The organism is Metabacillus idriensis, from assembly GCF_009674765.1.
GTDB classification, from domain to species: Bacteria; Bacillota; Bacilli; order Bacillales; family Bacillaceae; genus Bacillus_P; species Bacillus_P idriensis.
Genome location: NZ_WKKF01000001.1, coordinates 633,332 through 748,674, shown reverse-complemented (window position 1 = coordinate 748,674; position 115,343 = coordinate 633,332). Strand labels below are relative to the sequence as shown.

Below are 115,343 nucleotides of genomic sequence, written 5' to 3'. Positions count from 1 at the left end.
GGAAAGAGCAAACTCCGCTGCCTCTTTTATATACAGCAGAATGTAATCAGCAATTGAAAAATCTTTATCTTCATAATCAGGGATTCCAAAATCAAGCAAATAGACATCAAAGCCATTATTGATAAATGATTCGATTGCACTGATGCCTGGCTGTAAATCAAGGATAAACGGCTCGTTTACGGGAGAATAAACCATAAAAAGGGGCGTGCTGTATTTTCTTACAGACGGCTTATAACGCCACAGCGTCGCTTTATTTTTTTTCCAGACTGCTTCTCTTTCAGTAAATCCAGTCTGAATGTCATCATCATTAAAAACACTCGCAAAATTCTTCCACCGTTCCAGTTCAATATCCTTTTCAGGTTTCATGGATGATGGTTCCTCTCTTCTTTTTATCTCTTTTTTCTCCGCGGGTAATGATAAGATCTGAAGTTTTTTCTTCTGAATTTGCCGCTTTCATTCCCAACGTCTGCTCGGCTTTTCGATCATTCAGGGATTCTTCAAAACGTTCACGGTACTCTTCAAACAATTCTTCAATCATGTTCTTTGCTTGATGCTTCTTTACTTTTTTCATCGTTTTCATCAAACACTTAAGTGAATCCTCCAGGCTTTCCATTTTATCCTCAATCTTTTCGATAGCCTTGCAAGGACTCTGCTTCAATTCATGCAGGCTTGCTGTCATGCTTTCTGCTTTTTTTTCGGCCTGTGCTATGAGTCCGGCTGCATATTTCAGATCTTCTTTGCTTGGCAAGCTAAGGGAATGATCCATTATTTTTTCCGCCATTACGCTTGCAGATTTCACTTTCAAAGCTCCTGATTTTAAGAGAACTTCTGCTGCCTGAACGATGCCCTTTTGATTTAATCCTGCTTGAATCATGCCGTTCAGCAGCTGCTCGAGTTCTCCTCCCTTCTCTTTTAAAAGATCATAATAACGTTGATCCATTTTCTTTTACTCCTCTTCTTAAATGAAATTGATTATACTAATGCCGTAATGCCTCCATCGACAACCAATACCTGGCCAATTACATAATCAGAAGCTTTTCCTGATAAAAATAAAATGGCGCCATCAAGATCCTGGTCATTGCCGAATCTTCTTGCAGGTACTCCCTTTAAAATCATCGCATTTTCCTTTTCAAGGACACTGCGGGACATTTTAGTGGGAAAAAACCCTGGTGCAATGGCGTTCACTTGAATATTATGTCTTGCAAGCTTTACTGCGAGATCTTTTGTAAATGTCATGAGTGCCCCTTTGCTCGTGCTGTAGGCAATTGTGTCCATAAGCTCCGGCTGTGTTCCTCCCATTCCCGTTACAGAAGCAATATTGATGATTTTCCCTCCGCCTTGGCTGATCATGACTTTTGCCGCAGCCTGGCTGAATAAAAACGATCCTCTCACATTTACATTCATGACTTTGTCCCATTTATCCGCCGGATGATCAAGCGCAGGGGCCATCCATGAGGTTCCGCTGTTGTTAACCAATATATCGATTGAGCCAAAGTGGCTGAGAGTTTCGGCAACGACTCTCTCAATGTCCTCTTGCTTTGACACATCGCACTGTAAGGCTAACGATTTGACCCCTTTTGCCTTCAATTGCTCGCTTACCCCTTCACATGCCTTCAGATCCCTTGAACAAACCACAACATTTGATCCTGCTTCTGCAAGCGTCATGGCCATTCTGGCACCAAGACCTTTTCCTCCGCCTGTTACGATGGCCGTTTTATTTTTCAGGCTAAACAGTTCGTTGATAGTCAAATTCCTTTCTCCTCCTCTTTTATGATTTGTTTGATTCTTTGATACTTAATAATATAGTGATTTTTTTGTAAAATGGTGTCGAATTTGATGGAATAGCCTCAGCATATTTTTCAGTAAAAGGGGTTTCTGTTTTCAAGACGGAAGGGTATGGATGAATACCGGACCTTTCAGATGAGAGTTCACGCGCTTCATGTGCTAAAATAAAGGCAAACCTACTAAATAGGAGGAAAAAAGATGAAGTATACTGGCTATATCGGTACATACACAAAAGGTGACAGCAAAGGAATTTACTCGTTCACTCTTGATACGGACGAGAAAAAACTGGGTGAAGTCAGCGTTGCTGCTGCCATTGGAAGCCCTACATACTTAAATCTCAGCAAGGACAACCGCTTTGTTTATGCCGTTGCCAATGCAGGCGAGGCAGGAGGCGTAGTTGCTTATTCAAGAAATACGGAAACAGGTGAATTGAAGGAATTGAACCGTCAGCTGCTTCAAGGCGCATCTCCATGTCATGTCAGTGTGAATGATGAGAATCAGTTTGTCGTTTCAGCTAATTATCACAATGGGACCATTCAATCTTATGAAATGAACGCTGAAAGTGAAACTCTTTATCCTTCTCTCTCTATTAAAAAACATGAAGGAGACGGCCCTAACAAAGAAAGACAAGATGGACCTCATGCCCATTATGCAGGCTTTACTCCGGATCAGAAATACGTGGCCGCCATCGACTTAGGAACAGATAAACTGTATACGTACGAATTAAACAAAGGCGAATTAAACGAAATTCACAGCCTTCATTTAACGGCAGGAAGCGGTCCAAGACATATGACGTTCCATCCGAACGGAAAAATCGCTTATCTCATGACGGAGCTGAGCAATGAAGTGGTTGTCCTTGCTTACAACGAAGAAAATGGCAGCTTTAAAGAATTACAGTACATCTCAACCATTCCGGATGATTTTACTGAAAATAACCAGGGCAGCGCCATCCATATCTCATCTGACGGGAGATTCGTTTATGCAGCGAACCGCGGCCATGACAGCATCGCCGTATTCAGCACAAACAGCGACACTGGCGAGCTGACATTTGTTGATCGCACTTCAACAGAAGGCAACTGGCCCCGTGATTTTGCCCTTGATCCGACAGAGAAATTCTTAATTGCTTCAAATCAGGAAAGCAGCAGCCTTGTTTTATTTGAAAGAAATCCAGAGACAGGCACGCTGACACTGCTTCAATCAGATGTAACCGTTCCTGATCCGGTTTGTGTGAAATTTTTGAATCAATAATAGAAAAACCCACTCTTTTTGCAAGCTGCAAAAGAGTGGGTTTTCTTTATTCTACTTCTTTAAGCATGTCCTCAATGTTGGATAAACGCCTATTCAATTCCTGATTTGCTTTTAGCTGCTCATTTTGAAAAGCAATCTGCTCCCGATCTAATTTGAGTCTTTCTTCAGCTCGTGCTTCCATTCTCCTAAATAAGCGAATGATCACGAATAATGGAACAGCCGCTATTAAAAGCATGATGATAATTGGCCCTAAAGAAGTTAAGATATCCACTTCTGCTTCCTCCATTCCTTCTAATAACATGGCTGATCTCATAGATTGTTGTTTTTGTTGTCGCTGCAAATTCGGTTTTGATGCTCGAACATTGAGTGCGAGGTATTTCAAGGGACGATTCGGGCGCTTTCTTACCCTGTAAAATCGATAAACAGGATTTCAGGGGGATTCAGGCTCATTCTTACCCTATATAATCGATAAACAGAATTTCAGGGGACGATTCCAGCGCTTTCTTACCCTGTAAAAACGATAAACAGGATTTCAGGGGATGATTCGGGTGATTTCTTACCCTGTAGAATCGATAAACAGGATTTCAGGGTATGATTCGGGTGATTTCTTACCCTGTAGAATCGATAAACAGGATTTCAGGGTACGATTCGGGCGCTTTCTTACCCCATAAAATCGATAAACAGGATTTCAGGGGACCATTCGGGCGCTTTCTTACCCTATAAAATCGATAAACAGGATTTCAGGGTATGATTCGGGTGATATCTTACCCTATATAATCGATTAACAGGATTTCAGGGGACCATTCGGGTGATTTCTCACCCTGTAAAATCGAATTTGCACTGCATATTCGGTTTTGTAGCACGAACCTCAGTGTTCCTCAGGACGGGACAGGGACTCCTTCTTCTTCTTAATGGTCAAACTTTCAGCCACACTGGCAATCAGAGATTCATCGATTGGAAGATTGAATGGGATTAGCTCAAAATATTTCATTGCTTTCCCGTCTTCCGAGATTTCATGCTGCCCCTTAATTAATTCAGCATCTTCGAGTCTTTGAAGGTGCAAATATAGAAGAGGCCGGCTGATGCCGAGCTCTCTTGCAAGCTGGCTGACGTACTGTCTCTCTTTATAAAGGACAGCCAAAATCTTTAAGCGGTAAGGATTTGAAAGAGCCTCTAAAACCTTTAATAGTTGGTCACCATTTAATTGATGTTTCATATGTAATAATTATATGACAGGTGGAAAGTCCAGACAACATATTTTTTGGAATATTTATATATTTTTTCCATAATTAAGAAATACCAAGAAGGATTCCACACATTATAAAAGGAATAATATTCTAGATAAACAATACGGAGGTGCTCCAATGGAAACCATCTTTCTCGCTGTCATTCTTGGTGTCATCGCTTTTTCTCTCTACAAAATCATCAGGAAAAACCGCAAGCTGCCCAGCAATGAATTTACACCCGTCAACGACATCGACAATGGACTCGTCCGCCATTATTCAAAAGAAATTCCAATAAGCGAGACCAAGCATGAAGCACCTTATGAAGAAAAAAATCATAATAAGACAAAATAAAAGCAGCGGATTTCCGCTGCTTTCCTCTACTCCACCTTCTCAGGCTCTCCGTACTCCTCGCCGAATGTATCGACGGTTACGGTTTTCATTTTCTGATCCTCAACTGGCTTTTCGCCATTCGTTTCTGCACCTGCGATTTCATCTACTACATCCATGCCTTCTGTTACTTTTCCGAAAGCGGCATATTCGCCGTCAAGACTTGGGTAGTCAGCTACCATGATGAAAAATTGAGATCCGGCGCTATCCGGTGCCTGCGAACGTGCCATTGAGATGACTCCGCGTTCATGCTTCAGCGGATTTTCAAATCCATTTGAACTGAATTCCCCTTTAATGGCGTAGTCAGGACCTCCTGTTCCGGTTCCTTCAGGATCACCGCCCTGAATCATGAATTCAGGAATGACGCGGTGGAAAATCAGACCATCATAAAATTTATCGTTGATAAGCGAAACGAAGTTCGCCACAGTGTTAGGCGCAATCTCCGGATACAGCTCAACTTTGATTTGCTTATCGTTTTCCATTGTGATTGTGACAATTGGATTTTTTTCAACCTTCTTAGCCGGTTTATCGGAACTTTGCTCCTCTGCATCATTGCCGCAAGCTGCCATTAAAAGCAATAATAGCGTCATGATTACAAAACCTAATTTCTTCATTTCATCATCTCTCCCATTTCATCTGCGATTAATTTGTAAGATTTGAGGCGATCCTCATAGCTGTGTGTAATTGTGACAATCATCAGCTCATCCGCACCGCAGTTTCTTTCGATTTCCATAAGCTGCTTTTTGACTTCAGATGGATTTCCGATCACCATCTTTGCCTCAGCTGCCTCAATCATTTCCCGTTCTTCAGGATTGTATTTGTAATCCTTTGCCTCGTCTATAGATGGAACACCGCTTGTTATTCCCTGGAGCTGCTGCATTCTCCACAGATGTGCGCTGCTTGCCATTTCTTTTGCTTTTTCTGTCGTTTCTGCACAAACGGCATTTACAGTCAAAATGGATTTGGGCTGCTTCAGTTCATATTTCGGCTGAAACAAATCCTTGTATCCTTTTAGCATTTCCGCCCCGTTCTTATCACTCATAAACTGGCCGAAAGCATAAGCGATCCCTGTTTGAGCAGCAAGCTTCCCGCTTTTTTCGCTTGTGCCGAGAAGCCAGACTTCAGGGGACTCTGCTGGAATAGGCGAAGCTTTAATCTTAGAGAACATATGCTCAGCTGGAAAATCATTATGTAAAAAGCGAAGCAGTTCTTTCAATTTTTGCGGCATTGTCCGTACGTTTTCAAGGAAATTATCGGACAAAGCTATTGTTGCTTCAGCTGATCCTCCTGGAGCCCTTCCAATTCCAAGATCAATTCTTCCCGGAAATAGAGTGGCAAGCAGATGAAACGTTTCAGCCACTTTGTATGGCTTATAATGCGGCAGCAAAATCGCACCAGCACCGATTCGGATCGTACGTGTTCCGGCACCAATATAGCTCAGCATCACTTCCGGCGCAGGACACGCAAGTCCCGCCATATCATGATGCTCGGCGATCCAGTATCGTGAGTAGCCTGTATTTTCAGCCAGCTGCGCAAGCTTCAATGATTCCTGCAGCGCAGCTTGCGGGGAAGCAGACTGCGCAATTGGTGCCTGATCTAAAATACTCAGCTTCAAACCTTCCACTTCTTTCTTGGTTTTAATGATCCTATTATACACGCTTATCTTCTGAAAATAGAAGCGTTCTCGCTTTTACTTTCCTGCTTTTACGATTAGAAAAGAGGGTCTGCGCTTTTCATTTACAAGCTTTGGCAGCCGCTCAAGTCCGATTGGTATCGATTGCGGCTCTTTTAATTCTTCCAGTACAAGCCCTTCTTTGATAACCGTATTGACAATGGTTGATAGAGTACGGTGATATTTAACGACTCCCTTAATTACCCATTCTTGCTCACGCATTCCCTCTTCATGATAATTATCGAATGCCCAGTGGAGTTTGTGTTTATCTTGGTCTATTACCCAATTGTTCATCTCTAAGCGGGCTGTCACAACGGGATGTTCTACAGAAAACACAAGCTTGCCGCCGGGTTTCAGCCATCTGCTTATTTTTTTGATCAGTTCCGTAAAGTCTTCAATGTAATGGAAGGCAAGCGAGCTTATAATGACGTCAAATGAGTCATCCACCGCCACATATTCTTCAATAGAAGAACAGACATACTCGATCTTCTCATGCGAGTTTTCAAAGATGGCCTGATTCAGCATTTTTTCAGAAAGATCCACTCCCATAACAGAAGAAGCACCATGATCGACGCAATATTTCGCAAAGTCTCCTGTCCCGCAGCCCAAGTCAAGAATGCTTTTCCCATGAAGATCAGGCAGCGCAGCTTTCATCGCCGGCTGCTCGACAAAATCATTGTAGGTCACCCCTGTTTTGCGGTGAGATCGATAGTACTCAAAAAACGTCTCATGATCATAAATGTTCTGCTTCATGCTTACCCCTCCCTTTTTCTTCATTTTACCATGAATACTTGTATAATTTTCCACAAGCACTTAAAAGAATGGTTCATGCCGAACTTGCAAAAGCTAATGGGCAGAGGTGATAAGCATGACACAGGTTACGCTTTTATTCTTAATCTTTTTATGGCTGCCATTATTCATTGTCCTCTTCTATCTTTATATAAATGCTGATCCTGAAATCTTTCAGAGGCAGGATCAAAAGTGTGAAAGCAGGATGCAGCGCAGGCTCTATGATACCCTCCGCAACAATGGCTATTATGTACGGGTTCAAGAAAAATGCGGACCCTATACGCTGGATTTAGTACTCCCCTATTACCGGATTGCCCTCCGCTGTGCCCCAGATTCGGACAAAATTGAGGACCTTAAAAAAAGGAGATACCTCAATAAACAAGGCTGGCACGTCATACCTGTCAAAGAAAAAGAGCTGAATGGCAAAGTAACCACGATTTTAGCTAAGATTGAAACGGCTGCCTTTCAGTACAAAAAATAAGAGCGGAGATTTACTCTCCGCTCTTCCTTTTTTCATTTCACTTCTGCATTTGAAAGATCCAAAATATCATTATCCGTCATGAAAAAATCATGATTAATCATTAAGTTTTCTTTCAATTCTTCAGGAACTCTTTCAGCATCATAGGCGCAAACAGAAATAATCCCCATTTCAGAAACCGTTTTGTTTGCATTCATTTCGTATTCGCCAATCGTCTTTATCACATCATTGACTTTTCCCCATTCTACATGGGCCCATGTCCGAATAGAATCTTTAGCCTCTATATAAGGATTAACAATAGAAGAAAAGTAATCGGTGATTTTCATTGAATTAAACTCTCCGTGCAAACTATAAAAATCAAAATTGTTTATGAAGTGAACTTTAGCAAACTGTTCTTTAGTCAAAAGCTGTTTGGTTTTGCTGACAATGGCAGGTGACAATCTTTCATTTTCAATTACAAAAACGCGATCTCCCTGTTCTACTCCAGACACTATATAAGCAACCGTATTTTCAATATATATTTCTTCATTATGAATGTAATACAATATATGTCCGCCTGCTGCTTGCATTAAATCTTTTGTGAACTGATCTATTTTTTGTTTCACGTACATTTCCCCTTAATGTGCTCTTAACATTTTATCTTGAGAAACAAAGATCCCCCTAGACTGTTCGCAGACATTTTCAATTTATGTCCTAAAGCCTATCTAGCTGCAAGTGCCTGAGATAGTGTCGATTTTATGGAAATATTATCAAACGTCAGTCCAAGCTGCATAGATGTTAACGCGATTTCAGGACGAATGCCGGACAATGTTGTTTTTATGCCGATCAGGTTCAGAGCATCAATCAATTGGAAAATTTGATGTGCCACCATCGTATCAATCATCACTACACCAGATAAATCAATATACAAATGAGACACTCTCTTTTCAGAACATTGCTTTAACGTATTTTCAAGAACCATTTTAGCGCGAGCTGTGTCAATATCTCCAACAAGCGGAAGCAAGGCCGTGTCATCCTGAAGTTTGATAACGGGTGAGCTGAGCTCATAAATCATTTCCTGCTGAGCTTTTAATTGACGGTCAGCTGTTTTTTGGGTCTCTTCAACAAAATGATAAATAACCCTGTCATGCGCTCTCACTATTATATCTTTCCAGGCATTATACTGTTCTTGAGAGTAATCCTCGGGATGAAGACGCGCAAATGTACTGACTTCATCTAAATACTGACTGCGCGTTCTCATAAATTCTTTAATAATAAACTGAATCGGTGTACTTAAATGCTCGCCGTCTTTAGCGATTTTCTCGATCCATTCTTCAAACAGCTCCATAAAACCCTTTTCTTCCTCAGCAAAAACCTGAATAAATCTTTGATGAAATTCCTGGTTTTGTGCCTTTAAAGCTTTAATCACTTCAGGGTCTTTTGAGGTGTATACACCTCCTGTTTGGGATTTATCCAGAGAGTCATACCATTCTTCCGTCAAATGATGCGCCCGCTGCTTCAAATAGTTATAGAATTTCTGATTTCTGTGCAAGATATTTCTCCTCCTGATTTCTCCACTCATATCTGTCCTCTATTTTACTCCATAAACCAAAAAAGAACCAAATGAATTGATTCTTTTTTGGTGGAAAATTATATGCTGATATCTCTTTTCTGAAAATACAGGAACGTTATCGTCATAAATACCGCATAATAAATGGCCAAAATAAGCAATGAGATTGGCAGCGTAATGGTTTCAAGGATCTTATCCTGATAGGCATACACAGTCAGATCCATGTGCGGAAAGATTAAAAATTTTGTCCATGTGTATTTTTCAGCCAAGAAAAGAATGACTCCTCCGATTGTCGATGAGAAAAACAGGACAAAAATCCCGATGCCGACTGCAAGTGCCTGACTCTTAAATAAAGTCGACAACATGAAAGCAATCGCTGTTACGATGAATAGACTCGGCAGGAAATAAAGCAGTTTCAGCACAGCCTGATCGCCTACAGCCACGATGTTTTCAGGATTCATTTGACCTTCCATCGACATTTCAAACATTCTTTCACCAAAATCTCCTGCACCAAACATGATCAGAGCTGCTAAATACCCGGCAGTAAGCAGCGCAAGCAAAAGAAGAAGCGAGTAAAGCGTCGCTGCGATGTATTTAGAAAGCAATACCTTCCACCTTCTATGCGGTCTGATCAGCAGCTGTTTAATGGTCCCGTCCGAGAATTCAGATGCCACATTTGCACTGCACACAATAACCGCAAACAATGTAACGACAGACGTCATCATAAAGACAACATTATTTAGAAAATGCCAGGTGCTTTTGGCATTAGGATTAATGTCCTCCTGCAAATACAGCTGCTTTTCCCCAATTTGCATTTGCTGCCATTCCTGTTCCTCTGCCGGCAGATCTTTCATATCCTTCTGCAGCTGCGTGATTTCTGCCTGAACGTCCTGGCGCCAGTTATCGCTCGGTTTCTCTGAAAACTTGTAATCGATAAAAGCAGCTCCGGATACGAGGACCACTAGTAAAATAAGATAAATCCAGCTGGACAGCTTCGAAAAGATTTTCATCCATTCATTTTGTATGAGTCCAATCATAGCATTTGCTCCTTTTTCTCTTTGTTCGTCAGCTCTAAAAAGCGGTCTTCAAGTGTTGCTTTATGGCTTGTGATTCCGTATACGCCGACTCCGCTTGAAACGAGCAGCTGATTAATGGCCATCGTCTTTTCCTTGTCCAAATGAAGCTTAAGCTGGTCGCCCTTTGCTTCCATCACACCTTCATATAAGCTATTTTCTTTAATGAGAATGGCCGCCTGAGAGCTGTCGCTTACTTCAAAAACAACCTCGCGTGTCATTTCATGACTTTCTTCCATTGAATCATGCATGGATGAAATGTGAATCAATTTTCCTTTTTCAATAATGGCGAACCTGTCGCACATCAGCTGCATTTCTGACAGCAGATGGGATGAGACCAGCACGGAGATCCCTTCGTTTGCGAGTTTGCGCAAATAATCTCTGAACTCTCTGATTCCCTGCGGATCCAAACCGTTTGTCGGCTCGTCAAAAATCAAGACAGACGGATTATGCAATAAAGACTGTGCAACTCCAAGCCGCTGGCGCATGCCAAGTGAATAAGTTTTCACCTTTTGCTGCATCGCATTCTGAAGGCCTATAAGTTCAATGACTTCATTTCTGCGTTCTTCTGAAATATCTTTTACGGCCATCCGTTCATAATGACGGATGTTTTTTAATCCGCTCATATATTTGTAAAACTCCGGGTTCTCTACGATTGCGCCTATTTCGCTCATTGCTTCCTTGAAGGAATCATCGAGATTATGGCCATTAATGATCACATCCCCGCCAGTGCGGTTGATCAGACTGACAATCATGCGGATAATCGTTGTTTTACCGGCGCCATTAGGACCAAGCAGACCGAAGATTTCCCCTTTTTCAACTTGAAAGCTGACATCATCCACGATTGTTTTTTTGCCGATTTTCTTTGTCAGAGACTGCACTTCAAGTGCATACTGCGTCATGTTTTAAACCTCATTTCTTTCTGTCGATTTATGTATTCAAATGTAATACGAATAAGAAGGAAAAAAGTTTCCATTATTATAAAATAATTTCATGTGTACATGCTGTCCTTTGTTATAATGACAGAGGTTTGATTTTTTTATTTTACATATTTTTGAAACTAATGTCATTACGCGACGTCAATTCAGTAAGGAAAAAGGGTGGGGAGATTGGAAACAGTGAATGTTGAAAAGCTGATTGAAGCGCACCGTCCCCGAATGGAGAGAACCATCAGGAAGTTAATCAAGAATCCTTCTCTAGTCGATGACATCCTTCAAGATGCTTCTATTAAAATCTTTCGGTACTTTTCAGACAAAGAGAGAGAATATCCTGAAAATATCGAAGCATGGATTACCATACTTTCAAAAAACACAACCTATGATCATCTGCGCAAAATGAAACGCAATCAGGATACGGTTCAGCATGTGAGTGAAGAATACAAGCACCACATCAGCATCGACACTGAAACACCGGAACGGGCATTTCTGTCGAAAGAAATGATCGGTGAGGTTAAAGAAGTTTTTCAGACGCTTGATCAGGAAACAAAGAATATTCTCATCTTAAGAAATCAAGGCCGTTCATACGAAGAAATAGCTGCAAGCCTTAAAATTTCCCTTGCAAAAGTAAAAACAAGAGTATTTAGGGGCCGCAAGAAATTAATGGACGCTCTTAAAAGTAAGGGGGTGCTCTAAATGAACTGCGTAAAATGCCAAGAAAAAATTCTGACCTTTGATCAGCTGTCTGAGTCGGAACAGGATGCCCTGCTTGAACACATTGAAGAATGCGAGGAATGCTCAGAAGCCTTTGAACACTTTCTGCAGCTTGAAGAAGCATTGGACATCATTCTTGAAGATGAAGCCATCGTTCTCCTGCAGCAGAAAAAGCAAAAGCCAAATCCATATAAATACTTAAAACGCGCAGCACTCATTTGTGCATCCCTTTTCATCCTGTGTCTTGCAGCCTGGAACACACCTCCGGTCAAAGCAGCGATAGAAAGAGCGCTCAATGAGTTAATTGGAGACAAGTTTTTAGAAATGGACAAACCGCTTGAGCATAAGGATGAAGATAAAAAGAAGAAGAAGGATACGGAACTGGTTATTCGGACCGTAAAAGAAACGCCGAATGGCAACAAAATGATCACATATGAATCAGGACAAAAAAATCGGAATGAATATGCAAACGGCAACTTTGAAGTCTCAGATGGTAGTGTACGAATAACCTATTTCAAAGACGAAAAAATATACACATTAGAACCATTAGACGGAACCATTTCACAAATGACACAAGATATCTTTAAAGATTTAGATCCCAGCCAAATTAAGCACCTTGGGGAAACGACCTATGTCGGACGCAAAGCAGATATGTACGAAATTACGTTTGATGATGGATGGATCGCAGAGTACTGGTTTGATAAAGAAACAAACTGGATCATCAATGAATACAGAATAGAGAATGGGAAAAAATTGCCGAATGATGATGGACCTAAGCTGATTGAATTCAAGGTTATTGAAGCAGAAAAAGACCACAAACTATTTGATACTTCTCCCCCGGAAGGAGCCGAACTTGTAGAATTTGATCCGATGCGGATTCTAAAGCTGGATGATTAAAACTGAGGTTTTAAAATACCAAAGACTCGTCGAATTTGACGAGTCTTTTTTTGTTTGAAGCTCGAATTCTCAACTTTAATGAAAGTACAATTTGTTTTTTAATACCTCGCAGTCGATAAACAATAATAGGTATCCTTGCCCACAATTCCGTCTGCTGAAAGGCCTTTGTCAGCCTGAAATTCCTTGACTGCCCTCTCTGTCCCGCTTCCGAAGATCCCGTCAGCAGCGCCCGGTGAGTAGCCTAGGCATGCAAGCGTTCTTTGAATGCTTGCTACATAAGATGATTTGTTTCCTGAATAGCCATTTTTAGCGAGAAAGGAATCGCTGAAATCAATGACAGTGTTGCTTAAGACGACCCCGCATATGGAGCCTCCAGATTGGACGTATCCTTTGTCCGACGTATTAACAATCCATTGATACCCTTCTTTTTCCGTTCGTGAACTTCCTGACCATGAACTTCTTCCATTGCATGAATACGCTTTTGCAGCTAGTGACATTCTTATTTCCCCCTGATAAATCTATCATTCAGTTCTGGTGTCCGGACTGCTCTTGCTTACTTTCATATGTATGTGTCCAAATTAAAAGAACCGTACTATATGTACGATTCTCTATCCATTAAGTTTCATTTTTCCCAGGAAAAATGAACCAATTTCTTTATTTTTCTAACTGAACATTTAGTCGCTGTGTTAGCAGACTTCCAGCAACATAAGCACATAAGGAAATCAGAATCGGAAGCACAACGGTATGCATGCCGAGCGCATTTGGATGCAGCCGGTCAAGCAGAATATATGACCCCATGCCAAAAATCATCGATGATACGGCACCATATTTATTTCCTTTGCTCCAATATAAGCCGAAAACAACTGGCCAAATGAAGACCGATTCGAGTCCTCCGAACGAAAACAAGTTCAGCCAAATCAGCAGTTCAGGCGGGCTTAATGCGAACAGCACCACGGAAATCCCGATTACGCTTGTTACCCAGAAGCTTGTGTTTTTTACCTGTTTTTCCGTAGCTTCAGGTTTAATATAGTTTAAATAAATATCCTTTACTATCGCTGAGCTGACCAAAATCAGCAGTGAATCAACGGTCGACATGATTGCAGCCATCGGGGCAGCAAGGACGAGTCCTGCAAGCAAAGGCGGCAATACTTTCAGCGTCAGCATCGGCATTACCTGATCTCCCACTTCTACACCTGGCAGAATCGGCCGGGCAAAAACACCAATTAAGTGCATGCCGAGCATAATAAACCCGATGACAGCTGTACCGATAATGATTGCTCTGTGCATCGAACGAGAATCTTTGTAGGACATTGCTCTGACAGTAATTTGCGGCAAGCCGACAACACCGACTCCAACGAGTATCCAAAAAGAAGAAACATAGAGCGGGGTTAAATCGCGCTCTGCCCCATAAGGTGATACAAGATTCGGATTTTCTGCCACAAGCTCTGCCATAATGTTTGAAATTCCTCCGCCTGCAATAATTGTTGCCACAAGCAGAACCAGCGTACCAACAAACATAATGACACCCTGAACCGCATCTGTCAGCGCAACCGCCCTGAATCCGCCGATAATAACATACACAAGAACGGATACAGCAAATATGAACAAAGCGGTTGTATAAGACAAACCAGTCAGCGATTCGATCAATCTTGCACCGCCAACCCACTGGGCAGCCATCGCCGAGAACAAAAAGACAATAATACTGATGGCTGAAATAATGACGACCGCATGGCTTTTATATCGTTCTTTCAAAAAATCAATCAGCGTAATCGCCTTGTACTGCCGCGCCATAATCGCAAACTTTTTCCCAAGCACCATCAGCACAAAATATCCTGTTGCAAGCTGTGCCATGGATAAGAGCACCCATCCAAGCCCCCGTGTGTAAGCAACACCCGGTCCGCCGATAAAGCTGCTCGCGCTTCCGTAAGTCGCGATCATCGTCATCGCAAGCACAAATCCTCCCAGCTGTCTTCCGCCAAGAAAATATTCCTGCAGAAAAGAATCTGAGGATTTCACAAAACGATTAGCCCAAAAACCGACGAAGAAAATGAGAACTAAAAAGAGGAATAACGGAAAAATAACTGCCCAATTCATCCGATATCACCTTCTTCCTTATCCTCAAACGATACTTCCTTGAAAAAGAATTTCACGCATATAATGACGAGTGCCGTCATCACGACAAATCCAAGTACACAGCTGTAAAAAAACCACTCTGGCAATCCAAGTATGTACCGGTAAGATTCAGGATCACCTGAACCAAGCCCATAGGCGAAGCCAAACCACCAAATAAAATTAAAAAGAACAAGACCAATTCCGATTTTGGCTTCTTTATGAGCAATCTTAAAACGCACATCTTCTTTTTTTTTCATCTCATATCTCCTTTTAGCACAGTTCGCAAATCTAGTTTTTATTATATCTGTCTTTTAGAGAATATTCATTACAGATTTTCATGTGCATTTTTTCACAAAAACAGGTTTAAACCCCACCAGAATGGGGAATTGTTCTCAGAGCTTTGCTTCGAAAACACAAAAACCTGCAAAACACCCTACCTTTCTACCAATTACAATTTTGTTAAAAGACTCATCAGGAAAAGACATTTTCTGCTTAAGTAGTGTATACTGTTGAAGTGCCTTTTCAGAAAACCATCAAGATCCCCCGCATTCGAGCAAGATGTCCGCGCGGCAAAACAAACAAATAACCAAACATCCATCCAGATGTAATATGCCTGAATAATTGTTCAGGCAGCTTAGTGTTCATGAGGAAATAATAGCTAAGTGAGAATGATTAGTTAACGTATTTTATTAACGCAATCTTTAAGGGTTAGTTACTATTGCTTCATAAAAAAAGAAAGAAATGTAATGGTTGGTTTTGCATGTTTTTGTGTTTTCCAATTGAAGTAAAGCCCTCTGCGAATCTATCAAAGATGGGAGTTTTTATTTTAATATGAAAAATGTTTCAGCTGTATTTTACGTATCAGCTGCCATTTTGGCCCTTCTCGTTTTGGTTGGTGTTGTTGCACCATCATCACTTGAGAGTGTCACAGGCAGTATGCAAGGATTTATCACAGATAAACTGGGATGGTATTATCTGATTGTAGTTACCGCGTTTGTTTTTGTTTGCTTATATTTGCTCGTAAGTCCGATTGGCCGGATTAAACTTGGGAAACCGGAGGATAAGCCTGAGTTTTCACGCCCAACCTGGCTTGCAATGCTCTTTAGTGCGGGAATGGGAATTGGTCTTGTATTCTGGGGAGCGGCTGAACCAATCAGCCATTATGCATTAAGTTCTCCAACTGGTGAAACAGGCACAGATCAGGCAATTCGCAACTCCATGAGATTTACCTTTTTCCATTGGGGTGTACATGCATGGGCCATTTATGGAATCGTTGCACTAGTTCTTGCTTACTTTACTTTCCGAAAAGGCGAGCCTGGATTAATCAGCGCAACACTTAAACCAATCATCGGCCGCCATGCAAATGGACCGATTGGAAAAGCGATTGACGTGATTGCAGTTATTGCGACTGTCATCGGTGTAGCGACTACTTTAGGTTTTGGAGCGGTTCAAATCAACGGAGGTTTATCCTTCTTATATGGCATCCCTTCAAACATGGTCGTTCAATTTATCATTGTTGCAGTATTTACCATTCTTTTCATTATTTCTGCACTTAGCGGACTTGGAAAAGGAATTAAAATCTTAAGTAACGCAAACATGATTTTAGCTTTTGCACTCTTTATGTTAATGTTCATTTTTGGACCAACGCTATTTACACTAAACCTGTTCACAGACACGCTTGGAACGTACCTCCAAAATATCTTGAACATGAGTTTCCGCATCTCGCCTTTAAATGAAGAAAACCGCAGCTGGATCAATGGCTGGACGATTTTCTACTGGGCATGGTGGATTGCATGGTCTCCTTTTGTCGGTATCTTTATTGCCCGTGTATCTAAAGGAAGAACAATTCGTGAATTTGTTGTATTCGTCTTGCTGATTCCATCACTTATCGGATTTATTTGGTTCTCAACTTTTGGCGGATCCGCTATCTTGCTTGAGCATGAGGGGATTGCTAAGATTTCAGCACTTGCAACAGAAGAATCCCTATTCGGTGTATTTGAGAATTACCCGATGGGCACGATTCTCTCTATTATTGCGATGCTGCTGGTCGGCACGTTCTTCATCACATCAGCTGACTCTGGTACATTTGTGCTTGGCATGATGACAACAAACGGTTCTCAAAATCCAAGCGGCAGCGTGAAAGTGATCTGGGGAGTATTCTTAGCTGCAATCGCACTTGTCCTCCTTTATTCAGGCGGATTGCAGGCTCTGCAGAACACGATGATCATTGCGGCACTGCCATTCTCTATCATCATGGCGCTTATGACCATCAGCTTAATAAAAGCTTTAACACAAGAGGCGAAAGAACTGGGCATGAATCAAGTGCCGGTTAAAAAGCCGAAGAAAAAAGTAGAAACTCCAGCCTGACGGCTTGGAGCTTCTGCTTTTTTTATGTCTATTATTCTGTTAATCTGCAGTCTGAACTGAATGGTTATGGATATCCATTCAATTGCTATGCGAAGCAGCCTGCACTTCATTAACGGCTACTGTCCCGCTGACTTCATTTCCCACTAAAACAAGCGGACGGCCTGTCGGACTCTTTTCAGCAGACACAAATTCAAGTCCTTCAGGGGAAACGTCACCGGCGATTTCACTTGAAAAGTCTCTAGTATTGATATAGTTTGCAAATTGAGCATCCTCTGGATTTGAAATATTATATGCCATGACACCGCCAATTCGCTCAAGACCTGCGAACGCAAACACCTCTTGACCGATCATGCCTATTTTTACATCCTCTGGTTCAGGTCCTTTTTTTGCACTGCGCTTCTCAAAGGCACTATCATCATTTGACCAGTTGAAAAATTCAGGATAGCGCTCTGCTGTTATTTTCTCAAAGTCGCTTCCGCTGTCATAAACCAGCTCCATCGTGTCAGCTTTCCAAATGGAGAACGATCTTCCGCCTAGCGTATAAACAGCGTCCTCTCCTCTGTCAGTCAGTACTTCGAGCTTATCGTAATCTCCGGAGTGCTTCATTTTTTCAAAAGCCGCTTTTGCTTCTTTCGGTGACATTCCTTTAAAAAGATTGGATTTCAGCTTGATGCCGTCCTTTACATCTGAAAAGTCCGTGACGTTTTCAAACTCTTCCCACTCTGTCGCATCACCTTCATTTGCCGTAACAAGATAGCTGACTCCTTTGATGTCCACATGGGCAATGGAATCTGGCATATAGGCACCTAAAATCGGCAGACGCTCCATTTTAATTTTGTTATTTCGTGCAGCATCCAGCTCATTTCCAGGCAATGAATGATCCTTGTAACCGAGAGATTTAACTGATTTCACTTTGCCTGAGGCCACGTCAATGGCCGCAATAGCATTGTTTTCTTGAAGAGACACATACGCTTTGCTTCCGTCTTTAGACAAAGCAAGATATTCCGGCTCCAAGTCATGTACGGCATCTGCTTTATTGCCGTTATTCCGGATGTGAACATGACGATCAATCACTTTTTCATCATCAAATCTTGTCTTCTTCACTTCACCCGTTTCATAATTCACAATGGTTACTGAGCCTTCAGGATCCACTCTATTTTCAAGTCCTGCTCTAGGTTCACCTTCATCAGCTGTCAGAATAATGCGGCCATCTTCAGACATTTTCACCATATCAGGCTGGATACCGGCATCAAACGTTTTTAATACATTCCCATCATAATCCATTACAACGATTTTGCCAGCTTTCGTATAGTCTGCCTCCTGAACAGCCGCAGTGATCACTTTCTGCTTTTGATTGATATCAATGCTCGTTACATCACCGTATTTGAACGTATCCGAGTTCACGGCTTCTGCAATATTAAGTGACTTTTCTTTTTTCAGCTCCTGGCCGTCTTCAGAAGTTAAGCCTTTTAAACTGACAATATCAATGGTTTGGCTTTTTCCATTAATCACGTAAAACTTCTTATTATCAGGATTGTATTTCACAATCTCTGCCACTCCGCCATCTTTGTCCGTTACACCTGTACTGAAACCTGCCACCTTTTTCAGCTGAAGAGTATCAGGCATCTGTTCGTTTTTCACTATATCTCCAAGACTGCTCACAATCAGGCGCGGCTTTTTCTTTTCATCAAACGCAATGATCCCAGATGCCGTAATGGAATCCCCTGTTTTGTAATCCTGCAATGTGCCAGCTGAAGGATCTGCGTAGGCAGTCAATGCACCGTCAATTGTGAGTGTATCGTCGGTTTTAGCTGTGATTTCACCTTTTACTTTCACAAGCAAACCTTCTTTTGAGGCTGCTTCTTTAGGAGAAACTGTTACCTCATCAACATCTGCATCTTTTTCATCTAACAGGACAGTTTCCTGTGTTAATAATGAACGACTGCCTTTTTGATCTTGAACCATCCCGCTTATACGGACGCGCTGACCTTTCTTTGCATCAAGTCCGACAGCTGCAATTCCTCCAGTTTCATCTTGTATATATGTTACAGGCATGGCATCAGCATGAACCTTCACGCTTGCTGCAGACACCGTACCTTCCACTGCAATCATTTGGCCTTTAAGGCCTTTTTCTGATTTTATATCGGAAATTTTCATCGTTTTATTGATAGATACATCGCCTTCTTTTTTCCCTGACATCATTTGGGAAGAAGCATTTCCTTCTCCGCTGAAAACTCTCTCAGCTGTCGTTTCAGCTTTTGCAAAATAAGCACTTGCCGGAAAACTCGAAGCCAGTAAAACACCTGCTAAAGATAATGTGCCGAATTTACGAAACAAATTAGTGTTTTTCATAATTCTCCTCCTGAACTTGGTTTTCTATAAATAAAGGGTAACGTGAAAACCATGTCGATGACTATCAAATTTATGTAAATTTTTGTTTGGATTTTGTAAAGAAAGGATATTTTTAAACTCTTACCGAGAGCAAAAAAAAAAGGAAACTCCCTTCTTTCCCGGAGTTCCCTTGAGTATTAATTTGAGCCTGTTCCATTCGTATTTATGCCGTTTTGTTTACTAACTTCATGTAATTTCTTTTCTTGCAGGCTTCCATCCGGCAGTGACATCCCGGATTTCTTTTCAAAATAGACTGCCAGAGCACAAATGATAAATACTGGTATCAAAAAATAGAGCCAAATCATATAAACACTCCCTTATCTGAAGATTAGAAGGAAAAATCCAATTCGATAATTTTTAGTATTTATTAATTTAGAAGTTAATTAATCAATTTTTGTATCAAATTAACCCCATCTTCGCGAACATAGTTTATCGTATACTCTTCCCCTTGATTAAATTGATCACAGTACGTTTCGGCTTTAGCTTTATCGCCAGTTTCATAGCGGAAATCCATTTCCAGGTAGTCGTCTTTCAGGACGCACTGGTAACCTCCATCAATTTCAGAAACGGCTTTATTGTCTACATTTATTGTTCTTTCACCATCTGAGGCAGGAATAAGTTTATTAATGGATAGACCCACAATGACTAAAATAAGAGCGATGATCAGGACAATGATTGTTTTCTTTTTTTCATATCCAGTGAAAAGCATAAAAATGCCAAGTCCTATGAAACCAAGTGTTACGGCATAAAGGATTAATGTGAAAATATAAATCATATATGTTTCCTCCCCTCCTATACCTGATAATACGGAAAATCCTAGTTAAAGTTTCACTTTTCTGATAATCATTTCCATTGTATGTCTGATAAATGGGACTAGACCTTAAAAAAGAGGATGAACTCCCTTGAGCTTCATCCTCTTTCAAAGCGCGGCTTTCAATTCCTTTCGCGCTCTATGTATTTTTGTTTTAACTGTTGAGAGGTTCAAGGAAAGATACTCTGCAATCTCCTGATCTTTCATTTCCAAAAACAGTTTCAGCGTCATGATTTCCCTGTAATCCGGTTTCAGCCTAGAAACAAGAAGCTTCGTCTTTTCTTTTAACAGTGAATAGTCAATCGTATCCTCTATCTGTTCCTTTCCGTCCGCTACCAGCTGCTCTTCAATGGTAATCTCATTTCTCTTTTTTCTTAAAAACAAATCAATCGCCGTTCTCCTGGCAATAGATGAAAGCCAATTTTTCAATTTCTCTTTTTCAAAAATCGTGTCCATCTTCAAAAATGCCTTAAGAAAGGTTTCCTGGGCAATATCCTCAGCCAAATGGGGATCCTTCGTCATCCGCAGGGCAATCCGGTAAATCACCGTATAATAAGTTTGATAAATATCGTTAAAAGAAGTCTGATCGCTTGCTGCAGCTGCTGCTGGGGGCATGACTGACTCACCCGTCTTTCTATTATTCTAGTTAAATTAACATTTTATATAAAAACAGTATTCAGGTTAAATTCACTCTTTTATCTCTTCTCCTCAAATTATATGCCAGCCTATCCCATTATGAAAGGAAACTTTTTCTTAAGATTTTTTAAAGGAAATTTAAGAAATACCGAAGGAGATATGAGAGCATAAAAAAAGGACCTTTTTGCGGCCCATTTTGACTTCTATTCTATCTGTCTTTTATTTGCTGGGATGTAAAAGCGGCGTAGTTTATCTTCTGGTTTTGCAACTAAACGATCCAAGATAAACACCTCCTCTAAATTTGACTGCTTGCCTTGTCACCTTTTAGAAATAATAGCCATCTGTGCAGCGGATCATGCAAATCAATCTCTCAGCAAAATCCTTTATTTTTATTTTACAATTTAATTTGTTAATTTCACGTAAAAAAACACACATCTGCTTTTACAGCAGATATGTGTCCCTTATCATCTCGAAACAATAATTTCATCAATAATCCCATATTCCTTCGCTTCAGCAGCACTCATGTAGTAATCACGGTCAGAATCTCTGGCTACTTTTTCAATGGATTGGCCTGTGCGCTCAGCGATGATTTCGTTGATGTGCTCACGAAGCTTCAGGATGCGGCGGGCGGAGATTTCAATTTCTGTCGCCTGGCCACGTGCTCCTCCCAGCGGCTGATGGATCATGATTTCGCTGTTCGGGAGTGCAAACCGCTTTCCTTTTGTTCCGGCTAAAAGGAGCATTGCTCCGAATGAAGCAGCCATTCCGGTGCAGATGGTCCTGACATCAGGCTTGATATATTGCATCGTATCAAAAATCGCGAACCCCGCTGTAATGGATCCTCCAGGGCTGTTTATATAAATGGAAATGTCCTTCTCGTTATCTTCTGCAGCTAAAAACAGAAGCTGCGCGACAACTACGTTTGCTACATGATCATTAATTTCATCCCCGATCATAATAATGCGGTCCTTCAATAGCCGGGAGTAAATATCATAGGAACGCTCTCCGCGCCCAGACTGTTCAATAACATAAGGTATCGTACTCACTGGAGTTCCTCCTCGTTTCGATTTTGCAGGCTATGCAGCCATGCACAGAGAGGCCGAAGAAGAGAAGCTCGGTAAAGGCCGCACACTTGTAAGGCTGAGTGCCGGACTTTCAGTGCCTTCAAATGTAAGAATGTCAGGCAATGCCTGAAGCAAAGGAGATGGATCCTGAAATTGCAGTGACGTATACATCAAGTCAGACAGCAGCTCGCGTTCTTCCTCATCCCAGAAGGAATCAGCTTCTTTCTTATCCTTTGCCAATCGTTTCTTTGCCCGAAACAACGCGGATTTTATTGCCGTTTCGGAAGTCTCAAGCATTTCAGCAAGCTCCCTTGCCTGATATTGAAATCCTTCCTTCAGCAGGAAAAGAACGGCTTGCTTTGGGGTGCACTTCGCCATTAAATGATCAATCATTTCAGACAGCTCATTCATTCGGGAAGCATGATCCCTGGCACTCAATTCAGGGAGTTCGCCAAGAGATTCTTTCTTTCTTTTTCGAGTCACATCCACCCAATGATGATACGCCATCTTATTCAAAAGGGCAGTACTGAGTTTTTCTTGCTCGTATTTTAGAAAAGCTTTTACTATCACATCTTGGGCGACATCTTCCCCGTCATGTTTGTTCTGGGTAAGAAATTGGCAATATTGCTGTAATTTCGGATAATACTTAAGCATTTCGGACGCTTGCCATTCCCGTTTTTCTAAGTCTGACAGCCTGTTACCGTGCATGATCTCACTCCTTTTAAACCTCTCTGCTTTTTAAACGAATGAAGGGGGATGAAAAGATACGGGGGCGGTTATTTATTTTTATTTTATACAATTTTATTGGATTTTGACCATTTGGTTGAAAAAAGCCGGCTCTGATTTAGAGACGGCAACTATTGTTACATTCTTTTCAGCATATCCCGATTCAATTCCCCAACCGAACATTTCCCTGAAAGCGCCATCGTCAAATCGAAGTCTGCGATAAGATTTCTGAGGACTTGTTTTACCCCATCTTCCCCGGCTAAAGCAAGTCCATACATATAAGGGCGCCCAACCAGGACTGCTTTTGCTCCAAGCGCCAGAGCTTTTACAACATCCGAACCTCTGCGGATTCCGCTGTCCATCAAAACAGGGATTTCACCTTGCACAGTCTCACAAATTTCAGGCAGCGCATCAATCGCAGGAACAACGCCTGCCATTTGCCTTCCTCCATGGTTGCTGACAATGATTCCATCCACGCCATGATTTAAGGCAAGCTTTGCATCTTCACGGTGCAGAATCCCTTTCAATAATATAGGAAGATTCGTCTGCATTCTTAAATACTCAAGATCTTTCCAGGTTAAGGATGGATTGCCGAAGATCTTTGCCCAAAGCATGATGGCTGATCTCATATCTTCAGCAGGCGTCTTTTCTAATCTGGAACAAAAAACAGGATCTGCGAGGTAATTTCCGATTCCTTCTCCTTGTAAGAAAGGAAGGTAGGCATGTTCAATATCTTTTTCCCGCCACGCCATCATCGGCGTATCAAGCGTGATGACAATCGCGCTGTAGCCGGCTGATTCTGCACGTTTTACCATGCTTGCTGCAATTTCCCGGTCCTTGCTCCAATAGAGCTGAAACCATTTTTCACCGTTGCCCGAAACCTCTGCCGTCTTCTCCAGGCTGTATGTAGAAGCGGTGCTTGCGATAAAAGGCACATTCATCTCAGCAGCTGCCTGCGTACTCGCGAGTTCCCCATCTGGATGAACAATTGATTGAACACCAATCGGCGCACATAGAATTGGATACGGCAGCTTTTTGCCGAAAAGCTCAATACTCAAATCTCTTGTCGACGTATCGCAAAGCATTCTCGGCACAATCCGGTACTTCTCAAACGCCTCATTGTTTCGTGAACCTGCTGCTTCGGATCCCGCTGATGCCGCCACGTAATAAAACGGCTTAGCATCAAGCTTCTCCCTTGCTTTTGCTTCAAGTTCTTCAAATGAAACCGGTATGATATTTTCCTCAAGCTGCTGGTACACGTTTAACTGTACTTGGTTGCCGTAGCTCATACTAGATTCTCCCCTTTTAATGAAAGCGTTATCAATCTATGATAAGTATAACGCTTGCAGGAAATGCATCCAACAGATTTCCTGGTAATTTTATGAATGATTAAGAATAACTGAAAATCCATACGAAATATGTTAAGCTTTCCGTATGTCAGGAAGAAGGAGTTTTTTTACATGTTGCTTCAAGCGTTGTTGATTTTTTTATTGCAGCTGGTTTTTGTTCCGGTCCTCACAATGAGAACCATCCTTCTTGTAAAAAATCAAACAAAATCAGCAGCTGGTGTCGGGTTATTGGAAGCGATTATCTACATCATCAGCTTAGGAATTGTTTTTCAAGATCTATCAAACTTTTATAACATTATCGCTTATGTCGTCGGATTCAGTGTTGGCTTGCTGCTCGGAGGTTTATTGGAGAAGAAGCTTGCCATTGGCTATATAACGTATCAGGTAAACGTTCCTGAGAGAAATACGGAGCTTGTCAATGATTTAAGAAATGCAGGTTTCGGGGTAACTTCATTTGAAGGACAGGGCATCAATTCTACCCGCTACCGCTTGGACATTGTCTCTAAACGGTCACGCGAAGAGGAATTGCTCGAAATTATTCAGGAAAGAGAACCAACTGCTTTCATGATGTCCTATGAAATCCGCTCGTTTAAAGGCGGCTATTTAACAAAGTCGATGAAGAAAAGACAAAGTATGTTTATGAAGAAAAAAATGAAAGGACCTGCAGAGTCCTATTCTGAAAAAAGCTGATTTGAATTCGTTACAGGTTCCGTATTGAAGAAGAAAACAGCAAATTGCAGCAAAAAACGGGTACTAAATTGCAAAGCAATTAGTACCCGTTTTCGTTCACTCTATCGATTATTTAGTCTTCCTCATTTTCCAGCAGCTCGATATATTTATCGAGCTTCTCCCGGTTTTCTTGTGAAATTTCCGGAAATTGAGGGTCTATTTTTTCCAGACATTCAATCATGGCTTCCGTAATAATGTAGCGTGAATACCATTCATCATCTGCCGGAAGGATGTACCACGGGGCGTAATCCGTTGAGGTATTGCTTAACATGTCTTCAAAGATTTCCTGATAGCTGTCCCAATGCTGCCGTTCTTCCACATCGCTAAATGAAAACTCCCAGTTCTTTTTCGGATCTTTCATTCGCTCCAGCAGTCTATGTTTCTGTTCTTCTTTCGACATATGAAAGAAAAATTTAATTACTTCAAAGCCGTTTTCCACCATATAGCGTTCGAAATCATTTATTTGACGAAAGCGCACCGACCAGATTTCTTCCTTATCCTTATTGTCGGGTATTGTTTCGTCATCCAGCAAATCATGGACTCTTGGTGCAATCACTTCTTCATAATGGGACCGATTCAGGATGCCAATCTGTCCTCTCGCCGGAAGTCCTTCGCGAATCCGCCAAAGATAGTCATGGCTAAGTTCCGTGTCAGACGGCTTCTGAAAAGAAGTCGTTTTTAAACCTTGTGCAGTTAAATTCGAAAAGATGTAACTGATGGCCTCATCTTTACCCGCGGCATCCATCGCCTGCAAAACCACTACTATGCCTTTTTTCTCTTCTGCATGTAGCCGCCAGTGCAATTCTTTCAGCTTGCTGACGCTTTCCGGGATATGCTGTTCAAGCAGTTCCTTTTCCGTAAAGCCATGGTCCTCTGTTGTTGCATAATTCTTTAGTTCAACTTTTTTATTGTCTTCAACCATATATTTGCTTATGTTCATTTGTTCCTCCTATGACTTCCTTGAAAACCGGAAATCTCGATATCCGTTTTGGAATGAGCGTTTTAGAAATTTTTTCTAGTGGTTTCCTCTATCATTACCCGCGTTTTTGAATACACAAACGAGCTAAGGTTCAATTCACGCAGATGTTGATCTTGCCAACCACAGCTTCGCTTAAAATATCACTAATCAAAGAGAAACGGACTTTTTTCATTCCAAAGGAAATTAATCCATTCTTCATTATTTTCTCCCTTTTAACCTGTTTATTCTAACGCCGCCTGTTGCATATTTGAATCTTCTATATTTTTCACTTTAATCAATATAAAATTTAATTAAGCTTGATGTTTAATACATTTCAATATCATTTATATTTCATCAGCCATTTTCAAAATTGCTTTTATTATTACATCAGGTTGGTCATACATTACTGAGTGACTACTATTAGGAACTAAAACGAATTCACTATTAGTGGATAAGCTGGACAATTTTTTTTGAGAATCCATCCATTTCTTTTCAAAGCTATCCGCCTCTTGATCTGAGAATCCTAATTCTGTTGCCTGTAATTCCACCTCACTCGGTGTGATAATTGTTAAAGGCTTATCTCCTAAAGAGTGAGCATCTTCTAGTAATTTCTCATTTATTTTTATTTGCTTAATTTCATCATTTAATACTTTAAAAAATGGAGTATCCCAATGAACGTTTACATATTTTTTTGCGGAAAGGTAATTTGGCATTGAATCTGAAAATAGGTTTTCTCCAAATAGTCTCACTATTCCAAATTGAGATAATTTGCGATTCATTGATTGATCTTGTGTCTCGAAAAACTTATCATTAAATGATTTTGCTTGTTCTGAAAAATATTCATTTCTAGAATCTACAAGCACTAATCCAGTAACCTTTTCTGGATACTTTTCTTCAAAGAGACGAGAATAAATCCCACCAACAGAATGACCCACTAATATTACTGGGATGTCAATTTTAGAAGAGTCGAGAATCTTACTTAAATCATTAATCGTCGTATCGATAGAAAATCCATTAGGAGGTGGGTCACTCCAACCATACCCTGCTCGGTCATAAGTGATTACTTGGGTATGGTTTGATAGTTCTTTCTGAATGTTCGACCAATCATAAGACCAATTTCCGGTTCCTGTTTCAATAACAACAGGTGGCAAGCTCGTTTTGGTTCCTTTGATACTCATATGTATTTCTCTGTCCCCGACATCAATCATTTGTCCATCTGGAGGGTATTGGCTTTTAACATTTTTGTAACTTGTTTTTTCATAAACGAACCCTGAGATCAATGTAAGCAAAATGATTGTAATCAAGAACATTCCTAATAATTTCAACCTTCTAAATGGGTTAATCACATTCGTATGTTTAACCTCCAATTCACCATATCCCTTCACTAACTCTTTTATTTTTTTAACAACCAATTACTATCCATTTTAATTTCAAACATTATACCGTCACTTTAAGTCATTTCTTCTCAATCTCACCGATATCAACATAAATATCCAGTTTTGTTCAGGAGTCTTATTCTTATTAAATGACCTTTTAACAGAATATTCAAATTTTATTTACTCCACTTATTTTACCATAAGCCAGGATAACAAATAGAAAATTTACTGGGTAAATGATTTTAGAAATGACAATGAAATTGTCACACATTTTGGCAAGCTTTTTTTGGTCTGCTATTCACCTGGTAATGGAGGAGAATAACCTTGATATAATAACAAAACGTCCTGTGCCATTCACAGGACGTTACTTATGTCATTTTAATGTTATGCAGCCTAAAACGGAACCCTTTAGTAAAATAGACGACCTTTTTTCCTCTAAATCCCATTCTCCAAATCCAAATCCTCAATAAAATCAACAAATGCCTTCACAATATTCAGCTGCAGGGATTCCTCGTGGAAAAACATCCACGTTTTACGCATGATTGGCTTTCCTTCAGCGGTTTCAATTACAATTTTGTGGAGGTCATCGACATCACTTAAAATCATACTTGGCAAAATAGCATAGCCCAATCCATTTACAACCATTTTTTTGCACGTATCGGCTTTATCCACTTCTATGCTTATCAATGGGGGCTGAGTGAAGTGTTCAGACCACCAATGATCTACGGCTGTTTTCAGCAGAGGATCTGTGTGGTAATCAATTCTCGGCAGATCAGGGAGTTTCGAGATATCGATTTCACTTTTTGAAGCTATGCACAAGGTTTCTTCAAATAGCGGACGCTTTTGCCCTTTCCAGCTGTAATCTCCCCTGACAAACCCGATGTGAACCTCCCCGCTGTATATTAAATGGGCAATCTCGCTGCTGAATGCGGTCGTTACCTTGAATTCAACATTCGGGTACTGCTCTTTAAATAATTTCAAGAGATTGGGAAGCTTATAATCCGTGAAAAAATTAGACACGCCAAGCCTTAATGTTCCAACTGCGTTATCCTCCATATTGAGGACATTTTCTTTTATTTTTTGAAGGGCAGACAGCATATCATGTGCGCTTTTCGCCAAATATTCGCCTTGTGGCGTAAATTGAACGCCGCGTCTTCCTCTCAGAACGATGGTAACACCGAATTCCTTTTCCAGCTGCTGCAGGCGATTCGTTAATGCAGGCTGAGAAATATATAAATGCTGGGCGGCTTTTGTGATGTTTTTTTCACGGTATAGAGTCTGTAACACCAGCCAATCCCGTTCATCCATCCTCTTTCCCCCCTCTGTTAGACATCAATAATATTTATGGATAAGGATAAAAAATCAATATTTTATTTATATCTGAAAGTATACTATATTTGTGTTAATAAGTTGGTGATTCGTCCATTCACTGCTTTAAAACATAGAAAGAAGGAGCTTGTATGAAAGAAAACAGCGAATTTCTTCAATTTGTTTTCTTTATGGCAGTATGCGGGGCTTGCGGATTTCTATTTTCCCTCACAGGTATTCCGGTCGGCTGGATGATTGGTACACTGCTCTCGGCAGCTTTTCTTACTATCACGAGTCCAAAATGGCTGAAGATGCCCCATACAGGTATTCCAAATCATTGGTTATTAATTGGTCAGGGGATCTTGGGGATTGAACTGGGCATGAAGTTAAATGATTCTGTTTTTACTATTTTCAAAGAGAATTGGCTGATTGTCACGATGATGCTGTTTCTTTCTATTTTATTTGCTTTACTGTCCGGCCTGATTTTATGGAAATACAGCAGACTTGATATGCTGACCAGTTTTTTTGCCTCAGCACCCGGCGGCCTGTCAGCCATGCCGAGTATGGCAGAAGAAGCAGGCGCCAATACAGGGATGGTAAGCATCATTCAAACCATGCGCATATTCATTGTCGTTCTCTCCATTCCTCTTCTGCTCTTTATGTGGATTGGAAGCCCTGTTCAGGACACAGTTTCTCCTGCAGTTTATTCTTTTAATTTCGAAGATTTGGCAGGGACTGCTGTCTTCCTGCTGGCCGCATGGCTTGGTTCTTACACATTTAAATTATTAAAATTTCCTGCTCCATGGCTAATCGGCGTAATGATCAGTGTAGGATTGGTCAAGTCTATCAGTTCCGCAGCCGGTTATGATTTCTCAGCCTGGTGGCCGCATGAGTTTATCATTCTTTCACAGCTATTAATTGGTGCAAGCATTGGCTCCCGTTTTCATAAAAGGATGTTCATCGGGTTAAAAGAAACGCTGTTCATCTCTTTTTTAAGCACAACAGGCCTAGTGCTCGCTATGTTCTTCTGTGCGTATCTTGTATCTGCTGCAACAGATCTGCCATTCATCACCTCTGTGCTCGCATTTGCACCGGGCGGTATTGCCGAAATGACAACTGCAGCAATCGTGTTTCATGCCGACTCCGCATTTGTCGCAGCGGTTCAGGTGCTGCGGATCGTCGCTGTCTGTATGATCCTTCCTCCTTTCTTTAAATTCTTGCATGTCTTAGAATGTAAGAAGAAGAAACAATCACAGGCTTCTGCCTCATGATTGGATCCGATCGGGGGGCTAACAGTGAATCTTTTTTCTAATAAAAAACCAGAGGAACCTGCTTATCTAGTAAAATCCAATAGTAAAACAGAAGAAAAGGAAATTGAATGTGCAGCCCGGAAATTACGGGAAATTTTCCAGCATGCTGAACAGGAGAATAAGGAGATTGTTTTCCTATGCATTGGTTCAGACCGGTATGTCGGTGATTCATTAGGACCTTTAGTCGGAACAATGCTCTCGGAAAAAGATATCCCCTTCCGCATTTACGGAACGCTGAAAGAGCCGGTACATGCCTTTAATTTAAAAGGCATCCTTAAAGAGATTCAAAAACCATTTAAGAAACCTCTCATTATTAGCATGGATGCTTGCCTCGGAGCTCAAGATCAAGTCGGTTCTGTCATTTTTAATAATGGTCCTCTTGCCCCCGGAAAAGCGCTCGAAAAGATGCTTCCGGAAGTTGGAGACTACCATTTCAAAGCAATCGTGAATTATATTGATCCGCTGCCTGCTTCCCAATTTTTAAATGATACCCGCCTGTTTACGGTCATGAACCTGGCGAAGATCATTGTCAGCATCATTTCAATCGCCGCGAAAAAAGAAATGGAGCCTCGCATCTAGCAGGCTCCGCTTTTTTTAAGTAATCGCACCAGTAATAAAGGCAGCAAGTATAATCACAATGGAGCATAGAAGAGTCCACTTAAAGGCGTAGCGCTGGAATTCGCCAAGATCCGTTTTGACCATCCCAACAAGTAAGAGCGTGGAAGCAACGAGCGGACTCAGAAAATGAACAGGCTGGCCCAAAACAGAAGCTCTCGCAATCTCCAGGGGACTTACTCCATATGCAGCTCCTGCCTCAGCAAGTATCGGCAATACGCCAAAGTAGTACGCATCATTGGAAAGCACGAATGTAAACGGCATACTTGTCAGCGCCACAACCAGCGGGAAAAAAGAACCTACAGATTCCGGAATAATGGCAACCAAAGAATTCGAAATCGCATCCACCATTTTTGTTCCCGAAAAAATGCCTGAAAAGATGCCGGCTGCAAACACTAAGATAACAACGGTTAACGCATTACCTGCATGTGAAAGAATTCGCTCTTTTTGCTGCTCTAAATTCGGGTAGTTGATCATCGCAGCAAGCACAGCTCCAATTAAAAACAGAACTGGAACCGGCAGAATGCCCATGACCAGGATCACCATGACTGTGAGGGTTAAAATGAAGTTTACCCATCTTAATTTTGGACGTTTTATATCTTCCTGCAGCGTATAAGCGGCTGCAGCTTCACTCAGCGCCAATGATTCCTTCGATACTTCTTCCATTTCAATAATCCCTATTCGTGCCCGCTACTTTTTTCCAAGAACAAAAGCGATAAAAAGAATACATCCCATTCCTGCAAGCATTGTCGGGAGCATAGGGAGAAAGAATTCATTTGCATCAAGGCCTAATGAGGCAACCGCTCTTGTCGCAGGTCCTCCCCAAGGTGTCATCCCGCTCATAATACTGACAGACAGCATCGAAATGGTTGCTAGAATCAGCGTATTCATGCCAATTCGCAGGTAAAGCGCAAGCATGGCAGAAATGGTAATCATATGTGTCGTAGTTCCGTCTCCATCAAGCGCAACGATCATGGCGATAACAGCTGTTCCTATCGCTATTTTCACCGGATCGCCTTTAACCAATTTCATCATTTTATGAATAAGGGGATCAAATAATCCTGCATCTATTAAAATACCGAAAAACAAAATCGCAAACAGGAGTAAAGCTGCTGAAGGGGCTACTGTCTTCAATCCATCCATCATCATCTCCCCAAGCTCTAACCCGAATCCCCCAATCAGCGCAAAGACAATCGGTACAATAACCAGAGCCGTAACAGGAGATAACCGCTTCGCCATAATCAAATAGGTAAAAACCGCCACCATCGAAATTCCTAAAAAAGTAAGTATCTTCATCCCCTCCTCGTTTTAAGTAACCGCTTACAAATAATTCTAATTATCATTCGCAATATTGCATATTTTAAGATTATTAGAAACAAGGAAATAAGTAAAATATATATTTTTTAGGTTTTCATAAAAAAAATCTTATAACCTAGTCATTAGAACGGGTAAATTTCCCCGTTCCCTTAAATATCAGGATGATGATTTAAAAAGTCAATAAAATGCTTAACAGTAGACAATTGCAGAGAATCCTGATTATACATAAGCCACGTATTTCTTAAAACAGGCTCCCCATTTTTATAAGACAGGCCATATGTATATAGATTATCAGATGGCTGGAGGCAAATTTCAGGCAAAATCGCAATTCCTAAATCATTTTTTACCATCTCCTTGCACGTTTCCTGCCTGTCTGTTTCCATTGTTATAAATGGAGGCTCTGAGAAGCGGTCATTCCACCAGCCGTTTATCAGATTTTTTAAGGAACTATCTGTCTTATATTGAATAAACGGCAGCTGAGGAAGCCGGTCCATATTGATTTCATTTTTTGAAATCAGACACAGCCTTTCTTTATGTAGAAGTGTTTTCGTTCCATACCAGTCATAATTTCCGCGCAAAATGCCTAGCTGCACGCTTGAAGAATCCAGCAGGCTCATAATCTCAGTACTCCAGCCGGTGTTCACACTGAATTGCACATTAGGATGCTCTGTTGAAAAACCTTTTAATAGTTTAGGAAGTTTATATTGTGCAAAGTTGCTCGATACTCCAAGACGTAAAGTTCCCCTTACTTCCTTTTGCATGTTCAACATGTAGTCTTTTGTCTTCTGCAGATTTTGGATCATTTCTTCTGCATAAGCAGCTAAATGCAGCCCCTCGGAGGTAAACTCTATGCCCCCTTTAATTTTAAAAAACAAACGGGTTCCGAACTCTTCTTCCAGATTTTTCAGCCTATATGTGAGCGCAGGCTGTGATATATACAGACGTTCAGAGGCCCGGCTGATGTTTTTTTCCTCACTTAAAATCCTCAAAGCGATCCAGTCTTTTTCATCCATCCCTTTCAGCTCCAATCTTTGATTATAAGTTTTTTTATGTATTTCAATAAGAATTTATCTATTTTACTTATGATTATCTGTATCATACTATATTTTTAAAAGCACCGGTACTTTTTGAAAATGAATAAGAAAAGGTGGTTACGAGATGAAAGTGCCTGCCGTAGTGATGCGCGGAGGAACAAGTAAAGGCGTTTTTCTGAACTTTGAAGATATGCCGTCTGATCGTTTGCTGTGGGATGAATTTTTACTCGATATTATGGGAAGCCCTGACCGCAGGCAGATTGACGGACTCGGCGGAGCCAATTCATTAACCAGTAAAGCGGCGATTATCAAAAAGTCAGATTCAGAAGAAATTGATGTCGAATACACCTTTGCCCAAATCAGCATTGAAAATCAACTGGCTGATTTTAAAGGAAATTGCGGAAACATCTCCTCTGCAGTTGGTCCTTATGCAATTGAGCAGGGACTTGTTCCGGCAATCGAACCGATTACGAGCGTGAAAATTTATAATACGAATACGAATAAGATCATCATTGCGGAAGTAGAGGTTGAAAAGGGCAGGGTCAAAACAGAGGGAATGTGCTCGATACCAGGTGTTCCCGGAACAGGTTCCCCAATCTATCTTTCGTTCACACATTCTGAGGGTGCCGTCACTGGAAAGCTGTATCCGACCGGAAAAGCTGCAGATACTATTCAAACACCGAGTGGTCCCATTGAAGTTTCAATAGTTGATGTGGCCAATCCGCTCGTCTTCGTTAACGCAAATGATGTAGGTCTTAAAGGAACTGAGCTTCCCCATGAATTTACGCAGGAAAAATTGGCTGAACTTGAAGAAATAAGAGCGTCAGCAGCTGAATTGTGCGGTTTTGCAAAAAAAGAAAACGCAACGAAACAATCGCCCGCCGTGCCTAAAATGACTATAATCGCTCCGCCAATGGATTACACTGATGTAACTGGAACACCAAGATCCGCTTCTGAAATGGACTGCACCATCAGGATGATGTCCATGCAGAAACCGCATCAGGCCCTTGCTATTACAGGAGCGATTTGTACAACCTCCTGCGCATATCTAAAAGATACGATCTTGTCTGATCTCATAACCGTAAAAAATGAAGTTTTCCGTTTAGGACATCCGGCAGGCATCATGCAGACAAAAACAGATGTAATCGCCGGTCACATTTGCGCCATCAAAGTCGTTCGTACAGCGCGAATCATTTTGGAAGGGTACGTTTACACAAAGAAAAACTATAATGTTTCCGGAATGCTTGCCTGAGAGCAGTCATAATATGTCCATTTCGAAATAGCATTTAATAAGAAGAAAATTCAGCTCAACAAGGAGGAACTAAAATGTGGGTGATTACCCTCTTTTTAAAGGAAACCATTAAAATGTACGAATTCAGCTCAGAAAAAGAAGCCAGAGATGCATTCAAGAAATTAAAAGGCAGCAAGTTTCTGTCTGAAATTATTTACTTTAATGATCCTTGTTTTGGTTGAACTTCTATGAACAGCAGTGGAAAACACTAAAAACGCTTAGAAATGATTCTGAGCGTTTTTTCTGTTTCTTCTCAAATATTCCTTGTCTAAATTTGAATTAAAATCACAAATAATTCAATCCTTCACTACCAAATACCTTTAATTGATCTTATCTGCAGCATGATAAGAATCTTCTCCCTATTTCTTCAATATAAAAGTAGTACATGCACCTCCTAAGGAATATGCTTATATATAAAACATTTTGGAGGGCACCAATTTGAACATATTTATAACCTATATGATTCTTGGTATTTCTCTGGCAGCACCTATTGGTCCTGTAAATGCAGCTCAGCTTAATCGCGGGATAAAAAAGGGATTTTTTCATGCATGGATTTTTGGGATAGGAGCGCTGCTCGCTGATCTGCTTTATATGATGCTTGTATATTTTGGTGTGATTCACTTTATTGACTCTTCATTTATGAAAACCTTTCTTTGGATTTTTGGTTTCTTTGTCCTTATTTACTCGGGTATCGAGAGTCTTTTGAGCATAAGAGAAATACATATCAGGAATGATGCTTCTTTGAAAAATTCGGTCTTCAGCTCATTTTTATCAGGATTTGTCATGTCTGTTTCAAATCCGCTGACCATTATGTTCTGGTTAGGCATTTATGGATCAGTTTTAGCTAAAACTGTTTCCAGTTCCAGTATCAATCAGCTTTTATTTTACAGTGCTGCTATCATCTTTGGAATTTTAATCTGGGATTTTACTATGGCCGCAGTCTCAAGCTACGCAAGAAAGTTCCTTCACTCTAAACTATTGATCGCCATCTCATTCCTCTCATCATTATCGATGATTGGATATGGAATCTATTTTGGTTACCAAGCATGTGTGATTTTATTTTAATGAAGACTCAAATTTTATCCCTATTTTTCTTAGACTCAGAATGCATGTCATTATTTACATAGCCTGAGAATGGACAGGTTTTGGGTGATGAATGGTCATCCCGCAGGAAATACTGCTTCCATTCATAATTATTCTCGTTCCCATACTGATTCAAATCTGGATGAGGGGAAATTGTATCATATTGATTTAACCTTCTCCTTATCTCCTTTTTCACTTTGCTGCTGAGGATTTTATTCTTTTCGAATTCATTTAACACCCACCGTGGTGTAATTGCTAACATGAGGTAAGGAAAAAAACGGCTATTTCTGTGGCGATGACTGGGGGTTGCACAATACATAAAGTAATTTTCCAAAGCGAAACAGTACTCCCAGAGATTATTTTCCGGGTCTATTGGAATGTCTATTGGCCATTGCTCCTTATCGAACTCCTTTATGCTTGATAATATCTTCCAAAAAAGAACCTCATAATTCTCCGGTGTATATCTTTCAGTTTCAGGTATGTTTTTAAAGAAAACAATAAGTGAAGAGTATGTGCCAGTCGTTTTAGAGATTTCAGAATAATAGGTAAACTTCCCTGCAAAATCAGAGAGAGAGTTCATGTCAAGCGGATCCTCTATGAACGCGTATCTAAAGTGATTCATAGCAAACCCTTGTGTCGCCGGTATGCAAGGAAATTTAAGCTCCTTGTTTTGTATTTTTTCTGAGAATAAATGAAATGCTTTTCTTTCCCAGTCTTCAAGTATAGGTTCGTTTTTATCGAGGCTGATTTTATCATAAATAAGCTTCACGTATTATCCCTCCTTCACCCAATTTATTTTTGGGAACGGGAAAGGGTGCGCGTATAAGATGAGAAAGCTAAAAGGAAGGTGAAAATCTGATGATAAATGATACTTGTGAAAGAAATAATAAGGTATCCTGTAAGATCACTTCACGGGGAAAAAATTAATAAAGTAAATGTAGTGGGACATGGGTAACCAACGAGAATAAATCATAAAAATACATCTGATAAACATGCTAAGGTTATCATAAAAGGACTTCCATTATCTGTATGAGTCTTAAGTTACCTGAGCACAATATTAAGACTGTCAGTTTGAAGCAGTTACTCGTTTAATAATAATTTGGTTTTATGAAAGATAAAAACAAAATTAAGATCATGCATCAATTGGAGGATAGATAATGGAACAAACTAATTTTGATGAAATGCTGCACCTGGTAGAACAAGCAAGAAATACGGTGATCCATGCCCAAATGAATTTCAACTCCGAAGAATACCAAAAAGCCTTAAGAGCTTTAAAGCTAGCTAAAGATCAATTAAGCACTGTTATACACCAGGATATACAAAATGATGAACAGGCAAAAAAGGTTCAGCATGCTAAAGAACATTTAATGCATTTAAATGAAACGCTTGTTGCCCTGCAGAGCACCCACTAAAACAATTCGGAGGATAATGATATGCATCAAGAAGATAAGACAGAAGTAAGCTGCTTTTCCGAATATGATTCTTTAAAAAATGTCATCTTATGCGAACCAAGATTTATGAGAATCAGTCAGGTAATTAATGAGACTCAAAGAAGATATCAAAAAGAAAATATTGAAGTGGAAAAAGCAATCGTTCAACATCAAACTTTTGTTGAAGTGCTCAAAAATAACGGAATCGAGACTCATATCCTTCCTTCAAAAGAAAAATATCCAGAACAGGTTTTTACTAGAGATATCGGATTTGCTGTAGGAGAGGTTCTATTTATTTCAGATATGAAAATGCAAATCAGACAGGGAGAAGAAGGAATTCTAAAAGAATGGCTTAATACCATTGGAATAAAGTACATAGACCTTGTAGAAGATCAGACTGAAGGCGGCGATGTTATTATTGACCGTAAAACAGTCTATATTGGTTTAAGTGAAAGGACAACAGCCGGTGCCGTTGAAAAAATTCAATCACATCTAAAAGATTATACGGTCATTCCTATCCCTATTAAAAAAGAAATTTTACATTTAGATTGTATCTTCAATATTATTTCAGATACAGAGGCCCTTATTTATAAAGATGGCCTCAATGAAAGTGAATATAAGCTTCTAGCCAAACGATTTGATTTAATTGAGGTTTCTAAAGAAGAACAGTTTTCAATGGGTGTAAACGTTCTTTCTTTAGGAAATAAAAAGATCATCAGTTTGCCTCAAAACGCAGAAGTCAACCAGGAATTAAGCAAGCGCGGGTATGAGGTGATTATAATTGATTTTAGTGAAATTATAAAGTCAGGCGGATCATTCCGATGCTGCACGCTGCCAATTAAACGAATCCCGTAATTCACTCTCAAAAAAGGTTAGATACATAGGAGGATTTTTGTTTTGATGACTAGTGAAAAGCTTTCAATATTTGCACTTGGCGGATTGAATGAAATCGGTAAAAACATGTATGCCTTACAGTACGATAATGAAATAGTAGTCATTGACTGCGGATCGAAATTTCCCGATGAAAGTCTATTGGGAATTGATTTGATCATTCCTGATATTGCCTATCTGCAGGAAAACAAAGATAAAATTAAAGGTTTAGTGGTTACTCATGGCCATGAAGATCACATTGGAGGTATTCCCTATCTTTTAAAACAGCTGAACATCCCGATTTATGCTACTAGGCTTACTCTAGGATTAATCGAAATTAAGTTAAACGAACACAACCTTTTGGCTGACACAAAACTGATAAGAATTGATTCAGAATCAATAATTGAATTTGACTTTTTAAAATTAAGTTTCTTTAAAACAAATCACAGCATTCCTGATTGCCTTGGCGTAGTTTTTAACACCCCTGAAGGAACTGTTGTCCATACCGGTGATTTTAAATTTGATTTGACCCCAGTAAATAATCAGCATACTGACATACATAAAATGGCCAAAATAGGCAGTGAAGGCGTTTTGCTGCTCTTATCAGAAAGCACTAATGCTGAAAGGCCAGGATTTACTCCTTCCGAACAAATCGTAGGAGAACATATAGAAGATGCCTTCATAAAAGCTCATCGAAAAATTTTCATCTCTACTTTTGCTTCAAATGTAAATCGAGTCCAGCAAATCGTGAATGCTGCAAAAATAACGAATAGAAAATTAGCCTTACTCGGACGAAGTATGGTTAATGTGGTATCTGTGGCTATCGATCAAGGATACCTTCAAATACCTGATGGCATGCTGATTGAAGCACATGAAATCAATCAATTGCCTCCTGAGCGGGTAGCAATCCTTTGTACTGGAAGTCAAGGTGAACCAATGGCTGCTCTCGCCAGACTTTCAAACTCAAGTTATCGGAATGTCGAGGTATTGCCTGAAGATACGGTGATTTTTTCAGCTTCCCCAATCCCAGGTAATGAAAGAAACGTCTCCCGTATTATAGATAACTTGTTTAACTTAGGAGCAACTGTCATATACGGGTCTGGCAGTTCAACTGGAATGCATGTTTCAGGCCATGCCTATCAAGAAGAACTCAAGCTGATGCTGACTTTGATGAAACCGAAATATTTCATCCCTATTCATGGAGAATACAGAATGCTTCACCATCACTGTTTACTGGCTGAATCCGTGGGTGTCACAGCTGACAATATGTTTGTTATGAAAAATGGGGATATTGTAGACATTTCGAATCAGACAGCCGTTCAAACTCGTTCAATACAAGCAGGCAATGTATATGTTGATGGTTTAGGTATTGGCGATATTGGCAATATCGTTTTAAGAGACAGGAAACAGCTTTCAGAAGACGGGATGCTTGTTATCGTAATCACTTTAAGCAAAACGGAAGCAAAAATCATATCCGGTCCAGATGCTATATCACGAGGTTTTGTTTATGCACGTGATTCTGAAACGCTATTGCGAGAGGTTAATCAGCTTACAAAAACAACTGTAAATTCACTATTAACAAAGAAAAACCACCAATGGAACGCAATCAAAAAAGAGATAAAAGAAAAACTTGGGCATTTTTTATTTGTTCAAACTAAGAGAAGACCTATGATCCTTCCCATCATTATTGAAGTTTAATAATAGAGGAAAAAATCCTGCTCTTTAAAGGTCACTTGCTTCCCTTTTGTGAATCTCTCATGGTGAAAAGAAATAATCACAAGTATACTATCTTTTACAAAAAGACTTCTATCCATAAGAACAGAAGTCTTTTTAAATGTAACCAAGTTTGAGAAAGTGTTTTGTTTAAAAAAAGGTTTTTATTTCATTTTTATCTCTCTCACATACAGAGCAATGATAATTTATTTCTAAAGCATCTTCAGTAATTGTGTGGAGCGTTTCTTTTTGGCAGTTTTCACAATATCTTGTTAATTTTGTTTCAATCAATTCCTCACCTGCTTTATTTATTTGCGAATATAAAAAAGTCCATATTCATATAAAGTATGCCGCTTTTTAAAGTCTTGTAAAACTTTCTTTTAATATTAAATAATCTTTATTCCCTCTCATACTTAATTGACCATAATAGTAAATTTCTCTCATTTTGATTCTTCTAATGTTTTATAAAAGAATAGCCGGGTATGTAGATAATGTTAAAATAATCAAAATATTAGGAGGAGGAATTAAAATGTTCCGGCATCAGAAAAATTTGCAATTTGAAGTGAAAGTAGACAGCCCGGATCCAATGCTAGCCCGTCAAGTTCAAGAAGTGTTAGGTGGACAATTTGGAGAAATGACCGTTATGATGCAGTACCTCTTTCAAGGATTTAACTGCCGGGGTGAAGAGAAATATAAAGATATGCTGATGGATATCGGAACAGAAGAAATCGGCCATGTAGAAATGCTTTGCTCATTGATTAGCCAATTAATGGATGGTGCCTCTCCTGAAGATCAGTCAAGAGCAGCCGAGGATCCTGCGATGGCCGCCATCATGGGAGGAATAAATCCGCAGCATCTGCTTGTAAGCGGTCTTGGCGGCTTGCCGACAAACTCTAATGGTGTACCATGGAATGGATCATATATCGTGGCAAGCGGAAATCTCTTAGCCGATATGCGTTCTAACTTACATGCTGAGACTCAAGGCAGACTTCAAGTATCCAGGTTATACCACATGACAAAAGATGAAGGTGTGCGTGCAACGTTCCGTAAAATGCTTGCCCGTGATCGATATCATCAATATCAATGGATGGCTGCCATACAGGAGCTAGAAGAGAAGAATGGTGTCGTCGTACCTGCTTCTTTCCCTCCTGAAGCAGAATTAGAGTCCCAGGAAGAAGCATACAAATTCTGGAATTTATCGGAAGGGGAAGAATCAGGCCAAGGACCTTGGGCTAATGGCACCGCTCCCGATGGAACTGGGGATTTTGTGTATGTTTCCAATCCCGAACCAAAAGGACAAGTGCCAAAACCTAAAATTCCTGCTGATCATTTACATCATGATCTAGGAAAACACCTTGTTAAAAATCAACAATAAAACAAACCATAAGATTCATCCCCTTTCAAATTTTCTCTCTTAACAAGCCAGATTTCTGGCTTGTTTAATTTGTTTTAAAAAACTAAAAGCCTGCTTAACTTTAAGCATAAAATACATATATCCTCTCCAAAAAAATACATATTCATTGCCTTTATATCGAACAATAAAATTGTGAAGGAGGGGTTACATGAGCGGCTGTACTCCAGGCAGTTCGAATAAAAGCAGCTCAGGCAGCGGAGATTTAAAATGGTGGCAGTTATCTTTAATCGGAGTCGGCTGCACCATTGGAACCGGATATTTCCTTGGATCCAGCATTGGAATTATGATTACTGGTCCCTCCATTGTCATATCTTTTTTCTTGGCATCAATAGGTACATATATTGTTTTTAATGTTCTGGCAAAGATGACAGCAAAAGATCCGCAGGAAGGATCCTTCTGTTATTATGCAGGGAAAGCATTCGGCAAATGGGCTGGATTCAGCTGCGGGTGGAATTATTGGGCTTCCAATATCTTAATTATGGGCAGTCAGCTTATTGCCTTATCTATACTCTCTCAATTTTGGTTCCCAAATATAGCTTTATGGATTTTTGCCGTTGTATATGCGATTCTTTCCATCCTGGTTGTTATAACAGGCACAAAAGGGTTCGATAAGACAGAAAACCTTCTTGCCGTTATAAAGTTTGCTGCGATTATCATGTTTATCATTCTGGCAGTTCTTGCACTTATGGGATTCATAAAAGGACCCAAAAAACCCGAAATAGTTGCAGGAGCCGTTACTCTTTTCAAGGATGGATGGAAAGGTTTTTGGGCTTCATTGACTTATGCTTTTTATGCTTACGGCGGAATTGAAGTCATTGGTCTTATGGCCATGCAGCTGAAAAAAAAGGAAGATGCTCCAAAGGCCGGGACAGTAATGCTCATCTGTCTGACCGCCGTTTATGTCGCTTCTTTGGCCCTTGCCGTCCTGCTTGTGTCCACTGATGCATTTCATGAAAAAGAAAGCCCATTTGTAACGGCTTTAACTGGATATAATCTTGTATTTTTTCCACATGTCTTTAATGCAGCCATTATTATCGCAGGATTTTCTACCATGACTGCTTCCCTTTTCGGTGTAACGAACCTTCTTGTGACGTTGTCCAAAGATGGAGATGCTCCAGCTTTTTTTTCTAAGAAAAGCAAGAGATTTAAACAGCTTCCTGTCCCTTCCCTTGCATTAGCATCAATAGGTCTGGTTGCATCCATCGTAACGGCCCTGCTTCTGCCGGGAAAAATATACGAGTATATAACAACCGCAGCAGGAATACTTCTTCTGTACAATTGGTTTTTCATTATTATATCTTTCTTAAAGCTGATGAAAACAAATTGGATCACTAAGCTATCTTCGTATTTTGGGATTGTTTTGATTTTGGCTGCTGTAAGCGGAACGTTAATGGACAAGGCTGTCAGACCAGGTTTTTACATTAGCTTGCTCTTTGTGCTCATTATCTTTTTAATCTGCTTAAAGATGAAAAAATATTGGAAACAGGAAAAAATAAAAATTAGATATTATTAAGGAGTGACTAAAATGGGGAATTCAAAAAAAGAGCAGACTCCTACAGAAGATGCAGTCTTGCTTATGTTCCTCTCCCTTGCCGAAAATGATGGCATAGAAGCAGCGATTACCCTGAACATTCAGGGAGTCATCGTTACAGGCCTTTTAATTGGTTCTAGAGCTTATTATGACGGGATCACTGAATCCTCCCTTACTCTCAAAGATGATACAATGTCAAAAATTATTGCCAAACGATTTAGTGACTTAAGAGATGAATACTTAAAACAAAAGCAGGAACAAGGGGATAAAAAAGACGATGAGGAAGCTGCCGTGACCTATATTCACCTAAAAAACGCAAAATATCATCAACCGGCAATGAATGCTTCTACATCCTGGTGGAGGGGGAAAATTTCATCCATTGATTCCTTTTCATTTGATTCACTGATTTAAGTGCGGAAAGAACTCTATGAGGGTTCTTTCTTTTTTATTGAAAAGAAATAGCATCCGGCATTTAACCAGATGCATGTCAAAAGTAAACGATTTTCCTTTTTTCAGGCTTTGCTTTAAAATTTTTAATAACAAACCACAACAGGAGAATACCTGTAATCCCTGCTATTATAAAAGTCAGGTTCAAGTAATTTTTTATCACCGCAGTCATAATTGGCGGTCCTAAGGCGACACCGATGAACCTTGCAGAACTGTAAAATGAGGTAATCGTGCCCCGTTCTTCCTTCTCGATATTTTCTGTTACAATTGCATCTAAAGTTGGAAGCATGGCCCCAATCGCCATACCAATGATACTGGTAACAAAAAAAAGCCAAAAAAGATCATTTTTAAAGTAGCCTATAAATGGAACACTTAAAGATAAAATTAAAAGGCTGAAAATTGTGATGATTCTCATTATTTTCATATCACCCTTTATACATTTACCTGTTATAAATGCTGAAATGCATAAAACCATAAGGGGAATGGCTAACAAAAATCCTTTTTTGATTCCTTTTAGTAAATAGACTTTCTCAAGGTAATCTGATAAGAAGAATAATACAGCGAATAAAATAAGCATAACAAATGCTCCAAGGGCGAACAAAAGGTAGAGCCATTTTCCTTCTTGATGAAAGGTCTTTTTTGTTTTTGAAAGAAATTCTTTAATAGCAGCTGGTTTTTCTTTCCTTTTAGGAACCTTTATAAAAAAGAAAACAAGAAGAATGGAAATTAAGCTAAAAAAAGAAATGGAAAAAAACGGAACAAACCATAGTATGGAAGCGAATAATGATCCAATAATGGGACTGAGCACTTTTCCAAAAGTATTGGATGTTTCGACTACCCCTAGACATGAACTTGCCTTTTCATCATCATTTTTATACAAATCTCCTACTAAAGGCAGGATAATGGGTGAGGCGCCTGCAGCTCCTATCCCTTGTAGAATACGCCCCAAAATGATCATCATATATGGATCACTTAACTTCCAAGAAGCAAATCCCGCCACTAATCCGCCAATGAGTGCAATAAACAGACTGGGTAATATCACTGCTTTTCTTCCAATGCGATCAGATAAGTATCCTGCAAATGGGATAAGGATAATGGAAGCAATAGAATAACTGGTAATGACCATACTTGACTGAAAAGACGTAATACCAACCTCTTTTTCAAAAACCGGCAAAACTGGTATAAGCATTGAATTGCCAAGTGTCATAACGAGTGGAATAGAAGCCATACTTACTATGCACCACTTGCTTAGTTTGTTCTCCTCACTGACCATGGATGCACCTCAAATCTTTGACCTCCTGCTTGCTGGGATTAGATCAAACCTTTCTTAGTATTTTCCTCATTCTCTTAAGTATGTACAAACTGGCTAATTTATTGATCTGAATGGATTACTGACACAAGAGCATTCTATATATAAATACACATAAAGAATGAGGTGTCTGAATGGTGAAAAAGAAATCCGCACAATCAACGGAAATGGCAGGAAAGCAATTTGATGTTTCTTATTATGAAGGTGAAACACAAATGGAAAAAGGATTGGCCGAAACTCATGAGCAAGTCAGTGATGATTATTACGAGGGAACAATAGACCAGCAAGTGCAAGGCGATAAATAAAATAAAAAGGCCAAATGGCTGTCCATTTGGTCCTTTATTATGTTATATTAATGCTTTTTTTCTTCTAACCATTGTGTAAAATCCAGTTCCAGCTGCCAAGCTCACCAAGCCGATCAGAAGCATGGTATATAGGTTCGTTGCTGTTGAAGGCAGTAAGTTTCCATTTGAATTATTTGACAGCTGATTTTTAGAAGGTGCAGATGCTGCCTCTTGATCAGCAGGTTTTTCTGAATCAGCAGTAGTACTTGGCTCAGCCGGGTTATCTGAATTTACAGGAGTGTCACCCGGTTCTTCAGGCTTAGCCGGAGGAACTGGAGTTTCCTGTTCTTTTTCAGGTTTATTAGGACCCGTTTTTTTATCGCTTACTTTTACCACAACCGTTGTTAAAGGTTCGATTGTGATGGAATCTTTTTTCAGCTTAAAGCCTGATTGCTTCTTAACTTTTGTAGCGCCAGCTTCGTCGTTGTCGACTACGACGAAGCCTTTTCTTAAGTCTTCAGAAAGAGTAAGCTTTCTTGCTTTTGTATCCGCATTGACGAACACAGAGTAGCTTTCTTTTCCATTTGAAGATACGTTTTTGTAGCCGATGACTAAATCTGAATCGTTCATTTCAGGAGCATCAATCATCGTAACATTTGAGTCAACTAACTCCTTGCTTCCTAGTCGGAACGCATCTGAAGATTTTCTAAGTTCGATCAGACCAGCCGTATATTCGCGTGTCGTGTTGTTGATTGGGAATGTGCTCGCATCTGTCGCCTTTTCCCAGTCAAATTTGTTGATCGCATCTGATGAATCATAGGAATCGTGAATGAAGTAGCCAAACACTTTTCCAGCTTCATCTTGTAGGGCATGGAATTTCTGTTCAGGAAGCCCCTCTCCAAACCATTGCTTTGTTCTTCCGTACTCCTGTCCAGCATGGAGGAAGGCAGTTCCCTGTGAAGTCAGAATCATGGAGTTTCCTAAACGGATTCTGTCATGAATTTCTTCGTTGTTGGCAGGAATGGCTGGATCTTTCTTAATCGATTGAGCGATGACATCATATAATGGAAGATTGTCATGCGCTTCAATATACTGAACCATATCACCAGGATCATCTGCAGCAGTATTGGTAGGCTGCCCTTTAATATTTTTCAAAATAAGGTCAAGACTTCTTGCTCCGCCAGTCAGGAATCGCGGTTCCCCTTCTGATCCGAAACCGGATTTCAGTTCATTGCGGATTTCATCTGAGAAAACTCCGACATCATTTGTTTTGTTCATCCAATCTTGATCGGCACCTTTACCTGCAAGTGCCGGATCTGAAAGATGGCCGCCAAACGTTCTCCAGCCTTCGCCGATGAATAAGGCATTTTCATTTACTTCTGCAGCGGCGTTGTATGCATTCTGGATGGAATCGTACGTCGCATCACCCATCATATCAAAACGCATGCCGTCAATTTTGTATTCTTCAAACCAATATTTAACCGAATCAACCATCAGCTTTTCAGCCATAACGTGGTTTGTTGCAAGGTTGTTTCCAAATCCGCCGATAAAGTTTCCATTAGCATCCTGGAAAGCATAATAGTTCGGGACAATATCATTCAGCATGCTTGCTTTTGCCATATGGGTATATACAACATCAAGCACAACACCCATGCCTGAATCATGCACCGCGTCAATGAGTCCCTTTAATTCTTTGATTCTGAGCTCCGGATCTTTCGGATTCATGGAATAAGCTCCGTCCGGTGAAAAATAACTGTGTGGATCATAGCCCCAGTTATATTCGTTGTTTGCAGCTGAATACTCAAGCTCGCGCTCTCTCATATTCGTTTCATCGCCGTAATACCAAGCCATTACCGGCAGTAATTGAACGTGAGTCACACCTAGTGATTTGATGTATTCGAGCTTATCTTTAAACGCGTCATACGTACCCCATTCTGATGTTAAATCCCCTTCAATGGAAGGATCAGAAGTGAAATCTCTGACATGGATTTCCCAAATAACCGCATCTTCTCTTTTTTCATAACCGTCAATCTTCGCAAAATCAAGTCCTGCTGGATCGGTTCCTGCAAGATCAACAATAGCTGCTTTTCCCACTATATCACCATCAGGTCCTGCTTCACCTTTTGTATTTACAGTGAAAGGAGCCATTGATTTGGCATAAGGGTCGAGCACTTTCTTCGTCTCGCCGCCATTCGTTACTTCGTATTGATAGAAGTATCCTTTTAAATCAGAGATTCCAAGATTCTCAGGCTTCGCTTCGACTGACCAGACTCCCTTTTCTCCCATGGCTAAGTCAAGCTTGCCAATTTCTTTTGCTGAGTCGTTTTTATCATAAAATACCGCTGTTACTTTGCTTGCTTTTGGCGCCCATAATTTCAGCACAGCTTTACCAGATTGATAGACAGCACCAAGATCATCGCCATCATACGCATAAAGCTCATCAATCATTCTCCAGCCTTTAGTTGCGGCAACGAATTTACCAGCGTATGTAACCGTGTAAGAATCATTCGTCAGTTCTGCAGAAGTACTGACTTCTACTGTTGAGCCAGACGTAATTTTCACACTTTCAACCGGAATGTCTGTGCCGTTTTCATCCTGTACTTTGATGGCTGCCAGTAATTCTTCTTCCGTCAAACCTTCTGTTCGTGTCAGTCCAAGCAGAAGCTTTTGTTTTGAAACGATTTCTGCACTGACAATGCCAATTGGATTTTCCCATTCAGATGATGTGTAAACGGTGTCATCCGCATTTTTAATCCAGAGGTGATTGTAATCCTCAAGCATCGTGAACACTTTGTCCCCGCCTGTTTTCTCGCCAGTCACGCGATTGACAACAAGGAATCCGAGTTTCTTCGCGCCTTCTTTTACTTTCACATCGATGTAGCGGCCATGCTCATCAGTTTGCTCCTCCGTAAAGGGCACAGCATCCTTTGGCCATTCCTTCGGTGCTTCCGCTACGTCTTCCCATAACCATAATCCAAGATCATTATAATTTTTATCGTCCTTCACATAGTGAATTCTGACCGTGTTCTCAGGCAGATCCGGGTCTTTTTCTGCTGCGTTTGCTTTCGGCAAATACAGAGATGGAACAATCAATGAAACCATTAAAATCAAAACTAGTGCACGTTTCAAAATCCTTTGCATTCGTCAACCTCCATTATGATTTATTAGCTTGTACTCATTGAAACTTTGAAACTGGTAAGAGTGTGTATACGTGGCTGGGTGTTGCGCAGATGTGCAAACGATTTCATAAAGCGTTTACATTTATAATTAAAAGGAAAAATATGCTTGGTGTCAACAATAATTTTGAAAATTCTACAAATGATGCAGGAGGCTGCGCATCAAAACGGGCCTCCTGCAGGTACTCAAATTAATTCGCGGGGTTCTGAAATTAATTCATGGGGTTTGCAATTTATTTGGAGGGGTTTTAAAAATAATTCGCGGGGTTTCTAAATGAATTGGAGTTAAATGTGAACTTCCCCCCTACCTATATTGCTCAAGCAGCGAGCTCAATTGATACTTTCTCCCCTTCGTTTCACCTGAATGTTCAAATGATCGCAGCAGATTATAAGCAGAAGATTTCGATGGCAGCTGCAAAAATTCACGTGCCTGCTTATTTGTAATCTCACGTGAAACCAAGAGAGCATAATCAATCAGCGAATGAAGATACACACTTCGCGAGGAAAAACGGCAATGTTGACAACTCCAAGAGGAAAACGTTCTATCCATGGGAAGCAACTGGCAGTTCGGGCAATAAACACCTTGAATAAGATCCTTAGCATTCAGATTGAATTTGGGTAAGATATTCCTAATGGATAGTGTGTGCTTTTTTAAAAGAACCCTGGACAATTTATTCCATTCTTTATCTGACAGGATCTCATTTGGATGACTGGACTCCAGTTTTTTTATTAATGAAGGAAGATTTGCACCATGAATAATACTGGTTTTCTTCAGGGAAGATGGGGCTTTAATAATACTCGAGGGATTGCTGATGACAACAAGGCTTTTAAACGGAGGGCATGTAATATGATTTTGTTTCAGGAATTGCTGCAGCAAAGTTTCCTGCCGATCAACTTGCAGCCGAGGATCTGAAAAGCCCGTTTCAACACCATTCAAAGTGCGAATAAGCTGACTGAAATGATCGTCAAAATAAAGAGTTCCGAGAATATTTTTCGTTTCGATTAGAATAAGGAGGCTTTTTGAAACAAGCAGAGAATCAATTTGGAAAATATGAGGGCCAATCTCCAGTCGTAAACCGTGGTAAATGTAATACTTTTTTTGATCAATCAAGGCAAGGTGATAATCGACAGACTTTTCACCATTATAGCCTGCCTTGCTTTTTGCCAATTCCTCTAGAATGTAAGGACGCTTCGGATGATTTTCGGGGATTCTCCTTAGCAGAGCTTCATATTGAAGAATGATGATGGGGATTTTCCGTTCTTTTTTTATCATATCTAGCTCCTTTCGGGATGATTATAGCATTCTTCATTTGTGATGAGAATAAAGAATTTAAGAAAGGTGCCTTTTCTCCAACAAATAACGCAGGAGGCTGCGCGCCAAAACAATCCTCTTGCTTGTAATCAAATTAATTAGCAGGGTTTTGAAATTAATTCACCGGGTTTGCCATTTAATTGGAGGGGTTTTGAAATTAATTCATGGGGTTTCTAAATTAAATGGAGTTAAATGTGAACTTCCCCTACATGAACATCTACCTGACTAAAGTGCCTGATCACCATTGCGTTACAGCGTTAGCGAACTTGGGGGGCAGGCACTTTTTATTATTTTTTACAACTGCCCACCCAGAGATGTTCTTGACGCAATAAATCCTGTCCTGTTATTCTAAGTCCATTGTTCAGATTCATACATACTTGCTGGAGGTTTATTTTGAAACACACAGGAAATATATCAGGTAACAATAAAAGGGTTTTACTGGCCATATTATTTGTTTGCTTTGCAGCATCTTTTATATTTGTTCATCACAACTACTCCTTTTATGAACGTCCTATAGCAGAAGTAGTCAACACAAAACAGACAGATGCATCTAACATGGTGGATATGCACAACAACCATGATCGCCTCTTTAGGCAGGAGATCACAGCCAGGTTGAAAAATGGAGAAGACAAAGGAAAGCTGATCCATTTAACCAATGAATATTCATCATCCGGAGGTTTTGATCAAGAGTATCATGTTGGAAATGAATTGTTTGTGTTAATTGATTCGAAAACAGATGAAGCTTTAACCGGTACGATTAAGGATGTAAAACGTGATAAATACCTTTTGATTGCAGCATGGCTTTTCATCTTTACCTTATTGATAGTCGGAAAAAAACAAGGACTTTTTTCTGTGATCAGTCTGGCAGTCAATGGCATCATCTTATCGTACGCATTAGACGTTTACCTGAATACAACTGGCATTGATTTATTATTGATCTGCAGCATTAGCGCCATTTTATTTACGGTTATTTCTTTGATTCTCGTTAACGGGTTTAATGGAAAAACGTTTGCAGCTATTATTGCCACGCTTTTAGGAACGTTTATTTCTTTGTCCATCGCCATGTTTGTCATAAAGGCAACTGCTGGAAACGGTCTTCGATATGAAGAGATGCAATTTCTGACTCGTCCCCCTAAAGTCGTTTTTATGGCAGGAGTTCTTGTTGGATCTTTAGGAGCGGTAATGGATGTAGCCATTACAATGTCTTCCTCTATTTATGGACTGTATGAAAAGAATAACAACATACCTATAAAAGCATTGAAAGCTTCAGGTATGGAAATTGGAAAAGATATTATGGGCCCGATGACGAATATCTTGTTTTTCGCCTATATAAGCGGATCCATTCCCATGCTGCTTTTATATTTTAAAAATGCTTCTCCATTGGGATTCACTCTTTCCATGAATCTTTCTTTGGAATTGGCCCGGGCTTTGGCTGGCGGGATCGGAATTGTATTGACAATCCCAATCGGCCTGTATACCTCTATTTTTTTCATTAAAAGAAAGAGGGCAAAAGCATGAATGTATTAGTCTGCCTCGCATCCATTTTATTACTATTAATGATTCTGATTGGCGGAAGAAAAGGAGCAAGGTCATTTATTGCTTTATTTCTAAATTTCGGCGTTCTCTTTTTCACGATTCTCTTTATGGCAGATCCAAATCTTGATCCGATTCTTTTAACCTTGGCAGCATGCGGAGTGATTAGTTGTATTAATTTATTTTTCATTAATGAAGTGAACAAAAAAACGACCACCGCCTTCATTTCAACCATTATTACACTAGCCATCTTGTTCATGATTATTGTCATGTTGACAGATCACACAATGATTCAGGGATTTGGCGAAGAGGAATCCGAAGAACTAAGCATGTTCTCCCGGTATATTGGGGTGGATTTTATTAGAATAGGAGCTTCCGTGATTATCATGAGCACGATCGGGGCCATTACTGACATTGCTATTTCCATAACATCCCCGATGCACGAAATTGTCAAACATAACCCGTCCATAAGCAGGAAAGACTTATACGCATCAGGGATAGAGATCGGAAGAGACATTCTTGGGACAAACACAAATACATTGTTTTTTGCCTTCTTTGGCAGCTACTTGGGACTGCTGATCTGGTTTAAAGAATTATCTTACTCCCTCGGAGATATCGTAAATTCAAAAGTATTCAGCGCTGAAATAATCACGATCCTTTGTGCCGGAATAGGTGTAGCCATCATCATTCCAATTGCCTCCTGGATCGCCGCAGCCTTTTTCATCATGAAAAAAGAATCAGCGGAACAAGATAAATAAAGTGCAGGATCAAGTGAATATGATATTAGGGGCTGTTCAGAAACTCGGTTTTACCTGAATTTCTGGACAGCCCTTATTGCTGTCATCCACTTCATGTCCATTCAAAAAATAATCCCCAGCCCCGAAAGAAAGGTGCCTGACCCCCATTGCGTTATAGCGTTAAGAATTGGGGGTCAGGCACCTATTATTGTCTTGAACGATATACTGTCTCTTCTCTTAAGCTGCTTTTCGATTTATGCCCAAGAGCAAAGAGAACAGCCCGCCCCGCCATGATGACCTCAATTTATTTGTATGGATCTGGCCAATTTCTTCCACAACGATTTCTTTTACAAGCGAATATCTTTGCATCAATTTCAGCAGAAATAACTCCAATCCAACACCTCCTTCTAAGTACTCATTTTCTGATTATATTTACAATTGAAAAATTCAGGTATGGAAATGCTGCATACAGAGAACTTTTGATACAACATCCTCATTTTTAGAAAAATTGCTTATTACTTATTACCCTGCTTACTCAAGGAGTTTTATTGTTTCTCTTTCTTATGTACTTAAATTGAACGAATTTATCCGCCTAAATGTTAAGGGATTTACAAATGATTAACTTGTAAAAAAATCTATTATTATACTATCATTTCAAATAGAGATATAAATTTCCATTTAACTATGAAACTACAGTCCAGTGGCTGCATCGCGTTTGTTGTTAACCTCTCACCTATCAAGTGAGAGATTGATATAAAAATTACATACAGGAGGCATTTAAAATGCTTAAAAAAACGATGTTGTTTGTTTTTGCACTGTTTCTCTCGTTCACATTATTCTTGCCGGACGCCTATGCACTGCCACCCGGAACTCCGTCAAAGTCCACGGCGCAATCACAGCTGAACGCCTTGACCGTGAAGACAGAGGGCTCCATGACCGGCTACTCCCGTGACAAATTTCCCCATTGGATCAGTCAAGGAAACGGCTGTGACACCCGCCAGGTGGTGCTTCAGCGTGATGCCGACTACTACAGCGGCAGCTGCCCTGTGACGTCCGGCAAGTGGTACAGCTACTACGACGGTGTTACGCTGTACAATCCGTCGGACCTTGACATCGATCATGTCGTCGCTCTTGCTGAGGCGTGGCGTTCTGGCGCAAGCAGCTGGACAACGGACAAACGTGAGGACTTTGCCAACGACTTAAGCGGCACGCAGCTGATTGCGGTAAGTGCCAGCACCAATCGTTCCAAAGGTGACCAGGATCCGTCTACGTGGCAGCCGCCCCGTTCCGGCGCAGCCTGCGGATACTCAAAGTGGTGGATCAGTACGAAGTACAAATGGGGTTTAAGCCTGCAGTCTTCAGAGAAGACCGCACTTCAGAGCATGCTCAATAGTTGCTCTTATTGATTGTATAGCTGTACGAACGAACGATACACAGTTGATCGTTCGTTCGTACAGCACCATTACCTACAAAATAATGGAGGTGTTTTTATGGAAAAGAAATCAACTACTTTTACAGCAACCCACGGTGTCATGACCTCTGAAGTTGGCGTAATCAGCGGTGACCTTGAGCTTGTCACAACGTGCGGGGATGACGGCGATCTAACTCTCGCCATTACATATGTTGGGGCTGAGGAGTGGTATTCCCTTCCTGGTGAGAAATACCGGTTGTATGACTTGCGTGATCACGGGGTCATTCACGAGATGCTTGTTAGGGTACTTGAGCGCCCTTAAGGCATTAAAAAAAGGTGCCTGACCCCCGTTGCGTTGCAGCGTTAGCGAACTAGGGGTCAGGCACTTTTTCTATCAAAAAATAATCCCCAGCCCCGCAAACGCCAAATCCTCACACTCTACCTTCTGAACATAACTGTCTTTTTCAAACCTATGTGTATATCGGCTCAGTTTGACCATACCCACATCGTTCTTGGTGTAAAAGACAACAGTCGGTCTTTCATTTTCATAGAAGAAAACCGGTCTGAGTGAAGGCGGGATCGTTTTAAATTCATTCCATTCCCCAAGTGTATACAAATAGTCTACGACACTGTTTGCCACTTTGTATTCATCCTCATCTATAGGCAATATATCGCCCGCACTCCAATAGCACCCGTGCCACAGCGCGCCGAACTCCCCGATTTCATGATAGGCAATCGCTGCCTGCAAGTAGGATAGCGGCGAATAATCCCCGTCCACTGCCTGCATAACTTGATCAAAAGCAAAATCAGGTTTCGGATGCTCAAAACTTTGCTCATCTGAATACATACATTCTTCCGGCGGCGGCAGTTCCCGGTCATGCGGAATGGCGTAAACCGCAGCATTCCCATTTCCTCCAGCTGTATATTGATAGGCTCTCAGCTTATACCCTTTTCGAATCTTCAGCTGTGAAAAACTTTGAATCACACGGTCAGGATTATCTTTTGAAACCGTCCATCCTTCATTTTCATCGTAATACGTGGTAAATGGCCCAAGATAAAGATTAGGACGAGTGGCCGCAGCCGTAAATTCAATGATCTCAGATAGTTCTTGGGGTTTAACCTCCTGCACGTACAATTGTCTGAGCTCTTCTATCATTGAATGCTTTTTAGATGTTAAATGAGGACATACATGATAATAATCGCCATTTTGATTCTTTTTACCAAACGAAGGAATGCCTGCTCGATTGATTCGCTCCATCCAACTGCTTTTCAGTTCTTTTAAAAAGGTGTATGTACTTTTACTGTTTACTCCCCACCCGATGCAAATCCAAGGATTCTTTTTCAGCTCAATCAGCGGAACTTCCATATCAGAAGGCAGAACTATCCCTCTTCCGCCAAAATATTCAATTTGAGCAATGGCTTCACTGTCCTTCGTGTTCTGCAGCGTAAACAAATTATACAAATGGATTCTTCCATTTAAAGGCTCAAGCTGATAAAAAGCTTCAACCAATTTCACCACTTGTTTCATTGTGGGATCCAGGGAAACCTGAGCGAAAACACTTTCCCCATCGCGCAAATCCTTTACAGCCTCATGACTGGCACTCCCAGGATTCAGCAGCAAAAAACTGCCGATTGATTTTTCGCTCTCACCCCATTGAAGATAAGCAGACTGGCGGAATAGGTGATTCTTCTTTTTCAGAAACGTTCCGAATGCTTTTGGCTGGTACATGAATTTGTCACCCCTAATAGCAAAAATTAAGATGGTTAAACCTCTACTTCACTGAATACCACCGATCCTCAAATGTCTTACTGTCTAACTGACAGACTCCTTGAGCCACAAGCTGATCCATCACCATCGCCACATAAACAAACGACTTCGGTTTTCCGGAGTCATAATATCCTTTAAACGGATGACTGTACTGACTGATCTCTTCACAGATTTCGAGCACACTTATCGTTCCTGTATTTTCTAATAAGCGAATAATCTCTCGGTGAATCTCTTCCCCAAGTGGAGAATTTACTTTAGGAATCACTGTTAACTTCTTTGGAGCTGCTCTTGTTATCGCAGAAACTGCTGAAGACTGATGCCGTCCCGCTTTCTCCTTCAAAATCATTCGATAAACTCTATTAATCTGCCTGTCTAACAAAGGCAGATCGAGATCAAGAAGATCCTGCACCTCTTCAGGAAGATCGATATCCATCGCTTTCGCTTCTGATAGAACCTTTTGATCCCAGCCATTCATCACTTTATAGAGAATTTCATCCAGTTCAAAATCAATCTGCGTAAACCCTTTGATGATTTCCTTCACAACAGATGCCGGAATCCCGGTATGAAATTCAAAATGATCTTTTCCAAATTTCTTAATCTCGCCTGTCTCTGTATTCTTCACAATATACTGATACCTCAGTGGCATCCCGCACTCACAGCGAAACGGACGATTCCCTAGACCGCCATCAAGCAGCTCAATAAACTCCCAGTCGTTAATTTCCCGGTCAAGCTCCTGCTCCGAACCACTGTAAGTCCCTTTGCTTTTCACCAGCTCATTTGAAAAAAGAGTCCGTTTTCCGCGCTTTAACCTCTCAAGCAAATACACCCGCTGCTCTTCTGTTAACTCTTCAAGAATCTCAGCCCGTTCCTCCGCTTCAAAATAAAAATCCATGGATGCCACCTCCACTACGTACTATTCGTCCTTATCCAAAGTTTTCCTTGTTAAGTTTCTATAAATTTTACAAATGAAATAGCAGGCGCAAATCATCTGTATTCCTTTTCCAAATCATATGGTCATACCCTTCTCCCCAATAATTCTGAAGTAAATAGTCAGGTTCACCAAACTTTTTCTTCCAGACTTTCTGTGCACTCGAATAACCGCTATCAAGGCAAAACTCGCTGATCCCTCTTTTCTGCAAGGTAAGGAGCATGACATTCAAAAGCAGAGTCCCTATCCCTCGTCTTTGATACTCAGGATGAACAAAAACAGTCCCTATCTCGCTCAATCCGCTTAACGCTCCATCTGTACAGCTGACAATCAGCTCACTCACAGGGCCATATTCAATCGAACCGACAATCTCTTTTCCATCCAAACCGATCAAAAAATACCGATTCTCCCCGTTGCTTTCCAAATCAGTCTTTAAGTATTGTTTCTTGCATTCTATTTCATCTTTCATATCACCAACCATTTCCGATATTCCTTCTTTTTCAAACGTATCCCTAATGACTTTACTGAAAAACCGATTCAGCTCATCCATATCTTCCATTCTTGGTCTTCTAATTTCAATTTTCATGTCACTCACTCCCTGACCTTTTAAACAATTCCACCCACCCAATTCCACCTTCTACCTTGTTTATCCTTTATCTTTCGCTACAATTAAGAGAGGGAGATGATTCGATGTTAAAAAATGAAACCATACATATAAGACCTTTCACAATGGAGGACGCAGAAGCAAGACTTCAGCTGCAGCTCAAAAACCGCGAGTTCTTTGAACAATTCTCCATGATCCGCACACCTGACTTTTACACCCTGGAAACACAGCGCACCATGATCCAAGAATACGAACAAAAAAGCAAAGAAGACACCGAATATCAATTCGGTATCTTCCTAAATGAGGACAATCGCTTACTCGGCACCATCAGCCTCTTCCAAGTCATGCGCAGTTCTCTGCAAAACGCGATTCTCGGCTATTTCCTGGACCAAGCCCATAACGGAAAAGGCTACACAACCCAAGCAGTCAAATTACTTGTTCAATACGCCTTTGAAGAACTCAAACTTCACCGCATCGAAGCAGGTGTCATGCCGCACAACATTGGCTCTATTCGTGTACTCGAAAAAGCAGGATTTCATAAAGAAGGACTAGCGAGAAAGAATGTGAAGATCAATGGGAAGTGGGAGGATCATGAGGTATTGGCGATTTTGAATCCGGATGATGAATGAAAGGTGCCTATTCTCGGCGTCAACATAACGCAGGAGGGTGTGCTCCAAAACAAGCCTCCTGAAAATATTCACATTAATTCGCAGGGTTTTGTCATTAATTCATGGGGTTTGCAATTTTATTGGAGGGGTTTTGAAAATAATTCGCGGGGTTTCTAAATGAATTGGAGTTAAATGTGAACTTTCCCACTCATGGGAGGGATCATGGCGATTTTGAACCCAAATGATGAATGAAGAGAGACTGACAAAAAAGCCCGAAGCATCTATTAAGAAAAAGAGGTTCGTTCAAAGGAAGAAATCCCTTTGAACGAACCTCTTTTTCTTACTTATTGTCTTCAACTAAATGCTTCAGCATCGACAACTTATTCTCCCAGAACTTCTCATAATAAGAGAGCCACTGCTTCACTTCAGTTAACGGTTCGGGGTGCAGCCGGTAGATCTTTTCACGACCTTCTTTTCTGCCGGATATTAGTTCAGCTTCCGTCAATATCTGAAGGTGTTTTGTCACAGCTGTTCGGCTCATATCGAAGTGTTCAGCGATTTCTGTTATCGGCCGTTCATTTTCTGCGAGCAGCCTCAATACTTCACGTCTTGTTGGATCAGCGATTGCTTTAAAGACATCGTATTTTTCTGCCGGTGCCGCCACTTAGCCCTCAACTGCCTTTTTTAGTCTTTCATTAACAATACCAACCCATCCGCCATTCATGCGGTCGCGAATAACCGAACTCTTTTCATTCGCTTTTCCAATCACATCATCGTCTTCTTTCCAGCCGCTATGAATCAAGGTGAACTCTGTCTGATCTCCTTTTTCTTCTAACAGAAACGTTACCACCCAGCCATCGTTATCCCATGCAAAGGAAAGCGTGTGCGGCTCATCAATCACCAACACTTTACACGGTGAAGGACCAAATGGAGACTGAATATGAAACTCGTATCCTTCCTCAGCTTTAAAGTCATTTGGCATGAACCAAACTGACATGCCTTCCGCTGTTGATACAGAATTCCACACTTTTTGGATCGGTGCATTGAAGATCGCGGTTTGTTTAATATCCGGTAATGTTGCCATAAACGTTCATCTCCTACCATTCTTATATAACCAATTGGTTGTACGTTTAGAATATAACACCTTTTAGTTGTATGTCAATACGTAAAGAGGTGCTTATCCTGCTAGTGGAGAATATTTACAAAGGCAGAATGTGTTATTGGAAGAAAGAAATGAAACGAGGGTAACAACGATGTCACAACCCAAATTAACGAATGAACGAAACCATATACCAAAAGATGTGAAGGAAGTAGTTGACGCTTACTTGAAGATGTTAGAGGCAAGACTGCCAAACGTGCTGGAATCTTTCTATCTGTCTGGATCCGTTTCATTAGGTGCTTATCAAGAGGGAGTAAGCGACTTGGACTTTTATGGAGTTGTAAAAGAAAAGCTGACAGAAACTGATGTTGAAGTCTTAAAACAGGTTCATCAAGAAATGAAAAAACAATTTTCAACGCCGAGTTTAGATGGCATGTATGTGACGCGAGAAGATTTAGAAGGACGAAACACAAGGGAGTCCTCATGTCCTTATTTTAATGAAGGCAAACTCCAGATGTACCGGCCTTTCCGACGAAACTGGATTGATGCTTATCAACTAAAGACGTACGGCATCACAATAAAAGGACTTCCAATCAAAACGTATAACTTACCCGCAGATTGGAAGCACTTGAAAACGAACTTGGTTGAAAACATCAATGGTTATTGGCTTAACTGGGTGAAGGATTGTGAACGTCTCACATCACTCCAATTTCCGGGCCTATATGTAAGCGGCAGCATGATCGAGTGGGGAGTACTTGGTGTGACAAGGCTTTTTTACTCCATTAGAGAAGAAGATATCACATCAAAAGTGGGGGCTGGTGAATATGCGCTGCGAACGGTTCCTGAGGAGTATCACCAAATCATCACAGAAGCGTTACGCATTCGGAATGGGAATAAGTTCTCTCTATATAGTTCGATGATTAAGAGAAGAAATGATGCTTTGAAGTATATGAAGTTTGTTATTAATGAGTGTTAGCAGGGTTTTGTCATTAATTCATGGGGTTTGAAATTTTATTGGAGAGGTTTTGAAAATAATTGGCGGGGTTTCTAAATGAATTGGAGTTAAATGTGAACTTTCCCACTGCATGAACCACTACCCATATTGCTCAAGCAGCGAGCTGCAAAAAAAGGTGCCTGATCCCTGTTGCTTTAACTGGGAGTCCGGCACCTTTTCTCTGTGGTTTCTATCAATAAATATGGAATAATGATTAATGATTAATCTTCCTCTACAAAAGCTTGTAATGAATTGATAAGTTCTGTAAAACCCGAGCACACATAAGTTAAAGCTCCATTAGGATCTTCATAAGCTTCTTCATGGTCCCAAAAAACAATGACAGGTTCATATTTTTGTTCTCTAAAATCAAAACAAAACATATTGCCACCTGGATCATTAGCAAATGGAATCACATTATCTACAAGTCTATCTTTAATATTTTCATAGGTTCTTAAAATATCGACAGGCCTGTTATCATCCCCAAAACTTAATAAGTAATTAAGTGTCTCTCTAAATGAGTTAATGATAACTACATCCTTATCTAATGGTGAACAGCCATTATGCTCCTTAATAAAGTCTCTATAGTCTAGAGGAAAATTAATAGACAATATTTCTTCGACAAAAGTGATTTCTTGCTCTGAAGCTTTTTTAAAAGTTTTTCTTTTATGCCAATCTATTTTTTGCATGTCATTTCTCCTTACTCAGAGTCTTTACCCCATATTTTTTGTCCACCAGTATGTCCAGTTTTTGAATGGATCTCACTATCTACCAGTTCCATTCTTCCTGGATTTTGATGATGATGCCATGTATACTTCTCAGGGGTCTTACCTGCTTTTAAATCAATTAGGTCATCTTCATCTAATTTAAGTTCTTTAATTAAATGAGGATTATTAGTTACTTGATTATATAGTTGCTTATTTAGAATTTTAAATTGAGGTGTTCGATCTTTCATAAAGTCTTTCTTATCTAAGTATAAAGTATATTTCACTTCAAAAATAGGAAATCCGTCTTTATCATATGGCACTTTTGTTATTGGATGAACATCATTTTTCAAATGCCCCATCCTAAGATTAATGGTTTTAATATTGCCATGATCATCTTTAAAAGAAAATGCAGCAGCTTTTGTAATCAATTGATTTTTGAGATTATTCGAATCAACCACATTATAAGGAACTCCCTCAAATCCACCAGCAAAACTATATTTAGGTGTAAAATTACTAGAATTATTTACTGCATTTAACTTATTCGCAGCAACGTCTCCCACATTCTTTAAAGTCTTTTTCCCAGCGGCAAAACCAACTTTGCCTACATTATCGGCACCTTTTGTGCCAACGAGAGAAGTACCAACTGTGGCAATCGCATAAGTGACCCATCTGGCTCTAGTATAATCGTTTCCGTTAACCATATCACGTTCATAGGAACTTGCGATGGCTGAGCTTATTTGAGCGTATGTTTCATCGTAATTGATAACAGCAGCTCCCATATCATAGAGAACCTGTTCAGGAGGCGTCATTAGAACATTCCATAATCCTGTAGCGGTGTCCTTAGTGAATTCCCATAAACCCCGCTCCAACACCTTTTAGAATTTCTCCCTGCTGTTTATTTGCTTTTATCAGACCGACTATCTCCTTCTGTTCAGCCGTCAAATTCTCTTCTCCAAGATCCTCCGCTATCTTCAAATACTCATCTAAAGATAAATTAGGAGTCTCCAGCTCTTTCTGCAGCTTCTCGATCTTCCTTTTTTCAGCTTGTTCCTTTTTAAAAGAAAGATAGGATTTTGCCTGATGCTGGACGCTGTCTTTCATTTTATAAGCTGCGCTATTATAGTAAGCTTTTGCATCAAAACAGATTGGAGATGTCTCTCCGCCTCGACGGGTTGCATGGTTCAATGCTTCGAATCTGTTTCTTATGTGCTCTTGAATTGTCTCTGATTGCTGATATTCATAGGTCAATTTTTCATTAAGTTCATTCACTTTGTCAATCGTTTCCTTTCGTTCCTTTTCTGCCTTGTCTATGTAGGAATCGAATGTGTCAGTTTGAAAAGACTGAAGGGTGACGAGGTCATCAATGCTGCGCAAAATGTTGTCTAAGTCCTGTTTCTGGTCAGACACCAAGTCCTTCGATCTCCTGTATCCCTTTAATAAATCACTTTCCAAAAAATCCATGTCCACATATGTATGTCCTGATAACTTAAACTCCTCAGCCTCAGCTGCGACTCCACGCAAAAATGCAATCTGCATGTCAATGAACGTAAGCCATTCATCCACGAGTGCTGATTGTTCCTGGTAAAAGCTTTTGATCGCTTCAGCTCCTTCTCCTTGAAACTCATTGCCAGAACTTGAGATTCCCTGGAACGTCTTTTTTAAAACCAGAAGTTGTTCTCTTAAATCTTTATATTGATTTGCACGGTTTTCCATCGCAGAAATCAGAGTATCAGCTTCATAGACTGCATTCAGAAACAACCGCCCCTCTCTTCTCATATATTTCCATTTCGATCTTAGCACGAGGAAATATGATTTAGAATGAATCAAATTTCATAGATATTTCAATATAGAGAGTTTTAATAGTATGAATTTCACCCAACCAACTTCATAGCTTTTCTTTTTCAATTCTTTTATGTAGTCTTCCTTCGATAATATTGTTGTGTTGAATGATTTTCCTGTACGTTCGATTACTTCTGGAATACGGTGTCGGACTAGTTTGTTATAGGTTGGCATAAACTCACCTTATTCATTTTTCGATTATAAATCGAACTCTCTTTTTAATACATCTATTAACAATTCAGCTGCTTCTTTATCGATTTGAAAAGATTGACTTATCTTCCCTTTCATCTCCCTGTCATTAGAACCATATGTATCAATTTGAAAGTATTTTTTATCATTCACTTTAAAATTAGTGTAAGTCCAATCAACTTCTTTATGAATATTATTGCGAGATTTAATTAATTTTTCTGCAGAATTAGCTTTAATTAATGCCATAGTATTTTCCCCTTAAAATTCTCTATATTTTTTAAACTCTATTAATAATAACAAATTAACTAAATAATAAAACCAATAAATTACATTTAAGGTATACATAAATCAGAGTGTATTCGTTAGTTATGAATTTGGGTATATTTATTACTAGTAACTCTAGGATGTGATAATATGCCTGAAAGAATAACAGCAGAACAGCGTTCTAAAAATATGAAAGCAATAAAATCTCAATCTAAGCTGGAAAATAAAGTTACACAAGCTCTCTGGCACAGAGGCATAAGATTCAGGAAAAATGCAAAATTATTTGGCAAGCCAGATATCTCTATAAAAAAATACAAAGTTGTTGTTTTTATCGACTCTTGTTTTTGGCACAGCTGCCCTATACATGGAAACATGCCAAAATCCAATTATGAATATTGGTCAAAAAAGTTGAAGAGAAATACAGAACGGGATATTGAGGTAAATAAATATTATAAAGCGAATGACTGGAATATTCTTAGAGTTTGGGAACATGATTTAAAAAAAAATTTTGATGCTACTGTAAAAAGCATTGAGGATTTTATATTAAATGCTGCTAAAATCGATAAGAAAACCCTTCGTTCATAATGAAAGCGAACGAAGGGTTTTCTATTATGATTATATTAATGCATTAAGCTCTTTTGAACAGCTTTCTTTATACTGAATCCAGCAGGCCTCTTGTTTAGCCCACTGAGTAACATTTCTTTCTCCAGCAGAGTCTTTAAGATAATATAGTGTTTTGTCCGCAATTGTTCTTATTACATCATCCCACTTATCAGACAAAGATTGCTCTTCCCAGACTGAAACTAAATCAATTTTCTCACTGTATAAATGGCTTAACATTGATGTAGTATAGTAAATTACATTTGCTTTATAACCCTTTAATTTCATCTCATCAATAATTTCTGTTACTCGTTTGTTAATTATTGTTTTCGCAATAAGCTTTTGATAGACAGAAAGAGTCATTTTAGCTTGTGTGTTATTTTCAGTCTTCCAGAAACTCTTATTAAACTCCATAAATTTATTAAAAGCTTCTTCCCCGCCCTTACTTGATACATGAGGAAAACCTTCCCAAGACATAAAGTGTTTTGCTATGTCTACTTTTGCCAGCACTTTGTCTTTTGGATACTGCTTTTTGAAGTCGGTTTGTTCTTTTCCCCGTTTTCTGCGGTTAATGTCCACCATATATTGTCCTCTTGCACGTTCAAAGTACCATTTGCTTTCAGGCTTACGGCCATCATAAACTGGAATCCAGATATTACGTGAAAATTTCTCCAGTTCGGACATAAATCTTGTATTGGCAAGAAGATCTGATTTATTAATTTTGTTTTGAGTGTTGGCATATTCTGAGATTTTAGATACCATTTCATCTTCCAGTAAATGCTGATCTGCCGTGCGGTTTTCATTGACTTGAAGGATCGTTAACTTAGCCTGAACGTAGACATCTTTAAGATCAATTCCATCTTTATAGGCTTGATGAATAGAAGCTGTTGTCTGGCCCCCGTTAACAATTTGCCATCCATTTAATCCTCTGAATTTAAATACATTTAAACCATCTTGAATTCTTTCAAACGTCCCGCCTTTTGCCACTGTAGATATACCATTATTGTAAGCAACAAACATTTTGCGCTGAATAGGGTTTTTCAGAGTATCTCTTATTCCTTTGTTCGTTCCGCCTCTTGCCTGTAAAAAAGATCTTACATTGCGTTCAACCAATTTTGGTCCCCAAGCTTCATAGGCTTTCGCTAAAAGCTCTGCTGAAATATAACCCACATAACAATCGAAGTTCTTTGTTCCTCCTTGAATCGGATCAGGAACAAACATCATTTCAAATGTTTCTCCTAAATCATTTTCAAAATCGATATAATCTGACTGAATTCCCTGTTCAGAAGTTATCAGCTGCTGAACTCTGTCAATATCCCAAACCTGAATGTTTACAGATTGAACACCAGGAATCGACAATTCAATAGGTTTATTGGCAGTATAATACATATTCGTAACAATAAAGATATTAACTTCTTCTATTGGAGCTGTTTTCTCTGAGATCATTTTTGCCAAATCATATGATTCTAATGAACGATCAATTGTGTTAGTCAGAGATTTCGCATTAGTTATAAAACGTTTAGCTTTATTTCCTATATCCGTTAAAGATGCTCTATTTATAGTAAGAAATTCTTCTTCATTTTGTTCAAAATTATAATCTGTTACAAACAGATCTAAAGTATCCGTATCTTCATTATATGAATAACCATTTACAGCAATATTTTTTGCTGTATCAGTAAATGGGGGAACTAAGATTTCTGGTTCGTCATCTCTATCCATAAATTTGAGCATCTTTTCAAGGAATGGAATTTGGTAACTCCCAGTTTTACTGGCTCTTTCCTCAATTTCTTCTATAAACTCTCTTAAAAATTCACTTCTTTGTCTGTTTTCTATCATTACTACCCATCCACTCTAAAATATTTATCTACTTCATCTTTGTCTATTTCAAATTCTATACAATGAGACAAATCTACATTATAACTGACGTTTGAAATTCCCACGGGCAGATCTTCTTTTATAATGCGCGGAAAGCCTTCTCCAGCCTCATAAACTTCTGTTTTTTCCACAAAAAAGAAGGAATCCGCATATTCATCTTCTCTGAATCCAATATCCGTTAAGAAATCATTATATATTAATGCTATTCTATCTGATCTGTGTGCAATTTTCTCTCGAACTTCTGATGCTAAATCCTGAAGCGTTCTTCCATGAGTTTTACTTTGCTCTAAAAAGCAGACGTATATATATAGCACAGAAGTTGATTCACTGATTTTTAATTGATTCTCACTTGAAATCTTTATAGATTTATTTATCTTATCCAAAACGGTTTTTATTTCAAGTCCGCACTTAGAGTTTTTAAAATCAATGCGTCCTTTAGTAGGACCTTCCCATTGCTCTATTACCAGCGGAGGCTGTCCTGGATTTTTATCAAGCCAATCATTAATGAACCAAAGTTCTCCAAATAATCCTCTTTGCTGTTCATCAGAAAGACGCTTATATCCTCCTCGCTGGAAAAAGGTTCTCCATCTGTCCAAAACCTTAAAGACAGATGAAAACAATGATTGGTCTTCTTTATTTTCTCTAATTAAGTGGTCTACTAAGTTCTGAAGCACTACTTCGAAAATTTCGGTTCCCTTATCGTCTTCTTGCTTTAATACTAGGAAATAGTGTTTTTTCAAGAGAAAAAGTTTTTCAAAGTATTCAATCTCAATAGAAATACCCCGCCATTTGGGAAGAGAATTAACTTGATCAGCTTCCCAAGTTTCCTCGCCAAGATCGATATAGAGCTGTCTGCTTAAGTTTGCTGAATCCATCCCTGCAAAGATAAATGGTTTCTCAGCTGTTAATACTTTAAGTTTGTAGATCTCACTTTGCTCTTTTTCATTAAGTTCCATTGTCATCTGTTCAAATTCATTTTTTAGGTTTACCACAAATTATTCTCCTTTAACAGTCTTATTTGTTTGGTAAACTTCTTTATCGTCAATTTCAGTTCCAGGAAATGAGAAAGCGATTCCTAATGGTACAAGCGTCTCTGAGAATGGGACATTCAGACTCTTAAAGACATCTACTGTGGGATTAAGAGGATAAATAAGCAATAATCCATTTTCTTTAGAACGCAGCCTTCTCTTTTCATCCCTATCCTTTATGTTTTTCATATCTGAATAATCTATATCTATAAACTCATGACTAGGCGTTACTATTGCTTTTATATCAATCTTATCCGCATTATTTTTAACAGGGTCAACTTTCACTCCACGTGCTACAGCTGAATCAAGTTCAAGTTTCCCAAGTTTTACAGGGTACTTTCCTGCCTTTGTACGATCACCTGGATCACCTTCAACGACAGCAACTGTCCAATTAATCAGTTCAGATTTTTCATTTGCCAGATCTATATAGTTATATATTTTAGCCGTGTCTACTTTTTCAGCATTTGAGGATGTTTTGTAAGCTGCCAAGTATTCTTTTACCGTATCAGACGAAACATCTGAAGCTACGTAGTAATTAGTCTTTCCAGAACCCATTCTTTTTCTATCTAAGGATAAGTCATTAATTAGGTTTGCCGTAGCATCCATATTGTTCTTGTAAAAGTCTTCATTGGTGTCAAAAAGTCTCGTTTGTTGCAGTGTCCCGCCATAAATATACGTAGACAGCTCAGCATTCCTCATCTTCAAAGGACTGGTCAAAGTCATGAATGGATGCGCAAGCATTTTAACTGCGTATTCAGCGGGGGTTTTTCCCTGCTTTGCGAGCCTATCAAATTCCTTTCTAAGTTCAATCATGGCAATAGCCAAATGCTCAAAATTAGAAGCAATCTCATCCGATGTATAAATTCTGCATAAATCCATATATCCTTTTCTATATCCAAACCATCTGCCCATCTGCATCAAAGTGTCATACATAAGGGTGTTTCTGAAGTAGTAAGTTATACTTAATCCTTCTAATGTTAGTCCTCGTGATAACTTGTCCCCGCCAACTGCAATTACATGCAGCCCCTCTTCTTTATATTGATGGTAGTCTAAGGCATCTTTGCTGTTTCCGTTAATTTCAAAAACTTGTACAAATTCAATCGTTTCACGCAGCTCTTCATACACTTCATTCCAGGTGAATTCAGGGATATCAAGTGACCATTCGCTGCTTGTCGTTAAAATATCTTTTTCGTACAGCTCTTTCATTTCATTTATAATGCTGCTATTTGAGTTGTATTGGATCTGTCTTGAAATAGTATTGAAAGTTCTGGATACTTCGTCTTTTACTGTAGACTGGACGTCTTTAAAACGCGAAGTATGGATAAGCATTGAATTATGTTTTTTGCGCTGTCCTCTTATGTTTCTGATTGCTATTACAAGCAGGAACATCATGATTGCTTCTCTCATTTGGGGAGGAACTTCTTCAAATTTCTCTGCATCTGATTTCTTCTTAAGGACACTAAAAGTTTCAATGTCTTCTGTCCCTAATACACGAATTAAACTAGGTCTTGAATCTTCCGGATTTTCATAAACATTGAAAAATTCTTCAGGACCGCAATATTCTTCTGGCTTAGGAAGGCCTACAAGAAAATCTTTCGGATAAAGATCGTATCCTTCATCAGAAGTTTTTTGATCCATACCTATTAATAAATTTGCAAAAGGGGTAGCAGTATAACCTACATAAGCTTTCCGGTTAAATACTTCGATAATCTGGCGAATAAGCCTGTTGATTGTTTTGGGATCTTCATTCTTATCGGGATTAGAAGTATCAACTGATGCTTGATCAGCTTCATCATCAATGATCAGTACGGGGATATCCAGGTTATGAAGATCTCTGTGATAAATAAGCAGGTCCCTTAGAGATTCCAGGACGTTTTTATTCTTCTTTACAACCATAAGTGTAGGATAATTCAAGTTTCTTACACCAGTAAAAGTTGAGTTAATGTCTCTTTCTGCATCTGTCCAAGAGGAAATGATCTGATCTGAAGTATTTTTATATATTTGGGCTACACCAATCGGATTGCCATTCTTATCCGTTCTGCTTCCGATGACCTCTTCATCTAATCTTATTTGAGTTTGGGCCCTTAGATCATTATGAATACCTGATAAAACAATGATTAGTTTGTATCCAACATCGTAAGCTTTATTAATCAGACCTGTGAAATTAGCTGTCTTTCCAGATTGTACATAGCCAAGTACAAGCCCTCGTTTATCAAATGATACTGCCGATCTTGGGTCTCCCAATGAGCTCATTATTTCATTAGTGGTAGAATCTATAGCTTGTACAGCATCAATAGGCCATTTTTTAATTTTGTTCAGATATTCACGGTATCTTGTCCAAAAAAAGGAACTTGCAACCATGCTGCTTTGGTACCATCCTTTGACAGGATCTAAACGAATAACTGATGGCTTAACAATAACGGCACCAACTTTATATTTAATCAGCATTTCAAAAGACCATTTTTCAAATTCGTGATCTTCATTTGCAAACTTTCCCTTAACCACTTTTTTTGCCAATTCAAGTGCCTGTTCGGCTGCCTCATTCTCATCGGGGAAAACACCCTTCATGAAATGATAATTTGCACTGAATGTTTGTTCAAACAAGCTCTTGCTATTAAGGTCAGTCAATTAATTCCGCCTCCATTAGGATAGTTTTTAAAGTAATACGGTTCATCGAATCAAAAGCAGGCTGAGTTATGAGAGTATTAAGCAGCTGCTCTTCATTATCTGCGATACCGATAGATAACATTGTAGAAGCTAATTGGATGACAAGCTCTTTATCCGTATCTGAAACTTCCTGAAGTGATTCTTCTGGTACTTTAGGCGAATCTATGATATTGCTGGGAGAACCAAGCTGAACGAATTTTAAATATAAGTTCAATAACTTGGCATTTTTTTCATCAACATTTTTAAAAATTTCAGAAAGAATTGGATGATTTCTGTTTATAATAAATTGAGGTCCATCTTCTCTTCCTGATTGTTCCCATGTGTTTAGGCTTCCATTAGATGAGACGCTTCCTCCTCCTGGAGTTTGAGTTCTAAAATAAAAAATATCCCGAGAAACTTTTCTGGCAATTCCAGATATCGTTTCCAATCTTTTTTTTGCTTCTTCCGGTAGATTTATACCTGATTTTTTAATGTCAACTTGCCAATCTGAATCTGCTGCGTTTGGTATATCAATTCTTATTCTAGCAAGCTGAGAAGCTGCATCTTTTTGGAATAGCCCCATCCAATCACCAAAATAGAGGAGTCTGTTTTCTCTGTAAATATACAATCCTTGGTGATCACGCCAGCCTTTATAACCGCCAGCTTTCTTATATTCCGGTTCACTTAAATTAGATGCGTGCGGAAGTATGTAATATTTAACTCTTATTTTGTGATCATTGATTTTAATTACTTGCATTTCACCTTCAATTGTTGATTCATGAGAGATCATAAAAGGATTCCAAGGAACTATTTTCCTTCCATTAATAAACATTTCGATACCGCTATTTTCAATAATTGAATGGAATACAAATTCTAAATGCTTATTAACTCTTGCTACTTTATTATAAAATGTATTCTCCCTAATGATCGATCTGCCATGTCCCATAAATCTATCCAATTTATCTATACAAACTATTGTGCCATTTTCCCCAACTATCTCTCCCATTTTATCTTTTACATCAGAGGGAATGTGAATGAAAAGCTGCCATTCATTACAGCTGGAAACATGATCCAGGTCCCAGCATCTTTCAGAATAAACACCTTCATGTTTTGTAATTACACTTAAGCGCTTTCCAAGTGAAAAAGAAGCTGTCTTTAAACCCATGCCAAATCTGCCTAATTCGTTTGCATTCCTTTTATTTCTCGGGTCCTTAGAACCTATATTCATTGCTGTCTGCAACATTTCTTCGTTCATTCCGCTGCCATTATCAATAATTGTAATCATTGAATCTATTTGATCATATGAAAAATTAATATTTATACTATCAGCTTTCGCATCCAGGCAATTATCTACTAAATCTGCTATTGCAGTGCTTGCATTATATCCGATTGACCTCAGCGCTTGGATTACAGGTGCGGCTGATGGCTGTGTAATTACAACTTCCATTTTCAAGCCCCGTTCGTTAGTAATATTTCCTTATGTAATTATATCAAAAATTTTACATAACACTACTTACTTATTTTATAAATAAAAAAAGAGCAAATGCATTTTCAGCATTTACTCTCTATTTTAGTGACTGCTTCAAATTCCTCATTCATAGGATTCTCAGGTGCATCACCAATTAAGCTTAATAATTGCTCTGCAACACCTCTAGCCATTAAAGGAGGAACAGCATTTCCAACTTGCTGATACTGTTGGTCTTTTGAACCGTAAAAAATAAAATCATCTTTAAAAGACTGAAGTCTTGCAGCTTCCCTAATACTAATTGCAACAGCATTTTTTGGGTGATTCCACATTGATTTTCTTACATTTACAACAGTTGGTGAGGGTTCATCATAATTTAGACGCAAATAAATTGTGTTCTGTGTCCGATCTGTATTTGCATAAGTTGTTTTGAGCTCATCAGATAAATTATGAAAATTCTTTCCCTTTAAGTTTTTAATTTCTTTAAATCTTTTTATGCTTAATTCATTACTTTTTGTATTTACGTGATTATAAAGTTCTTTTCCATCAATATCTCTTCGATAGTAGATTTGTAATGGTGTTAGATTTGTATCATCTGATTTATATGGAATAGGATCATATTTAAAATTCTTTTGAGGTTCAATTCCTTCGAGATCTTCAATTGCATCTTTTGCTGAAAAATCATAATTAATACTGCTTGAATTAGAGATTTCCACATTCTTACCGTTTAAATAACTTCTTTTAACTCCAAGCATCATAAATCGGTTTCGTTTCTGAGGCACTCCGAAGTTAGAAGCAGTAAGAATACTTTTATCAATTGAATATCCCAAATATTTAAACATGCATTCAAGATATTCTACAATATTATACGACTTCACTTGAGCTTTAATTATTAGATAATCAGGTTTAGCTTCATAATCAAGATATAACTTGTTATAGACTATTTTTTCATCTTTCAATTCTTTTAAATGGAACAAAAATGTATTTAAGTCTAATAGAGGTTCAAAATTCTCTATGAATCTATTACTGCTTATTTCACCTTCAATAATTCCCTCTAAAACTTCTAAGGATTTAATTACTAAATTATCCTCACCGTAGGTCTGAGGCAGTTCTTCATTTGAAAGCACATCAATGTACCCCTTTAATTCTTTACGCATCAACTCAGCGGCAGTTAGTTCTTTATCATTAATCAATGAAGCGAAATGAGATTTTTTACTTCTATTAATTATTTTCTTAAATCTGGAAACAACACTGGTTTGAAGGATTATTGGTTCTGCTTTTTCGAGTTCACTCACCTTAAGAAAGAGCGGTTCTAGATTTTTATGCTTTGTTTCAATTAAAATAATCTCGTCTTTCTTCCATAATTTATGTTCTGAATCAATTTCATCTAAATGAGCTTCTGAGCTAAAAGCAAATTTTGTATTATCAATGTGCTCTGTGACAAAGAATTTATGAGTGTCTGAATTCATAGTCTTAACATTTTCCATGAGAAATGCTTTTGGCATTATTTCTTGTATTGCCCTTACAAACTCTTTAATAAGCTGGTTATTGCCTGAAATCAAATAATTTTTCTGCCTATTTGCATTAGAGAATCCCTGGCATGGCGGCCCGCCAATTACTATAAGATTTTCAGGATCTAAGTCTCTCTCTCTAATAACTTCATTGAAATTTATTTGTGTAATATCACTAATATTATTCACTTTTGACTTAATAATAATATCCTCATTATTATTGTGGTTCTTTATGAAGGTGTTAGCTGCTGCAGTGTTCAATTCAACTGCTCCAACTACTTCAAAACGGCCAGTTTGTTCAAATCCATTGCTTAAACCTCCAGCACCCGCGAACAAGTCAATTACTTTAATTTTGGAATTTGAACTCATAATAACATCTCCTATAAGAACGAACGCTTGTTCCTATTATTATAACATATCTTATATTTCTTATCATTTTAAATTTATTATTTCATGTAAAATAATAGTATAAGATAAACTTGTGGAAATTAAAATGCAATATTTTTAACACTTTTTCTTTTATACTCTACTAAGTCTCTAAAAATTAGGTGAAAATCATAGATAGTTATATTATTAAATCACAGTGAATATTGTTAATGTTCCCAGGATCGTTAAAAGTAACGAATGAAGAATTAAAAAGTGTAAAGGGAGATGATGAACTTGGAAATAGTACAAAAAAGAATAGTAAACGCCATACAAACCCACAACACCATCATCATCCACCGCCACATCTACCCAGACCTCGACGCCATCGGATCCCAGGCAGGATTGCAGAGAACGCTTAAAAATTCTTTCGCTGACAAAACCGTCTACGCCGCAGGCGACGACGAAACAAGTCTTCTCTTCATCAACAAAATGGACCTCATCCCAGATGAAGCATACAAAGAATCTTTAGTCATCGTGTGTGACACAGCAGATACTTCGCGTATATGCGACCAGCGATTTTCAAAAGGAGCGACGCTAATAAAAATCGACCATCACCCTGACCATGAACCATACGGCGATCTCTCATGGGTCGACCCTTCCTACAGCTCGGCTAGTGAGATGCTGGTTGATTTGTTTTTGGAGTATCCAGAGGTTTTTCGGATGAATAAAGAGGCAGCCGGGGCTTTGTATGCCGGAATTATTGGGGATACTGGACGTATGCTGAACGGGACTGTTTCGCCGCGTACTTTGAGGGCTGTTAAGGCATTGCGGAAGTTTCCTTTTCAGCCTGAACGGATTCATAATGAGCTGAATAAGAAAAGCAGCGGTGTTGCTCGGTTACGCGAGGCGATTTTAAGGACTTTTAAGGTGACGGAGCAAGGGGTTGCCTATATTTATTTAACGGAGGAGAAATTGGCTGCTTACGGGGTAAATCACGCGGAGGCGGCAAATCTTGTGAATGTCCTGTCTTCGATGGCACGGGTTAGAATCTGGATCTTCTTTATTGAATATCCGAATGAGATCCGCGTTAGAATTCGTTCAAGGAATATTCCGATTGATGACATCGCCCGCAGGTTTGGCGGCGGAGGGCACTCTTTTGCGGCAGGCGCTTCGATTGGATCATGGGAAATAGCGGATGAAGTGATTGAAGCTTTGAATGGTAAAACTTAAACCGAATATTGGAACTATTTTCGGTTTTTACATAAGGCCTGGTGTTTGTGGTAGTGTAGTACTAATACGCTTAAAAGAAAAGCGGAATCGCCCGTTTAGCTCCGACAGACATAAAAGGATCCGCCAGTAAAGGCGCTTTTTGCCAATACTTTCGGATCCGTTCTGGCCGAGGAGTTGGGCGATGGAGCTAGACACCGAAGCGCATAATTTAATGGTTTCTTAATAATAAATAAACACGCTGCAATTCAGCGTTCAATTATAATGGAGTGATCGTATGGGTAAAGCTAAAGCAAAAACGAAGAGCAGTAAAGGCGGGACAGGCGGCGGAACAGGCAAAAAGGGCTGGAATCGCTGGCAGGCTGGTGCCAATAAAAAGAAGAGTTTTAAGCCTTATACAAGTAAGGGCACGAAACAGCAAAACGAAGAAAAAAGCTCAAAAGAATAAAATGAATGACAGCGCATGGATCCTTTTTGGGTCTTTTTTTATTTATTGATAAAAAAAAAGGACGTTATCTTAAACAAAATTTATCCCGATTAATTATTACCTGAAACCTTACTCAAGAAGAGATATGAATAATAATATAAGGCAGATCCTTATGATCTGCCTTTTCACCTATAACCGCTCCCCTTCACGATCAAAACAAGAATCACTGCAAGCAATAACCCGCCAATAATAAACGGACCAAGACCCGAGCTGTAGACGAGATAGACTTTCACATGCCTAATTGTATTGACTATTGCATAAAAGAAAAAAATCAGACTCAATCCTGCAATCAGCGGAACATAGGGATTTCGCTTCAAACTGATCAGCCCTTTTCAGAAGCTTTTACTTATCCCTATGCATGCGACAATTTGTTTCATGTTACAAAGAAAAGCGGCGTCGCCTTTGTCTTACATCCCTCTTCCCTCATGATGTGCTTTTTTCGGGAATATGGTGTAGCTGAAGCTGATAAGAAAATCAATTCCAAGGACAAGGGTCCAAAGCTGAAGCGTTTTAAGCAGCTGTTCTGTCTGCTGTCCGTTGTTGATGTAGAGAATAATGGCCCCGAGAAAAGATGCTCCAATGATCCAGGCAAGGAGATGGCGGAACCATCCTTCTCTTTCACGTCGTGCATGCTCGGTTCCGTATTTGATTTTTTTCGGCGGTTTTTCGCCACTTGCAAACCGGTAGGCAAAATGCTGATCTGCCCATTTGATCATTCCATGGCCGAAAGCAATGCTTATCCCAATATAGATAGCTGCGATTCCATGTACCATTGTCGCTGTCGCCCCGTTTTTTAAATCGAGCACGGTTGCCGCAAGCAGCACTAAATCCACAACAGGTGTACAAATCAGCAGAAACACTCCAAGTTTTTTCTTTTTCAATATATATCTTGCGACTAAACCTGCTAGAACAAAGACCCAAAATCCAATTTCACACCCTATAATTAACCAGCCAATCACTTCGGAAACCCCCTTATTTAATACAACTGTACTATTTAATACTAGCAAAATGTTTTAAATAATACAACTGTGTTATAATAAAAATATGCCAAAAGTGATTGATCATGAAAAACGTAAAATCCAACTTGCTGAAGCAACTTGGAAGATAATTGCCAAGGAAGGTATTGAGCAGGCAACTGTAAGGAAAATTGCCAGTGCTGCCGGGCTTTCGGTTGGCGCTTTACGGCATTACTTTTCCACGCAGTCTGAGCTGCTTTCCTATTCCATGGAACTTGTGTCAGAACGGGTAAGGCATCGTGCCTTAGCTAAAACTTATAAAGTGAATCCGCTTGATATTGTAAAAGAATCGATTTCTGAGCTGCTTCCTGCAGATGACGAGAGAAAAATTGAAATGGAGGTGTGGCTGGCTTTTTCCGTAAAAATGCTCGTCGATACTAAGCTCCGGCCTTTAAGTGAAAATGTCTACCAAGAAATGCATGATGGTTTGGGACAGGTCCTGCAGCTGCTGAGCAAACTGGGGATGTTAAAGGATGAACTGGATATGGAAGCTGAAATAAACCGTCTTCATTCACTAGTGGACGGACTAGCCCTGCATCACCTTCTTCATCCATCTGTCTTTACGTATGAGAAGATGATGAAAACCCTGGACTATCATTTGAGGTCAATTTGTCTTCCAGAAAGCAAAAACAAAGAACAGTGAGATATTCGCTGTTCTTTGTTTTTTATACTTGAGTGCCATCAGCTTAGCACAGCTTTTCCGCTCCTCGGACGCTTCACAAGCTCTCCCCCGCAGTTTGGGCAGACAAATTCCATTTCTTCTGTGCAGGTATGACAAAACGTGCATTCATAAGTGCAGATGTATGCTTCTGATTTGTTATGAAGGTTTGCAGAACATTTTTCACATTCTGTTCTCATTTCTAGTGCCATATTGAGTTTCATCTCCTAATCTTTGATAAAAAACAGAGGGCACACTCAAAAGTCTGCACCTCTGCGTTCATTTACTCCTAAATCCCAACATCCTCTGCAACATCTTTTTTCCTCTTCCTTCTTCTCCCCATTTTCGCAAGCAATTCATACATAACCGGTACAACTACGAGTGTAAGCGCAGTTGAAACAATTAAGCCCCCAATTACGACTACGGCCAGGCTTCTGGAAACCATACTGGCTGCTTCTGTAGCGCTGAAAACCATTGGTGTTAAGGCTACAATGGTTGTTACGGCAGTCATGATAATCGGGCGCAGGCGAGTGGATCCCGCTTCCAGCAGAGCCTCTCTAGCGTCGAGTCCTTTTTCGCGGTTTTGCTGGACACGTTCGATTAGAACAATCGCGTTTGTCACGACGATTCCGATCAGCATTAGAGCTCCAAGCAGCGCATTGATGTCAACCGGAGTCTGCGAGATGACGAGTCCCAGTATACCTCCCACTGCAGCAAGCGGCAGCGAGAACAGAATCGCAAATGGCGCTCTTGCCTGACCGAAGGTGATGACCATGATGAGGTAGACGACTAATACGGCGATGCCCATCATTTTAAAGAGATCGGCGAAATCGTCCTGCATCGATTCAGTCGCACCCGAGATGGAGACAGCTGCACCTTCCGGGAGATCGATTTCTTTTGTCATTTGATCGATTTTCATTCCTGCTGTTTTTAAGTCCTCGGCACTGATTTCACCTGAAATTTGAATGGTTTCTTTTCCATCCTGATGATAGACCTGAGTTTTGATGTCCCGTTCTTCGATCTTAGCCACTTGTTTTAGTTGGACAGGTCCCGCAACTGGAGAAGTGACATAAGTATTCAGTACTTGTTTTGTTGTAGAAAGATCGATATCTTCGTATTCAATGACGGCTTGCAGCTGCTCTTCGCCGACTTTGATTTGGCCAAGCGGCGTTTTATTCAGCATGGCGCGGATCTGCTGGCCGATTTGTACGGGACTTAAGCCTAGTGCCCCCGCTTTTTCCTGATCTACATTGACAATCCATTCGTTTTTCAAGTCTTCGTAATTGCTTTTGACTTTTTCAATTCCTTCGATTTTCTCAAGTTCTTCTGCTGCAAGCTTTCCTGCTTCTGCAAGGTTTTCTTCATTTGAAGCAGTCACATTCAGCTGAATGCCATTTCCTCCGCCAAAGCTTCCAAATGAGAATTGAGACCCTTCAATCTTTCCTGGTGCATACTCTTCACTTATTTCCTTGAGCATATCGAGGAATGCTTCAACATCTTTCCCTTTTTCAAAAATCACCGAGTAATTCGCTTGTTTTTCAGATAACACCTGCCCGTATTTTGCATCTTCTGCTGTAGAGCCCATCTGGAAAAACAAATCCTTGAGCTTATTTTCTTTTAATAATTCCTGCTCCAATTCCCCTGCTTTTTCCTTGGCATCTTCTAGATCGTAATCAGCCGGATACGTTAATGAGACATTCACAAACGATTCAGACTGACTGTTTACACTTGCCTGCGGAATTGCATTGAAAGTGAATATGGAACCCACAAATAGGAGCAGTGCGGCGACCAATACAATCCATTTATGATTCAGCGACCATTTTAAAATTGATAAATACTTGGCAGACGGCTGATACTCCTTCTGCTTCACCTGCTTCAAAAGGACGAAGCTTAACAGCGGTACTACCGTTAATGCGACAAGCAGGGATGCAAGAATCGAATAGACAACCGATAAAATCAGCGGAGTCATGATTTCTCCAATCGAACCTCCAACAAGGACTATCGGCAGGAAAACCGCGATTGTTGTGAGCGTTGAAGACGTAATCGCAGTGGACACCTCTTTCGTCCCGCTCAGAATGACTTCTTTTGACAAGCCTTCCGACTGTATGCGGCGGTAAATATTTTCAATGACCACGATGCTGTCATCCACTAAACGTCCCACCGCAACCGCTAGCCCTCCAAGGGTTAAAATATTTAACGTAATGTTGGATTGATCAAGTAAAAACAAGGTAATTAAAATCGACAGCGGTATACTGACGACCGCAATCAAGGTCGTTCGGATGTTTCTCAAAAACAGCAGAATGATGAGCGTTGCAGCGATTGCCCCAATGGCTACTTCCTTTGCCATGCCAAGCACAGCTCCTTCAACATCCTCTGCTGTATTTTGAACCGTGCGGATCGAAAAGTCATCTTTATAAATAGCATGTAATTCTTCGGCTTTCCGGTCCACTTCTTTTCCAATTTCAACGGCGTTTTTGCTTGCTTCTTTAAAAATAACTAAGACAAGTGCTTCTTTTCCATTTAATCTTGCATCTGCTTCATAAAACTGGCGAATAGAAACATCCGCAATATCTTTTATTTTCGTATCAGGTGCGAGTATGGCATTCTCAATTTGCTTTTCATCTGTTACTTCCCCGAGCACCCTAATGGCATTTGCTTTTCCATCGACAGCAATTTCCCCTGCAGGGACAGATGCATTCTGAGATTGCAGAGCCATCATCAGCTGATCGGCGGACACTTTCTTTTCTTTCATTTTTTTCGGATCGATTTTCACAGACAGCTCCGAAATGGACTTTCCGTAAAACGTGACACTTGATACACCATCTATGTCTTCAAATTTCGTTTTTATTTCTTCTTCAATGCGATCCTCATCTGCTTTCGAAAAACCTTCATCAGATTCAAGTGCCACCTGGGCAAGCGGAATCATGGAGAAGTTAAGCTGGGACACAACAGGCTTTCCTGTGTTTTGCGGCAGTTGAACTTGATTAATCAGCTTTTCAGCCTCAGAAGCAGCCTCTTTCATGTCAGCTTCTGATGTGTAATTCAGCGTAATCATGGAGATTCCTTCACTTGTTGATGATGTCATGCTGTCCAGGTACGTGCCATTTTTCAATTGACGTTCGAGCGGTTCCGTTATCTCTTCGGTTACCGTCTCAGCATCCATTCCTTCACCAAATGTAGTGACCGTGATCATCGGTGCATCCACGCTCGGAAGCAGCTCCATCGGCAGGCGTGAACCTGAATAAACGCCGAGCACTGTCACCAGAAACACCATAATCACAATGGCTGCCCGATTTTTCAGCGAGAACTTTGTTAAAATAGACATTTGCTTATCCCCCAGAGAAATGAAATAGACATACTCCATAAATATACAACAATATTTGGAAATTAGGTGTAAATTTTTGTTAACAATTGGTTAAAATTTCACACTCAAACCTGTTACTATCTGTCTATATCAGAAGAAAGAAATGCTTTCCAGAAAAATAAACCAAAATTATTTTTAAATTAGGGGTAGACGGTTTGATTAAACTTGTTATAATAGGTGAAAGTTAAAGATCATTATGAAAAAAAAGGCGGGACAAAATGAAAAATAATTCGTGCAGATATGTCATTAACGCGAGCGGAAAAGGCGGAGAAACGTACATGACCCACTGCCAGGATAAGCATGAATTAAATCAATGGATTGCTGAACGAAAAGACAAACTTTTGATGAATGAAATAAAAATAACCGACAAGAAAAACCCGTTTTTTAAGTGGTTTTCTTTTATGAAATAAACGCGATTCCTTGTGGATGGCGTTTTTATTTTTTTATAATGGCTCTTTTCGTAAATATTGTTGCTATTAGACTAAATGTTAAAAATCTTGAGTGGATTGCAGCGGATAAACTTGACTCCTGCGGGAAATAGAGCAAATTGGGAGACCCCACAGGCAGGCGCCGAGGAGGCTCCCATGCTCCCCGCGGAAAGGAACGGACAACATTTATCATGAAAAACAACAATCTATGCGAAAACAGCCTTTATAATCGATCCACTATTTGCCTTAGTATTTTGAATAAAGCGCTAATTCTCTACAGCAGTCCACATTTTTTACCCTTTATTCATTGAAATCTAATATAATGGAGGAAATATAAAAAAGTGGGGTGAATACGCTTGAAAAGCCAATTGAATCAGTTATTTGAGGATAAAAGCGGTGTTCATGTGCTGTATTCCTATAATGGAATGGAAAATTACATGGATCAGGTTTTGAATTATATTCAAGACGGTATCGACGCGGGTGATTACGTGATTCTTATTGAAAATGAACGTATTTACCGTATGATTCAAAAAGAGCTGAGCACAAGGCTGACGAAAGAACAAAAGGAATTTGTCCACTTTGTAAACAACTTCGATTTCTATTATTCAAGCGGCAGTTATCATCCACCTGCAATCGTTGAATACTTTAATAAAACAATACAGTCATATGTTGAAAATAAAATTTCCTTCCGTTCATGGGCACATGTAGAGTGGGCCACTATGGAAGAACCGCTGCATATAATAGGAGATTTAGAAAAAGTAGTAGATGAAGCTGTAAATCAGCTGTCTTTCCCATTAATTTGTGCATACGAAGCAGAGAAAATGCCAGACTATCTCAAAACGGTTTTAATGGAAACACATCCCTATGTGTTAATGGAAGATGATGTCATCATCTCCAATCAATACAAGCCTAAGTTTGAGGCAAGATAAATTTTTCACAGGAACTTTAAATTGTAATTGGATAAATAGATATCCAATTAATGAAATATATCTGTGATAATAGCAGCTAGTAAATACGAATCTCATTAGAACAAAGGACGCATTTCACAGCTTGTGAGATGCGTCTTTTTGTTCCATGACAATGCCGCTGAAACTGGGTTTATCCTTTATAAATGACTTCACCAGTCCCAACTGATTCTTTCAACCCATAAACATGAAATATCAGCTATGTTCAGATCCATCATGATACTCTCCAACCGCTTTTTCAATATCAGATGCTGTCCAATTTTCTTCATGGGAGAACGTCATTTCACTTAAAGGACCTTTTTTCCCTTTGTCCCTCACCAAATTGGTTATAAAGACATATATTGCAAAGGATCATTTGTAAGAAAGGGGAAGAGCCTTTTAATGAATAATTTCATTTCCATGCTATTTGAATCTCAATTTATATACGTCCTTGGAGTGCTAGATGTCGTCATATTGCTTTTATTCGGTTTAGGTTATTTAGTCGGAAAACTTGGATCTGTTTTATTAAATCGAGCCGTGACGTTTCGCCAGGGACTTACATTCGTTATGCTTATTTTAATAAGCGTCATACTGATACTTTTTGGTTTTCAACTAACGACCCTATTCTTTTAAGACGCTTAATGCGTTTACAAATTCTATAAACAGATAAAAAAAGCCGAAATCGATAGAGATTTCGGCTAAAATCGTTCTTCCGGAAAAGTTGAATGATCGATTCCCGGCAAAATTTATTAGACTTTCAACTAAAAACAGTCTTCATAGAAACTCTGCTGATAAGATATATTTACAATTAAAAATCAAAATTGTCAGGATCCGGTCCTACTCGTTCATTGCGATTCAATCCATCAATAAGAGCCATGTCCCCTTCAGTTAACTCAAAATCAAAAATCGCAGCATTCTGGATGATCCGTTCTTCCTTTGTTGATTTAGGAATGGTGATGACTCCGTTTTGCAGGTCCCAGCGCAGAATGATTTGAGCAATTGTTTTCTTGTATTTATTAGCGATGTCCATAAGCTGCGGATGGTCCAATAATTGCCCCTGCATGAGCGGTGACCATGCTTCAAGCTGAATACCATGCTCCTTGCAGAATGATAGCAGATTTTTTTGAGTCAGACGCGGATGGAATTCCACCTGGTTAATCATAGGTTTGATTTCTGCATCTTCCATCAGGCTTTCCAAATGGTGAATCTGAAAATTGCTTACACCGATTGCTTTTATTTTTCCATTTTTATAAAGCGTTTCAAGGGCTCTCCAAGCTTCCTTATATTTGCTTTCTACCGGCCAGTGAATCAGGTACAAATCCAAGTAATCCAATCCTAGTTTAGCTAAGCTTGTTTCATATGCTTTGATCGTTTGATCGTATCCTAAATCCGCATTCCAGACCTTCGATGTAACAAATAGATCTTCTCTCCGGATACCAGCTTCCGCTATTCCTTCGCGTATTCCTTGTCCGACGCCTTCTTCGTTTCCATAAATAGCCGCTGTATCAATACTGCGGTACCCATTTTTTATCGCTGCTTTTACAGCACTTACAAGCTCTGGTCCTTCTTCTACTTTAAAAACGCCAAGCCCGAACCATGGCATTTCCACTCCATTATGCAAGGTTGTTGTACTTTGTAAATTGTTCATCTTTTTATTTCCTCCTCTAATTTCATAACGTTATCCAGCAAGCTTTTGTCCTTCTATTTTCTGATCCTTCTGTTCTAAAGCACGGCTCCATCCAGTAAGAATGACGGCGCCAAGAACCATGAATCCGCCGATCCAGGCAGTATGAATGAGACCGATTGAGTCTGTAATGATTCCTCCAAGGAATGCCCCGATTGCAATTCCTGCATTAAACGCAGCAATATTGATGGCAGATGCTACATCAACGGCACTTGGCACAAAGCGTTCAGCAAGCATCACGACGTAAACCTGCAAACCAGGCACGTTCATAAAAGCAAATAATCCCATCAATAAAATCGTGAGTAAACCTGCGATTTTAAATGGAGCGGTAAAGGCTAAGATAAAGAGTACGATTGCCTGCACAATAAACATATAGAATAAAGCTTTAATCGGATTATGGTTCGAAAGCTTTCCGCCAATCATATTTCCGATGGCAATGGCAATTCCGTAAACAAGTAAAATGATGGCTACCGTTCCTTCTTTAAAGCCAGTTACAGTTTGAAGCAGCGGTGATAGGTACGTAAAGACAACGAATGTTCCGCCGTATCCCAAAGCTGTGATCATAAAGACAAGCAGCAGACGGCCGTTCTTTACAAGCTTCAGCTGATCGCCAAACGTTGTGCGATTGCCCTTTTTCAGATCAGAAGGCACTAGAATGCTGTTGGCAATAAGAGCAATTAAGCCAATAATAATAATGACAATAAATGCGAGTCTCCAGCCAAATTGCTGGCCTATAAATGTTCCGAATGGAACTCCTGTAACCGTTGCGACTGTCAAACCCGTAAACATGATGGAAATGGCACTTGCGCGGCGATTCTCAGGCACAAGATCCGCAGCAATCGTTGAACCGATGGACATAAACACACCATGTGAAAGAGCTGCGATAATACGTCCGGCTAATAATACCCCAATACTTGTAGCTCCTGCAGAAAGACTATTACCGATAAGGAAAACAATCATAATCCAAAGCAATAACGTTTTGCGGGACATATTTGATGTGAGGGATGTCAGAATCGGCGCTCCGAACATGACCCCCACTGCATATAAAGAAACGGTTAATCCTGCTGTTGTAACAGGAATAGCTAAATCCTCAGCAATCATCGGCAGCAGGCCAACGCTGATAAATTCTGTTGTACCTATGGCAAAAGCACTGACTGCTAACGCGAGCAGCGCAAGTGTACTTCTTTTTTTATCTAAAGTCATCTTTTCTCCTCCTAAAAAATTGAATATTTATTAAAATAAAGTGTATGGTAAAGATCAGCCGGCAAATGTTATTATGAAACATATCGGATATAATGAAAAGTACGTACTTTAAAGTGCTGTAGGCACTTTTTGGTGCCTGTCAAATAGGAGGAGTTCTATGCAAAAGAAGTATAATATCCCTGTTGAAGCAACACTTGAGATCATTGGCGGCAAGTGGAAATGCGTCATTCTTTGCCATTTGACTCACGGTAAAAAACGCACAAACGAACTGAAGCGCCTGATGCCAAACATCACACAAAAAATGCTGACTCAGCAATTGCGGGAGCTTGAAGATGATGGCGTGATTAACCGGATCGTCCATCAGCAGATACCTCCAAAAGTTGAATACGAACTCAGTGAATACGGCTGGAGCCTGCAGACAATTCTGGATTCACTCTGTGCCTGGGGAGAAGGACATATTACGAAGGTGTATGGGGATAAATCAGCGGTGCTTGAAGAGAGTATCCTGAATAAATAAAGAAAAACATCGAAATGCCATGAATGGATTTCGATGTTTTTGTGTTCAAAAATAATGTTCAAATTGAGAATCTGAAGGTGATATACTAATTAAGTTGTCATCATATATAAACTGAGAGAGGAGGAATTACACATGCAATGGTACCTACATGCATTAAAGAATTATGCTGTTTTTCAAGGACGGGCAAAACGGAAGGAATACTGGATGTGATCGCAGTAAATGTTATTACTATTGCTAAAGCATACGTTTTAGAGTTTTTCATCAAATCTTAACCTCCTTCCAAAACTAAGACTGAACATGCAAGGGAGATTGCTCCATTAAACTCCCTGTACCTTAATAAGAAGAGGCGACACTTTGTTAAGCAATCGCCCTGATTGTTGAATAGTAGTTAGAATATGCTTTTAATTAATCGAAATATCATTCTTGGAATAAGAGTTATGATGTTCCATATCAATTCAAATAATAAATCACTTCTTATTTCCCTGAATATACCTCTAAAAAATCTCCTGTAGCTACTTTTGCTCATTTTCATACTTTCTCCTATTTATTCGTCTTTTTAGATGTCAGAAAGCAATCGCAGTGTGCAACAAAAGCCCCTTTTAATTTAATAATTTTCAAGTTCTGTTTCTAAATCTTTAATGATTACATCTATACTTACAACAGCTGTATTAACTTCTGTAGGGAAAATTGATGGTTTAATTCCATCTTTTTTCATACCTGTAAGCCACTTCTCTATAAATTCATCTAATCCAAGAAGCTTAGCTTCATATGCTGCCCACTCTTTTTCAGCACAGTTTTCTGCAAATACCTTTTTTGGAAAGAATGGAATCAGTAAATTGTCTTCTTCGTCCTTGGCAGTTGCCCAACCATCATTGTACAAGCCCCAGACTTCTTCATAATCTACAACCTTTTTAATAAAATAATCATACCTAATATTTGGTGGTTGTTTAATAATTGCATCAAATTCTTTTTTATCCATTTCTCTCATTCCTTACCGACTATATGTGTAAAATTTCTAATATTAGTTATTCCATTAAACTGCCCGATAATGGAATAACTAGGAAGCTGCTATTAACTGGCTTTAAACTCAATCGAGACTCGGTTTTAACAGCCAGGTTGTTTTCTTTGTATGATTATTTATGGACTGGAACTTCAGCTAGATATGGTTATAAGTTATTACTTTTTAACAAATCATCTAAATTGTCAACCAAATCATTTATGTCAGATAATAGTGTTAGGGTATTGTTGCTAAGAATCATGTTTATGTTTTCTTCCATCTTATCTGGGAGATAGTTGCATGTTTTTTGTGCGATCTTAATTAACTTCTTTTCTCCAGGGTGTGGCACCTCGTTAATCGCAAATATGATATCGAAGTAACTTGCAAGCAATGCAGCAACCCTATGATTGACACTTATGTAGTCTTTTCTTTTTAGAGCTTTCTCGATTTGCCAATAGTAGGATGTAACACTGTCACGTAATAAAGGGTAATTTTTGTTAAGGATATTTTCTTTTAATTCTTTTGGAAAGGCTACGTTAATTTTATCCTGCAGTTTTTTTAATTGACCATTTTGATCATATAGTATTTTGGAATTTAAATAATTACTCCAAAAGCATGTAGTGTAACCGACCTGAGCCTGGAAATTCACTACCGTTTTCATAAGTTCATTTTCAATCCAAGCAAAATTTCTATATATAATTTCTATTCCAATATTGGGTTCATTTAGCATTCCATCATCTTCTGTTTCCCAATACTGGTTATTAATCTCCATATAATCCGAAAACGGTTCTAACAATTTTTTGCGAGTGCTGGAAGGGATTTCTTGATCACTATAAATATACAAATCTATATCAGAATGTTCATCTTGGGTATTTGTTGAAAGAGAGCCAGAGAGTACAACACCTTCCACTTCTTCTAACTGTGAAAATACAGACGAAATCTTCATAATTATGTCATTAATAGGATTCATTTTGGCTTTCTTCCCATCTATTTTTTATTTTTCGTTCTTCAACTTTTGCCTAGCAGCCTAACGAAATAATGTGTCTACCTTTTAGGGATCACTTCAAATGCAGTTCTTTTTAATTTACTGAAAAATCAACATAATTGTTTTATCTAAAAAAATTTCATATCGTTACTCAATAATCCTGCTTTTTTAACTGATATTACCATTTTATCATAAATATCCAAGATTCTGCCTTTAATCATTCAACGAGAAAAGCACACCATTTTCAAGTGAAATGGTGTGTTTATTTAATCCGATTTTATTGTTTTTTACCTCTGAACCGAACTCACCTATCGTTCTAGAGACTCCCCCGCCATTGCTCTTATTACAATAAGTCAGTCGCAATTAGGTAATTGGAAGTGATTTTCCACAACTTCATGAAAAGAGTCATTTTAGATAATCAAGGTGGATACAGATAAGGAAAAGTTTTCTTTATATAAGGCTGTGTTCGCATTGATTATTGCTTTGCGTATAGATAATTCACACGGATCAAGTTCTCGTTCGTGCTCTTTTCTTCAAATTTGAAGATATAGGGCTATTTTAGACAGCATAAGGAGTGTAAAAAATCCAGAACCCGATTTTTCACTGAATGGCTAAAGCAACTATGTTACCAGGATGGACAGAAACATGAGGAGGCTTTTCCATGGCAATAAAGATTCTGTTATTTGGAGATATCGGCATTGATGACATTGTTGCCCTAATCTACGGAGCTTTACATGATGAAATTGAGATTGTGGGAGTTGTAGCTGATTACGGAAATATTTCCAGGGAAAATGCGATGGCAAGCGTCCAATATTTGCACGGTTTATTTAACCAATCTGATCAAATCCCCATTTTTGAAGGGGCAGAGCTTCCAATGACAGGCGAAAATCCTACCTATTATCCAGAAATCCACGGAGAGTATGGGCTGGGTCCCATCGTTCCAGAGCAGGAGTATTCGGGTGAGGGAGAAAATTTTTTGGAAATCGCAAAGGTGATCGAAGCTCACGGAAATGACCTGACCATTGTCAGCATCGGAAGGCTTACATCGCTCGCAACCATGTTTATTCACTACAAATCCTTAATGAACAGCGTAAAAGCTTTTTACGTAATGGGCGGAGCTTTTTGGGTGCCTGGAAATGTTACTCCTGTTTCGGAAGCCAATTTCCATGCAGATCCTGTTGCAGCCAAAGTGGTTGTGACTCACGCACGGAATTTGACAATCATCCCCTTGAATGTAACCGAGCGTGCCATTGTCAATCAGGAAATGGTCGACTACATTGCAGGCATTGGGAAAGTAAAGATTTTAAAGCCTCTGCTTGACTACTATTATGCTTTTTACAAAAAAAGAAATCCTGCTGCACCCGGAAGTCCCGTTCACGACGCCTTAACCATCATGGCTCCGCTTCATCCTGAAATGCTGACATATAAATCACTGCCTGTCTATATCGTCCAGGCAAAAGACGGAATGGAGAGAGGCCACAGTATTGCCGATATTAGACCCTATACGACATTCGGTGAAACAGAGAAAAAACACCGGATCGCATTTGATCTGGATTATCGTCTATTCTTTTCTAATTTCATGTCCACCATGACAGGGGAACGATTTTAATTCATGAAAAAGAGAGCCGATCCAATAAGTAACGGGTTCGGTTGAATGGTGCAAACGCATGAATAAACCCTGGAAATAAAATTGGAATTAGCTTAACACCCCCGGTTCGTATTAAAAGGTCAATCCGTTTATTCTGGTTGACCATTTTTAAATGGTTATTATTTATCATTCATTATTTAATGGATCAAGGAAAAAAGCTGCCTTTATGACAGCTCAAGTTTACCAATAGAGAGAAATCCGTTAGTTTCTTAATGCTTTTCTGACACTCTTTGCAAAAACTAATGGATCAGCTACAGCTTCGATATTAACGTAAATCAAATTCGGATGATCAAAAAGCCACTCATTGTGTATGGACGAAACGATTATGCCTTTTTTAAGAATGGAAGCAGCAAAATTTTCAACTTCATTTTGCAAGAGTGCCACCCTGCCTAAGCACAATGCTAGTCCAGTCTTCTTATCCCTTGATTCAAATGAGAAGGAAGAGGTTACTCTAAAACGTTTTCCTAAGATGCTTGCTTTTATTTCGTCCCGACTGATCGTTGCCACGCATTTCCCGCCCGCAAATCCTTCTTGTCCTCCGATAATTTCAGCAAACTTCTGACAAATCAATTCATCTTTAGACGCCATTTATTCATCTCCTCCCTAGTATTAATAGGATATGAATAAATGAATAGCCCCGAAACGGATACACATCTATTTTGAAATATAAATGACGATGTTAAACGAACGAAAACAATCATTTAAAACAAAAAGCCGCCAATAATGGCAGCCCCTGATCATCTCTTTCTCGTTATATTTTCTGTTCCCCGTTTACACCATTAATGGAATACCCTGCAGATATCTCCGCATTGAGCGATTGTGAAACCGAACAATATTTGTCCTTCGACAGATGAATGGCTCTGATTACCTTGTCTTCAGGCAGATCTCCTTCCAATACGTACTGAATATGGATCGCGGTGAAGCGTTTTGGATGATCTTCAGCACGTGTTCCGCTTACTTCCATGTGAAAAGAGACAGGACTCAGCCTCATTTTTTGCAGGATGGAAATGATGTCAATCCCTGTACAGCCTGCAACTGCATTCAATAGCAGCTCCGTCGGTCTTGCGCCTGTATTTTCTCCGCCAAAGTCTTCTGCTGCATCCATTTTCACTTCATGGCCTGATGGCGTTGTTCCGGAGAAACTCATTTTTCCGTTCCATTTGATTGATGTGTTCACTATTCCCAGCTCCTTTTGACTTGATATGGTTAGCTATTCCCTGATCTGTCCATTTCCATATATAAAGTGTTTGCTTGATGTAAGAGCAGGCAGCCCCATCGGTCCCCTTGCATGCAATTTTTGCGTGCTGATGCCGATCTCTGCTCCATATCCGAACTCAAAGCCATCTGTAAATCGCGTTGACGCATTATGATAAACTGCTGCAGCATCTACCCGTGTTTGAAACTGAGCTGCGTTTGCAGCGTCTTTTGTAATGATGGACTCGGAGTGTTTCGTTCCGTATTGATTGATATGCTGAATGGCTTCTCCCACACTCTTTACTGCTTTGATGCTTACGGTAAGCGCCAAGTATTCCGTGCCCCAGTCTTCTTCAGCGGCTGGTTTTGCTTTTGAAAAAAGAGACCGGATTTGCTCATCTCCAAAGATTTCAACAGAGTGCTCATGAAGCTGCTTTAATAGAGTTTCTCCGCTTTCTTGAAGCCAATTTTCATGGATCAATATCGTTTCAATCGCGTTGCACACTGATGGGCGCTGTGTTTTTCCATTTAGAACAATTCGTTCAGCCATGAGCGGATCTGCTGATTCATCGATGTAAATATGACAGTTGCCAGCGCCTGTTTCAAGGACCGGAACAGTTGATTCTTTAACGACTGTATCGATTAATTTTTTTCCGCCGCGGGGGATTAATACATCCAGGTATTCATTGAGAGTGAAAAGCTCTTTCGCCGTTTCGCGTCTGGTGTCTTCAATTAGCTGAACAGCATCCTGCGGAATGCCGGTTTGTTCGAGAGCGCGATGGATGACAGCTACCAGCGCTTTATTTGAATGGATGGAGGATGAACTCCCTCTTAAAATGACGGCATTTCCTGTTTTTAAGGATAGAGTTGCGGCATCAATGGTGACGTTTGGCCTCGCTTCGTAAATCATGCCGATCACTCCAAGCGGAACACGCTTTTTCTGGATATGAAGTCCGTTTTCTTTTTCGATCGTTTCAAGGGTCTCGCCAATTGGGTCTTGGAGTTCGATCAAGAGACGGATGGCATGTGCCATGTCTTCAATGCGCTTTTTATTCAGCAGCATGCGGTCCAGGATAGAGTCTGATACGCCATTTGCTTTTCCAAACTGGAGATCCTTTTGATTTTCTGCGATGAGATAGGCTTGTTCCATTTCTAATTGCTGGGCAATTTTTTCTAATGCGGTGTTTTTCTCTTCCGTCGTTTTTTCGATTAATTGATAGCTTACAGCTTTGGCTGCCTTGCCTTTTCTTAGCACTTCACTCATGTTTTTCCCCTCCGTTTCAGGCTTTGACCCAGCGGTCGCGGTGAATCACTTCAATAGAGATGATTTCGTCTGTTAATTCGTGGCTTCGTTTCCCCATTACTTGTTTCAGGCTTTCTGATGAATAGAGCACTTCTCCTTTTCCAAGCAGACCGTTTGTTCCGAAAACTTCTACTACGTCACCTGCTTCAAATGTTCCGGTAATGTCGTAAATGCCCGCCGGCAAAAGACTTCTGCCGTTTGCGGTCAATGCAAGCTCGGCGCCTTGATCAACAAAGATTGTTCCTCTGACGAGAGAATGCAGAGCGATCCATTGCTTGCTGCTGTTGATGAAGGAGCGGCTGTCTCCGCCTATGTAAGTTCCATCGCCTTTTCCTTCAAGAATTTCAATGAATTTTCCTGCTCCAATTCCTACTCCGATAAAAATTTTCACGCCTAAAGTCAGCGCCGTTTTTGAAGCAATGAGCTTCGATTTCATGCCGCCTGTTCCAACGAGTGATCCAGCACCCTCAGCTCCCTGCATCATTTCATCTGTGATTTCCTGAAGCTGTTCGTATTTTTTGGCTTCTGGATTTTCACGCGGATTGGAGTCATACAATCCGTTAATATCCGTTAAAATGATCAGCTGATCTGCTTGTACAAGACCGCTGACAAGAGCTGAAAGCATGTCATTGTCGCCAAACGTTAATTCTTCAACTGAGACAGTGTCGTTTTCATTGATGATCGGCAGAATGCCGCGGTCCAGAAGCTCGCGAATGGTAGCATAGGCATTTTTATAGCGTTCCTTTTTTGAGAAATCGTTCCGGGTGAGGAGAATTTGTGCAGGATTAATGCCATAACTGCCAAGCTGCTCCATGTATGATTGAATCAGGAGACTTTGACCTACCGCAGCTGCTGCCTGCTTTCCTTTTAGCGTAACAGGTCTTGCCGGATAGCCCAGTTTTCTGAAGCCTGCAGCTACTGCTCCCGATGAGACGAGAAGCACTTCATGGCCTTCTTTTCTTAAGGCAGCGATTGCAGCGATATGATCCGTAAACTTCTCCTGATCAATTTCTCCTTTGCGGTTTGTTAAGGAGCTGCTGCCGATTTTGACGACAATTCGTTTTTTCATGGGATTGGACCTCCTAATTTAAATGAATACTTGTTACATGCAATTTCTATTTTCGAGAGCGGATCATTTATTTGCAAAAACTTGCTTTTTTCCAGCCGATTTTGACGATTTATTAGCGGAAAACAGGAATCATTTAGCCGAACCGATTTAAACGATAAACACAAAAAAGCCCTTCTCATCCTTATAGAAAGGACGAAAAGGGCTTGGCTTTTCCGTGGTACCACCTTAGTTGGATGCACGCAGCATCCCGCTTTGCCTGATAACGCCAGGTTGATGGCGCCTATGTTTTTGACATAGGACTCTGAGGGCAGGTTCTGCGGCTTTGCTGCGGCAGGGTCTTCCAGCTGATAAACCCCGCTCTCTGTCACATAAAGACCCGCATACTAGTCCCTCTTCAACGTTCATTGATTTTTATATATTATGCGGAGTAAATGTCTTTATGTCAAGAACTTCCTCTGTTATTTTTTCCACTCAAAACCGTTCGAAACGCAACCGATGCTGAGAATTAAGACCAGAACATAAAATGTGTTGTTCAGCCATTTTGGCATGATGCATCATCCTTTATTTTATTTTTGCTTCTTCGTAATACTTTGCAAGCTCAATAATCATAGCACCCATTCTCTCAAGATCAGGTGCAAGTGGATTTCGGACGCCTTCTTCCGTTAAAGCTTCTGCCGTAATTTTTCCAACTGCAACAGGCAGTACATCAGTATTAAATGCATGAAGAATTTCCTGCAGGCACTCATTTTTTTTCACATAGGTAAAAAATTCGCGCACCTGTATTGCGGCTGTAAAACAAACAGCATCTACTTGACGGTTCTGCATTTCTTCACAAAGCAGGCTGACTGCCTTCTCATCGGGAGATATATGCTGATAAGGCAAAACCTGCAGAACAGAAGCGCCTTTATCTTTAAGAAATTTGATCAGCGCTGGAGCGGTTTCTCCGTGCAGCTGAACCATGACCTTCTTACCGTTCAAATCCTCGTTTTCTAATGCGCGCACAAGCCCTCTTGTCGTCCCGTCATCATCTTTTGCAGCGGGTGCTAAATCAAGCTTTTTGAGAGCAGCAAACGTTTTGTACCCTCTGGATGCGATTTTCGCCTGATGAATTCTTTTCAAATAAGCTTCTTCTTCCCCAAGTTTCCGGGCAAGATTTAAAAGCGTTTCCGTTCCTATACCCGTTGTAAAGATAACCCAATCGGCACCCTCTTGAATAAAATTTCTCAGATCGGGTTCAACCTGTTCCTCTGCCAAAAAGACGGTTCCCTGCAGAGAACGCACGAACGGAATTCCGCCCTGCTTTTCAATTAGCGTGCTGATTTCATCTGTTTTGCGTGAACCTGCGATGACAATCCGTTTTCCTTCTAAGCCTTTTCCCATGTTATATCCCCATTTCCACTGACTGAATTAAAGAAAAGCCCAATTCCGATTTTTCTTATAACTAAAGGTATCATTCTACAATCAATGTATCAATCCTATCTTATTAACTATCAATGTGTTTTTTTTCACAAAGTGTTCAAACTTTATGTAATCGCTTTCACAATCTTGTAGTATAATAGGAATATACTCACAGAAACCCAATTTTTAGAGACTAATTAACTTTAAATATAACAACATGTGAAAGGAGAAATCATCATGATCTTAAAAGCATTGAGACGAAACAAATTAGTAACGGTGAACTACTACATCGACGGTGCGATTCAAACATTAAAGGGCCGCGTCCATAACCTGGACCTGAGCGATCAGACGCTTTCTCTGGAAGACGAGAACAAGAATATTTTCTCAATCAGGCTTGCGGGGATCAAAGATATTTATTGACACAGGAAAGAGCATCATGCCGAGATGATGCTCTTTTTATTATTCTTATAAACCTTCCTAATTCGTTCACAATAATAAGAACAGCCGATTTAATGTTCTTCTCTCATCTATTCTCTAAAACTCTGAAGAACCGTTCCCTTCCCATTCTCCACCGTTACTTCCGCATAAGCCCCGTTAATCAACGTGATTTGCGGAGGCTGATGACCGCAATCGATGTCATAAATGACCGGAATGTTCAGTTCCTCATTCAAATCTTTGTATACATCGAGCACTGTATAATCATCGACTGGATGATTTGCCGCACTTCTTCCGAACATAATGCCTGAGCAGTTTTCAAACCATCCTGCCAGTTTCAGCTGAACAAGGGATCTGCGCAAATCGGCTGTTGAAAGCTCGCAGTTCTCGAAGTACCAAAGAATAGGTTCGTTCGGGATATGCTGTTCTCTGAACGTTTTGACATCCCCAAACGGTGTTCCGGCCAGATGTCTGATCACATCGATGCATCCTCCGAGCAGCCTGCCTTCTGCTTTTTCAGACCGATTGGACACCGCCTTCCATTCTGCAGCTTGAGTTAAATGAAAAATGTGCGGAGTCGGATTGTTGTGCTGCCACTCTTTTTGGTAATGGCTTGAGGAGGATTGAAGAGTTGATTCCCCGCTTTTTGTCTTCAGAACGTTTTCCCACATTGCTGTAGTTGGATCAGATTTCTCGCCTCTTAAATCCACAAGATTCGTTCCATGAGCTGTCGCCATTCCTGTCTTTAATGTAATAGCAAGTAATAACACACTAATATCCGAATAGCCAAGAATCCATTTCTGCTTGATTGATTCATAGTTTACATATTCAAGCATTTCGATCAAAAGCTCGCCTCCCCACGGAGGGATGATCAGATCGATTTCATCGTCCTGCATCATGCGGTTAAATTCTTCAGCCCTTGTTTTAATAGGAGCTGATTTTGCTTTTTCCTGCGTCCAGGCTGTTTCTCCGCTGATCACTTTATAGCCTTTCGATTCCATGCGGGTGCAGGCTTGGGTAAGAATATCGTGTAGTTCAGATGGTACTCCCGATGAAGGTGCGGTTACTCCGATTGTTGCATCATTTTTTAAGATAGGATAGGTAATCATAGATTTCCTCCTGAACGTTTTAGGTGATTTTTTTAGGCTGTTTTCGCATAGATTGTTTTTTTATAGTAAATGTTGTCCGTTCCTTTCCGCTCCAGGAACTTGCTTTCCGCGGGGAGCATGGGAGCCTCCTCGGCGTTGCCTGTGGGTCTCCCAATTTGCTCTATTTCCCGCAGGAGTCAAGTTCCTTCCGCTACAATCCACTTAAGGCTTTTAACATTTAATCTCTTAGCAACATTTTTTACGAAAATAGCCTTTTTTTTTAGAAAAGAGAATCCTTCAAGATTTTTTTGTTCATACTTTCCATTTTCTTAATTAACTGTCCGATCGATTCGATTTACTTTCCAATTTCTTTATTTACTGTCCGATTCAGCAAAATTACTTTCTAAAATGAATCATTTACTTGCTATTTTCCATTCCACTCCCAGCCTCGCGGACCTGCTCCCTAAACTCCTTAGGCGAAATCCCTTCTATTTCACGAAACACGCGCGCAAATTGTTTAGGGTTTTTGTAGCCGACCTTTTCGCTGATTTCAAATACTTTCAGATCTGATTCACGCAGCCATTTTTTGCTGTTAAGGATACGGATTTGTTTCAAATAATCAACAAAGTTTTGGCCTGTACTCTCTTTAAAAACATGGCTGAAATAAGAGTAGTTCAGAGAAATGTGATTGGATACGACAGCAAGGTTTAAATCTTTATAATAGTTCTCCTGAATAAACTGCATGGCCTGCTCCAGGTGGTTTTGCTCAGAAGAGATGGATTTTGTTTGTTTCATATATTCGTGCAGTCTCATGAGCAAATTCTGTGTTTCGTGCAGGTAGTGATAAAAATCACGGAAGCTGTAAAGACACCCCGTTTTTGAAATGAGTTTAAACGTTTCCGCAGATTCCTCTCCAAATCTTGCAAAGAAACTGTCAAAGATCAGCCTGTTCATTTCTCTGTTGACTTCTTCAAGGTAGCTGATTGAATAAGTCGTTATTTTTTCATAATCCAATATCTTTAAGAGGAGAGATTTGATTTCCTGCTCCCGAACAGTGCCAAGCATGTTCTTTATTTTTTTGATTTCCTCGATCGGAGGCAGCACATTTTCTTCTCTGAATTGAATATCGTTATAATCAATCAGCTGGTTTCTTGGATAGAGAAATCCATATTTCACCGCTTCAGCCGCTTCCAGATATGAGGCCTTTAAGTGCCTGAAGCCGGTTTTCCCCTCACTGAACCCGATCGAAACGGAGCCTAGCTGTTCTTTTAAAAACGGGAAGATGTTTTTGTCTTCTGAAAGAATGACGGCCCGCTCTTTTTGATCCAAAAAGCAATAAGACTTCATACCGCTTTTTTCCAGATGTTTTTTAACGTTTTCGATTCCATTTTTACTGTCAATCACCCCGGTATAATAGCTTTCAGAAGAAAGGTCGAGCTGGATTTTCCCGCATATTTCTTTTATTTGTTCTTCCGTAATCAACGGATTCAGCAGGATGTATTGCAGCTGGCTGCTTTGCACCTCTTCAAGTTCACGCTGTGTGATCGTCTCTGTTTTCTTAAAATCATCGAGTGTGCTGCGGATCGTTTGAAAAAGCTCATGCCGATTAACAGGCTTCAGCAAATAATCTTTCACCCTGCATTTGATTGCAGCTTTCGTATATTCAAAATCATCATAGCCGCTCAAAATAATGAGAACGGGGATCTGATCCTTTTCCTGAAGGGATTGAATCAGCTCCACTCCATTCATGCGCGGCATTTTGATATCCGTTACTAAAATATCAATCTTTTCATTATTTAATCGTTCAGATGCTTCCAATCCTTCTCCTGCAAGAAGAGTTTCGATTTCTCCTGAAAACTCCCGCTCGATCATGGCTTGGATTCCGCGCCTGATATTGCTTTCATCGTCAGCGATTAAGAGCTTGTACAACAAGATTCTCCTCCTTTGCAATGAAACTTGGCACATGAAAGGCCACTTTCGTGTATTCGCCTTCTTTGCTCTGTACCTCAAGTCCGTATTCTTCTCCATAATGGAGCTGCATTCTCTCGTACACATTAACTAATCCGATTCCCGTTCCTCTACTCGATTCGGCATCCAAACCGGAACTGATTTTTTCATTCAGGTTCAGAGCGTCTTCAGCCGTCATGCCAATGCCATTATCGGTAATTTCAATCACAATATCCGTTTCATTCCGGTACGCATGAAGCCTAATCTCTCCCTGTTTTTCATACAGAACAGGGGTCAGCCCATGCTTGACCGCATTTTCAACAATCGGCTGCAGCGACATTTTGAGCACTTCGGTCGCCATCAGCTCATCCGGAACATTAATTATAAGCGTCAAACGGCCTTCAAGCCGCAAATTCATAATGTCAACATAGTTTTTAATATGCGATAGCTCTTCCTGCAAAAGAACAAAGTCATTTTTCCATCTGAGATTGTATCGCATCATCGACCCAAGGGAAGTGACAGCATCAGACGTTTCGTAATCTCCCTTGATTTCAGCCATCATTTTGATATTTTCAAGGGTGTTAAAAAGAAAATGAGAATCGATTTGCGTTTTTAGTGCTCTGAGCTCGGCTTCTTTTGTCACGGCGTTTTTGTTGACTGCATCTGCAATTAAGCGGTTGATTTTAGACAGCATGCTTTTAAAATGATAGGCAAGCTGACCAATTTCACTGTAGCCATCCACGTCAACTTTTACCCCAAAATCACCGCTTTCCGCCTCTTTCATCGTATTCATCAGCTTATACATTTCTTTCAGCAGATAAGAGATGATCCGATAAGTGAGATAAGAAAGGATCAGCACAAGAAAAATAATGCCGCCAAGCACAAGGTCCCTGGTGCTCTCCGTCTCTGCAAAAATCGTTTCCAGAGAAACAATGTTCAGCATATAAGAATCAATGCCTTCCAAATAGATCGCTCCGACTAAAATCGGGGTTTCTTTGTTCATATACTGAAAGGAAAAAGTCCCTTTTTTCTTCTTGTTCTCAAATTGTTTGGTCAGGCTTTTCATATCAATCTGATTGTTTTTGAGAAAGCTGTTTTCCGGGTTGATGATGTAGTTATTGTTTTTGTCGACAACTACGATCGAAGAATCGACCGAATCAACGGTACTGAACATTTTCGGGAAAAAGTTTTTCTGCAGCATGCTGATTTCGATGATGCCCAGATGTTCATCCTTAGGATAATCAAGCTCCCTCAGCACGGAAATTTTAGCGTTTGCACGGTACGGATAGCGTCCCAAAATATCATAACCCTGCTGTTCAAACCACCAGAACTCCATGCCGTTTCTGGCAATCGTCTCCTGTTTCCATGGCTTGCCTTTGATTCTGTCTTCACTGAAGAGAATTGGCCACATTTCGTTCACGTAAGGATTATTCGTATAAAGATGAATGTTTTCAATCGTCGGGTTATTCACTTGGAGACGGGAGACATTTGAGAACGCATTCATTTTAAAATTCAGCAAATCATTCACATTCGTTTCATCTCTAGTTTTGACAAAATCGATAAACTCATTGTCAGATACAACCATCTGTGCCGTCCGCCGCATGGATTCGATGTTATTTTCAATATGAACCTTCTCAATTTCAAGCAGGTATTCATTTTTATTGGTAATATCCTTGATGGCACTGTCATCGACTTGCCTTGTGTAAATGAGCGTGAAGGTGATGACGGGAATCATAATAATAAAAATATATAATGCTATGAATTTTTTTTGCAAAGAGAGTCTGAGGAAATACTCATATATAGAGGTTTTAATTTTATTAAAAGAAAACATGTCCGCACCTGCTGTCTGTAAGTAGTCATTTCAGTATAAACCATACGGCTGTACTGTGGCAGGTCCAATATAATAAGAAAAGCGCAGGCACCCGTTTAGCCTAGGCATAATAGATAAGAATCCGCCTGGAAAGGCGCTTTTTGCCTTAACTGGCGGATCCGCTCTGGCCGAGGAGTTAGGCGATTTCGCTCGCCATCGAAGCGCAACGGTACGATTCGGGCGCTTTCGTACCCCGTTAAATCGATAAACAGGATTTCAAGGGACGATTCACGCGCTTTCTTACCCTTTAAAATCGATAAACAGGATTTCAGGGGACGATTCACGCGCTTTCTTAACCTGTAAAATAGATATACAGGATCCCCCAATGGCCCCGAAATGGCATTTTAGAAGAAAAAGGCTGCCGGAAGCAGCCCTTTTCTTATTTCTTATTCTCCAGCACTTAGCTTTTTCTTATTTTCTTTGTACATTTTCTCTTGGTATTTCTGCACTTTTTCATAGCCAAGGTCTTCGCGTTTTTCTAAGTACCCCTTCATAATCTTGTCAAATTCCTTATCGGATTTGGCAAGCAGGAGCTTAGGAAGCGTTTTTCCCCATTCCTGGCTGATTTTCGTGCTGGAAATCGCTTCAGAAGATGTGCCTGTTGGATTCAAGCCATCAAATTCTGCAAAGCTCTTTGTTTTTCCTTTTGTCCAATCTTCCATTTGCTTAAACGGTTCAGCCGTTGGCGGGTTCCATGGAAGACTCATGTTTGTATCCATCAGCATCCAGTGCTTGTATGATGCTCCGTACTGCTGATCAAAGGCTGTGCGATCTGAGCTTAGAAGCTTTAACACTTCAGGTTTAAATTCAGGTTTTCCGTCTTTTTCTTCATACGTTACGCCTTTTTCTCCAAAGAAGAAATCTTTTTGTCCTTCTTCACTGATCAAGTAGCTTAAGAATGCAATCGCACGGTCTTTATCTTTTACATCTTTAGAAATCAATGTTACTGTCCATCCTGAAATGCTGTCTCCTGCAAGTGTTGGCTGATCTCCAGCAGAGTTCGCAGGACCATCAACAGCAATGTATACGGAATTTGGATCTTTTGCAAAAAGAGCCTGCTGCTGTGCAGCCATGTCACTGCGCTGATACAGCATCGCGAAATAACGGCCCTGTGCAATTTTTTCTTCCATTTGCGGACGTTTGTCTACGAAAATATCTTTTGCCAGAAGTCCTTCTTCATTTGCTTCTCTGAACGTTTTAAGCCATTTTACGTATTCAGGTTCTTCTGTACGGTCATACAGCTTTCCGTCTTTCTCCATTGGAATCGCAAGGAAGTTTTGAAGATATCCTTCAAGTGATCCGTTTCCAACGTCGGTAAACTCATTAAATCCGATTGGAATCAGTGGAGCGCCATTTACTTCAGGGAATTTTTCCTGAGCTGCTTTAAGAGTGGAAACAAATCCTTCAGGCGTGCTCATATCCGGGCTTCCTAATGCTTCATACATATCTTTTCTTACTAAAAATGTTTGATTAGAAGGCTTTAAATCTTTGTATTTTTCAAAGTCTTTAGGTGAAGAGGAAGCATTTGGATAACCATACACATTTCCATTTTCCTGCTTATACCATTCAAGCTTTGCATTGTCTGCCACTTTAAAGAAGTATGGATCATATTCTTCTGCCAGCTCATTTAATGGAAGAACAAGCTCGCCTTCTTGCATTTTCTTCACAGCATCTTCCCACCAGCCAAGCGTGATAAAGTCAGGAAGCTTGCCTGATGCAATCATTGTATTCATTTTCTCTGCTTCATTTCCTGCTGGAGAAATATAGTTGATTGAAACACCTGTTTTATCTGTTACATATTTGGAAACAGCGTCTTCTCCCCATTTGGAAGCGAACCACGAAAAGTTCATGTACCAGTCAAATGTGATTGGTGAAGTATCTGCTTTCCAGGCAGGTTCATCCGCAGAAACAGGCTTCTTGTTTTCTTTCTCATCTGAGGAAGCGGTTTCATTATTGCATGCCGCGAGCATGGAAATAAGGAGGATCGAAATAAGGAAAATCGAAAAGCTTTTTAACTTTTTCATAGTAAACCCCTCTCTAGTACTTGATTATAATAGACTTTCTTTCTCTATGCATCAGCCTTTTACAGAGCCGATTAACATACCTTTGACAAAATACTTCTGCAGGAATGGATATACAAGCACGATTGGCAGCGTTGTAATAACCATTGTTGCGAGTTTTATAGACTGGGATGTGACGGTTTTCGTCGTAATGCTTCCCGGTGCGTTCATCATCATCTGATTGGAGCTTGATTCTGCGACTACTTTATAAAGATAAGTCTGAATCGGCTGCAGATCTGGATTGTTGACGAAAATGACCCCTGCAAAGTAGTCATTCCATTGATACACTCCCTGAAATAAAGCGATTGTCGCAATAACAGGCATTGATAATGGAACAATTATCTTAATGAAAATAGCGAAATCATTCGCTCCATCAATCTTTGCTGCCTCTTCAAGCGATGGCGGCAGCTCCCGGAAAAAGGAGACAAAGATAATCAGATGGAAAAAGTTAAACATTGTTGGAATGATATACACAAGAAAGTTATCAAACAAGCCAAGGTCTCTGATTAAGAGGAAGTAAGGAATCAATCCTCCGCTGAAAAACATCGTGATGATGCCGATCATCATGTACAGCTTTCTGCCATATAAATCTCTGCGTGAAATCGCATAAGCGACCATTGCTGTGAAAAAGACATGAGTAATCGTTCCAATGACGGTTTTGGCAATCGTTACTCCAAAGGAAGTCAAAATACCTGAATTCGCGAATACCGCTTCATAATTTTGCAGGGTAAACTCGCGCGGCCAGAAGTAGATTCCGCCATTCATGGCATCGGCACCTTCATTTAAGGAGTTGACGATCACATACCAAATGGGATAAAGCGTAATCGCACAGATGATAAACATGACGACAACATTGATATTGTCAAAAATGTATTCACTTTTTGTTCTGCGATTCAGTTTGAACAGTTTCAGCACGTTTCTTTCGCCTCCTTAAAATAAAGATGTGCCATCTAATTTTTTCGTAATTTTATTTGCAGCAAACAGCAGGATAAATGCAATAATCGCTTTTAACAAACCAACTGCAGTTGCATAAGAGTATCTTGCATTCTGCACACCCATTTGATAGACATAAATATCAATTACGTTGCTAGCGCTTTCATTTAAAGCATTACGCAGCACAAGAATTTGATCAAAGTTGGAATTCAGCACACCGCTGACTGCAAGAATGAATAAAATCGTGATCGTTGGACGAATGGAAGGCAGTGTCACGTGCCACATTTTCTGAAAGCGATTCGCTCCGTCAATCGTTGATGATTCGTAAAGTTCTGTTGATACTCCGGCAATCGCTGCGAGATAAATAATCGCCGACCAGCCGATTTCCTTCCAAATATCTGAGATAATCACAATTCCCCAGAAGTACTGCGGTTCAGCAAGAAAGCTGATGCGTTTATCAATCACGCCAAGATTTAATAAAATTTCATTTATAATGCCAATATCTGAAAGCCACGTTGTCAGGATTCCTCCTAAAACAACCCAAGAAAGAAAATGAGGCAAATACGTAATCGTCTGCACCGTCTTTTTGAACTTTAGTGATGTCAGCTCATTCAGCAAAAGAGCAAAAATAATCGGCAGCGGAAACCCGATGATGAGCTTGATCAAGCTGATCCCAAGGGTATTTTTGAGAACCGTGATAAAATTCTCATCCTGCAGAAATTCCTTGAACTGCATCAAGCCGACCCAAGGCGCCTCCCTGATCGTGCTGATAATACTAAATTCTTTAAACGCAATAATCAGCCCGTACATCGGCACATAGTTGAAAATAAACATCCAGACCATACCAAGCAGCGCCATGATCTGCAAATACTTCTGTGAATTCATTCTTCTCCAATTGCGCTGCATTTTCTCTTTGCGTGTACGGGCCGCGATCACTTGCTCCTCTGCCTGTACAATCTTCGCTTCCATTTCTTCACCACCCCAATTTCATGATGTTCTCTATCTGTCTTCATTGTAAGAAAACCTGACCGCAAAGATAAGTTAGGAAATTTCATTTATGGTATCAGAATTTTGGATTTGGATTGAGAAAGGGGATTTTATCTATTAAAGATCTCTTATTTAGAGGGTCCAACGATGATAAGCAGCAAGTTAAGCGATGGAAGCATCGGGAATCAAATAAATAAGGAAAAACAGTCTCTCCTGACCGTTTTCCCTTATCAGAACTGATGTATTTGTGTTTCAGCCGGGGTAACGGAAGAAATTCTTGCGATCTCCTTTTCATCAGCTACCTCAATAATGAATTCAGTTGCCCAATGTTCGCTTGAAAAATGATCGGCAAAGACAGAAAACCATTTAAACTTCCCTTCACCATCTTGAAAACGATTCAACAGAAAATCGGCAGCTTCATCTGACATATCACCTTTGAATATCGTCATATTCTCTTCAGCTTCCACTTTAAAAGCTCCTAATTCTTTCAACTCATCGATTACTTGCCTTTCAGAATTCCAGCAATGAATTTCAATCAGCCCGGATTGTTTTAGATAATGTGCAGCTAATGGAGGCCAATAATTATATTCTTCCGGAATAGGAAAAGTTGGATCGCTTTCTAAATTTGAAGCAGTGGGTATGTGAATGTGCAGGTTCATTTTCTTCCTCCCTTTTTTTCTATATATATCCCGTTAAACTTTGTTCTAGAAAAGCGCCCTATTATTGAGCAGGCTCCTTTTTTATTTTAGACTCCTTTCGTAAACTTTGTTGCTTTGAGACTAAATGTTGTAAACCTTAGTGGATTGTGGCGGATAAACTTGACTCCTGCGGGAAAATAGAGTGAAATGGAAGACCCCGCAGGCTCGCCGAGGAGGCTTCCACGCTCCCCGCGGAAAGCAAGTTCCTGTAGCGGAAAGGAACGGACAGCATTAATAATCAAAAACAACAATCTATGCGAAAACAGCCTTTTAAAATTAATGCACCTATTAGCTGTTAGCACAGTTTATAGCAGGAGGTTCATGGTATAATTATGATAGAAAACCGCTTACAAAAACATTAAACTTGAAGATTAAATCTCTTAAGGGGCCGAGGAAAGTTGACAATTGATAGTAAAGAATTAACTATTTTTAATCACATTGGAAATAAAATCATAGCAGAAGATAGAGAGATTAACATAATTGCCAGATTAGAAGAACCGTTAATCGTCATTTTAGGAAATGTTTTGAGTGACGAAGAATGTGATGAACTTATTAGATTGTCAAAAGACAAAATGAACCGTTCTAAAATTGGAGTTACACATGAAATAAATCAGATAAGAACAAGCAGCAGCATGTTTTTTCAAGAAAATGAAAATGACACCATTACTAAAATTGAAAAAAGGATATCAGCTTTAATGAACATACCCACTGAACATGGGGATGGCATTCAAATTCTTAAATATAGCCCTGGTCAAGAGTATAAACCTCATTTTGATTTTTTCACATCTACAAATAAAGGAATAAAAAATAATAGAATCAGCACACTGGTCATGTACTTAAATGATGTAGAGCATGGGGGAGAAACTTTTTTTCCTAAACTGAATTTTTCTGTATCCCCACAAAAAGGGATGGCGGTGTATTTCGAATATTTCTATAACGATAAAAACGTAAATGAATTAACTTTACATGGTGGAGCCCCTGTTACAGCTGGAGAAAAATGGGTTGCAACACAATGGATGAGAAGACAAAAACAGTCTGAATCTTGAGGGATGTTCCATGTTAAAAACGATATATTAGAAGATTTAATAATGTAAATAACCCTATTCAAGAATATTCCTTTCAACAAAAAACCACATCAGTCGTTAAATGATGTGGTTTTTCTATTTAACTTTTATGCACCTTGGAACCTAACCGCCTAACGAAAAAGCAGCTTCTATCAAACTCCCGAATAAGCCGAAAATCCTCCATCCACCGGAATCACGGTTCCAGTCACAAACCTGGATGCTTCATTGCTCACAAGCCAGAGCAGCGTGCCATTTAGATCCTCAGGATCTCCAAATCTCTCGAGCGGTGTCTGGTTAAGAATTTTTTTCGCCCGATCGGTGTAGCTGCCGTCGCTATTCGTTAGTAAATTTCGATTTTGCTCTGTTAAGAAAAAGCCCGGTGCAATGGCATTGACTCTTATACCTTCCTTTGACATATGGACTGCCAGCCATTGAGTAAAGTTGCTGACGGCCGCTTTAGCCCCGCTGTAGGCAGGGATTTTTGTCAATGGAGTGTAAGCATTCATTGAAGAAACATTAATGATGACATCCCCTTCAATCATATCTCTGCCAAATACCTGAGTCGTCTGCAGGGTTCCGAGAAAGTTCAAATCAAAGACGGAACGGACTCCTTCTGAATCCAAATCAAAAAACGTATTGATTTCAGAGTTGTTCAAGTCCTCATTGAAGTAGTATTCTTTATCTGTATTTCCTTTAGGATGATTGCCGCCTGCGCCATTTATCAGAATGCTGCATGGTCCAAGCTTTTCATTCACTACTGCTTTTGCCTGCTCAAGGCTTGTTTTATCAAGCACGTCAGCAGATAGAGCTATAGCCGTCCCGCCTTCTGCACGGATTTCTTCCGCAACACGTTCTACTGATTCCTGCCGCCTGCTGATGACAGCCACTTTTGCTCCGCATGCAGCAAGTGCTTTGGCAAATTGACTGCATAGAACACCGCTTCCGCCAGTAACAACAGCGACCTTTCCATCTAAATTAATCTGAAAAGGAATTTTCATATTTATTCCCCTTTTCCGCTTGTCTGTTTTTGTCCTTTGTTGCCGCTTCCCACAAGCCATTTAAATAGGTTGCACCAAGAGCACGGTCATACAATCCATAACCTGGTTTCCCCGTTTCTCCCCAAATCATTCTGCCATGATCCGGTCTAGCTGGTCCTGAAAAATCAACTTCTCTTAAGGCGCGTACAATTTCGTACATATCTAATGATCCATCCGTTGAAAGATGGGCAGATTCCTGAAAGGATTTTTCACCGGTCCATTTTATATTTCTTAAATGAACGAAATTGATTTTTCCTTTCCTGCCAAAATAGCGGACAAATTCAGGGAAATCATGCTCGGGATTTGCCCCAAGCGAACCGCTGCATAAACAAAGTCCGTTGTATGGGCTATCGTATAGATTAACGAATCTGTCTAAGTTCTCTTTACTGTTAATGATTCTCGGCAATCCGAAGATGGACCATGGCGGATCATCCGGATGAATGGCCATTTTAACGTCTTCTTCCTCTGCAACGGGGATGATTTCTTTAATAAAATATGACAGGTTCGTCCACAATTTCTCTTCAGATACATTTTGATAGTGGTTCATAAGACTTTTTAATTGCTCCGGTTCATAGCTTGTATCCCAGCCCGGAAGCTTTAAATCTCCGTTTATAGGATTCATCTGCTTCACTTTCTCTTCCTCATAGATTAAGGCCGTCGAACCGTCCGGCAATTCGTAATCAAGGGATGAGCGTGTCCAGTCAAAGACAGGCATAAAGTTATAGCAAACAATTTTTATTCCAGCCCTGGATAAATTCCGAATCGTCGTTTTGTAGTTTTCTATATACCGGTCTCTTGATGGAAGTCCAAGCTTTATGTCCTCATGCACTGGGACGCTCTCTATTACACTTAAATGTAACCCGCTCTCTTCAACCTTCTTTTTAAGCTCAATAATTTTATCGTAAGTCCAGGCTTCTCCGACCGGGATATCGTAAATAGCGGATACAATTCCAGTCATACCGGGAATCTGGCGAATATTTTGTAAGGTAACAGGATCATTGTCCCCATACCAGCGAAAGGTCATTTGCATAAACGTTTTCCCTCCATCTGATTATCTAGTAATCTCAAAATAGTTTTTGGCATTGTTATAGCAAATATCCTGGACCATTTGACCGAGTAATTCATAATCATCTGGTGCTTCCCCTTTGTGAACCCAGCCGCCGATTAAGTTGCATAGAATGCGGCGGAAGTATTCATGTCTTGTATAGGAAAGAAAACTGCGGGAATCCGTCACCATGCCTACAAAATTGCTGATCAGGCCTATACTTGCAAGGTCTGTCATTTGGCGGATCATTCCTTCTTTTTGATCGTTAAACCACCAGCCTGTTCCAAATTGAAGCTTCCCTCTTGCTTCTTCATTTTGAAAATTTCCGGCGGCTGAAGCAATGATCGGATTATGTGCGGGATTGAGGTTATAGAGAATCGTCTTTGGCAGCTCATTCTCTTTATCAAGATGATTCAGAAACTGATTCAGCGGCTTTGCCAGTTCAAAATCGTTCATTGAATCAAATCCTGCATCAGGACCTATTTTCTTAAACATTTTCATATTGTTATTGCGAGTCGCTCCAATGTGAAGCTGCATCACCCAGCCATGAGAATGATACAATTTCCCAAGATGAAGCAGCGTAAAGGTCTTATACTTATTTTCTTCAGATAAAGTGATGGAGTGACCATGAATAGCCTTATCAAAAATCGCTGAAACTTCTGAGAGCGTTGCCTCTTCATAGAAAAGATGTTCGAATCCATGGTCTGAGACTCTGCACCCAGCTTCATGAAAGTAAGCAACACGATCTTCAAAAGTCTCTAATAAATCCTGATAGCTGGTAATTTCAATGTTTGCTGCTTTAGATAGAGTTTCTACATAATCCTTAAAACCATGCTGTGCAATTTCAATGCCTTTATCTGGACGGAAAGCAGGCAGCACAGCTGTCTCTATGCTTTCATTTGCTAGAATTTCCTTATGATAAGCAAGCGAATCTGCCGGGTCATCTGTTGTACAAATCAAGTGAACATTCGATTTTTTTATAATCTCCTGAGCAGAAAAATCCTTCTGCTGAAGCAGCTGATTGCAGCGTTCCCAGATTTCGTCTCCCGTTTTTTCACTCAGCGGCAAATCAATGTTGAAATATCGCTTTAGCTCCAAGTGAGTCCAATGATAAAGTGGATTGCCGATACAGGACGGCATTGTTTTTGCCCAGGCATCAAACTTCTCCTTATCACTTGCACTGCCTGTAATCAACTCTTCACTGATGCCGTTTGCACGCATAGCACGCCATTTGTAGTGATCACCATTCAGCCAGATTTCCGTCAAGTTTCGAAACTGCTTATTTCCTGCAATTTCCTCAGGGCTCAAATGGCAGTGGTAATCATAAATCGGCATATCTTTTGCATACTCATGGTACAGAATTTTAGAGGTTTCGTAATCTAATAGAAAATCGTCATCCATAAATTTTTTCACTTCAGATTTCCTCCTGTTTCAAATAGATTTGATCTCCGCTTTTATACTCTGCACCGTCTATAATCAGCTTTCTTTTTTCACCCTGCGGCAAAATAAATGCTGCTGTGTCATAGGGAAGAGTGAAATTCCCCTCTAGTTCAGCGTTTATATGAATCTCTGTTTCTGTTGTATTCATTTTGACAGCCACATAAGCGAAGTCTTCTTTGTATTGTGCTGTCACGCCGTCATCTTCATATAATCTGTACACGGATTCACTGCTGCCCTTTTCAGGGAATAACAGAAACCCTCTTTCATCTTTATGTTTATCAGCAAATGAAACGTCCGCCAGATTAACAGGAAGGATGCTTCCTCCTTTTACAAGCAGGGGAACATAATGAAGAGGTGCGGGAATGGTAACCGTCTGTCCGCCTTCAAACCATGTTCCTTCATGGAAGTCATACCAGCCCCCGTGGTGCTGCGGCAAATAGACGTCCCGCTGTTTTTTCCCTTTTTCTACAACAGATGCGACTAACAGGTGATCTCCGAGCATAAAATCATCGTTTTCTTCAAATGTCATTTCATCATGCTCAAATTCATAAAAAGTTGGCCGGATAATCGGCTTGTAGTTGGCATGCGCTTCGTACAGCGCTGTGTATAGATATGGCGTAAGTTTTGTTCTGAATTTGATAAGGTCTCTGACAACAGGCAGCACCTCTGGATACATCCATGGTTCGTTGACCGTTTGATCGTCATTCCAAGAGTGAATCGTAAATCTCGGATGCATGATTCCATTTTGAATCCATCTTACGAACAGCTCAGGTTCTGGTGCAGGGCCAGAAAATCCGCCGACATCGTGACCAAAATTATAAAGGCCGGACAAGCTCATTCCAATTCCCATCTTGATGTTGAACTTCAGCGTTTTCCAGCTTGTCCGGTTGTCCCCTGTCCATGTTTGAACGTAGCGGTGCATACCCGGACTGCCGGATCTTGAAATTAAATAAGGACGAAGCTGTGGATTGTATTCCCGCTGTGCTTCATACGAAGCTTTCATCATGAGCAGAGGATGCAATGCACGAATCGCATCAAAGCTGATTTTTTCTCCAAATCCATGACATTCCGCTTCTTTGCTCCATATCTCAAACTCATTGTTGTCATTCCAGGTTGAATCAATCCCGTAGTCAAGCAGCTTTTCTTTTACTTGTGATTTCCACCAGCTGTAGGTTTCCTTGTTTGTAAAATCCAGATAAGCCCCTGTCTCATCCCAGAACTGGGCCATCTCTGCATCCTTGGTTTCACGGTTTTCAATAAACATTTTTTTCTCTTCCAGTTCATGGAATAAGGGATGATCTTTTAACAGGCAAGGCTTGATATTTGCACACAGTTTAAGACCATCTTCATGGTAGTCGTTCACTAATTCCTTTGGATTTGGAAATTTGTCGTTATTCCAGGTGAAGACATATCGTTTATCGCCAATGGACGTATATCCGGATGAAAGCTGAAACGAGTCACACAATATGTCATGTTCGCGGCAAAGTTCAAGAAACTGCTTCAGCTGATTCTGCGCATCAGGTGCATCTGTATAGCTCATGGTCGAACCGGAATAGCCAAGGCTCCATTTTGGCGGAAGGATGGTTTTTCCCGTCATCCATGCGAATGCTTCAGTCACATCCTGAACTTTTGGTCCTGCTATCACGTAGTAATCAAGATCCCCGTCCTTCGCCTGAAAATAGCGGTACAAACCATGATAGTTATCAAGCTCAGAGCCCATTTCAAAAACAGAGCTTGATAGATTGTCATAAAATAAGCCGAAGGATACGCCCGTTTTTTTATTTCTTGTTATGTAAAACGGCATGTGCTTGTAAAGGGGATCCGTGTACTCTGCATCATAGCCCATGGCATCAATTGTCTGCATGCGGTATCGTTTGCCATGTTTATCTACAGCACCTGTTTTTTCTCCAAAACCGAAATACTGCTCTTCTAAGTCACGCTGGAGATAATGGGCAGGTCTTCCGCCTGATGCATATTCAAAATGATAGGCCTGTGTCGCCCGGTCTTTCGCCATTTCGATCCAGCTATTTTCAATTCTTGTATACCAGGTTACTTTAAACCCGTTCAGCTGAATGTCCATCTTCAATGCATCTGTCTCGATGTATACTGCGTCTTCATCCTGCTTGATCTGATAGCCGGGCAATGAAAATCCCGCCGTCTCAAATCTGTTTCTTCCTTCAAATGGAACGTCTTCCATTCCGGGTGCGATACTCCATGTTTGCTTTAGTTTCAGTGAATTTCCTTCCGTAAAAAGAACGCGTACAATGTTCGTTTCAAGAACAAACACATAAGCTTTTACCGTTCCGTTTTCAAGCTGAAATTCAACGATATTGTTTTCTTCTTTTTTTAATGTGAATGGATATTTTTCTTTAATGCTCATGAATGAAACCCTTCTCTCTGCTGTATTTTATAAGCCAAACAGTTTTGGCAGGCTGAGGCTGATTTCCGGAATAAATGTAACTGCCAGAAGCACCACGATAATGGCTCCGTAAAATGGCAGCAGCGGTTTAATGACCTGCTCCATTTTCACTTTTCCAATGCTGCAGCCTACAAACAGAGCACTGCCGACAGGAGGTGTAATGTTCCCGATGCACAGGTTAAAAGCCATCATGATGCCAAAGTGAACTGGATCCATGCCGAATGCTGTAACAACCGGAAGAAAGATTGGTGTAAAGATTAATACGGCAGGTGTAATGTCTATAAATGTTCCAATAATCAGTAAAATCACGTTCATAAGCAGCAGGATAATAATTGGACTGTCCGTTAAACTGAGCAGACCGCTGCTGATTGCCTCTGGAATACCAGTGAAAGACATGACCAGAGATAAAATCGTGGAAGTACCAATCAATAACATAATTACGGCTGTCATCTCCACCGTTTCAAGCAGCATTTTCGGCAGCTTCTTAAAGCTGAACGTTCGATAAATAATGGACAGAATCAGTGAGTAAGCAACGGCAATCGCTGCGCCTTCAGTTGCTGTAAAAACCCCTGCTATGATCCCGCCGAGGACAACCACAATCAGCAGAAGACTTGGAATAGCATCAAGGAATACCTTCAGTCCCTGGCTAAACGGAATCCGGGGTGCAATTGGGTAGTTCTTCTTTTTTGCAATAAAGAAAGCAACAAGCATTGTAGCAAGGCCCCATAAAATGCCTGGAACATATCCGGCTATAAACAAAGCAGCAACTGACGTCCCGCCGCTGACAAGCGAGTAGATAATCAGCAGGCTGCTTGGAGGAATCAGGAGACCAGTCGGAGCTGAAGCAATGTTAACTGCTGCTGAATAGGTCCGTTCATATCCTTCTTTATCCTGAAGCGGAGACATGACTCCTCCGATTGCCGCAGCAGAAGCGACAGAGGATCCTGATATCGATCCGAAAAGCATATTTCCGAGCACGTTTGTGTGAGCTAAAGAACCTGGCATGCGGCCAGCCAGCAGTTTTGCAAGATTGATCAAACGGATGGCAATTCCGCCATTGTTCATAATGATCCCAGACAGCACGAAAAATGGAACTGCCAGAAGAGCAAAGCTGTCGAGGCCGGTAACCATTTTCTGAGCAGAGGTAAATACCGCAACATCAAACGGGAACAAAATCAGCATGGTAGCGATGGATGCACCTGCAATACTGATGGCAATCGGCACTCCCACTATTAAAAGGACAAAAAACACACTCAGTAAGATGAGTCCTGCAGTTAAGGTCAATTTCAATCACTCCTTTGTTTTAGCCTTCAATCCTAGTTTTTGAGACGGCTTCCAAATCATCTGAATATAACTCTACTTTTCTCTTAACAACAGCTTCGTAGATACTCATCAGACTATATCCGATGATAAGAATGCCGCTCACTGGCAGAGATAAATAAATGTATCCCATCGGAACGCCAAGTGCCGCTGAAGACTGGGCCATCGTAATCGCTACCGTTCTGGATCCTCCTATCACCATAACGAGAACAGCAAATGATAGGACAAGCACTTCAATGAGAACGCTGACAGGAAGAGCTTTGTTTTTAGGCAGCTTTTCTGCAAGCAGTTCAATCGCAATATGCTTCTTCTGCCCAAATGCATAAGCTGCACCAAGCATGGATACCCAAATCAGTGAATATCTTAAAATCTCTTCAGATACAATGCTTGGCGAGTTCAGTACATACCTTGTGAAAACCTGCCATACCGCCACAAGCACCATAAATGCAAGCATGGTACATGTAATAAACGCTATGGTCTGATCGGCTGTTTTTCTTATTTTCTGCATCTCAGTTCCTCCCCCTGTTTATTCCTTATCAGCAGCTTCACGGATCTTTTTGTAGTACTCAGCTGTAGACTCTTTTTCGGCAAATTCTTTATGGAGCGGCCGAACCGCCTTTTGAAAGGGTTCCTTATCAGGCGTACTGAATGTCACGCCTTTTTCCTTGGCATCTTTTATCGATTTTTCAATCGCTTCTTCCCAAACAACTTTATGAAAAGCAGACGATTCGCGGGCAGCCTCATTGATGGCCTTTTTCTGTTCTGCATTCAATTCGTCCCACTTCGCCTGGTTCATAATCAGAATGTCCGGAACCATGGCATGCTCGCTGTAGGAATATTCTTTTGCCACTTCTCCATGGTTGTTATCCGTTAAAGCGGTTTCATTATTTTCCGAACCGTCAATTACTCCCTGCTGCAGAGCGGTGTAGACTTCGCCGAAAGACATCGGAGTAGGAGAACCTCCCATCAGCTCAATCATCCTGATGGCTGTTGCACTTGGCTGTACCCGTATTTTCATGCCATTCAGATCGTCTGGATGCATGATCGGTTTATTTTTCGTATAAAAGTTCCTTGAACCCCCGTCATAGAAAGTAAGTCCCCTGAACCCGATCTCTTCCGTAGATTCGTAGATGCCATTAACCGTGCTGCTGTTCATCACTTTGTAATAATGATCTCGTCCGTCAAACAAATACGGCAGACTGAAAAGAGAGTAGACTTCTGAAAAACTCTCCAGAGCACTTGCACTGACCTTTGATAAATCTACAGCTCCGGTCTGGGTCAGTTCAATGACTTCCCGCTCCGCCCCAAGCTGTCCATTCGGATAAAGATCGATCTTTACTTCACCGTTTGTCTTCTCTTCTGTTAATCTCGCAAACTCAGTCAGCGATTTATGCACAGGATGTGTCTCACTTTGGTTATGTGCAAGCCTCATTGTAATCGTTCCATCACTTGATGACTGTGTGCCGCATGCAGACAATACGCCGGCTGCAAGCAGGCAGATCACCATAAATGCCATCCATTTTTTCAATTCCCATCCCTCCTGAAAGTATACTGCCCCTTTGTTAACGGTTACATTTTTAATTAAGGCTGTTTCGCATAGAATGTTGTTTTTGATGATACAATGTTGTCCGTTCCTTTCCGCTCCAGGAACTTGCTTTCCGCGGTCCGGCTTTGCCTGTGGGGTCTCCCATTTCCCTCTATTTTCCCACAGGAGTCAAGTTCCTTCCGCTGCAATCCACTCATGGTTTTAAATATCTACATTTAAAGCAACAAAAATTACGAAAAGAGTTTTAATTAACAACGTTGTTATTTTTATCCACAAAATAACAACGTTGATATTTTTCATCAAAAAGCATGTTATTCTTCAGCTTTTTATACTATACTACAAGTAACAACGTTGTTATTTTTCAGTATAATATGTATTCCGAAAATTTTCAACAATTCCTTTTGGAGGATTTAAAATGAGTGTGACGATTAAAGATATCGCAAGGGAGTCTGGAGTCAGTTATTCAACTGTCTCAAAGGCGCTTAATAACAGCCCGCTTGTTAAGCCTGAAACGAAGAAAAAAGTCCTTGAAACAGCAAGTATGCTCGGATATACGCCTAACTTTGCCGCTAAAAACCTTGTCTCTAAAAAAAGCAGAACGATTGGACTTGTGTGGCCTGCAATTGACCGGATTGCTCTAACAGCCCTTGTTTCAAAGATAAATGAACTTGTAACAGCTGAAAATTATTTTATGATTCTCTCAGTGGATGAAGCAGATAAGGCCATTGGGATGTTCAAAGGATTCCAAGTGGACGGTGTCATGATTTTTGAAGAAGGCAGAGAAACCATGCTCCATTCAGATGTCTTCTCTTCTATCCCGATCCTTTCATACGGTGTATCAGGGGATCATGTTTACCCGATCATTGACGTAAATCATAAAAAAGCCATTCACCTGGCAGTCAGCCACTTGATAGAATTGGGACATACGAGTCTTTCCTATATTGGGGATGCCACTCCCGGAGATAAGCGGCAAACTGAGAAGCTGAATGGGTTCTATGAAGCTATGGAAAATGCCGGTCTGACTGTTCATGAAAATAGCATCGGCAATACTAAAGGACTGAGCTGGTATGATGGGTATCTTGCAGCAAAAGAATTGCTTAAAACAAGCAAGCCAACAGCCCTGATCAGCGGAAGCTATGATATCAGCGTCGGGGTTCTGCGTGCTGCCAAAGAACTCAAAATCAGAATTCCTGAAGACCTTTCTGTTATCTCCTATGATAATATTCCGCAGATGGCAAGCCTTGAAACAGAGCTTACAAGTGTTGGTGTCCCGATCGAACAATTAGCTGAGAAAATGGTCACATCATTACTTTCTCTAATTGAACACCCAGATTCTATCAATCTTACTCAGCTGATGGAGCCGAAGCTGGCACTTAGAAAATCAACAAAATCTCTGCAAAAACACCTCTGATCAAATATTAAGGGGTTCCGTTTTGGGAAGGAAAACCTGAAAATACACGGTATTTAGCACCGTGAATAGCATTAGAATTAGCACGCTAATTCGCACCGCTTTTAGCGGTGCTTTTTTGCTTAATAAAACTCAGTTCTTTATTGATCTGAGTTGTTAGGTTATTCCATTAAAGCCCCTTTACTTTAAGTACAGGACTTCACAATCTTTTTTTACACCTCATTAAACTCAATCCCTAAATGTGTTGTACATGCAAAAAGACGCCTTCTTATTTAAGAAAAGCGCCCGACTGTTGAACAATGAAATATGAGAAAGATCGCTCTGCAATAGTTCTAATTTATTTGACTAACACACCCGTTTAGCCATAAAATCAACCGCTTCACCAGAAAGAATGAAAAGGGCTTCACACCGTCAATACTGATTTTACGGCTGGACGAGGAAGGTCGCTGAATTATGGTGCTTTAGGACCAATCAACGCCACCCCAAGAGGATTGCAGCTTTCGCAATAGAACAATTTGACCGAGATGATATGTATCGTGCATCATGACATTGCTGAGTAAACGCTCAATAGAGTACCTGTTAGCTGCATACGGAGCTTTTAACTTTTCGTCGTCCAGGTCTGCAATGACCGTTTTTAATTTATTCATGACTTCATTAAGGCGCTGCACTGTCTGGGTCCACCCAATTTCGTCTTCTGGATCCCACGGTTTCCCAAAGGTTTCTTCATTGGTTTCTGGCTTATGCGGATTCTCTGTGCCCTTAATTCGATGGATCACGTCTTCATTCCAAAATATCAAGTGGTTGACAATCTGCCAAATTGAATTGCTGCCCGGACTTGTCCATGCTGCCTCAGCTGCGATGACTCCATGAAGCGCCTGATCCATGGATGCAAACCACTCATTCTCATTGTAATGCATGTCGAGTTGTTCTAAAAACATGTTGGCTACAACTTGCATAAAACCAATCTCCTCACTGTTTAGTGTATTTTTCAAAGTTAAAAGACAAGAAAAAATCCGACTATAGTATAAATTAATCGGACCTAAAAAGGTAAAAACCAAAACCAAGTGGTCCCTTCCATATTGGACATACCTTTCTCTCCAGCTTCTAATCCTCTCCAACATGGCAGGATAATCCGAAATTTCCGGGTGACGATAACAATAATCCTCAATCAATTTCAAAAAAGCCATTCATACGCATAAAATAACTTTCATTTTCGACTGTCGGCCATATAACGAAAAAAACTACTCCAATCATTTATTTTGAAAATACAGAAAAACCAACATCACTATGATTTATTCGACTCATCCAGTTTTTATTCCTTCATCATGACAAATAAAGTACCCTATAGGGCAGACCTTTTTCTAAGAGTCTACTCTATAGGGTACATTTTATTTTTCAGGTTGCCTGTTGACTAAACCGCATACCTCACCTTTAATTTTATAAGTGGCTTAATTGATATAATGCTTTGGCATAGATGGCTGTCGCTTTAATTAAATTCATCGATTTCTATAAATTCATCAATTTGGTGAGAGCTATCTACCTTTCCAGGGAAAAGCGCACCGAAAGCCACTGCATTTTTCATTAGCGCTGCATACGTTCCCCCGCCCGATGTAACCTTCTTCAAGTAACCTACCCAATCGATTAAGGTAAACCTTTACTATCTCGATTGCATTCTAAATAAACTAATATTGGTATTGTTCACTTTCCTCCACAATCTGGCCCTTATGTAGAAGAACTGTTTTATGTAGTATCTTTTTACTGTAAGACTATTAATTTTAGATTTTTTTATTCCGAGTGAGACATTACCAACGGTTTGTTGAGAATGAAAATTTTGGCAGAATATCATATTGTCCTACTTTAGACTAAAAAATATAGAGATTGATTAGAATAGAGTTCGCTTATACCGGGGTTTTTGATTGTTTCCCTATTTTTTCAGCTGGCTTATAATATTATTCCATGTAAAAAATTGGTAATATAGTCTATGAATAAAATGATTATTTTGAATCTTCAAGAAAAAATAGGGATCTATTATATTTAAATTGTATTAAATTTATGAATAGGGAGTGGTTAAATTGAAAAAGATTTACAGTCTTGTCTTAGCTGTTTCTCTTTGTTTATTGTCCATTTTCTCCTTTTCTAATGTGACTGCTGCGGCCGGAAACACACAGACGAATGATTATATGATTAAATCGTTCCACTATTTAAACGTTGATGGAAAAGATGTGAACTCCGCAGAAATGAATGACAAAACCGCAAATGAAGACATAAAAATCACCATGGTTTTGCCTAAACAGAATAAAAATGGCGATTGGCTGGCGTATGGATTTACAAGCAGGGAAACCTTGGAGGCCTTTATCGAAAAAGATAAACAGCGACTTGAAAACAAAGCCGGGATCATGGGCACCGGACCATGCTGTACCGATTTCTATGATTATAAAAATAAAGGCGGCGCGTATATTTATTGGAGAGACGGCTTTAAAAATCTGCCTTCTAGCTGGAATGACAGAATTTCCTCCTTAAGCACAGCTTCACCTTCTTCAAGTTATTCAACGACTCTGTGGGAGCATACTTCATCTCAAGGCTACGGCAGAGGAGTGCTTTTTAGACATTCCGATTGGTATGGCAAAACCGCTAATATGGCTTCGGATTGGAACAACAAGGCTTCTGCAATTGAAATTAAGTAACAAGCTAGCTCTAATGAAAAAGATATTATAAACGAACAAAAAAGCTGCAGGCATTAATGCTTGCAGCTTTTTTAAATACAGTTCTATTCTGCGATTTTTCTGATCGCTTTGATCTGAAGGGGATCGATAGGGATACTATAATTCGATTCAAAACGGATTCCCGAACCAAAGTGAACTTCTCTCACGTTCACTTTTTCTAAGAATGCAGATAAGTTTTGAGGGGTTAACCCTGATCCTGCCATAATTGAAAGACCCGTTCCGGCTGATAGATCTGCTAGCTGACTCAGCTCTTCTATTGCTTCTGTAGCTTTATCTTTGCTGCCTGATGTGAGTACTCTAGATATGGCAGGGTACT

At 40.0% G+C, this 115,343-nt stretch carries 112 protein-coding genes, 3 pseudogenes and 1 other annotated feature (2 of these 116 running past the window's edge); of the genes and pseudogenes, 38 read left to right on the top strand and 77 right to left on the bottom strand.

What is annotated here, in order from left to right; genetic code table 11:
• The 3 genes in view from GJU41_RS03720 to GJU41_RS03710 are tightly spaced (at most 32 nt apart) and all read right to left on the bottom strand, a layout consistent with a single transcriptional unit that may run on beyond the window.
• Positions 1-366, bottom strand: the beginning of a protein-coding gene (locus GJU41_RS03720; RefSeq protein ID WP_070876826.1) for an alpha/beta fold hydrolase. Its footprint begins 672 nt before the window's first position; 366 of the gene's 1,038 nt are visible here — the first part of the coding sequence; it begins with the start codon at positions 364-366; the stop codon falls past the left edge of the window.
• Positions 356-940, bottom strand: coding sequence for a hypothetical protein (locus GJU41_RS03715; RefSeq protein WP_070876827.1), 585 nt, complete (start codon positions 938-940; stop codon positions 356-358). Before GJU41_RS03715 ends, GJU41_RS03720 begins: the two co-directional genes overlap by 11 nt.
• Before the next feature lie 32 nt (positions 941-972).
• Entirely contained in the window at positions 973-1,749 is a 777-nt protein-coding gene (locus GJU41_RS03710; protein WP_070876828.1) for an SDR family oxidoreductase, read from the bottom strand.
• 234 nt (positions 1,750-1,983) lie between these two features.
• On the opposite strand from GJU41_RS03710, the gene GJU41_RS03705 reads away from it, so the two are divergent.
• Entirely contained in the window at positions 1,984-3,033 is a 1,050-nt protein-coding gene (locus tag GJU41_RS03705) for a lactonase family protein (RefSeq protein ID WP_070876829.1), read from the top strand.
• Between the two features lie 46 nt (positions 3,034-3,079).
• Here the strand turns inward: GJU41_RS03705 and GJU41_RS03700 are convergent, their stop codons facing one another.
• Both GJU41_RS03700 and GJU41_RS03695 read right to left on the bottom strand, forming a co-directional pair.
• Positions 3,080-3,334: a hypothetical protein gene (locus GJU41_RS03700; RefSeq protein WP_070876830.1), complete on the bottom strand. Its 255-nt coding sequence runs from the start codon at positions 3,332-3,334 to the stop codon at positions 3,080-3,082.
• Positions 3,335-3,901: 567 nt separating this feature from the next.
• On the bottom strand, positions 3,902-4,249 hold the full coding sequence (locus GJU41_RS03695; RefSeq protein ID WP_070876831.1) for an ArsR/SmtB family transcription factor: 348 nt from the start codon (positions 4,247-4,249) through the stop codon (positions 3,902-3,904).
• Positions 4,250-4,397: 148 nt separating this feature from the next.
• On the opposite strand from GJU41_RS03695, the gene GJU41_RS03690 reads away from it, so the two are divergent.
• Positions 4,398-4,610 carry a hypothetical protein gene (locus tag GJU41_RS03690; RefSeq protein ID WP_070876832.1) on the top strand — a complete coding sequence of 71 codons (213 nt, stop codon included), beginning with the start codon at positions 4,398-4,400 and terminating at the stop codon, positions 4,608-4,610.
• Positions 4,611-4,636: 26 nt separating this feature from the next.
• Here the strand turns inward: GJU41_RS03690 and GJU41_RS03685 are convergent, their stop codons facing one another.
• The 3 genes from GJU41_RS03685 to GJU41_RS03675 all read right to left on the bottom strand — a co-directional run bounded on the left by GJU41_RS03685 (position 4,637) and on the right by GJU41_RS03675 (position 7,071).
• A complete protein-coding gene (locus GJU41_RS03685) occupies positions 4,637-5,260 on the bottom strand; it encodes a peptidylprolyl isomerase (protein ID WP_070876833.1) in 624 nt (207 codons plus the stop codon).
• Positions 5,257-6,261: an LLM class flavin-dependent oxidoreductase gene (locus tag GJU41_RS03680; RefSeq protein ID WP_070876913.1), complete on the bottom strand. Its 1,005-nt coding sequence runs from the start codon at positions 6,259-6,261 to the stop codon at positions 5,257-5,259. Before GJU41_RS03680 ends, GJU41_RS03685 begins: the two co-directional genes overlap by 4 nt.
• A 75-nt stretch (positions 6,262-6,336) precedes the next feature.
• On the bottom strand, positions 6,337-7,071 hold the full coding sequence (locus tag GJU41_RS03675; protein WP_070876834.1) for a class I SAM-dependent methyltransferase: 735 nt from the start codon (positions 7,069-7,071) through the stop codon (positions 6,337-6,339).
• Positions 7,072-7,186: 115 nt separating this feature from the next.
• On the opposite strand from GJU41_RS03675, the gene GJU41_RS03670 reads away from it, so the two are divergent.
• Complete coding sequence (locus GJU41_RS03670; RefSeq protein ID WP_070876835.1) at positions 7,187-7,588, top strand: hypothetical protein; 402 nt, start codon at positions 7,187-7,189, stop codon at positions 7,586-7,588.
• 32 nt (positions 7,589-7,620) lie between these two features.
• Here the strand turns inward: GJU41_RS03670 and GJU41_RS03665 are convergent, their stop codons facing one another.
• The 4 genes from GJU41_RS03665 to GJU41_RS03650 all read right to left on the bottom strand — a co-directional run bounded on the left by GJU41_RS03665 (position 7,621) and on the right by GJU41_RS03650 (position 11,109).
• Positions 7,621-8,190 carry an MEDS domain-containing protein gene (locus GJU41_RS03665; protein WP_170292712.1) on the bottom strand — a complete coding sequence of 190 codons (570 nt, stop codon included), beginning with the start codon at positions 8,188-8,190 and terminating at the stop codon, positions 7,621-7,623.
• Between the two features lie 95 nt (positions 8,191-8,285).
• Entirely contained in the window at positions 8,286-9,116 is an 831-nt protein-coding gene (locus GJU41_RS03660) for an STAS domain-containing protein (protein ID WP_396653162.1), read from the bottom strand.
• Positions 9,117-9,214: 98 nt separating this feature from the next.
• On the bottom strand, positions 9,215-10,171 hold the full coding sequence (locus GJU41_RS03655; protein WP_070876837.1) for an ABC transporter permease: 957 nt from the start codon (positions 10,169-10,171) through the stop codon (positions 9,215-9,217).
• Complete coding sequence (locus GJU41_RS03650) at positions 10,168-11,109, bottom strand: ABC transporter ATP-binding protein (protein ID WP_070876838.1); 942 nt, start codon at positions 11,107-11,109, stop codon at positions 10,168-10,170. Before GJU41_RS03650 ends, GJU41_RS03655 begins: the two co-directional genes overlap by 4 nt.
• A gap of 216 nt (positions 11,110-11,325) precedes the next feature.
• On the opposite strand from GJU41_RS03650, the gene GJU41_RS03645 reads away from it, so the two are divergent.
• Positions 11,326-11,838, top strand: a complete 513-nt coding sequence (locus GJU41_RS03645; RefSeq protein ID WP_224771381.1) for an RNA polymerase sigma factor — start codon at positions 11,326-11,328, stop codon at positions 11,836-11,838.
• Positions 11,839-12,753: an anti-sigma factor family protein gene (locus tag GJU41_RS03640; protein ID WP_070876840.1), complete on the top strand. Its 915-nt coding sequence runs from the start codon at positions 11,839-11,841 to the stop codon at positions 12,751-12,753. It abuts the gene before it with no gap.
• A 98-nt stretch (positions 12,754-12,851) separates the two neighbouring features.
• On the opposite strand, the gene GJU41_RS03635 is transcribed toward GJU41_RS03640, so the two are convergent.
• The 3 genes from GJU41_RS03635 to GJU41_RS03625 all read right to left on the bottom strand — a co-directional run bounded on the left by GJU41_RS03635 (position 12,852) and on the right by GJU41_RS03625 (position 15,122).
• Positions 12,852-13,250: a peptidoglycan-binding domain-containing protein gene (locus GJU41_RS03635; protein ID WP_070876841.1), complete on the bottom strand. Its 399-nt coding sequence runs from the start codon at positions 13,248-13,250 to the stop codon at positions 12,852-12,854.
• A 157-nt stretch (positions 13,251-13,407) separates the two neighbouring features.
• Positions 13,408-14,847: a sodium/pantothenate symporter gene (panF, locus tag GJU41_RS03630; protein ID WP_070876842.1), complete on the bottom strand. Its 1,440-nt coding sequence runs from the start codon at positions 14,845-14,847 to the stop codon at positions 13,408-13,410.
• Positions 14,844-15,122 carry a YhdT family protein gene (locus GJU41_RS03625; RefSeq protein ID WP_070876843.1) on the bottom strand — a complete coding sequence of 93 codons (279 nt, stop codon included), beginning with the start codon at positions 15,120-15,122 and terminating at the stop codon, positions 14,844-14,846. The genes panF and GJU41_RS03625 overlap by 4 nt, the downstream gene beginning before the upstream one ends.
• Positions 15,123-15,696: 574 nt before the next feature.
• Between GJU41_RS03625 and GJU41_RS03620 the strand changes: the two genes are divergently transcribed.
• A complete protein-coding gene (locus GJU41_RS03620) occupies positions 15,697-17,232 on the top strand; it encodes a glycine betaine uptake BCCT transporter (protein WP_070876844.1) in 1,536 nt (511 codons plus the stop codon).
• 78 nt (positions 17,233-17,310) lie between these two features.
• Here the strand turns inward: GJU41_RS03620 and GJU41_RS03615 are convergent, their stop codons facing one another.
• The 7 genes from GJU41_RS03615 to GJU41_RS03585 all read right to left on the bottom strand — a co-directional run bounded on the left by GJU41_RS03615 (position 17,311) and on the right by GJU41_RS03585 (position 24,149).
• Positions 17,311-19,584 (bottom strand): choice-of-anchor I family protein, encoded by a 2,274-nt coding sequence (locus GJU41_RS03615; RefSeq protein ID WP_224771355.1) that lies wholly within the window; start codon positions 19,582-19,584, stop codon positions 17,311-17,313.
• A gap of 176 nt (positions 19,585-19,760) precedes the next feature.
• Complete coding sequence (locus GJU41_RS03610; RefSeq protein ID WP_154318038.1) at positions 19,761-19,928, bottom strand: hypothetical protein; 168 nt, start codon at positions 19,926-19,928, stop codon at positions 19,761-19,763.
• A gap of 74 nt (positions 19,929-20,002) precedes the next feature.
• Positions 20,003-20,398 (bottom strand): hypothetical protein, encoded by a 396-nt coding sequence (locus tag GJU41_RS03605; RefSeq protein ID WP_070876846.1) that lies wholly within the window; start codon positions 20,396-20,398, stop codon positions 20,003-20,005.
• A gap of 144 nt (positions 20,399-20,542) precedes the next feature.
• Positions 20,543-21,049: an RNA polymerase sigma factor gene (locus tag GJU41_RS03600; protein WP_070876847.1), complete on the bottom strand. Its 507-nt coding sequence runs from the start codon at positions 21,047-21,049 to the stop codon at positions 20,543-20,545.
• 485 nt (positions 21,050-21,534) lie between these two features.
• Positions 21,535-22,116, bottom strand: a complete 582-nt coding sequence (gene clpP / locus GJU41_RS03595; protein ID WP_070876848.1) for an ATP-dependent Clp endopeptidase proteolytic subunit ClpP — start codon at positions 22,114-22,116, stop codon at positions 21,535-21,537.
• A gap of 30 nt (positions 22,117-22,146) precedes the next feature.
• A complete protein-coding gene (locus tag GJU41_RS03590; RefSeq protein WP_070876849.1) occupies positions 22,147-22,842 on the bottom strand; it encodes a sigma factor-like helix-turn-helix DNA-binding protein in 696 nt (231 codons plus the stop codon).
• A 155-nt stretch (positions 22,843-22,997) separates the two neighbouring features.
• Positions 22,998-24,149, bottom strand: a complete 1,152-nt coding sequence (locus GJU41_RS03585; RefSeq protein ID WP_154318037.1) for a lactate 2-monooxygenase — start codon at positions 24,147-24,149, stop codon at positions 22,998-23,000.
• A 174-nt stretch (positions 24,150-24,323) separates the two neighbouring features.
• Here GJU41_RS03585 and GJU41_RS03580 point away from each other — a divergent pair, with 174 nt between their 5' ends.
• A complete protein-coding gene (locus tag GJU41_RS03580) occupies positions 24,324-24,899 on the top strand; it encodes a DUF2179 domain-containing protein (protein ID WP_070876915.1) in 576 nt (191 codons plus the stop codon).
• Positions 24,900-25,011: 112 nt separating this feature from the next.
• Here GJU41_RS03580 and GJU41_RS03575 read toward each other — a convergent pair whose 3' ends face one another.
• From GJU41_RS03575 to GJU41_RS03565, 3 genes are all read right to left on the bottom strand, one after another.
• Positions 25,012-25,878 carry a PPK2 family polyphosphate kinase gene (locus tag GJU41_RS03575; protein ID WP_154318036.1) on the bottom strand — a complete coding sequence of 289 codons (867 nt, stop codon included), beginning with the start codon at positions 25,876-25,878 and terminating at the stop codon, positions 25,012-25,014.
• 362 nt (positions 25,879-26,240) lie between these two features.
• The gene (locus tag GJU41_RS03570; RefSeq protein WP_154318035.1) at positions 26,241-27,308 is read right to left on the bottom strand and encodes an alpha/beta fold hydrolase; all 1,068 of its coding nucleotides are present in this window, start codon (positions 27,306-27,308) and stop codon (positions 26,241-26,243) included.
• 399 nt (positions 27,309-27,707) lie between these two features.
• Positions 27,708-28,580: a LysR family transcriptional regulator gene (locus tag GJU41_RS03565; RefSeq protein WP_154318034.1), complete on the bottom strand. Its 873-nt coding sequence runs from the start codon at positions 28,578-28,580 to the stop codon at positions 27,708-27,710.
• Between the two features lie 152 nt (positions 28,581-28,732).
• Between GJU41_RS03565 and GJU41_RS03560 the strand changes: the two genes are divergently transcribed.
• Together GJU41_RS03560 and yyaC are read left to right on the top strand one after the other, a co-directional pair.
• Entirely contained in the window at positions 28,733-29,851 is a 1,119-nt protein-coding gene (locus GJU41_RS03560; RefSeq protein WP_154318033.1) for an AbrB family transcriptional regulator, read from the top strand.
• A gap of 24 nt (positions 29,852-29,875) precedes the next feature.
• A complete protein-coding gene (gene yyaC / locus GJU41_RS03555; protein ID WP_070876855.1) occupies positions 29,876-30,469 on the top strand; it encodes a spore protease YyaC in 594 nt (197 codons plus the stop codon).
• 15 nt (positions 30,470-30,484) lie between these two features.
• On the opposite strand, the pseudogene GJU41_RS03550 reads toward yyaC, so the two are convergent.
• Positions 30,485-31,795: pseudogene (locus GJU41_RS03550) on the bottom strand (CitMHS family transporter).
• A 176-nt stretch (positions 31,796-31,971) separates the two neighbouring features.
• The gene (locus GJU41_RS03545; protein ID WP_070876856.1) at positions 31,972-32,835 is read right to left on the bottom strand and encodes a LysR family transcriptional regulator; all 864 of its coding nucleotides are present in this window, start codon (positions 32,833-32,835) and stop codon (positions 31,972-31,974) included.
• Between the two features lie 145 nt (positions 32,836-32,980).
• Here GJU41_RS03545 and GJU41_RS03540 point away from each other — a divergent pair, with 145 nt between their 5' ends.
• From GJU41_RS03540 to GJU41_RS03535, 3 genes are all read left to right on the top strand, one after another.
• Entirely contained in the window at positions 32,981-34,108 is a 1,128-nt protein-coding gene (locus GJU41_RS03540) for a 2-methylaconitate cis-trans isomerase PrpF family protein (RefSeq protein ID WP_154318031.1), read from the top strand.
• A 74-nt stretch (positions 34,109-34,182) separates the two neighbouring features.
• Positions 34,183-34,329, top strand: a complete 147-nt coding sequence (locus tag GJU41_RS24590; protein ID WP_170292711.1) for a hypothetical protein — start codon at positions 34,183-34,185, stop codon at positions 34,327-34,329.
• A 256-nt stretch (positions 34,330-34,585) separates the two neighbouring features.
• A complete protein-coding gene (locus GJU41_RS03535) occupies positions 34,586-35,212 on the top strand; it encodes a LysE family transporter (RefSeq protein ID WP_154318030.1) in 627 nt (208 codons plus the stop codon).
• Between the two features lie 7 nt (positions 35,213-35,219).
• On the opposite strand, the gene GJU41_RS03530 is transcribed toward GJU41_RS03535, so the two are convergent.
• Positions 35,220-35,999, bottom strand: coding sequence for a YqcI/YcgG family protein (locus GJU41_RS03530; RefSeq protein ID WP_224771354.1), 780 nt, complete (start codon positions 35,997-35,999; stop codon positions 35,220-35,222).
• A gap of 388 nt (positions 36,000-36,387) precedes the next feature.
• Here GJU41_RS03530 and GJU41_RS03525 point away from each other — a divergent pair, with 388 nt between their 5' ends.
• From GJU41_RS03525 to GJU41_RS03515, 3 genes are read left to right on the top strand one after another with little or no spacing between them, the layout of a single operon-like run.
• Positions 36,388-36,642 (top strand): hypothetical protein, encoded by a 255-nt coding sequence (locus GJU41_RS03525; RefSeq protein WP_070876860.1) that lies wholly within the window; start codon positions 36,388-36,390, stop codon positions 36,640-36,642.
• 21 nt (positions 36,643-36,663) lie between these two features.
• Positions 36,664-37,515: a dimethylarginine dimethylaminohydrolase family protein gene (locus GJU41_RS03520; protein ID WP_154318029.1), complete on the top strand. Its 852-nt coding sequence runs from the start codon at positions 36,664-36,666 to the stop codon at positions 37,513-37,515.
• 45 nt (positions 37,516-37,560) lie between these two features.
• The gene (locus tag GJU41_RS03515; protein ID WP_070876862.1) at positions 37,561-39,228 is read left to right on the top strand and encodes a ribonuclease J; all 1,668 of its coding nucleotides are present in this window, start codon (positions 37,561-37,563) and stop codon (positions 39,226-39,228) included.
• A 165-nt stretch (positions 39,229-39,393) separates the two neighbouring features.
• Here GJU41_RS03515 and GJU41_RS24585 read toward each other — a convergent pair whose 3' ends face one another.
• Positions 39,394-39,534, bottom strand: coding sequence for a hypothetical protein (locus tag GJU41_RS24585; RefSeq protein WP_170292710.1), 141 nt, complete (start codon positions 39,532-39,534; stop codon positions 39,394-39,396).
• A 238-nt stretch (positions 39,535-39,772) separates the two neighbouring features.
• Here GJU41_RS24585 and GJU41_RS03510 point away from each other — a divergent pair, with 238 nt between their 5' ends.
• From GJU41_RS03510 to GJU41_RS03500, 3 genes are all read left to right on the top strand, one after another.
• Complete coding sequence (locus GJU41_RS03510) at positions 39,773-40,618, top strand: manganese catalase (protein ID WP_070876863.1); 846 nt, start codon at positions 39,773-39,775, stop codon at positions 40,616-40,618.
• A 187-nt stretch (positions 40,619-40,805) separates the two neighbouring features.
• Positions 40,806-42,170 carry an amino acid permease gene (locus tag GJU41_RS03505; RefSeq protein WP_070876864.1) on the top strand — a complete coding sequence of 455 codons (1,365 nt, stop codon included), beginning with the start codon at positions 40,806-40,808 and terminating at the stop codon, positions 42,168-42,170.
• A 12-nt stretch (positions 42,171-42,182) separates the two neighbouring features.
• Entirely contained in the window at positions 42,183-42,599 is a 417-nt protein-coding gene (locus tag GJU41_RS03500) for a hypothetical protein (RefSeq protein WP_070876865.1), read from the top strand.
• 76 nt (positions 42,600-42,675) lie between these two features.
• Here the strand turns inward: GJU41_RS03500 and GJU41_RS03495 are convergent, their stop codons facing one another.
• Positions 42,676-43,908 (bottom strand): MFS transporter, encoded by a 1,233-nt coding sequence (locus tag GJU41_RS03495; protein WP_070876866.1) that lies wholly within the window; start codon positions 43,906-43,908, stop codon positions 42,676-42,678.
• 170 nt (positions 43,909-44,078) lie between these two features.
• On the opposite strand from GJU41_RS03495, the gene GJU41_RS03490 reads away from it, so the two are divergent.
• Positions 44,079-44,249 (top strand): YozQ family protein, encoded by a 171-nt coding sequence (locus GJU41_RS03490; RefSeq protein ID WP_154318028.1) that lies wholly within the window; start codon positions 44,079-44,081, stop codon positions 44,247-44,249.
• Positions 44,250-44,291: 42 nt separating this feature from the next.
• On the opposite strand, the gene GJU41_RS03485 is transcribed toward GJU41_RS03490, so the two are convergent.
• Both GJU41_RS03485 and GJU41_RS03480 read right to left on the bottom strand, forming a co-directional pair.
• Complete coding sequence (locus GJU41_RS03485) at positions 44,292-47,369, bottom strand: pullulanase (protein ID WP_154318027.1); 3,078 nt, start codon at positions 47,367-47,369, stop codon at positions 44,292-44,294.
• 339 nt (positions 47,370-47,708) lie between these two features.
• Positions 47,709-48,677 (bottom strand): nuclease-related domain-containing protein, encoded by a 969-nt coding sequence (locus GJU41_RS03480; protein ID WP_154318026.1) that lies wholly within the window; start codon positions 48,675-48,677, stop codon positions 47,709-47,711.
• 429 nt (positions 48,678-49,106) lie between these two features.
• On the opposite strand from GJU41_RS03480, the gene GJU41_RS03475 reads away from it, so the two are divergent.
• The gene (locus tag GJU41_RS03475) at positions 49,107-50,234 is read left to right on the top strand and encodes a YibE/F family protein (protein ID WP_170292747.1); all 1,128 of its coding nucleotides are present in this window, start codon (positions 49,107-49,109) and stop codon (positions 50,232-50,234) included.
• Positions 50,231-51,007 carry a YibE/F family protein gene (locus GJU41_RS03470; protein ID WP_070876869.1) on the top strand — a complete coding sequence of 259 codons (777 nt, stop codon included), beginning with the start codon at positions 50,231-50,233 and terminating at the stop codon, positions 51,005-51,007. The genes GJU41_RS03475 and GJU41_RS03470 overlap by 4 nt, the downstream gene beginning before the upstream one ends.
• Before the next feature lie 216 nt (positions 51,008-51,223).
• On the opposite strand, the gene GJU41_RS03465 is transcribed toward GJU41_RS03470, so the two are convergent.
• On the bottom strand, positions 51,224-51,379 hold the full coding sequence (locus GJU41_RS03465; RefSeq protein ID WP_154318024.1) for a hypothetical protein: 156 nt from the start codon (positions 51,377-51,379) through the stop codon (positions 51,224-51,226).
• A gap of 389 nt (positions 51,380-51,768) precedes the next feature.
• Here GJU41_RS03465 and GJU41_RS03460 point away from each other — a divergent pair, with 389 nt between their 5' ends.
• Complete coding sequence (locus GJU41_RS03460; protein WP_070876870.1) at positions 51,769-52,392, top strand: HNH endonuclease family protein; 624 nt, start codon at positions 51,769-51,771, stop codon at positions 52,390-52,392.
• An 84-nt stretch (positions 52,393-52,476) separates the two neighbouring features.
• Positions 52,477-52,719, top strand: a complete 243-nt coding sequence (locus GJU41_RS03455; RefSeq protein ID WP_070876871.1) for a hypothetical protein — start codon at positions 52,477-52,479, stop codon at positions 52,717-52,719.
• 72 nt (positions 52,720-52,791) lie between these two features.
• On the opposite strand, the gene GJU41_RS24860 is transcribed toward GJU41_RS03455, so the two are convergent.
• From GJU41_RS24860 to GJU41_RS03440, 3 genes are all read right to left on the bottom strand, one after another.
• Entirely contained in the window at positions 52,792-54,126 is a 1,335-nt protein-coding gene (locus GJU41_RS24860) for a hypothetical protein (RefSeq protein WP_224771353.1), read from the bottom strand.
• A gap of 43 nt (positions 54,127-54,169) precedes the next feature.
• Positions 54,170-55,057 carry a DUF3895 domain-containing protein gene (locus GJU41_RS03445; protein ID WP_154318023.1) on the bottom strand — a complete coding sequence of 296 codons (888 nt, stop codon included), beginning with the start codon at positions 55,055-55,057 and terminating at the stop codon, positions 54,170-54,172.
• A gap of 67 nt (positions 55,058-55,124) precedes the next feature.
• Positions 55,125-55,679 (bottom strand): GNAT family N-acetyltransferase, encoded by a 555-nt coding sequence (locus tag GJU41_RS03440; protein ID WP_154318022.1) that lies wholly within the window; start codon positions 55,677-55,679, stop codon positions 55,125-55,127.
• A gap of 104 nt (positions 55,680-55,783) precedes the next feature.
• On the opposite strand from GJU41_RS03440, the gene GJU41_RS03435 reads away from it, so the two are divergent.
• A complete protein-coding gene (locus GJU41_RS03435; RefSeq protein ID WP_154318021.1) occupies positions 55,784-56,326 on the top strand; it encodes a GNAT family N-acetyltransferase in 543 nt (180 codons plus the stop codon).
• Positions 56,327-56,645: 319 nt separating this feature from the next.
• Here GJU41_RS03435 and GJU41_RS03430 read toward each other — a convergent pair whose 3' ends face one another.
• Both GJU41_RS03430 and GJU41_RS03425 read right to left on the bottom strand, forming a co-directional pair.
• A complete protein-coding gene (locus tag GJU41_RS03430) occupies positions 56,646-56,969 on the bottom strand; it encodes an ArsR/SmtB family transcription factor (protein WP_170292708.1) in 324 nt (107 codons plus the stop codon).
• Positions 56,970-57,389 carry an SRPBCC family protein gene (locus GJU41_RS03425; RefSeq protein ID WP_154318020.1) on the bottom strand — a complete coding sequence of 140 codons (420 nt, stop codon included), beginning with the start codon at positions 57,387-57,389 and terminating at the stop codon, positions 56,970-56,972. It lies immediately after the preceding gene.
• 169 nt (positions 57,390-57,558) lie between these two features.
• Here GJU41_RS03425 and GJU41_RS03420 point away from each other — a divergent pair, with 169 nt between their 5' ends.
• Positions 57,559-58,380, top strand: coding sequence for an aminoglycoside adenylyltransferase domain-containing protein (locus GJU41_RS03420; RefSeq protein ID WP_154318019.1), 822 nt, complete (start codon positions 57,559-57,561; stop codon positions 58,378-58,380).
• A 239-nt stretch (positions 58,381-58,619) separates the two neighbouring features.
• Here the strand turns inward: GJU41_RS03420 and GJU41_RS03415 are convergent, their stop codons facing one another.
• The 4 genes from GJU41_RS03415 to GJU41_RS03400 all read right to left on the bottom strand — a co-directional run bounded on the left by GJU41_RS03415 (position 58,620) and on the right by GJU41_RS03400 (position 61,376).
• Entirely contained in the window at positions 58,620-59,084 is a 465-nt protein-coding gene (locus tag GJU41_RS03415; protein ID WP_154318018.1) for an SMI1/KNR4 family protein, read from the bottom strand.
• Between the two features lie 11 nt (positions 59,085-59,095).
• Positions 59,096-59,911: an HNH endonuclease gene (locus tag GJU41_RS03410; RefSeq protein ID WP_154318017.1), complete on the bottom strand. Its 816-nt coding sequence runs from the start codon at positions 59,909-59,911 to the stop codon at positions 59,096-59,098.
• A gap of 31 nt (positions 59,912-59,942) precedes the next feature.
• Positions 59,943-60,860 carry a ribonuclease YeeF family protein gene (locus tag GJU41_RS03405; RefSeq protein ID WP_170292707.1) on the bottom strand — a complete coding sequence of 306 codons (918 nt, stop codon included), beginning with the start codon at positions 60,858-60,860 and terminating at the stop codon, positions 59,943-59,945.
• A 279-nt stretch (positions 60,861-61,139) separates the two neighbouring features.
• Positions 61,140-61,376, bottom strand: a complete 237-nt coding sequence (locus GJU41_RS03400; RefSeq protein WP_154318015.1) for a methionyl-tRNA formyltransferase — start codon at positions 61,374-61,376, stop codon at positions 61,140-61,142.
• A gap of 168 nt (positions 61,377-61,544) precedes the next feature.
• Here GJU41_RS03400 and GJU41_RS03395 point away from each other — a divergent pair, with 168 nt between their 5' ends.
• Positions 61,545-61,979 (top strand): very short patch repair endonuclease, encoded by a 435-nt coding sequence (locus GJU41_RS03395; RefSeq protein WP_154318014.1) that lies wholly within the window; start codon positions 61,545-61,547, stop codon positions 61,977-61,979.
• 30 nt (positions 61,980-62,009) lie between these two features.
• On the opposite strand, the gene GJU41_RS03390 is transcribed toward GJU41_RS03395, so the two are convergent.
• From GJU41_RS03390 to GJU41_RS03370, 5 genes are all read right to left on the bottom strand, one after another.
• Positions 62,010-63,830, bottom strand: coding sequence for an AIPR family protein (locus GJU41_RS03390; protein ID WP_154318013.1), 1,821 nt, complete (start codon positions 63,828-63,830; stop codon positions 62,010-62,012).
• A 2-nt stretch (positions 63,831-63,832) separates the two neighbouring features.
• Complete coding sequence (locus GJU41_RS03385) at positions 63,833-64,861, bottom strand: PD-(D/E)XK motif protein (protein WP_170292706.1); 1,029 nt, start codon at positions 64,859-64,861, stop codon at positions 63,833-63,835.
• Between the two features lie 3 nt (positions 64,862-64,864).
• Positions 64,865-67,525, bottom strand: a complete 2,661-nt coding sequence (locus GJU41_RS03380; RefSeq protein ID WP_154318012.1) for a Z1 domain-containing protein — start codon at positions 67,523-67,525, stop codon at positions 64,865-64,867.
• Positions 67,518-68,990: an ATP-binding protein gene (locus GJU41_RS03375; protein WP_154318011.1), complete on the bottom strand. Its 1,473-nt coding sequence runs from the start codon at positions 68,988-68,990 to the stop codon at positions 67,518-67,520. Before GJU41_RS03375 ends, GJU41_RS03380 begins: the two co-directional genes overlap by 8 nt.
• Before the next feature lie 104 nt (positions 68,991-69,094).
• Entirely contained in the window at positions 69,095-70,888 is a 1,794-nt protein-coding gene (locus tag GJU41_RS03370) for a DNA cytosine methyltransferase (protein WP_154318010.1), read from the bottom strand.
• A gap of 291 nt (positions 70,889-71,179) precedes the next feature.
• Between GJU41_RS03370 and GJU41_RS03365 the strand changes: the two genes are divergently transcribed.
• Both GJU41_RS03365 and GJU41_RS03360 read left to right on the top strand, forming a co-directional pair.
• Positions 71,180-72,115: a DHH family phosphoesterase gene (locus GJU41_RS03365; RefSeq protein ID WP_170292705.1), complete on the top strand. Its 936-nt coding sequence runs from the start codon at positions 71,180-71,182 to the stop codon at positions 72,113-72,115.
• Between the two features lie 274 nt (positions 72,116-72,389).
• Positions 72,390-72,560 carry a DUF3934 family protein gene (locus GJU41_RS03360; RefSeq protein ID WP_083328213.1) on the top strand — a complete coding sequence of 57 codons (171 nt, stop codon included), beginning with the start codon at positions 72,390-72,392 and terminating at the stop codon, positions 72,558-72,560.
• Between the two features lie 164 nt (positions 72,561-72,724).
• On the opposite strand, the gene GJU41_RS03355 is transcribed toward GJU41_RS03360, so the two are convergent.
• Together GJU41_RS03355 and GJU41_RS03350 are read right to left on the bottom strand one after the other, a co-directional pair.
• A complete protein-coding gene (locus GJU41_RS03355; protein ID WP_154318008.1) occupies positions 72,725-72,916 on the bottom strand; it encodes a hypothetical protein in 192 nt (63 codons plus the stop codon).
• Positions 72,917-73,006: 90 nt separating this feature from the next.
• The gene (locus GJU41_RS03350; RefSeq protein WP_170292704.1) at positions 73,007-73,558 is read right to left on the bottom strand and encodes a hypothetical protein; all 552 of its coding nucleotides are present in this window, start codon (positions 73,556-73,558) and stop codon (positions 73,007-73,009) included.
• An 85-nt stretch (positions 73,559-73,643) separates the two neighbouring features.
• On the opposite strand from GJU41_RS03350, the gene GJU41_RS03345 reads away from it, so the two are divergent.
• Positions 73,644-74,258 carry a TetR/AcrR family transcriptional regulator gene (locus GJU41_RS03345; protein ID WP_154318006.1) on the top strand — a complete coding sequence of 205 codons (615 nt, stop codon included), beginning with the start codon at positions 73,644-73,646 and terminating at the stop codon, positions 74,256-74,258.
• Between the two features lie 38 nt (positions 74,259-74,296).
• On the opposite strand, the gene GJU41_RS03340 is transcribed toward GJU41_RS03345, so the two are convergent.
• Positions 74,297-74,473: a DUF1272 domain-containing protein gene (locus tag GJU41_RS03340; protein WP_396653200.1), complete on the bottom strand. Its 177-nt coding sequence runs from the start codon at positions 74,471-74,473 to the stop codon at positions 74,297-74,299.
• An 89-nt stretch (positions 74,474-74,562) separates the two neighbouring features.
• On the bottom strand, positions 74,563-77,598 hold the full coding sequence (locus GJU41_RS03335) for an efflux RND transporter permease subunit (protein ID WP_154318005.1): 3,036 nt from the start codon (positions 77,596-77,598) through the stop codon (positions 74,563-74,565).
• Positions 77,599-77,855: 257 nt separating this feature from the next.
• Here GJU41_RS03335 and GJU41_RS03330 point away from each other — a divergent pair, with 257 nt between their 5' ends.
• The 3 genes from GJU41_RS03330 (at position 77,856) to GJU41_RS03320 (ending at position 79,642) form a co-directional block, all read left to right on the top strand.
• Positions 77,856-78,047 carry a hypothetical protein gene (locus GJU41_RS03330; RefSeq protein WP_070876888.1) on the top strand — a complete coding sequence of 64 codons (192 nt, stop codon included), beginning with the start codon at positions 77,856-77,858 and terminating at the stop codon, positions 78,045-78,047.
• Between the two features lie 374 nt (positions 78,048-78,421).
• Entirely contained in the window at positions 78,422-78,994 is a 573-nt protein-coding gene (locus tag GJU41_RS03325) for an MEDS domain-containing protein (protein ID WP_154318004.1), read from the top strand.
• Between the two features lie 417 nt (positions 78,995-79,411).
• Positions 79,412-79,642 (top strand): hypothetical protein, encoded by a 231-nt coding sequence (locus GJU41_RS03320; protein WP_070876890.1) that lies wholly within the window; start codon positions 79,412-79,414, stop codon positions 79,640-79,642.
• A 175-nt stretch (positions 79,643-79,817) separates the two neighbouring features.
• Here the strand turns inward: GJU41_RS03320 and GJU41_RS03315 are convergent, their stop codons facing one another.
• Entirely contained in the window at positions 79,818-80,657 is an 840-nt protein-coding gene (locus GJU41_RS03315; RefSeq protein WP_154318003.1) for an aldo/keto reductase, read from the bottom strand.
• Positions 80,658-80,687: 30 nt separating this feature from the next.
• Positions 80,688-81,896, bottom strand: a complete 1,209-nt coding sequence (locus tag GJU41_RS03310; RefSeq protein ID WP_154318002.1) for an MFS transporter — start codon at positions 81,894-81,896, stop codon at positions 80,688-80,690.
• Positions 81,897-82,053: 157 nt separating this feature from the next.
• Between GJU41_RS03310 and GJU41_RS03305 the strand changes: the two genes are divergently transcribed.
• Entirely contained in the window at positions 82,054-82,413 is a 360-nt protein-coding gene (locus GJU41_RS03305) for a winged helix-turn-helix transcriptional regulator (RefSeq protein ID WP_070876893.1), read from the top strand.
• A gap of 604 nt (positions 82,414-83,017) precedes the next feature.
• Here the strand turns inward: GJU41_RS03305 and GJU41_RS03295 are convergent.
• Both GJU41_RS03295 and GJU41_RS03290 read right to left on the bottom strand, forming a co-directional pair.
• Positions 83,018-83,392: a DUF2750 domain-containing protein gene (locus tag GJU41_RS03295; protein ID WP_070876894.1), complete on the bottom strand. Its 375-nt coding sequence runs from the start codon at positions 83,390-83,392 to the stop codon at positions 83,018-83,020.
• Positions 83,393-83,579: 187 nt separating this feature from the next.
• Positions 83,580-84,380 (bottom strand): nucleotidyltransferase domain-containing protein, encoded by an 801-nt coding sequence (locus tag GJU41_RS03290; RefSeq protein WP_070876895.1) that lies wholly within the window; start codon positions 84,378-84,380, stop codon positions 83,580-83,582.
• Positions 84,381-85,056: 676 nt separating this feature from the next.
• Between GJU41_RS03290 and GJU41_RS03285 the strand changes: the two genes are divergently transcribed.
• Positions 85,057-86,004, top strand: coding sequence for a nucleoside hydrolase (locus GJU41_RS03285; protein ID WP_154318001.1), 948 nt, complete (start codon positions 85,057-85,059; stop codon positions 86,002-86,004).
• A gap of 240 nt (positions 86,005-86,244) precedes the next feature.
• Here GJU41_RS03285 and GJU41_RS03280 read toward each other — a convergent pair whose 3' ends face one another.
• The 5 genes from GJU41_RS03280 to GJU41_RS03260 form a co-directional block, all read right to left on the bottom strand.
• A complete protein-coding gene (locus GJU41_RS03280) occupies positions 86,245-86,631 on the bottom strand; it encodes a DUF1259 domain-containing protein (RefSeq protein ID WP_154318000.1) in 387 nt (128 codons plus the stop codon).
• A gap of 163 nt (positions 86,632-86,794) precedes the next feature.
• Complete coding sequence (locus tag GJU41_RS03275) at positions 86,795-87,190, bottom strand: OsmC family protein (protein WP_154318309.1); 396 nt, start codon at positions 87,188-87,190, stop codon at positions 86,795-86,797.
• 63 nt (positions 87,191-87,253) lie between these two features.
• Entirely contained in the window at positions 87,254-88,501 is a 1,248-nt protein-coding gene (locus GJU41_RS03270; RefSeq protein ID WP_154317999.1) for a glutamate-5-semialdehyde dehydrogenase, read from the bottom strand.
• Positions 88,502-88,517: 16 nt separating this feature from the next.
• Positions 88,518-89,609 (bottom strand): glutamate 5-kinase, encoded by a 1,092-nt coding sequence (gene proB, locus GJU41_RS03265; protein WP_070876899.1) that lies wholly within the window; start codon positions 89,607-89,609, stop codon positions 88,518-88,520.
• A gap of 185 nt (positions 89,610-89,794) precedes the next feature.
• Positions 89,795-90,016 (bottom strand) — a binding site (T-box leader).
• Between the two features lie 154 nt (positions 90,017-90,170).
• The gene (locus GJU41_RS03260) at positions 90,171-90,989 is read right to left on the bottom strand and encodes a uroporphyrinogen-III synthase (protein ID WP_154317998.1); all 819 of its coding nucleotides are present in this window, start codon (positions 90,987-90,989) and stop codon (positions 90,171-90,173) included.
• A gap of 255 nt (positions 90,990-91,244) precedes the next feature.
• Between GJU41_RS03260 and GJU41_RS03255 the strand changes: the two genes are divergently transcribed.
• The gene (locus GJU41_RS03255) at positions 91,245-91,427 is read left to right on the top strand and encodes a YolD-like family protein (protein WP_154317997.1); all 183 of its coding nucleotides are present in this window, start codon (positions 91,245-91,247) and stop codon (positions 91,425-91,427) included.
• A 107-nt stretch (positions 91,428-91,534) separates the two neighbouring features.
• Here GJU41_RS03255 and GJU41_RS03250 read toward each other — a convergent pair whose 3' ends face one another.
• From GJU41_RS03250 to GJU41_RS03220, 7 genes are all read right to left on the bottom strand, one after another.
• The gene (locus GJU41_RS03250) at positions 91,535-92,551 is read right to left on the bottom strand and encodes a S66 family peptidase (RefSeq protein WP_154317996.1); all 1,017 of its coding nucleotides are present in this window, start codon (positions 92,549-92,551) and stop codon (positions 91,535-91,537) included.
• Between the two features lie 396 nt (positions 92,552-92,947).
• Positions 92,948-94,462 carry a response regulator gene (locus GJU41_RS03245; protein WP_170292703.1) on the bottom strand — a complete coding sequence of 505 codons (1,515 nt, stop codon included), beginning with the start codon at positions 94,460-94,462 and terminating at the stop codon, positions 92,948-92,950.
• Complete coding sequence (locus GJU41_RS03240; RefSeq protein ID WP_154317994.1) at positions 94,437-96,308, bottom strand: sensor histidine kinase; 1,872 nt, start codon at positions 96,306-96,308, stop codon at positions 94,437-94,439. The genes GJU41_RS03245 and GJU41_RS03240 overlap by 26 nt, the downstream gene beginning before the upstream one ends.
• A gap of 425 nt (positions 96,309-96,733) precedes the next feature.
• Complete coding sequence (locus tag GJU41_RS03235; RefSeq protein WP_154317993.1) at positions 96,734-98,371, bottom strand: type 2 periplasmic-binding domain-containing protein; 1,638 nt, start codon at positions 98,369-98,371, stop codon at positions 96,734-96,736.
• A gap of 51 nt (positions 98,372-98,422) precedes the next feature.
• Complete coding sequence (locus GJU41_RS03230) at positions 98,423-99,313, bottom strand: carbohydrate ABC transporter permease (RefSeq protein WP_133312255.1); 891 nt, start codon at positions 99,311-99,313, stop codon at positions 98,423-98,425.
• A 24-nt stretch (positions 99,314-99,337) separates the two neighbouring features.
• On the bottom strand, positions 99,338-100,246 hold the full coding sequence (locus GJU41_RS03225) for an ABC transporter permease (protein ID WP_224771379.1): 909 nt from the start codon (positions 100,244-100,246) through the stop codon (positions 99,338-99,340).
• Positions 100,247-100,557: 311 nt separating this feature from the next.
• A complete protein-coding gene (locus tag GJU41_RS03220; protein ID WP_070876908.1) occupies positions 100,558-100,986 on the bottom strand; it encodes a hypothetical protein in 429 nt (142 codons plus the stop codon).
• A 437-nt stretch (positions 100,987-101,423) separates the two neighbouring features.
• Between GJU41_RS03220 and GJU41_RS03215 the strand changes: the two genes are divergently transcribed.
• Entirely contained in the window at positions 101,424-102,071 is a 648-nt protein-coding gene (locus tag GJU41_RS03215; RefSeq protein ID WP_154317991.1) for a 2OG-Fe(II) oxygenase, read from the top strand.
• 170 nt (positions 102,072-102,241) lie between these two features.
• On the opposite strand, the gene GJU41_RS03210 is transcribed toward GJU41_RS03215, so the two are convergent.
• From GJU41_RS03210 to GJU41_RS03180, 7 genes are read right to left on the bottom strand one after another with little or no spacing between them, the layout of a single operon-like run.
• Complete coding sequence (locus GJU41_RS03210) at positions 102,242-103,087, bottom strand: SDR family oxidoreductase (RefSeq protein ID WP_070875110.1); 846 nt, start codon at positions 103,085-103,087, stop codon at positions 102,242-102,244.
• Complete coding sequence (gene uxuA, locus GJU41_RS03205; RefSeq protein ID WP_154317990.1) at positions 103,065-104,156, bottom strand: mannonate dehydratase; 1,092 nt, start codon at positions 104,154-104,156, stop codon at positions 103,065-103,067. Before uxuA ends, GJU41_RS03210 begins: the two co-directional genes overlap by 23 nt.
• A 21-nt stretch (positions 104,157-104,177) precedes the next feature.
• Positions 104,178-105,584 (bottom strand): glucuronate isomerase, encoded by a 1,407-nt coding sequence (gene uxaC / locus GJU41_RS03200; RefSeq protein WP_170292702.1) that lies wholly within the window; start codon positions 105,582-105,584, stop codon positions 104,178-104,180.
• 1 nt (position 105,585) lies between these two features.
• Positions 105,586-107,991, bottom strand: coding sequence for a glycoside hydrolase family 31 protein (locus GJU41_RS03195; RefSeq protein WP_154317989.1), 2,406 nt, complete (start codon positions 107,989-107,991; stop codon positions 105,586-105,588).
• Between the two features lie 27 nt (positions 107,992-108,018).
• Positions 108,019-109,314, bottom strand: coding sequence for a TRAP transporter large permease (locus GJU41_RS03190; RefSeq protein WP_154317988.1), 1,296 nt, complete (start codon positions 109,312-109,314; stop codon positions 108,019-108,021).
• A gap of 19 nt (positions 109,315-109,333) precedes the next feature.
• The gene (locus tag GJU41_RS03185) at positions 109,334-109,858 is read right to left on the bottom strand and encodes a TRAP transporter small permease (RefSeq protein ID WP_070875105.1); all 525 of its coding nucleotides are present in this window, start codon (positions 109,856-109,858) and stop codon (positions 109,334-109,336) included.
• An 18-nt stretch (positions 109,859-109,876) separates the two neighbouring features.
• A complete protein-coding gene (locus GJU41_RS03180; protein WP_070875104.1) occupies positions 109,877-110,878 on the bottom strand; it encodes a TRAP transporter substrate-binding protein in 1,002 nt (333 codons plus the stop codon).
• 433 nt (positions 110,879-111,311) lie between these two features.
• Here GJU41_RS03180 and GJU41_RS03175 point away from each other — a divergent pair, with 433 nt between their 5' ends.
• Positions 111,312-112,307 carry a LacI family DNA-binding transcriptional regulator gene (locus tag GJU41_RS03175; RefSeq protein ID WP_070875103.1) on the top strand — a complete coding sequence of 332 codons (996 nt, stop codon included), beginning with the start codon at positions 111,312-111,314 and terminating at the stop codon, positions 112,305-112,307.
• A 458-nt stretch (positions 112,308-112,765) separates the two neighbouring features.
• Here the strand turns inward: GJU41_RS03175 and GJU41_RS03170 are convergent, their stop codons facing one another.
• Both GJU41_RS03170 and GJU41_RS03165 read right to left on the bottom strand, forming a co-directional pair.
• Positions 112,766-113,260: a DinB family protein gene (locus GJU41_RS03170; RefSeq protein WP_070875102.1), complete on the bottom strand. Its 495-nt coding sequence runs from the start codon at positions 113,258-113,260 to the stop codon at positions 112,766-112,768.
• 481 nt (positions 113,261-113,741) lie between these two features.
• Positions 113,742-113,919 (bottom strand): annotated as a pseudogene (locus GJU41_RS03165) (M20/M25/M40 family metallo-hydrolase); the annotation flags it as partial.
• Between the two features lie 568 nt (positions 113,920-114,487).
• Here GJU41_RS03165 and GJU41_RS03160 point away from each other — a divergent pair.
• Positions 114,488-114,988: pseudogene (locus GJU41_RS03160) on the top strand (hypothetical protein); the annotation flags it as partial.
• A gap of 83 nt (positions 114,989-115,071) precedes the next feature.
• Here GJU41_RS03160 and GJU41_RS03155 read toward each other — a convergent pair.
• Positions 115,072-115,343: the 3' portion of a copper homeostasis protein CutC gene (locus GJU41_RS03155; protein WP_191559195.1), read on the bottom strand. 82 nt of this gene lie beyond the right edge of the window; 272 of the gene's 354 nt are visible here — the last part of the coding sequence; its start codon lies beyond the right edge, outside the window — the gene reads right to left on this strand; its stop codon occupies positions 115,072-115,074.

Bases quoted from the DNA above. Each gene is read 5' to 3' on its own strand.
- GJU41_RS03420 (WP_154318019.1), top strand. From the start codon at position 57,559: ATGTCACAACCCAAATTAACGAATGAACGAAACCATATACCAAAAGAT.
- GJU41_RS03565 (WP_154318034.1), bottom strand. From the start codon at position 28,580: ATGGATGAACGGGATTGGCTGGTGTTACAGACTCTATACCGTGAAAAA.
- GJU41_RS03370 (WP_154318010.1), bottom strand. From the start codon at position 70,888: ATGAGTTCAAATTCCAAAATTAAAGTAATTGACTTGTTCGCGGGTGCT.
- GJU41_RS03345 (WP_154318006.1), top strand. From the start codon at position 73,644: ATGCCAAAAGTGATTGATCATGAAAAACGTAAAATCCAACTTGCTGAA.
- GJU41_RS24590 (WP_170292711.1), top strand. From the start codon at position 34,183: ATGTGGGTGATTACCCTCTTTTTAAAGGAAACCATTAAAATGTACGAA.
- GJU41_RS03625 (WP_070876843.1), bottom strand. From the start codon at position 15,122: ATGAAAAAAAAAGAAGATGTGCGTTTTAAGATTGCTCATAAAGAAGCC.
- GJU41_RS03560 (WP_154318033.1), top strand. From the start codon at position 28,733: ATGAAAGAAAACAGCGAATTTCTTCAATTTGTTTTCTTTATGGCAGTA.
- GJU41_RS03440 (WP_154318022.1), bottom strand. From the start codon at position 55,679: ATGAAAATTGAAATTAGAAGACCAAGAATGGAAGATATGGATGAGCTG.
- GJU41_RS03715 (WP_070876827.1), bottom strand. From the start codon at position 940: ATGGATCAACGTTATTATGATCTTTTAAAAGAGAAGGGAGGAGAACTC.
- GJU41_RS03495 (WP_070876866.1), bottom strand. From the start codon at position 43,908: ATGGTCAGTGAGGAGAACAAACTAAGCAAGTGGTGCATAGTAAGTATG.
- GJU41_RS03275 (WP_154318309.1), bottom strand. From the start codon at position 87,190: ATGAGTTTCTCCGGAACAACGCCATCAGGCCATGAAGTGAAAATGGAT.
- GJU41_RS03615 (WP_224771355.1), bottom strand. From the start codon at position 19,584: ATGAAAAACACTAATTTGTTTCGTAAATTCGGCACATTATCTTTAGCA.
- GJU41_RS03635 (WP_070876841.1), bottom strand. From the start codon at position 13,250: ATGTCACTAGCTGCAAAAGCGTATTCATGCAATGGAAGAAGTTCATGG.
- GJU41_RS03335 (WP_154318005.1), bottom strand. From the start codon at position 77,598: ATGTCTATTTTAACAAAGTTCTCGCTGAAAAATCGGGCAGCCATTGTG.
- GJU41_RS03620 (WP_070876844.1), top strand. From the start codon at position 15,697: ATGAAAAATGTTTCAGCTGTATTTTACGTATCAGCTGCCATTTTGGCC.
- GJU41_RS03650 (WP_070876838.1), bottom strand. From the start codon at position 11,109: ATGACGCAGTATGCACTTGAAGTGCAGTCTCTGACAAAGAAAATCGGC.
- GJU41_RS03305 (WP_070876893.1), top strand. From the start codon at position 82,054: ATGCAAAAGAAGTATAATATCCCTGTTGAAGCAACACTTGAGATCATT.
- GJU41_RS03270 (WP_154317999.1), bottom strand. From the start codon at position 88,501: ATGAGTGAAGTGCTAAGAAAAGGCAAGGCAGCCAAAGCTGTAAGCTAT.
- GJU41_RS03320 (WP_070876890.1), top strand. From the start codon at position 79,412: ATGAATAATTTCATTTCCATGCTATTTGAATCTCAATTTATATACGTC.
- GJU41_RS03700 (WP_070876830.1), bottom strand. From the start codon at position 3,334: ATGTTATTAGAAGGAATGGAGGAAGCAGAAGTGGATATCTTAACTTCT.
- GJU41_RS03290 (WP_070876895.1), bottom strand. From the start codon at position 84,380: ATGAATCCTATTAATGACATAATTATGAAGATTTCGTCTGTATTTTCA.
- GJU41_RS03485 (WP_154318027.1), bottom strand. From the start codon at position 47,369: ATGCAAAGGATTTTGAAACGTGCACTAGTTTTGATTTTAATGGTTTCA.
- GJU41_RS03480 (WP_154318026.1), bottom strand. From the start codon at position 48,677: ATGATAAAAAAAGAACGGAAAATCCCCATCATCATTCTTCAATATGAA.
- GJU41_RS03585 (WP_154318037.1), bottom strand. From the start codon at position 24,149: ATGAGCTACGGCAACCAAGTACAGTTAAACGTGTACCAGCAGCTTGAG.
- GJU41_RS03675 (WP_070876834.1), bottom strand. From the start codon at position 7,071: ATGAAGCAGAACATTTATGATCATGAGACGTTTTTTGAGTACTATCGA.
- GJU41_RS03610 (WP_154318038.1), bottom strand. From the start codon at position 19,928: ATGATTTGGCTCTATTTTTTGATACCAGTATTTATCATTTGTGCTCTG.
- GJU41_RS03225 (WP_224771379.1), bottom strand. From the start codon at position 100,246: ATGCAGCGCAATTGGAGAAGAATGAATTCACAGAAGTATTTGCAGATC.
- uxuA (WP_154317990.1), bottom strand. From the start codon at position 104,156: ATGCAAATGACCTTTCGCTGGTATGGGGACAATGATCCTGTTACCTTA.
- GJU41_RS03515 (WP_070876862.1), top strand. From the start codon at position 37,561: ATGACTAGTGAAAAGCTTTCAATATTTGCACTTGGCGGATTGAATGAA.
- GJU41_RS03705 (WP_070876829.1), top strand. From the start codon at position 1,984: ATGAAGTATACTGGCTATATCGGTACATACACAAAAGGTGACAGCAAA.
- GJU41_RS03455 (WP_070876871.1), top strand. From the start codon at position 52,477: ATGGAAAAGAAATCAACTACTTTTACAGCAACCCACGGTGTCATGACC.
- GJU41_RS03500 (WP_070876865.1), top strand. From the start codon at position 42,183: ATGGGGAATTCAAAAAAAGAGCAGACTCCTACAGAAGATGCAGTCTTG.
- GJU41_RS03195 (WP_154317989.1), bottom strand. From the start codon at position 107,991: ATGAGCATTAAAGAAAAATATCCATTCACATTAAAAAAAGAAGAAAAC.
- GJU41_RS03685 (WP_070876833.1), bottom strand. From the start codon at position 5,260: ATGAAGAAATTAGGTTTTGTAATCATGACGCTATTATTGCTTTTAATG.
- GJU41_RS03600 (WP_070876847.1), bottom strand. From the start codon at position 21,049: ATGCCCCCAGCAGCAGCTGCAGCAAGCGATCAGACTTCTTTTAACGAT.
- GJU41_RS03470 (WP_070876869.1), top strand. From the start codon at position 50,231: ATGAATGTATTAGTCTGCCTCGCATCCATTTTATTACTATTAATGATT.
- GJU41_RS03220 (WP_070876908.1), bottom strand. From the start codon at position 100,986: ATGAACCTGCACATTCACATACCCACTGCTTCAAATTTAGAAAGCGAT.
- GJU41_RS03170 (WP_070875102.1), bottom strand. From the start codon at position 113,260: ATGCAAGTTGTAGCCAACATGTTTTTAGAACAACTCGACATGCATTAC.
- GJU41_RS03235 (WP_154317993.1), bottom strand. From the start codon at position 98,371: ATGAAAAAGTTAAAAAGCTTTTCGATTTTCCTTATTTCGATCCTCCTT.
- panF (WP_070876842.1), bottom strand. From the start codon at position 14,847: ATGAATTGGGCAGTTATTTTTCCGTTATTCCTCTTTTTAGTTCTCATT.
- GJU41_RS03295 (WP_070876894.1), bottom strand. From the start codon at position 83,392: ATGGATAAAAAAGAATTTGATGCAATTATTAAACAACCACCAAATATT.
- GJU41_RS03520 (WP_154318029.1), top strand. From the start codon at position 36,664: ATGCATCAAGAAGATAAGACAGAAGTAAGCTGCTTTTCCGAATATGAT.
- GJU41_RS03260 (WP_154317998.1), bottom strand. From the start codon at position 90,989: ATGGGAAAAGGCTTAGAAGGAAAACGGATTGTCATCGCAGGTTCACGC.
- GJU41_RS03400 (WP_154318015.1), bottom strand. From the start codon at position 61,376: ATGGCATTAATTAAAGCTAATTCTGCAGAAAAATTAATTAAATCTCGC.
- GJU41_RS03360 (WP_083328213.1), top strand. From the start codon at position 72,390: ATGGGTAAAGCTAAAGCAAAAACGAAGAGCAGTAAAGGCGGGACAGGC.
- GJU41_RS03395 (WP_154318014.1), top strand. From the start codon at position 61,545: ATGCCTGAAAGAATAACAGCAGAACAGCGTTCTAAAAATATGAAAGCA.
- GJU41_RS03255 (WP_154317997.1), top strand. From the start codon at position 91,245: ATGATCTTAAAAGCATTGAGACGAAACAAATTAGTAACGGTGAACTAC.
- GJU41_RS03640 (WP_070876840.1), top strand. From the start codon at position 11,839: ATGAACTGCGTAAAATGCCAAGAAAAAATTCTGACCTTTGATCAGCTG.
- GJU41_RS03425 (WP_154318020.1), bottom strand. From the start codon at position 57,389: ATGGCAACATTACCGGATATTAAACAAACCGCGATCTTCAATGCACCG.
- GJU41_RS03505 (WP_070876864.1), top strand. From the start codon at position 40,806: ATGAGCGGCTGTACTCCAGGCAGTTCGAATAAAAGCAGCTCAGGCAGC.
- GJU41_RS03240 (WP_154317994.1), bottom strand. From the start codon at position 96,308: ATGTTTTCTTTTAATAAAATTAAAACCTCTATATATGAGTATTTCCTC.
- GJU41_RS03210 (WP_070875110.1), bottom strand. From the start codon at position 103,087: ATGAAAATTCCTTTTCAGATTAATTTAGATGGAAAGGTCGCTGTTGTT.
- GJU41_RS03250 (WP_154317996.1), bottom strand. From the start codon at position 92,551: ATGATTACCTATCCTATCTTAAAAAATGATGCAACAATCGGAGTAACC.
- GJU41_RS03390 (WP_154318013.1), bottom strand. From the start codon at position 63,830: ATGATAGAAAACAGACAAAGAAGTGAATTTTTAAGAGAGTTTATAGAA.
- GJU41_RS03340 (WP_396653200.1), bottom strand. From the start codon at position 74,473: ATGAGAACAGAATGTGAAAAATGTTCTGCAAACCTTCATAACAAATCA.
- GJU41_RS03540 (WP_154318031.1), top strand. From the start codon at position 32,981: ATGAAAGTGCCTGCCGTAGTGATGCGCGGAGGAACAAGTAAAGGCGTT.
- GJU41_RS24860 (WP_224771353.1), bottom strand. From the start codon at position 54,126: ATGTACCAGCCAAAAGCATTCGGAACGTTTCTGAAAAAGAAGAATCAC.
- GJU41_RS03330 (WP_070876888.1), top strand. From the start codon at position 77,856: ATGAAAAATAATTCGTGCAGATATGTCATTAACGCGAGCGGAAAAGGC.
- GJU41_RS03490 (WP_154318028.1), top strand. From the start codon at position 44,079: ATGGTGAAAAAGAAATCCGCACAATCAACGGAAATGGCAGGAAAGCAA.
- GJU41_RS03280 (WP_154318000.1), bottom strand. From the start codon at position 86,631: ATGGCGTCTAAAGATGAATTGATTTGTCAGAAGTTTGCTGAAATTATC.
- GJU41_RS03590 (WP_070876849.1), bottom strand. From the start codon at position 22,842: ATGCACGGTAACAGGCTGTCAGACTTAGAAAAACGGGAATGGCAAGCG.
- GJU41_RS03575 (WP_154318036.1), bottom strand. From the start codon at position 25,878: ATGAACATAAGCAAATATATGGTTGAAGACAATAAAAAAGTTGAACTA.
- GJU41_RS03525 (WP_070876860.1), top strand. From the start codon at position 36,388: ATGGAACAAACTAATTTTGATGAAATGCTGCACCTGGTAGAACAAGCA.
- GJU41_RS03460 (WP_070876870.1), top strand. From the start codon at position 51,769: ATGCTTAAAAAAACGATGTTGTTTGTTTTTGCACTGTTTCTCTCGTTC.
- GJU41_RS03285 (WP_154318001.1), top strand. From the start codon at position 85,057: ATGGCAATAAAGATTCTGTTATTTGGAGATATCGGCATTGATGACATT.
- GJU41_RS03690 (WP_070876832.1), top strand. From the start codon at position 4,398: ATGGAAACCATCTTTCTCGCTGTCATTCTTGGTGTCATCGCTTTTTCT.
- GJU41_RS03655 (WP_070876837.1), bottom strand. From the start codon at position 10,171: ATGATTGGACTCATACAAAATGAATGGATGAAAATCTTTTCGAAGCTG.
- GJU41_RS03185 (WP_070875105.1), bottom strand. From the start codon at position 109,858: ATGCAGAAAATAAGAAAAACAGCCGATCAGACCATAGCGTTTATTACA.
- GJU41_RS03375 (WP_154318011.1), bottom strand. From the start codon at position 68,990: ATGGAAGTTGTAATTACACAGCCATCAGCCGCACCTGTAATCCAAGCG.
- GJU41_RS03310 (WP_154318002.1), bottom strand. From the start codon at position 81,896: ATGACTTTAGATAAAAAAAGAAGTACACTTGCGCTGCTCGCGTTAGCA.
- GJU41_RS03605 (WP_070876846.1), bottom strand. From the start codon at position 20,398: ATGATTTATATTTTCACATTAATCCTTTATGCCGTAACACTTGGTTTC.
- GJU41_RS03510 (WP_070876863.1), top strand. From the start codon at position 39,773: ATGTTCCGGCATCAGAAAAATTTGCAATTTGAAGTGAAAGTAGACAGC.
- GJU41_RS03410 (WP_154318017.1), bottom strand. From the start codon at position 59,911: ATGACGCCTCCTGAACAGGTTCTCTATGATATGGGAGCTGCTGTTATC.
- GJU41_RS03695 (WP_070876831.1), bottom strand. From the start codon at position 4,249: ATGAAACATCAATTAAATGGTGACCAACTATTAAAGGTTTTAGAGGCT.
- GJU41_RS03435 (WP_154318021.1), top strand. From the start codon at position 55,784: ATGTTAAAAAATGAAACCATACATATAAGACCTTTCACAATGGAGGAC.
- GJU41_RS03545 (WP_070876856.1), bottom strand. From the start codon at position 32,835: ATGGATGAAAAAGACTGGATCGCTTTGAGGATTTTAAGTGAGGAAAAA.
- GJU41_RS03670 (WP_070876835.1), top strand. From the start codon at position 7,187: ATGACACAGGTTACGCTTTTATTCTTAATCTTTTTATGGCTGCCATTA.
- GJU41_RS03445 (WP_154318023.1), bottom strand. From the start codon at position 55,057: ATGGATTTTTATTTTGAAGCGGAGGAACGGGCTGAGATTCTTGAAGAG.
- proB (WP_070876899.1), bottom strand. From the start codon at position 89,609: ATGAAAAAACGAATTGTCGTCAAAATCGGCAGCAGCTCCTTAACAAAC.
- GJU41_RS03415 (WP_154318018.1), bottom strand. From the start codon at position 59,084: ATGCAAAAAATAGATTGGCATAAAAGAAAAACTTTTAAAAAAGCTTCA.
- GJU41_RS03175 (WP_070875103.1), top strand. From the start codon at position 111,312: ATGAGTGTGACGATTAAAGATATCGCAAGGGAGTCTGGAGTCAGTTAT.
- GJU41_RS03315 (WP_154318003.1), bottom strand. From the start codon at position 80,657: ATGAACAATTTACAAAGTACAACAACCTTGCATAATGGAGTGGAAATG.